97 protein-coding genes, 2 tRNA genes and 7 pseudogenes (2 of these 106 cut by a window edge) are annotated in these 115,047 nt (G+C 71.2%); 38 read left to right on the top strand and 68 right to left on the bottom strand.

All coding sequences use genetic code 11. The annotated features are described in order from the left end of the window. The 7 genes from uidA to ASC60_RS21640 form a co-directional block, all read right to left on the bottom strand. Positions 1-85, bottom strand: partial view of a beta-glucuronidase gene (gene uidA, locus ASC60_RS21665; RefSeq protein WP_055553466.1) — the 5' portion only. The gene continues 1,727 nt to the left of window position 1, outside the view; only the first 85 of its 1,812 coding nucleotides appear in the window; it begins with the start codon at positions 83-85; its stop codon lies off the left edge, out of view. Between the two features lie 51 nt (positions 86-136). Beyond that, complete coding sequence (locus ASC60_RS21660; RefSeq protein ID WP_267892811.1) at positions 137-700, bottom strand: SDR family NAD(P)-dependent oxidoreductase; 564 nt, start codon at positions 698-700, stop codon at positions 137-139. Continuing rightward, positions 646-894 (bottom strand): hypothetical protein, encoded by a 249-nt coding sequence (locus ASC60_RS43765; RefSeq protein ID WP_267892813.1) that lies wholly within the window; start codon positions 892-894, stop codon positions 646-648. The genes ASC60_RS21660 and ASC60_RS43765 overlap by 55 nt, the downstream gene beginning before the upstream one ends. A gap of 99 nt (positions 895-993) precedes the next feature. After that, entirely contained in the window at positions 994-2,196 is a 1,203-nt protein-coding gene (locus tag ASC60_RS21655) for a family 1 glycosylhydrolase (protein WP_055553464.1), read from the bottom strand. A 444-nt stretch (positions 2,197-2,640) separates the two neighbouring features. Beyond that, on the bottom strand, positions 2,641-3,255 hold the full coding sequence (locus tag ASC60_RS21650; RefSeq protein ID WP_055553462.1) for a TetR/AcrR family transcriptional regulator: 615 nt from the start codon (positions 3,253-3,255) through the stop codon (positions 2,641-2,643). Between the two features lie 37 nt (positions 3,256-3,292). Then, complete coding sequence (locus ASC60_RS21645) at positions 3,293-3,526, bottom strand: hypothetical protein (protein WP_199831010.1); 234 nt, start codon at positions 3,524-3,526, stop codon at positions 3,293-3,295. A 148-nt stretch (positions 3,527-3,674) separates the two neighbouring features. Then, on the bottom strand, positions 3,675-4,925 hold the full coding sequence (locus tag ASC60_RS21640) for an MFS transporter (RefSeq protein ID WP_055553460.1): 1,251 nt from the start codon (positions 4,923-4,925) through the stop codon (positions 3,675-3,677). 96 nt (positions 4,926-5,021) lie between these two features. On the opposite strand from ASC60_RS21640, the gene ASC60_RS21635 reads away from it, so the two are divergent. Further along, entirely contained in the window at positions 5,022-5,588 is a 567-nt protein-coding gene (locus ASC60_RS21635) for a TetR family transcriptional regulator (protein ID WP_055553458.1), read from the top strand. A gap of 61 nt (positions 5,589-5,649) precedes the next feature. Here ASC60_RS21635 and ASC60_RS21630 read toward each other — a convergent pair whose 3' ends face one another. The 4 genes from ASC60_RS21630 to ASC60_RS21615 all read right to left on the bottom strand — a co-directional run bounded on the left by ASC60_RS21630 (position 5,650) and on the right by ASC60_RS21615 (position 10,319). Further along, complete coding sequence (locus ASC60_RS21630) at positions 5,650-6,198, bottom strand: VOC family protein (RefSeq protein WP_055553456.1); 549 nt, start codon at positions 6,196-6,198, stop codon at positions 5,650-5,652. A 59-nt stretch (positions 6,199-6,257) separates the two neighbouring features. Beyond that, a complete protein-coding gene (locus ASC60_RS21625; RefSeq protein WP_234357059.1) occupies positions 6,258-7,112 on the bottom strand; it encodes an SDR family NAD(P)-dependent oxidoreductase in 855 nt (284 codons plus the stop codon). Next, positions 7,109-8,803 carry a thiamine pyrophosphate-binding protein gene (locus ASC60_RS21620; protein ID WP_079038528.1) on the bottom strand — a complete coding sequence of 565 codons (1,695 nt, stop codon included), beginning with the start codon at positions 8,801-8,803 and terminating at the stop codon, positions 7,109-7,111. Before ASC60_RS21620 ends, ASC60_RS21625 begins: the two co-directional genes overlap by 4 nt. Positions 8,804-9,119: 316 nt before the next feature. Then, a complete protein-coding gene (locus tag ASC60_RS21615) occupies positions 9,120-10,319 on the bottom strand; it encodes an FAD-dependent monooxygenase (protein ID WP_055553450.1) in 1,200 nt (399 codons plus the stop codon). Positions 10,320-10,465: 146 nt separating this feature from the next. On the opposite strand from ASC60_RS21615, the gene ASC60_RS21610 reads away from it, so the two are divergent. Then, the gene (locus ASC60_RS21610) at positions 10,466-11,245 is read left to right on the top strand and encodes an IclR family transcriptional regulator (protein ID WP_055553447.1); all 780 of its coding nucleotides are present in this window, start codon (positions 10,466-10,468) and stop codon (positions 11,243-11,245) included. A gap of 29 nt (positions 11,246-11,274) precedes the next feature. On the opposite strand, the gene ASC60_RS21605 is transcribed toward ASC60_RS21610, so the two are convergent. From ASC60_RS21605 to soxR, 5 genes and pseudogenes are all read right to left on the bottom strand, one after another. Next, the gene (locus tag ASC60_RS21605; RefSeq protein WP_234357058.1) at positions 11,275-11,664 is read right to left on the bottom strand and encodes a nuclear transport factor 2 family protein; all 390 of its coding nucleotides are present in this window, start codon (positions 11,662-11,664) and stop codon (positions 11,275-11,277) included. Positions 11,665-12,686: 1,022 nt separating this feature from the next. Then, a pseudogene (locus ASC60_RS21600) lies at positions 12,687-13,799 on the bottom strand (integrase core domain-containing protein). Between the two features lie 218 nt (positions 13,800-14,017). Continuing rightward, positions 14,018-14,821: an integrase core domain-containing protein gene (locus ASC60_RS21595; RefSeq protein ID WP_234357055.1), complete on the bottom strand. Its 804-nt coding sequence runs from the start codon at positions 14,819-14,821 to the stop codon at positions 14,018-14,020. Between the two features lie 717 nt (positions 14,822-15,538). Further along, positions 15,539-15,615, bottom strand: a tRNA-Pro gene (locus tag ASC60_RS21590). 111 nt (positions 15,616-15,726) lie between these two features. Continuing rightward, a complete protein-coding gene (gene soxR, locus ASC60_RS21585) occupies positions 15,727-16,200 on the bottom strand; it encodes a redox-sensitive transcriptional activator SoxR (RefSeq protein WP_055553442.1) in 474 nt (157 codons plus the stop codon). A gap of 55 nt (positions 16,201-16,255) precedes the next feature. On the opposite strand from soxR, the gene ASC60_RS21580 reads away from it, so the two are divergent. Together ASC60_RS21580 and ASC60_RS21575 are read left to right on the top strand one after the other, a co-directional pair. Next, positions 16,256-16,948, top strand: a complete 693-nt coding sequence (locus ASC60_RS21580) for a transketolase (protein WP_055553588.1) — start codon at positions 16,256-16,258, stop codon at positions 16,946-16,948. An 85-nt stretch (positions 16,949-17,033) separates the two neighbouring features. Further along, complete coding sequence (locus ASC60_RS21575; RefSeq protein ID WP_055553440.1) at positions 17,034-17,957, top strand: transketolase family protein; 924 nt, start codon at positions 17,034-17,036, stop codon at positions 17,955-17,957. 73 nt (positions 17,958-18,030) lie between these two features. On the opposite strand, the gene ASC60_RS21570 is transcribed toward ASC60_RS21575, so the two are convergent. Beyond that, entirely contained in the window at positions 18,031-18,981 is a 951-nt protein-coding gene (locus ASC60_RS21570; protein ID WP_055553437.1) for an alpha/beta fold hydrolase, read from the bottom strand. A 213-nt stretch (positions 18,982-19,194) separates the two neighbouring features. Here ASC60_RS21570 and ASC60_RS21565 point away from each other — a divergent pair, with 213 nt between their 5' ends. Further along, complete coding sequence (locus ASC60_RS21565) at positions 19,195-22,410, top strand: amidohydrolase family protein (RefSeq protein WP_055553435.1); 3,216 nt, start codon at positions 19,195-19,197, stop codon at positions 22,408-22,410. Positions 22,411-22,438: 28 nt separating this feature from the next. On the opposite strand, the gene ASC60_RS21560 is transcribed toward ASC60_RS21565, so the two are convergent. After that, positions 22,439-23,428, bottom strand: a complete 990-nt coding sequence (locus ASC60_RS21560; protein WP_079038527.1) for a LysR family transcriptional regulator — start codon at positions 23,426-23,428, stop codon at positions 22,439-22,441. 100 nt (positions 23,429-23,528) lie between these two features. Between ASC60_RS21560 and ASC60_RS21555 the strand changes: the two genes are divergently transcribed. Next, positions 23,529-24,638 carry a TDT family transporter gene (locus ASC60_RS21555; protein WP_055553585.1) on the top strand — a complete coding sequence of 370 codons (1,110 nt, stop codon included), beginning with the start codon at positions 23,529-23,531 and terminating at the stop codon, positions 24,636-24,638. Positions 24,639-24,751: 113 nt separating this feature from the next. Here ASC60_RS21555 and ASC60_RS21550 read toward each other — a convergent pair whose 3' ends face one another. The 3 genes from ASC60_RS21550 to ASC60_RS21540 all read right to left on the bottom strand — a co-directional run bounded on the left by ASC60_RS21550 (position 24,752) and on the right by ASC60_RS21540 (position 29,357). Further along, positions 24,752-25,489: a helical backbone metal receptor gene (locus ASC60_RS21550; protein WP_055553433.1), complete on the bottom strand. Its 738-nt coding sequence runs from the start codon at positions 25,487-25,489 to the stop codon at positions 24,752-24,754. Between the two features lie 105 nt (positions 25,490-25,594). Then, positions 25,595-28,216 (bottom strand): ABC transporter permease/substrate binding protein, encoded by a 2,622-nt coding sequence (locus ASC60_RS21545; RefSeq protein WP_055553432.1) that lies wholly within the window; start codon positions 28,214-28,216, stop codon positions 25,595-25,597. Then, on the bottom strand, positions 28,209-29,357 hold the full coding sequence (locus tag ASC60_RS21540) for a glycine betaine/L-proline ABC transporter ATP-binding protein (protein ID WP_055553430.1): 1,149 nt from the start codon (positions 29,355-29,357) through the stop codon (positions 28,209-28,211). Before ASC60_RS21540 ends, ASC60_RS21545 begins: the two co-directional genes overlap by 8 nt. Positions 29,358-29,590: 233 nt before the next feature. Here ASC60_RS21540 and ASC60_RS21535 point away from each other — a divergent pair, with 233 nt between their 5' ends. Both ASC60_RS21535 and ASC60_RS21530 read left to right on the top strand, forming a co-directional pair. Beyond that, positions 29,591-30,502, top strand: a complete 912-nt coding sequence (locus tag ASC60_RS21535; protein WP_055553428.1) for a 5'-3' exonuclease — start codon at positions 29,591-29,593, stop codon at positions 30,500-30,502. Between the two features lie 47 nt (positions 30,503-30,549). Further along, the gene (locus tag ASC60_RS21530; RefSeq protein ID WP_055553426.1) at positions 30,550-31,425 is read left to right on the top strand and encodes a siderophore-interacting protein; all 876 of its coding nucleotides are present in this window, start codon (positions 30,550-30,552) and stop codon (positions 31,423-31,425) included. Between the two features lie 149 nt (positions 31,426-31,574). On the opposite strand, the gene ASC60_RS21525 is transcribed toward ASC60_RS21530, so the two are convergent. From ASC60_RS21525 to ASC60_RS21475, 11 genes are all read right to left on the bottom strand, one after another. Then, the gene (locus ASC60_RS21525; RefSeq protein ID WP_055553424.1) at positions 31,575-34,400 is read right to left on the bottom strand and encodes an RNA helicase; all 2,826 of its coding nucleotides are present in this window, start codon (positions 34,398-34,400) and stop codon (positions 31,575-31,577) included. Positions 34,401-34,504: 104 nt separating this feature from the next. Then, positions 34,505-35,470: a twin-arginine translocase subunit TatC gene (gene tatC, locus ASC60_RS21520; protein ID WP_055553422.1), complete on the bottom strand. Its 966-nt coding sequence runs from the start codon at positions 35,468-35,470 to the stop codon at positions 34,505-34,507. Positions 35,471-35,532: 62 nt separating this feature from the next. Continuing rightward, entirely contained in the window at positions 35,533-35,820 is a 288-nt protein-coding gene (gene tatA, locus ASC60_RS21515) for a Sec-independent protein translocase subunit TatA (RefSeq protein WP_055553420.1), read from the bottom strand. A gap of 213 nt (positions 35,821-36,033) precedes the next feature. Further along, the gene (locus ASC60_RS21510; RefSeq protein WP_055553419.1) at positions 36,034-36,258 is read right to left on the bottom strand and encodes a hypothetical protein; all 225 of its coding nucleotides are present in this window, start codon (positions 36,256-36,258) and stop codon (positions 36,034-36,036) included. A gap of 49 nt (positions 36,259-36,307) precedes the next feature. Then, a complete protein-coding gene (locus ASC60_RS21505) occupies positions 36,308-36,571 on the bottom strand; it encodes a hypothetical protein (protein ID WP_055553417.1) in 264 nt (87 codons plus the stop codon). 25 nt (positions 36,572-36,596) lie between these two features. Then, the gene (locus ASC60_RS21500) at positions 36,597-37,556 is read right to left on the bottom strand and encodes a YafY family protein (RefSeq protein WP_055553415.1); all 960 of its coding nucleotides are present in this window, start codon (positions 37,554-37,556) and stop codon (positions 36,597-36,599) included. Between the two features lie 20 nt (positions 37,557-37,576). Then, a complete protein-coding gene (locus ASC60_RS21495) occupies positions 37,577-38,554 on the bottom strand; it encodes a YafY family protein (protein ID WP_055553413.1) in 978 nt (325 codons plus the stop codon). Positions 38,555-38,719: 165 nt separating this feature from the next. Continuing rightward, complete coding sequence (locus tag ASC60_RS21490; protein ID WP_055553411.1) at positions 38,720-39,094, bottom strand: FKBP-type peptidyl-prolyl cis-trans isomerase; 375 nt, start codon at positions 39,092-39,094, stop codon at positions 38,720-38,722. 39 nt (positions 39,095-39,133) lie between these two features. Continuing rightward, positions 39,134-40,129 (bottom strand): FKBP-type peptidyl-prolyl cis-trans isomerase, encoded by a 996-nt coding sequence (locus ASC60_RS21485; RefSeq protein ID WP_055553409.1) that lies wholly within the window; start codon positions 40,127-40,129, stop codon positions 39,134-39,136. Between the two features lie 127 nt (positions 40,130-40,256). Beyond that, positions 40,257-41,618: a Pup--protein ligase gene (gene pafA, locus ASC60_RS21480; protein WP_055553407.1), complete on the bottom strand. Its 1,362-nt coding sequence runs from the start codon at positions 41,616-41,618 to the stop codon at positions 40,257-40,259. A 9-nt stretch (positions 41,619-41,627) separates the two neighbouring features. Beyond that, on the bottom strand, positions 41,628-42,887 hold the full coding sequence (locus ASC60_RS21475; RefSeq protein WP_055553405.1) for an MFS transporter: 1,260 nt from the start codon (positions 42,885-42,887) through the stop codon (positions 41,628-41,630). A 129-nt stretch (positions 42,888-43,016) separates the two neighbouring features. Here ASC60_RS21475 and ASC60_RS21470 point away from each other — a divergent pair, with 129 nt between their 5' ends. Next, positions 43,017-44,060 (top strand): LacI family DNA-binding transcriptional regulator, encoded by a 1,044-nt coding sequence (locus tag ASC60_RS21470; protein ID WP_055553403.1) that lies wholly within the window; start codon positions 43,017-43,019, stop codon positions 44,058-44,060. Positions 44,061-44,126: 66 nt separating this feature from the next. On the opposite strand, the gene prcA is transcribed toward ASC60_RS21470, so the two are convergent. From prcA to arc, 6 genes are all read right to left on the bottom strand, one after another. Continuing rightward, the gene (gene prcA, locus ASC60_RS21465) at positions 44,127-44,915 is read right to left on the bottom strand and encodes a proteasome subunit alpha (protein WP_079038526.1); all 789 of its coding nucleotides are present in this window, start codon (positions 44,913-44,915) and stop codon (positions 44,127-44,129) included. Between the two features lie 54 nt (positions 44,916-44,969). Beyond that, positions 44,970-45,815, bottom strand: a complete 846-nt coding sequence (prcB, locus tag ASC60_RS21460; RefSeq protein WP_055553400.1) for a proteasome subunit beta — start codon at positions 45,813-45,815, stop codon at positions 44,970-44,972. Next, positions 45,767-46,360, bottom strand: a complete 594-nt coding sequence (locus ASC60_RS39465; protein ID WP_234357053.1) for an endonuclease VII domain-containing protein — start codon at positions 46,358-46,360, stop codon at positions 45,767-45,769. The genes prcB and ASC60_RS39465 overlap by 49 nt, the downstream gene beginning before the upstream one ends. Before the next feature lie 41 nt (positions 46,361-46,401). Further along, positions 46,402-46,620 carry a ubiquitin-like protein Pup gene (locus ASC60_RS21455; protein WP_055553398.1) on the bottom strand — a complete coding sequence of 73 codons (219 nt, stop codon included), beginning with the start codon at positions 46,618-46,620 and terminating at the stop codon, positions 46,402-46,404. Between the two features lie 135 nt (positions 46,621-46,755). Continuing rightward, a complete protein-coding gene (gene dop / locus ASC60_RS21450) occupies positions 46,756-48,267 on the bottom strand; it encodes a depupylase/deamidase Dop (protein WP_079038525.1) in 1,512 nt (503 codons plus the stop codon). A gap of 262 nt (positions 48,268-48,529) precedes the next feature. Further along, positions 48,530-50,296 carry a proteasome ATPase gene (arc, locus tag ASC60_RS21445; protein WP_055553583.1) on the bottom strand — a complete coding sequence of 589 codons (1,767 nt, stop codon included), beginning with the start codon at positions 50,294-50,296 and terminating at the stop codon, positions 48,530-48,532. 257 nt (positions 50,297-50,553) lie between these two features. On the opposite strand from arc, the gene ASC60_RS21440 reads away from it, so the two are divergent. Continuing rightward, the gene (locus tag ASC60_RS21440; RefSeq protein WP_055553393.1) at positions 50,554-50,844 is read left to right on the top strand and encodes a ferredoxin; all 291 of its coding nucleotides are present in this window, start codon (positions 50,554-50,556) and stop codon (positions 50,842-50,844) included. 29 nt (positions 50,845-50,873) lie between these two features. Here the strand turns inward: ASC60_RS21440 and ASC60_RS21435 are convergent, their stop codons facing one another. The 3 genes from ASC60_RS21435 to ASC60_RS21425 all read right to left on the bottom strand — a co-directional run bounded on the left by ASC60_RS21435 (position 50,874) and on the right by ASC60_RS21425 (position 53,861). Further along, the gene (locus tag ASC60_RS21435) at positions 50,874-51,476 is read right to left on the bottom strand and encodes a hypothetical protein (RefSeq protein WP_055553392.1); all 603 of its coding nucleotides are present in this window, start codon (positions 51,474-51,476) and stop codon (positions 50,874-50,876) included. Between the two features lie 115 nt (positions 51,477-51,591). After that, a complete protein-coding gene (locus ASC60_RS21430) occupies positions 51,592-52,557 on the bottom strand; it encodes a tRNA (adenine-N1)-methyltransferase (protein ID WP_055553390.1) in 966 nt (321 codons plus the stop codon). A 59-nt stretch (positions 52,558-52,616) separates the two neighbouring features. After that, positions 52,617-53,861 carry a site-2 protease family protein gene (locus ASC60_RS21425; protein WP_055553388.1) on the bottom strand — a complete coding sequence of 415 codons (1,245 nt, stop codon included), beginning with the start codon at positions 53,859-53,861 and terminating at the stop codon, positions 52,617-52,619. A 128-nt stretch (positions 53,862-53,989) separates the two neighbouring features. On the opposite strand from ASC60_RS21425, the gene ASC60_RS21420 reads away from it, so the two are divergent. Together ASC60_RS21420 and ASC60_RS21415 are read left to right on the top strand one after the other, a co-directional pair. Then, entirely contained in the window at positions 53,990-54,922 is a 933-nt protein-coding gene (locus ASC60_RS21420) for a PD-(D/E)XK nuclease family protein (protein WP_234357052.1), read from the top strand. Positions 54,923-54,935: 13 nt separating this feature from the next. Next, positions 54,936-55,607, top strand: a complete 672-nt coding sequence (locus ASC60_RS21415) for a response regulator transcription factor (protein WP_009719179.1) — start codon at positions 54,936-54,938, stop codon at positions 55,605-55,607. 84 nt (positions 55,608-55,691) lie between these two features. Here the strand turns inward: ASC60_RS21415 and ASC60_RS21410 are convergent, their stop codons facing one another. The 4 genes from ASC60_RS21410 to metH all read right to left on the bottom strand — a co-directional run bounded on the left by ASC60_RS21410 (position 55,692) and on the right by metH (position 63,619). After that, positions 55,692-57,287 (bottom strand): ABC transporter substrate-binding protein, encoded by a 1,596-nt coding sequence (locus tag ASC60_RS21410; RefSeq protein ID WP_055553384.1) that lies wholly within the window; start codon positions 57,285-57,287, stop codon positions 55,692-55,694. Positions 57,288-57,342: 55 nt separating this feature from the next. After that, positions 57,343-58,947 (bottom strand): ABC transporter substrate-binding protein, encoded by a 1,605-nt coding sequence (locus ASC60_RS21405; protein ID WP_055553382.1) that lies wholly within the window; start codon positions 58,945-58,947, stop codon positions 57,343-57,345. A 339-nt stretch (positions 58,948-59,286) separates the two neighbouring features. Then, positions 59,287-59,988 carry an HAD family phosphatase gene (locus tag ASC60_RS21400; protein WP_055553380.1) on the bottom strand — a complete coding sequence of 234 codons (702 nt, stop codon included), beginning with the start codon at positions 59,986-59,988 and terminating at the stop codon, positions 59,287-59,289. 127 nt (positions 59,989-60,115) lie between these two features. Then, positions 60,116-63,619, bottom strand: a complete 3,504-nt coding sequence (metH, locus tag ASC60_RS21395) for a methionine synthase (RefSeq protein WP_055553379.1) — start codon at positions 63,617-63,619, stop codon at positions 60,116-60,118. Between the two features lie 235 nt (positions 63,620-63,854). Here metH and ASC60_RS21390 point away from each other — a divergent pair, with 235 nt between their 5' ends. The 6 genes from ASC60_RS21390 to ASC60_RS21365 all read left to right on the top strand — a co-directional run bounded on the left by ASC60_RS21390 (position 63,855) and on the right by ASC60_RS21365 (position 70,492). Further along, entirely contained in the window at positions 63,855-64,619 is a 765-nt protein-coding gene (locus tag ASC60_RS21390; RefSeq protein ID WP_055553377.1) for an IclR family transcriptional regulator, read from the top strand. A gap of 323 nt (positions 64,620-64,942) precedes the next feature. Beyond that, positions 64,943-65,737: an MIP/aquaporin family protein gene (locus tag ASC60_RS21385; RefSeq protein ID WP_055553375.1), complete on the top strand. Its 795-nt coding sequence runs from the start codon at positions 64,943-64,945 to the stop codon at positions 65,735-65,737. Between the two features lie 37 nt (positions 65,738-65,774). Then, entirely contained in the window at positions 65,775-67,322 is a 1,548-nt protein-coding gene (glpK, locus tag ASC60_RS21380; protein ID WP_055553373.1) for a glycerol kinase GlpK, read from the top strand. A gap of 5 nt (positions 67,323-67,327) precedes the next feature. After that, positions 67,328-68,938 (top strand): glycerol-3-phosphate dehydrogenase/oxidase, encoded by a 1,611-nt coding sequence (locus ASC60_RS21375; RefSeq protein ID WP_055553371.1) that lies wholly within the window; start codon positions 67,328-67,330, stop codon positions 68,936-68,938. 301 nt (positions 68,939-69,239) lie between these two features. Then, complete coding sequence (locus ASC60_RS21370) at positions 69,240-69,710, top strand: hypothetical protein (protein ID WP_055553369.1); 471 nt, start codon at positions 69,240-69,242, stop codon at positions 69,708-69,710. A 110-nt stretch (positions 69,711-69,820) separates the two neighbouring features. Then, positions 69,821-70,492 carry a FadR/GntR family transcriptional regulator gene (locus tag ASC60_RS21365; protein ID WP_055553367.1) on the top strand — a complete coding sequence of 224 codons (672 nt, stop codon included), beginning with the start codon at positions 69,821-69,823 and terminating at the stop codon, positions 70,490-70,492. A 765-nt stretch (positions 70,493-71,257) separates the two neighbouring features. Here ASC60_RS21365 and ASC60_RS21360 read toward each other — a convergent pair. The 7 genes from ASC60_RS21360 to ASC60_RS21330 form a co-directional block, all read right to left on the bottom strand. Next, complete coding sequence (locus tag ASC60_RS21360; RefSeq protein ID WP_055553581.1) at positions 71,258-72,106, bottom strand: amidohydrolase; 849 nt, start codon at positions 72,104-72,106, stop codon at positions 71,258-71,260. A 29-nt stretch (positions 72,107-72,135) separates the two neighbouring features. Then, positions 72,136-73,131 carry an aldo/keto reductase gene (locus tag ASC60_RS21355; RefSeq protein WP_055553365.1) on the bottom strand — a complete coding sequence of 332 codons (996 nt, stop codon included), beginning with the start codon at positions 73,129-73,131 and terminating at the stop codon, positions 72,136-72,138. A 39-nt stretch (positions 73,132-73,170) separates the two neighbouring features. Further along, positions 73,171-74,211, bottom strand: a complete 1,041-nt coding sequence (locus ASC60_RS21350) for an ABC transporter permease (protein WP_199831009.1) — start codon at positions 74,209-74,211, stop codon at positions 73,171-73,173. Next, a complete protein-coding gene (locus ASC60_RS21345) occupies positions 74,208-75,815 on the bottom strand; it encodes a sugar ABC transporter ATP-binding protein (protein ID WP_055553363.1) in 1,608 nt (535 codons plus the stop codon). Before ASC60_RS21345 ends, ASC60_RS21350 begins: the two co-directional genes overlap by 4 nt. Beyond that, entirely contained in the window at positions 75,815-76,852 is a 1,038-nt protein-coding gene (locus ASC60_RS21340; RefSeq protein WP_055553361.1) for a sugar ABC transporter substrate-binding protein, read from the bottom strand. Before ASC60_RS21340 ends, ASC60_RS21345 begins: the two co-directional genes overlap by 1 nt. Before the next feature lie 87 nt (positions 76,853-76,939). After that, positions 76,940-77,716, bottom strand: coding sequence for an SDR family NAD(P)-dependent oxidoreductase (locus ASC60_RS21335; protein WP_055553359.1), 777 nt, complete (start codon positions 77,714-77,716; stop codon positions 76,940-76,942). Beyond that, positions 77,713-79,083 (bottom strand): enolase C-terminal domain-like protein, encoded by a 1,371-nt coding sequence (locus tag ASC60_RS21330; protein ID WP_055553357.1) that lies wholly within the window; start codon positions 79,081-79,083, stop codon positions 77,713-77,715. The genes ASC60_RS21335 and ASC60_RS21330 overlap by 4 nt, the downstream gene beginning before the upstream one ends. A 257-nt stretch (positions 79,084-79,340) precedes the next feature. Here ASC60_RS21330 and ASC60_RS21325 point away from each other — a divergent pair, with 257 nt between their 5' ends. Then, positions 79,341-80,399, top strand: coding sequence for a PAC2 family protein (locus ASC60_RS21325; RefSeq protein ID WP_055553355.1), 1,059 nt, complete (start codon positions 79,341-79,343; stop codon positions 80,397-80,399). Positions 80,400-80,524: 125 nt separating this feature from the next. On the opposite strand, the gene mshC is transcribed toward ASC60_RS21325, so the two are convergent. The 4 genes from mshC to ASC60_RS21305 form a co-directional block, all read right to left on the bottom strand. Further along, positions 80,525-81,754 (bottom strand): cysteine--1-D-myo-inosityl 2-amino-2-deoxy-alpha-D-glucopyranoside ligase, encoded by a 1,230-nt coding sequence (mshC, locus tag ASC60_RS21320; RefSeq protein ID WP_055553353.1) that lies wholly within the window; start codon positions 81,752-81,754, stop codon positions 80,525-80,527. A gap of 142 nt (positions 81,755-81,896) precedes the next feature. Next, positions 81,897-82,775: an SCO1664 family protein gene (locus tag ASC60_RS21315; RefSeq protein WP_079038523.1), complete on the bottom strand. Its 879-nt coding sequence runs from the start codon at positions 82,773-82,775 to the stop codon at positions 81,897-81,899. Beyond that, positions 82,739-83,329 (bottom strand): DUF3090 domain-containing protein, encoded by a 591-nt coding sequence (locus ASC60_RS21310; protein WP_055553352.1) that lies wholly within the window; start codon positions 83,327-83,329, stop codon positions 82,739-82,741. Before ASC60_RS21310 ends, ASC60_RS21315 begins: the two co-directional genes overlap by 37 nt. 104 nt (positions 83,330-83,433) lie before the next feature. Next, a complete protein-coding gene (locus ASC60_RS21305) occupies positions 83,434-84,129 on the bottom strand; it encodes a histidine phosphatase family protein (protein WP_055553350.1) in 696 nt (231 codons plus the stop codon). A 97-nt stretch (positions 84,130-84,226) separates the two neighbouring features. Between ASC60_RS21305 and ASC60_RS21300 the strand changes: the two genes are divergently transcribed. After that, entirely contained in the window at positions 84,227-85,219 is a 993-nt protein-coding gene (locus tag ASC60_RS21300) for a magnesium and cobalt transport protein CorA (protein ID WP_055553348.1), read from the top strand. 28 nt (positions 85,220-85,247) lie between these two features. On the opposite strand, the gene ASC60_RS21295 is transcribed toward ASC60_RS21300, so the two are convergent. Continuing rightward, positions 85,248-86,045, bottom strand: coding sequence for a ferritin-like domain-containing protein (locus ASC60_RS21295; RefSeq protein WP_055553346.1), 798 nt, complete (start codon positions 86,043-86,045; stop codon positions 85,248-85,250). 254 nt (positions 86,046-86,299) lie between these two features. Further along, on the bottom strand, positions 86,300-87,349 hold the full coding sequence (locus ASC60_RS21290) for an LLM class F420-dependent oxidoreductase (protein ID WP_055553344.1): 1,050 nt from the start codon (positions 87,347-87,349) through the stop codon (positions 86,300-86,302). Between the two features lie 150 nt (positions 87,350-87,499). Between ASC60_RS21290 and ASC60_RS21285 the strand changes: the two genes are divergently transcribed. Further along, a complete protein-coding gene (locus ASC60_RS21285; protein WP_055553342.1) occupies positions 87,500-88,480 on the top strand; it encodes an aldo/keto reductase in 981 nt (326 codons plus the stop codon). Beyond that, positions 88,477-90,744, top strand: a complete 2,268-nt coding sequence (locus tag ASC60_RS21280) for a helix-hairpin-helix domain-containing protein (protein ID WP_055553340.1) — start codon at positions 88,477-88,479, stop codon at positions 90,742-90,744. Before ASC60_RS21285 ends, ASC60_RS21280 begins: the two co-directional genes overlap by 4 nt. 72 nt (positions 90,745-90,816) lie before the next feature. Here ASC60_RS21280 and ASC60_RS21275 read toward each other — a convergent pair whose 3' ends face one another. Beyond that, positions 90,817-91,494, bottom strand: coding sequence for a hypothetical protein (locus ASC60_RS21275; RefSeq protein WP_055553338.1), 678 nt, complete (start codon positions 91,492-91,494; stop codon positions 90,817-90,819). Between the two features lie 47 nt (positions 91,495-91,541). Here ASC60_RS21275 and ASC60_RS39455 point away from each other — a divergent pair, with 47 nt between their 5' ends. Continuing rightward, positions 91,542-91,730 carry a DUF5703 family protein gene (locus ASC60_RS39455; RefSeq protein WP_079038522.1) on the top strand — a complete coding sequence of 63 codons (189 nt, stop codon included), beginning with the start codon at positions 91,542-91,544 and terminating at the stop codon, positions 91,728-91,730. Between the two features lie 77 nt (positions 91,731-91,807). On the opposite strand, the gene ASC60_RS21270 is transcribed toward ASC60_RS39455, so the two are convergent. Together ASC60_RS21270 and ASC60_RS21265 are read right to left on the bottom strand one after the other, a co-directional pair. Continuing rightward, the gene (locus ASC60_RS21270) at positions 91,808-92,647 is read right to left on the bottom strand and encodes a chaplin (protein ID WP_055553336.1); all 840 of its coding nucleotides are present in this window, start codon (positions 92,645-92,647) and stop codon (positions 91,808-91,810) included. Between the two features lie 333 nt (positions 92,648-92,980). Next, entirely contained in the window at positions 92,981-94,321 is a 1,341-nt protein-coding gene (locus tag ASC60_RS21265) for a M20/M25/M40 family metallo-hydrolase (RefSeq protein ID WP_055553334.1), read from the bottom strand. Between the two features lie 258 nt (positions 94,322-94,579). Here ASC60_RS21265 and ASC60_RS21260 point away from each other — a divergent pair. Continuing rightward, positions 94,580-94,664: transfer RNA gene (locus ASC60_RS21260), tRNA-Leu, on the top strand. Positions 94,665-94,792: 128 nt separating this feature from the next. Here ASC60_RS21260 and ASC60_RS39450 read toward each other — a convergent pair. From ASC60_RS39450 to ASC60_RS21250, 3 genes and pseudogenes are all read right to left on the bottom strand, one after another. Beyond that, positions 94,793-95,341: pseudogene (locus tag ASC60_RS39450) on the bottom strand (sugar nucleotide-binding protein); the annotation flags it as partial. A gap of 71 nt (positions 95,342-95,412) precedes the next feature. Beyond that, complete coding sequence (locus ASC60_RS21255; protein ID WP_055553330.1) at positions 95,413-95,886, bottom strand: hypothetical protein; 474 nt, start codon at positions 95,884-95,886, stop codon at positions 95,413-95,415. A 230-nt stretch (positions 95,887-96,116) separates the two neighbouring features. Continuing rightward, positions 96,117-97,318 (bottom strand): annotated as a pseudogene (locus ASC60_RS21250) (RNA-guided endonuclease InsQ/TnpB family protein). Between the two features lie 211 nt (positions 97,319-97,529). Between ASC60_RS21250 and ASC60_RS21245 the strand changes: the two are divergent. The 4 genes and pseudogenes from ASC60_RS21245 to ASC60_RS21230 all read left to right on the top strand — a co-directional run bounded on the left by ASC60_RS21245 (position 97,530) and on the right by ASC60_RS21230 (position 102,266). Continuing rightward, positions 97,530-98,276 carry a FadR/GntR family transcriptional regulator gene (locus tag ASC60_RS21245; protein ID WP_199831017.1) on the top strand — a complete coding sequence of 249 codons (747 nt, stop codon included), beginning with the start codon at positions 97,530-97,532 and terminating at the stop codon, positions 98,274-98,276. Between the two features lie 400 nt (positions 98,277-98,676). Then, positions 98,677-99,642: pseudogene (locus tag ASC60_RS21240) on the top strand (arabinofuranosidase catalytic domain-containing protein); the annotation flags it as partial. A gap of 183 nt (positions 99,643-99,825) precedes the next feature. Then, positions 99,826-101,190: a glycoside hydrolase family 43 protein gene (locus tag ASC60_RS21235; protein WP_199831008.1), complete on the top strand. Its 1,365-nt coding sequence runs from the start codon at positions 99,826-99,828 to the stop codon at positions 101,188-101,190. Positions 101,191-101,351: 161 nt separating this feature from the next. Then, positions 101,352-102,266 (top strand): alpha/beta hydrolase, encoded by a 915-nt coding sequence (locus tag ASC60_RS21230; RefSeq protein ID WP_055553327.1) that lies wholly within the window; start codon positions 101,352-101,354, stop codon positions 102,264-102,266. A gap of 167 nt (positions 102,267-102,433) precedes the next feature. Here the strand turns inward: ASC60_RS21230 and ASC60_RS21225 are convergent, their stop codons facing one another. Beyond that, on the bottom strand, positions 102,434-103,225 hold the full coding sequence (locus ASC60_RS21225; protein ID WP_079038520.1) for a CDP-alcohol phosphatidyltransferase family protein: 792 nt from the start codon (positions 103,223-103,225) through the stop codon (positions 102,434-102,436). A 160-nt stretch (positions 103,226-103,385) separates the two neighbouring features. Between ASC60_RS21225 and ASC60_RS21220 the strand changes: the two genes are divergently transcribed. The 5 genes and pseudogenes from ASC60_RS21220 to ASC60_RS42275 form a co-directional block, all read left to right on the top strand. Then, entirely contained in the window at positions 103,386-104,366 is a 981-nt protein-coding gene (locus ASC60_RS21220; protein WP_055553325.1) for a zinc-binding alcohol dehydrogenase, read from the top strand. A gap of 106 nt (positions 104,367-104,472) precedes the next feature. Beyond that, positions 104,473-104,871, top strand: coding sequence for a 6-carboxytetrahydropterin synthase (locus ASC60_RS21215; RefSeq protein ID WP_055553324.1), 399 nt, complete (start codon positions 104,473-104,475; stop codon positions 104,869-104,871). Between the two features lie 83 nt (positions 104,872-104,954). After that, positions 104,955-106,025: a glycosyltransferase family 4 protein gene (locus tag ASC60_RS21210; protein ID WP_370592952.1), complete on the top strand. Its 1,071-nt coding sequence runs from the start codon at positions 104,955-104,957 to the stop codon at positions 106,023-106,025. Beyond that, a complete protein-coding gene (locus tag ASC60_RS21205) occupies positions 106,022-106,870 on the top strand; it encodes a class I SAM-dependent methyltransferase (protein WP_055553322.1) in 849 nt (282 codons plus the stop codon). The genes ASC60_RS21210 and ASC60_RS21205 overlap by 4 nt, the downstream gene beginning before the upstream one ends. Continuing rightward, positions 106,867-107,706: pseudogene (locus tag ASC60_RS42275) on the top strand (lysylphosphatidylglycerol synthase transmembrane domain-containing protein); the annotation flags it as partial. The gene ASC60_RS21205 and the pseudogene ASC60_RS42275, both read left to right, overlap by 4 nt. Positions 107,707-107,958: 252 nt before the next feature. Here ASC60_RS42275 and ASC60_RS43005 read toward each other — a convergent pair. Together ASC60_RS43005 and ASC60_RS21195 are read right to left on the bottom strand one after the other, a co-directional pair. Continuing rightward, a pseudogene (locus ASC60_RS43005) lies at positions 107,959-108,618 on the bottom strand (RibD family protein); the annotation flags it as partial. Continuing rightward, entirely contained in the window at positions 108,615-109,406 is a 792-nt protein-coding gene (locus ASC60_RS21195; RefSeq protein WP_055553319.1) for a creatininase family protein, read from the bottom strand. The pseudogene ASC60_RS43005 and the gene ASC60_RS21195, both read right to left, overlap by 4 nt. A gap of 121 nt (positions 109,407-109,527) precedes the next feature. Between ASC60_RS21195 and ribA the strand changes: the two genes are divergently transcribed. From ribA to ASC60_RS43000, 5 genes and pseudogenes are all read left to right on the top strand, one after another. Continuing rightward, the gene (ribA, locus tag ASC60_RS21190; RefSeq protein WP_055553317.1) at positions 109,528-110,205 is read left to right on the top strand and encodes a GTP cyclohydrolase II; all 678 of its coding nucleotides are present in this window, start codon (positions 109,528-109,530) and stop codon (positions 110,203-110,205) included. Positions 110,206-110,321: 116 nt separating this feature from the next. Next, positions 110,322-110,876, top strand: coding sequence for a 2Fe-2S iron-sulfur cluster-binding protein (locus tag ASC60_RS21185; protein WP_055553315.1), 555 nt, complete (start codon positions 110,322-110,324; stop codon positions 110,874-110,876). Next, entirely contained in the window at positions 110,873-111,874 is a 1,002-nt protein-coding gene (locus ASC60_RS21180) for a xanthine dehydrogenase family protein subunit M (protein ID WP_055553313.1), read from the top strand. Before ASC60_RS21185 ends, ASC60_RS21180 begins: the two co-directional genes overlap by 4 nt. Continuing rightward, on the top strand, positions 111,871-114,015 hold the full coding sequence (locus tag ASC60_RS21175) for a xanthine dehydrogenase family protein molybdopterin-binding subunit (RefSeq protein ID WP_055553311.1): 2,145 nt from the start codon (positions 111,871-111,873) through the stop codon (positions 114,013-114,015). The genes ASC60_RS21180 and ASC60_RS21175 overlap by 4 nt, the downstream gene beginning before the upstream one ends. A 47-nt stretch (positions 114,016-114,062) precedes the next feature. Next, positions 114,063-114,176: pseudogene (locus ASC60_RS43000) on the top strand (AraC family transcriptional regulator); the annotation flags it as partial. Here the strand turns inward: ASC60_RS43000 and ASC60_RS21170 are convergent. Next, a protein-coding gene (locus ASC60_RS21170; RefSeq protein WP_055553309.1) for a glycosyltransferase crosses the window boundary here: on the bottom strand, positions 114,127-115,047 show its 3' portion. Its footprint extends 279 nt past the window's final position; 921 of the gene's 1,200 nt are visible here — the last part of the coding sequence; its start codon lies off the right edge, out of view; it ends in the stop codon at positions 114,127-114,129. The pseudogene ASC60_RS43000 and the gene ASC60_RS21170 overlap by 50 nt on opposite strands.

The following is a 115,047-nucleotide window of genomic DNA, read 5'->3' as shown; positions in this document are numbered from 1 at the left end:
CGCCGGTCCGGGTGCCGAGAGCGAACCGCCACAGGCCATCGAGGCCGACGACGTCGCGGGTGGGGGTGGTACGGGGCGAGAGCATGGAATTCCTACCGGGTGCTCGGGGCGGTCGAGTTGGTCGGGCGATGTGCGGTTACGTCGTCTCACCGGCGTCGGCGAGGAGCGTGCTGCCCGTCATGAAGGCCGAGAGGTCGCTGGCGCAGAACAGCACCACGCGGGCGATGTCGTCCGGCACGCCGAGCCGGCCGAGGGGGCCCGGCCGCATCACGGACTGGATCGCCTCGGAGTCCAGGGGCACCCTGGCAGCGGCGGCCGCCGCCGTGTTCCCCTCGGTCGGTACGAACGTCGGCGCGACGCCCAGCACGCGGATGCCGAACGGCGCGAACTCCAGGGCGAGTTGCCGCGTGAGACCGCGTGCCGCGCGCTTGGAGCCGACGTAGGCGGCGAGGCCGGGGGCCGTCCCGCGGAACCCGGCCGTGGAGACGACGTTGACGATGACGCCCCCGCGCTCGGCCTCGCTCATCCGGCGCGCGGCCTCCCGGGAGCCGAGGAAGACCCCGCGGGTGTTGACCGCGAACACCTCGTCGAAGGCCTTGTCGGACATCTCCAGGGCGGAAACGCTGGGGAAGACCCCGGCGTTGTTCACCCAGATGTCGATCCCGCCGAGCTCCCGGACCGCGAGGTCGGCAGCAGCCACGACGCTGTCAGGGTCGGTGACGTCCAGGTGGGCGGCCAGGGCACGGCCCTGCCCCCGGGAGTTGAGCCCCCCCCCCCCCCCCCGGCCACAATGCCGGCGAGTTCATCCTGGACGTCCGCGACGACTACGTCCGCTCCCGCTTCGGCCAACCGCTCGGCGACGGCCCGGCCCAGCCCCCGGCCCGCGCCGGTCACGACGGCGCGCCGCCCGGACAGCGAGACGAGTTCGGCCAGGGACTTCGACGAGACATCGGGTACGCAAACCTGCACGGTGTGTCCTCCGTGTGAGCATGGTCAGATCCGGCCGCGGCGTGCGGTCTCGCCCAGCCACGCGAGAGAGGGCTTGGGGCGACGCTCGAACGTCTCGCGGTCGACCTCGACCAGGCCGAACGTCGGCGCCCAGTGGCCCCACTCGTAGTTGTCGAGCAGGCTCCAGTGCAGATAGCCGCGTACGTCCACCCCGTCGGCGATCGCCTTGCCGAGGTGCTCCAGGGCCTCGCCGGTGTAGGCGATACGGCGGGTGTCGTCGCCGGTGGCGATGCCGTTCTCGGTGACCAGGATCGGCAGGCCTCCGGTGATCTCGGCGGTGTGGCGCACCGCGATGCCCAGGGCGTCGGGCCGGTAGGCGGTCCCCACGAGCGTGTTGTCCGGGTGCGGCGGGTAGGGCTCGATACCGTCCTGGCCGACCCACTGGCTGGAGTACGACTGCACGCCCACGAAGTCGTCGCCGCGCGCTCCGTCCAGGTAGAGGTCCTCCCAGGTGCGCTCCAGTTCCCGCTTCTTCTCCTCCGCGCCGGGACGGGCCACGAAGGCGCGGTTGGCGACCGTCCAGCCGACCTTGGCACCGGTGCGCTCGCGCAGCACCGTCCGCGCGGCGTGGTGCACCTCGACAAGCCGCTCGCCGATGGCCGCGTCGGGGGCCGGGAGCGGCGGGCGAGAGCCCTCATTGTCGAGGGTGGGGCTCTGCCACTCCCCTTCGGCCTGCGGGGTCTGCAGGGCCCGCGCCATGCCGACCATGATGGCCAGCATGTTCGGTTCGTTCATGGTCACGACCCATTCGACGCCGTCGAGGATCGGCGCGACCGTCTCGACGTAGGTCCGGAAACGGTCGACCGCGCGTTCACCGATCCAGCTGCCCTCCTGGGCGAACCAGAGAGGGCTGGTGAAGTGGTGCAGGGTCACGACCGGGGTCAGGCCGAGCTCGAAGGCCGTTTCGATCATGCGCCGGTAGTGGGCGAGTTCGGCGCGGGAGATAAGCCCGGGCACGGGCTCGACGCGGGCCCATTCGACGCCGAAGCGGTAGGCGCCCAGCCCGGCGTCCGCGAGCAACCGCATGTCCTCGCGGTAGCGGTGGTAGCTGTCGCAGGCGTCGCCGCTGCGCTCCATGCCGGGGATGCGTCCCTCGTTCGCCCAGAAGTCGCTGCCCAGGTTGTTGCCTTCGATCTGGTGCGGTGCCGTAGATGCGCCCCAGAGGAATCCGGGAGCGAGTTCGGTCATCGTCGACTGCCTTCCTGAGTGCCGAGGGTGACGGTCCCAGCAGGGCTCGGGCCGCCGGGGTGTTTCCGCGTGCCCCCGCGGGTGGCCGGGAGTGCGGGCGCTGGACGGGGGACGGGAAGTGGCTGCACCCGAAGCACCAACTCTTACCATGTGGTTGGTTTTCGCTGGAACGTAAACCGCGATGGCGAGGGAGGGAAGCCCGGACGGCGGTTTCGTGACCTGAGCGTTACCCGCGCGGACAGGTTTCTGCCCCTTCGTCAGGGCGCACAGACCGGGTCAGGGAGGAGGCGGGTACCGCAGATGGGAGCCGTGGCCCAGCGGGCCGCGGTGTTGGGCGACATCGTGCGCATGAAAGTAGGCACGGGTTGACTGCTCCCCGGCCGTGGCCGGGATCGTTCATGGCCGCGTGATCTCCGTGGACGCCCGACCGGACGCCCGCGCCGTTCAGCCGGCGTCTGCGGTGTCGCCCCGGTCGAACAGCAGCCGTACGAAGTCGGTGACCGGCCCCACGATGTCGAGGCCCTGATCGAGGACCCACTGCAACTGGAGCCCATTGAGCACAGCCTGGAAGAGGACCGCAGCGCTCTCGGGGCTGACGCCCTCGCGGAGCCTGTCGCGGGTCGACTCGTCGGGAAATCCGTCGACGAACTGTGCGCGGCTGCGTTCGTAGCGCTCGACGAAGTAGGTGTGCGCGGGATGATCGGGTCGTGAGGCGGCCGCCGCGAGCTCGATCCACAGCCGCATCAGCTCGGGGGCCTTCTGGTGGTGGCGGATGAGCCCAGCGAGGTAGGGCCCGAACTGGTCGGGGCTTTCGACCTCGTCCAGACCCTGCCGCCACTCCTCGGAGTCGCGGTCGGCGAGCACCTCGGCGAGGAGTTCGTCCTTGTTGCGGAAGTGGTGCAGCAGCCCGGCGTGGGTGATGCCGGCCCGTTCGGCGATGTCGCGCAGGGATGCCTTGGCGTAACCGTGCTCGGCGAAGCTGTCGCGGGCAGCCCGTACGATCTCCGTCCTGCGGGCCGCTGTTTTGGCATACGGTCCACGTGCCTTTGCCTGATCCACGGTGCGCTTACCCTCCTCGACGAAGCGAACCAAAGATCTACCACTGATCGGAATTCGCACGCCGCGCACCCTCAGGTTCCGCGACGGCGCTCTCGTAGCGTTGAAGAAACTGTTCCACGAACGCTTGGGCTTCCGTCATGCCCGTCGCCTTCTCCATCATGATGATCCGGCCGAGGGCGTTGGTGAGCATGAGCGACACGGCCGGGGACACCTCGGGCCGCAGCTCGACGCCCGTCTCCGCGAGGCGACGCGTGAGCGCCTCCAGCTGCACTTCGCGGTAGCGTTCGGCACGAGCTGCGTTCGGCCCAGTCGCGCCAGTTGCTGCCCGACCGCGCCGAACGAGGTGGCGATGGCCGACTCGAAGGGGGTGGCGCCGACCGTGAGGTCGGCAGCCGACAGGCCGGGCTCCCAGGTGGGGCTCAGCAAGAGGCGGCAACCGGCTGGGTCCGGCCGCCTTGGTCGCCGTAGCGTCCCGGCCGACCGCCCGCGTACACGGCGAGCGCGACGAGCCCGGTCAGAGCGATCAGTGCGCACACGGCGCCCCAGCCCAGTGCGGCGTAGGCGCGGGTACCGAGCCACGACCCGGCGCTGCCGCCGAGGAATGCGCAGGTCATGTAGCCGGTGTTGAGACGGCTGCTGGCCTCGGGCCGGAGGGCGAAGATGCGGGCCTGGTTGGCGACCTGTCCGCACTGGACCGCCACGTCGAGCAGCAGAAGCCCGATGGCCAGTCCCACGGCCCCCGGCGCCCCGCCCAACAGGCCCGCGGTGAGCACGGCCGCGGCCGCGAGGGCGGCCAGGATGCACCACAGGTTCACCCGGTCGGCGCCGAGCCGGTCGACCCAGCGCCCGGCCGCGGGCGCGCAGAACACGCTGCCCGCGCCGATCAGGGCCAGTAGGCCCACGGCCTGGGTGCCCATGTCGTACCGGGGGCCGGTGATCAACAGGGCCAGTGCCGTCCAGGCCGCGCTGAATCCGCTGAAGAGGGTGACCTGGAAGAACACGGAACGCCGCAGCTGCCGCTCGTCGCGAAGCAGTCGCAGGGTGTCGGCCAGCAGCGTCGGGTAGCGATCCTGCACGGCCGGGGCGGTACCGGGCAGGGCAAGACCGAGGACCACAGCGAGCAGGACGGTCAGAGCGGCCGCGATCAGGTACGGCATGCGCCAGCCCAGGTGCTCGCCCAGGACGCCACCGAAGGTGCGGGCCAGCAGAATGCCTCCGATCAGTCCGGCTTGCAGGGTGCCGATCACACTGCCGCGACGGTCCGGCTCGACCAGCCCGGCGGCCATGGGCAGCAGGAGCTGCGGGACCACGGTCGCCACGCCCACCACACTGCCGGCCGCGAGCAGCAGACCGGACGCCGGGGCGAGACCGGCGGCCAGGAGCGCGAGACCGGTCACGGCCAGCAGCCCGATGATCAGCGGACGGCGCGGCAGGCGGTCGCCGAGCGGGACCAGCAGGAAGAGCCCAGCCGCATAACCGAGCTGTGTCACCGTCGCCACGACCGTCGCCGTGGCCGGAGCGATGTCGAACCCGCCGCCGATGAGCGGGGTGAGGGCCTGCGGGAAGTAGACGTTCGCGACGCTGACGCCGCAGGCCAGCGCCATGAGAAGCGGCAGCCTGCGACCTATGCCCGTCGACGCGGGGGCGAGCGGAGGATCGTTTCGGGACATCACCCATCTCCAACCGAACGAACTGGATGGTTCACATGTAAGCTGGCACGACCACCTTCCCTTCGTCAAACGAACCGGTTCGTTACGATGGGATGCATGGCGTACGACTCCACGGCGACCAAGGCACGCATCCTCGCGGCGGCGACAGCGGAGTTCGCCGCGCACGGTGTCTCCGGTGCGCGGGTGGACCGCATCGCCACCGAGGCCAAGGCCAACAAGCGGGCCATCTACGACTACTTCGGCGACAAGAACAAGCTCTTCGCCGTCGTCTTGGAACGCGCCCTGGCCGAACTCGCCGACGCCGTACCACCCAGCGACGACCTCCCCGCCTACGCCGAGCGTCTCTTCGACTATCACCGCGCCCGCCCCGAGGCCCTGCGGCTGGTCATGTGGGAGGCCCTCGAGATCGGCGACCAGCCGGTCCCGGCGGAGGAGGCCCGGACCGCCCACTATCAGGACAAGATCGACGCCGCGGTGTCGGGCGGCCGGGGTGGCGACGCCCGCGCTCGCGTGTTCTTCACCCTCGCCCTGGCCGGCTGGAGCATCGCCATGCCGCAGCTGCGGCGGATGGTTCTCGGCCCCGGCCACAGCCTCGACGACCTCCGAACGGATGTCGTCCAAGCGGTACAGGTCTTGTCGGCAACGGCCGAGAGCCAGGCGTAGCGCCCTGCCGGGCGGGACGACCTGTCACAGGGCATGGCGGCCGTCCACCTGACCCCATTGGTCAGGCTGGCAGCAGCTCCGCAAAATCGCGCACAGGTCGCGATCCATCCCAATCGACTGATGCCCGCCAGGCGGATGTGAAGATCGCTCGTGTGGTCTCGCTGTCCTGGACGAGCTCGATCATTCCCGGGGCGCCTTCACCGCCGTCAAGGAAGAAGACGCTGCCCCCTGGGGCCAGATCGTGGAAATGCACCGACGCTCCCGTCGCCGTACGGCGTTCGACCTCTTCCTTGAGGTTCGGCACGGCCTTGGCGACGTGATGGAAGCCGTAGCCATGGCGTTCGTAGGCGTCCTTGTAGATGGAAGGCTCGTCGTCGAGGGTCTGGACGACCTCGACCATCATGTGCCCGGAGAAGGCGAGGGCTATGGAGAACTCTGCCTTCCCCGGCTGACCACGGTAGGTGGAGCCCTCACCGCCGAGCCTCTCGTTCACGAACCATGGGCCGACGCCGAGTTCGTCGATCCACCAGCGCATCCCGGCGCTGAGATCGGGGACCGCGTACGCGACCTGAATGATGGCGCCCGTCGGCTGGCCGAAGGGAAACTCCATGGTGACTGTCCTCACTCGGGTCCTGTGGCGCGACTGGTGGTCGACAGTGGTCGACGCCGCTATACCGCCGGGCGGATGAAGCCGGTGAGGCCGCCGTCCACCGGCAGGGCCGCACCTGTGACGTAGCTGGCTTCGGATGAGGACAGGAAGAGCACGGCGTCGGCGAGCTCATCCGGTTCTCCTTCTCGGAGCATCGGAGTGCTGAGCCTGATCCGCTCCCGGAAGGCGTCCGCTTCTCCGGGCGGCACGCCCGGCGTGTGTGCGGAGATGTCGGTGTTCATGCCAGCCGGAATGACGATGTTGACCCGGATTCCCTCGCCGATGACCTCGGCGGCGAGAATGCGTGTCAGGTGCTCGAGTGCGGCCTTGCTGGTTCCGTAAGCGGCTGTCCCCGCACTGGCCCTTCGACCGGCGGCCGAGCCGCAGAAGACGACGGCCCCGCCGGGTGCGAGCAGAGGTCTGAGACCCTGCATGAGGAAGAACGAGCCCTTGACGTTGGTGTCGAACACCATGTCCCACGTGGCTTCGTCCATGTCGTCGAGACGCTTGATGCCCGCCTGCCCCGCGTTGAGGAAGGCAGCATCAAGGTTGTCGACGCGTTCCGCGACCTCGGTGACCGCGGCCTTGATACCGGCCGACGAGGAGAGGTCGGCTTCAACGGTGATCGTGCCGTCGCCGATCAGTCCGCTCGCGGTCTTCAGCCGGTCCGAGTCCCGCGCGAGGATGACCACGCGAGCGCCCTCGCGCGCGAATGCCCGTGCGGCGGCCAGGCCCAGTCCTCGGCTGCCGCCTGTGACCAGGCACGTCTTCCCGAGGAAGCGCTGACGCCGGTCCGCGACGGCCTGGTCGCGACCTCCCGCGTCAGTCGTGTCGTTCATGGTGCTCCTCATGGTCGTTCCGGAGTGGTGGCTCATGCGTCGACCTCGACGCCGCCGAAGGGAGCTCCGCCGTTCAGGACGCGCTCCTCCGGCGGAACGGGCGCGAGGCTCACCCGCACATCGATGCAGGTCGGCCGACGGGCGGCGAGGGCGGCCTCGATCGCCGGACGAAGCTGGTCCAGCTCCGTGACGTCGACGCCGTCCGCGCCGAGCGCTCGTGCCACACTGCTGTAGGAGCCGTTCTCCAGGCGGTTGTTGGTGACGCGGTCTTGTCCGAAGATGAACTGCTGGGTGTGCAGGGTGGCGCCCCAGGCTCGGTTGTTGAGGACGATCGCGATGACCGGCAGCCCCGCGCGGACGAGGGAGTCGAATTCGGCGAGGCTGTAGCCGACGGCGCCGTCGCCGGTGACGAGGATCGTCGCCTTGTCGGGGGCCGCGTACTGCGCTCCCAGAGCCACGCCGAAGTTGCTGCCCATCGAACTGAGGTAGCCATGTCCGAGGTAGTGGGCCACAGGCGCGAGCGCGATCGTCTCGGAGAGCCACAGCTCGGTCAGAGCGCCGTCGACCACCACGGTGGCCTGGTCGGGGACGCTCTCGGCGATCCGGCGGACCGCGAGGTACGGGTGGATGCCGCCCTCGTGGTTCTCGGTTTCGGCGGCCAGCGCGGACCGCCGGGCGGACGAGACGTCTCGCAGGGTCCCCAACCAGTCGTCGCGCCCTGAGGGGGTGGGGCTGTCGCCCAGGCGCTCGTTCAGCAGGCCGATCGTGCCGACCGGGTCGGCCTGGATGCCGAGCTCGACGTCCTGGAGACGGCCGAGCTCACGGCCGTCGGGGTCGATCTGGAAGATCCGCGAGCTCTTCGGGAGCAGCCGGCCCGTGCCGAACTGGGTGGCCAGTCCGAAGCGCAGCCCTAGCATCAGGACCAGGTCGGGCCGCTCGTCCTCGGGGACGGTGGCCAGGGTCTGGAGGAGACCGACGTGCTGTTCGGAGCCGACGATCGCCCCGAGGCCCTCCCAGTCGGAGAAGAGGGGCACCCCGGCACGGGCGGCGAACTCGTGCAACTGCGCGCGTGCCTCAGCGGTGACGAAAGACTTGCCGACCAGCGCGATCGGCCGACGGGCGGCGCCGAGTGCCTCGATGATCCGGTCGACGCCACCGGCGGGGGCGATGCCGGTGCCGTCGATCTCGAGGCGGTAGTCCTCGACCTCGTCGACGTGGACCGACTGGCGCAGGACGTCCCAGGGAATGTCCAGGAGCACCGGGCCCTTGGGCTCCGACTGCGCGGTGCGGATCGCCTGAGCGACCAGGCGGGGGATCAGCTCGGCACGGGTGACGCGATGCGCGAACTTGGTCACCGGGGTGGCCATGGCGACCTGGTCGAAGCCGGCCTGCTGGTCGTTGATCTGGTCCGTCTCGAGAGGACCGGAGCCCGCGATGTAGAGGACGGGAGTGCGGTCCAGATGGGCGTTGGCGACCGAGGTCAGGACATTGGTGAAGCCGCCACCGGCTGTGACGACGGCGACCCCCAGGTCACCGGTGACCCGTGCGTAGCCCTCGGCCGCGTGGCCGGCGTTCATCTCGTGCCGCACGTCGACGATCCGCATCTTGGCATCCACGGCATCCTGGAAAATGCCGTCGACGTGTGCTCCGTTCAGGCCGAAGGCCACGTTGACTCCGGCACGCTGCAGTGTGCGCACGACGAGCCCACTACCGGTTGCGGTTGCCATTCGACGGTCCGCCTCTCTGGACGTACTCAAGGTTTCGACAAAAGTCGCTGGGACAGGGCCACATCTCGGCCGCCCGTACGGGAGTCTCGAGTGTGGCCTGCGTGAAGACAACGGCTGTGTTCGTTGGATGGTCAATGCCTTGTTCGGCGTCGAAAGCTCGGGATCTCGTCGAGCGGACTGTTCGCGGAAGCGATGTCAGGCTCCGGCATCCTGCACATGGTCCTGAAGTGATCGGTGTGCCGCCGTCGAGTCGCGCTCCGCCGGGAGGGCGCACGCATCGCCTCCCGGCAGCAGATGGGCCGCGTATGGAGTCGGTTCACGTCGAGGCTGAGACAGCGGCCTCGGGGTCGTACTCGTAGATCCAGCCGTTCGCCTTCAGCGGGTCGGCCTGCGAGTACGCCAGGTCGCGTGCCTGCTGCTCAGGGCCGTCGGGAAGGTGATTGATGTGAGACCTTCCACGCGACACCTCCTGGAGGCGTGCCGTGCGGGGACGCCGTAGCTCTTCATAGCGCCTCAGCGCCGCGGTCGGGTTGCCCGGGTCCGCTGCGAGGCAGAGGGCCAGGACAGCGCCGTCCTCGATGGCCTGGGCAGCGCCTTGGGCAAAGAACGGGAACATCGGGTGGGCCGCGTCACCGAGTAGGGTCGCGTTCCCACGGTTCCAGTGGTCGAGGGGCTCGCGGTCCAGCAATGCCCAGCGCCCCGGCGTGTCGGCCGCCCTGATCAGCTCCACCAGACGCGGATCCCAGCCGGCGAACTCGTCGAGTAGTTCATCGACCGTCGCGGTGGCCGTCCACGACTCGACACTATTGGCCCCGGCAGGTGCGAAGGCGACGAGGTTGACGTACTCCTCGCCGGAGACCGGGTAGTGCACAAGGTGGTGGTCGGGGCCGATCCAGAGGGTCTGGGCACGCCGCTTGGCGAAGTCGGGTGCTCTCTCCGCCGGTACGAGACCTCGGAAGGCACAGATGCCTGACTCCCTGGTCTGCGTCGGCCCGACGATGGCGCTGCGCACGCATGAGTGGACCCCGTCGGCGCCGATGAGGATGTCCGGGCGAACCGTCTCTCCGTCCTCGAACCGAAGAACCGCCTGGTCGCCTTCGAATTCGACCGAAACGCAGCGCTTGCCGAGGTGGATCGAGTGCTCGGGGACAGCCGACCTCAAGGCGTTCAGCAAGTGGGCGCGGTGGACGGTGTAGGTGTGCTCGCCGTACAGGCGTATGCACCCCTCCCCCAGGTTCTCCGCGGAGAGGACGGCGCCGTTCTCCCAGCGCCGGAACTCCCAACCGGTCTCCATCTGGACCGCCCGCTCGATGAACCGATCCAGCACGCCGAGACGTCGCAGAAGGCGGGCCGCGTTGGGCGCGATCACCAAGCCGGCGCCCACCTCGGTCAGGGCCGTCGCCTGCTCGTAGAGGTCACATCCGAAGCCCTTGTCGCGCAGGAAGGCCGAGGCAGCGAGGCCCCCGATGCCACCACCGAGGATCGCGATCCTGGGGGCGCCTTCTGTAGTCATCATGCTCTTTCACTCCCGTGAGCCTTGAGCGAGGTGGTAACCGGCTGCACGCAAGAGTTCGGCAAACTGTGCATTGTTAGAACAACACCATCCATTCAATGAACATTGAAGATAGGGTGGCAGGGACCACGAACAAAGGAGGAGGGCCGATGCCTCGCGCGAACGAACCAGGGCGCTCAGTCAGCTCTCGGCTGTGGGATCTGCTGTTTGCCTTCGACCCCGACCACACCGAGCTGAGCCTCGCGGACCTGGTCCGGCGCACCGGCATGCCGCACGCCACCGCCAGGCGCCTCACACTCGAACTCGTGGAGGTCGGCGCGCTGGAACGCACCACCGACAACCGTTTCGCGATCGGCTTGCCGCTGTGGCGCCTCGGGACCCTCGCACCGCGCGCCGAGACGCTCCGCAGCGCCGCGCAGCCGTTCGTGGAGGACCTGTACACGGCTCTTCACCAGCATGTGCAACTGGCCGTCCTCCAAGGCGACCAGGCCGTGATCATCGAGCGAGTGTCGGCGGTCAATGCCGTTGGCCTGACATCGCAGGTCGGCGGTCATCTCCCCCTGCACTGCTCAGGCGTCGGCAAGGTGCTTCTGAGCCACAGCAGCCCAGCCTTCATCGACGAGGTGCTGTCGGGAAGGCTGCGGCGCTTCACTCCCAAGACGATCGTGGACCCGACCGCCCTGCGTCGCGAACTGGCGTCCTGTCGCTCGACCGGAACGGTGGTGGTCAAGGAGGAGCTGAGCGAAGGCGCCGAGTCGGTCGCGACGCGCATCGTCGATGGCCGCGGCCAAGTCGTCGCGGCTCTGTCTGTTGTGGTGGCTGCGGGCTCGATCAAACTGCAAGCGGCCGTTCCCTCGCTGGTCGCGAGCGGACTGGGATTGTCCAGGAGTCTCGGCTGGCGGCCGGGCGTTCCCCTTCGCACCTCGTAAGCCCTTCGCGCGGCGAGGAAACCACCGCGTCATGCCGGCGGTTGCCGCCGGGAGAGCTGCATGTGGCCGAGGCGCCATCCCTCGTCGGTCGAGAACCACACCCGTGTGGCCACGGCCTGAACCAGGAACGGCGCCAGATCGGGCGAGCGCCGGATGCGCATTTTCTGAAAACACGTCACGATGGCCCGCTCCCCTCGTTCTCGGCACATCACCTCGCTGGTCTCAGCCTCGACGGTGGGTCCCATGGACGCGTTGTAACTGAGGAAGCGCTCGGGTCCATGGACATTCCCGACCGGGCCATGAACGATCACACAGTTGGGAAGCATGAGCTCACGCTGCTCCTCGTCGCCCTTGGTGATCGCGACGAGCCACGCCGCCTCCGCCTGAGCGACCGTATCCGGCATGCGGACGTTGTTCACACTGCTTGATCCTGAGTGTGCGCTGGCCATCGTTCGACTCCTGTCCGAATGCGTCGGGTAATCGTTGTGCGTCATACGCCGTGGCTGCCGGAAGCCGCCCATTGAGAGCGCAGCGCCCCAGACCCGCCACGCCATGCCCCGCGCGCGGGTGGCAGTAGCGGGCGTGCCGACCACCACCATGGCGAGACCCGTCGGTAAGATGGCCGCAGGCCCGACACCATTGAGGGGTTGCGCGCACGGCGAGAACCATCGCCGCCAGAGTGCCTGAGCTCAGAGTGCGTCTTCCGCCCTCTCCCTTTGCCTCACTGGGTGGATCAACCTGAACCATGGATGACTTCTTGCGCGCGCAGCGACAAGGTAGAGCGTCGCGCCGCCACGGCCAATGGGCGTGTCCATTGGACGAACAGGCCACGTGCTGATCGGCAGCCTCGATGCAGAGGTGTCTGGGGGGCCGCGAGGATCAGCCGGACGACCAGCAGGGTGGGGCCATGTCCACATGCGAGCTTCCCTGGCGTGCCCCAAGTGACCAGGGCACGAAACCGCCCGCGGGCAGTTCTACGAACGTGTGGTGCTGGTGCGCGCTGACGCCCGTAGCCGGGATGTCCATCAGCCGGGCCTGTGGGTGCCGGAAACTGCGTCACCCGAGGTGACCTGTGGGTTCGGATCTACCCGAGCGCGGGAGGCTAGCGGGTGCTGTGCGGCACCATGCTGAGTCGTGGCGATACGTCTGATCTATCAACTCATGTGTCAGCTCTTCGGATGGCTTGCGCTGCTTGCCCGGTCGAGTGCGGCGAAGGACGTCGAGATCTTGACGCTCCGGCACCAGCTCGCTGTCGCGCAACGCAGCCAGCCACGGCCTCGGTTTTCCTGGAGCGATCGGGCTGTCATGGCAGCGCTGCTCCGGATGGTGAACAAGAAGCAGCGTGCACGGCTGGCGTTGCTGGTCACACCGCGGTCGGTCCTACGCTGGCACGCACGCCTCGTCGCCCGGAAGTGGACCTTGAAGGGTGTCAATATTCCGATCAGGCTGCTGAGCTGGGCGTTCTCTGTCGATGGTGAGTCAATCGGAGTGGCGTGGTGTGGTACTCGCTGAGCAGTCCACCGAGTACCTGGCGGCGCCTGATTGTGCCAGCAGGTAGGGGGATGATGTTCGGGTCGTCGTCTGGGGCTCGTAGATCCAGGCTGCGGTGGGGCCGTCCCGCGTTGTAATGCTCGGCATACCTGGTGAGGACGGTGCGCAGATGTCGTTCGCCGGTGATGAGGAGACGGTCGGTGCACTCGGTGCGGGCGGTGCGTATCCATCGTTCGGCGAACGCGTTGGACCGGGGACTCTGCGGCGGAGTGGGGATGACGGCTGTGCCGTTGCCGGCGAAGACGGCGTCGAAGGCGGCGGTGAACTTGCTGTCCCGGTCACGGATGAGGAACCGGAAGCGCCCGGCCCTGTCTCCGAGGTCCATGAGCAGATTGCGGGCGAGTTGGGTGACCCATGCGCCGGTAGGGCGTGCGCTGACGCCCAGGACATGGACACGCCGAGTGGCAATCTCCATGACGAAGAAGACATAGAGACGCTTGAGGAAGACCGTCTCCACGTGCATGAAATCGCAGGCGAGCAGCGTGTGGGCCTGTGAGCGCAGGAACGAGCGCCAGGTCTGCTGCGAGGCGCGCTGCGGTGCGGGCGGTAGGCCGGAGCGGCGCAGGACGCGCCGGATCGTGGCGGCGGCGACCCGATGCCCGAGCCGTCGGAGCACGCCTTGGATTCTGACGTACCCCCAGGTCGGGTTCTCTCGCGCCAAGCGCTGGATGAGCGCGACCGTCTCTCCCGGCAACGGTGGCCGACCGGGGCCGACCGCCGTCTGGCGTCACTTCCAGCGCACCAAACGCCGGTGCCAGGCCAGCAGCGTGCCCGGGGTGACCAACCGATGGCGGCGCGAGGCGGATGGCAGGTGCCGCGCGAGAGCGGAGAGCACGGCGCGATCAGCCCACGAAAACCGCGGCCGCTCGACCTGCCGGCGAAGCACAGCGACTTCATGACGAAGCACGAGGATCTCAGCATTGTTCGCGGCGGTCGACCGGCCCAGCAAGAGTAGGCAGCCCAGTAGTCGAGAGAAGATCAGGTAGAGCAGTCGCAGACCCACAATCATGATTGTGCCCACACGCAGACGACCGCAAAGCCGCAGGTCAACCACCGTACGGCAATAAAGACACCCTTCAGGCAAAGACGCCGAGATCCTGGCGCTACGCCATCAACTGGCCGTGCTGCAGCGACAGACCGACAAACCAAAGCTCACCTGGCCAGACCGTGCGCTGCTGGCCGCCCTTCTGCACCGCCTCCTGAAGGGTGTCAATATTCCGATCAGGCGACTGAGCTGGGCGTCTCCTGCGGGCGATGAGGCAACCGGGGTGACATGGCGCGGTACTCGTTGAGCAGCCCGCCAAGTACCCGGCGGCGCCTGACCGCGACAGCGGGAAGAGGAATGACGTTCGGGTCGTTGTCAGGGGCACGTAGGCCGAGGCTGCGGTGGGCCCGCCCCGCGTTGTAGTGCTCGGCATACTGGTCGAGGACCGTACGCAAATGCCGTTCACCGGTGATCAGGATGCGGTCGGTGCACTCGGTACGGGCTGTGCGTATCCATCGTTCGGCGAATGCGTTGGACCGTGGGCTTTGCGGCGGAGTCGGGATGACGGCTGTGCCGTTGCCGGCAAAGACGGCGTCGAAGGCGGCGGTGAACTTGCTGTCCCGGTCACGGATGAGGAACCGGAAACACCCAGCCCTGCCGCCGAGATCCATGAGCAGATTGCGGGCGAGTTGAGTGACCCATGCGCCGGTAGGGCGGGCGGTGACACCCAGGACGTGAACGCGCCGGGTGGCGATCTCCATGGCGAAGAAGACATAGAGGCGCTTGAGGAAGACGGTCTCCACGTGCATGACGTCGCGGGCGAGCAGCGTGTGGGCCTGGGTGCGGAGGAACGAGCGCCAGGTCTGCTGGGAGGCGCGCTGCGGTGCGGGCGGTAGACCGGAGCGGCGCAGGACGCGCCGGATCGTGGCGGCGGCGACCCGATGCCCGAGCCGACGCAGTTCACCTTGAATCCTGACGTACCCCCAGGTCGGGTTCTCTCGCGCCAAGCGCTGGATGAGCGCGACCGTCTCTTCCGGCAACGGTGGCCGACCGGGGGCGACCGTCGTCTGGCGCCACTTCCAGCGCACCAGACGCCGGTGCCAGGTCAGCAGCGTGCCCGGGGTGACGCGAAGGCGGCGCAAGGCGGATGGCAGGTGCCGTGCGAGAGCGGAGAGCACGGCACGATCAGCCCACGAAACCGCGGCCGCTCCACCTGCCGACGAAGCACAGCGACCTAATGACGAAGCACGAGGATCTCAGCATTGTTCGCGGCGGCCGATCGGCCCAGCAAAAGCAAGCAACCCCGTAGTCGACAGAAGATCAGGTAGAGCAGTCGCAGACCCACAATCATTGATCATGCCCACACGCAGACGACCGCAAAGCCCCAGGTCAACCACCGTACGGCAATAAAGACACCCTTCAGGTCTGTGCTCCCCCCTGTCGCATGGGGAGCACGGTGCCGTGCTCCCACCCCGAAAGAGGGTCGGGAGCCGACAAGGGGTTCTTATGCCTCTCGATGCAGAGAGCATCCGGATCGATGGGGTGATCTCAGGGGCCTACGGTTGACGACGGCACGCAGGGGCCCGGTACGGCGCCGTAGGTCTACCGGATCGGGTGACGGACGAATCGGACACCGTTGACACGTCCGCGAGTTGGGAGCACGAGGGCTCCCAGAGGGCTCCCCACCGCTCCCTGCCCAGACACGACAAAGGCCGTCTCCGCTACCCGCGGAAACGGCCTCCGACCTGCGAAAACGCTGGTCGGGACGACAGGATTTGAACCTGCGACCCCTTGACCCCCAGTCAAGTGCGCTACCAAACTGCGCCACGTCCCGGTGCTTGTCCGGCTCGGGGTTTCCCCCTGGCCGGGCGCGCATGAAGAACAATACCGCACTTCAGGGGGTGCTCGCTTCCACCCCGGGTGGGGGTGCTGGGGCGACCTCGGGTTACGGGGTGTTCGCGGAGGGTGGCGGGGTGTCGCCGAGGAGGTAGCGGGCGCCGGGGCCGTGGGTGGAGGCGGTGTCGGAGGGGTTGTAGAGGGCGCATTTGCGCAGGGAGAGGCAGCCGCAGCCGATGCAGCCGGTGAGCTTGCGCTTCAGGCGCTCCAGGTCGGCGATGCGCTGGTCGATGCGGTGGGTCCAGGTACGGGCGACGGCGTTCCACTGGGTGGCGGTGGGGGCGCGGTCGGCGGGGAGTCGGGCGAGGGCCTCGGCGGCCTCGTCGAGGGTGAGGCCGACGTGCTGGGCGGCCCGGATGAAGGCGACGCGGCGGAGGGTGGCGCGGGTGTAGCGGCGCTGGCGGCCGGCGGTGCGTTCGGAGTGGATCAGGCCGAGTTCCTCGTAGTAGCGCAGGGCCGAGGTGGCGAGGCCGCTGCGGGCGGCCAGCTCGCCGATGGTGAGGCGGTCGGAGGACGAGTTCATGGACGGCGATGCTAGCGCTTGACTTCAAGTGGACTTGAAGTTGCAGGCTCTGCTCATGACCTCGACCTACACCGACCTTCCTCGGTTGATGAGCCTGATGACCGGCGACGAGAAGCACGGGCCCGCCGCGACCTCCACGCTCGACGCGCTCTGGGTGCTGTACGACCGGGTGCTGCGGGTCTCGCCGGAGACCGTGGACGATCCCGGCCGGGACCGGTTTCTGCTGTCCAAGGGGCACGGGCCGATGGCGTACTACGCCGTGCTCGCGGCCAAGGGGTTCTTCGCCGACGCGCTGCTGCCGGGGTTCGGTTCGTACGACTCGCCGCTCGGCCACCATCCGGACCGGGTGCTGGTGCCGGGGGCCGAGATCAGCAGTGGTTCGCTCGGGCACGGCCTGCCGCTGGGGGTGGGGACGGCGCTGGGGCTGCGCGCGCGGGGGCGCGACGGGGCCGGCGGGCCCGCGGTGTGGGTGCTGATCGGCGACGCCGAGCTGGACGAGGGGAGCAATCACGAGGCGATCGCGTACGCGGGCGCCGCGGGGCTGGAGCGGCTGCACACGCTCGTCGTGGACAACGCCTCCGCCACCTATGGCTGGCCCGGCGGCATCGCCTCCCGGTTCGAGGCCGCGGGCTGGTCCGCGGCGACGGTCGACGGGCGGGACCACGACGCGCTGTACGAGGCCTTCACCGCACCGCATCCGGGGCGGCCGCGCGCGGTCGTCGCGCGGGTCGAGGCCAAGGGGTGGTGAGGTCCCGCGCCGAGTTCCGCAGTCGCCCGTCCAGTTCCGCGTCCAGTTCTGCATCGAAGTTTTCGACCTTTAAGGGGAATCCCTCGTGGACACCATGCGTGAGCGCTTCGCCTCCACCGTCTCCCGGCTCCTCGACGACGACCCCCGGCTGGCCGTCGTCCTGGCGGAGATCGGCAAGGACGGCTTCGCCGACGCCCAGCTCGCCCACCCCGACCGGGTGATCAACGTCGGCATCCGGGAGCAGCTGCTCGTCGGTGTCGGCGGCGGACTGGCGCTGACCGGGATGCGACCGGTCCTGCACACCTTCGCCAGCTTTCTGGTCGAGCGGCCGTTCGAGCAGCTGAAGCTGGACTTCGGGCATCAGGGGGTGGGCGGGGTGCTGGTGAGCGCGGCCGGTTCGTACGACTGGCCCGCGGGCGGTCTCACCCATATGGCGCCCGGTGACGTCGCCCTGATGGACACGCTCGACGGCTGGACGGTGCACGTGCCCGGCCACCCCGACGAGGCCGAGGCGCTGCTGCGGGACGCGGCCGGGGCCGGGGACGACTCGGTGTACGTACGGCTGTCGGCGCACACCAACGCGGCGCCGCGCGCCATCGCCCCGGGGCGGTTCCTGACCGTGCGGAAGGGGCGCGGCGGGGTGGTGGTCGCGGTCGGGCCGATGCTCGACGGCGTGCTCGCGGCCGTCGAGGGGCTGGACGTGACCGTGTTGTACGCCACGACCGTGCGCCCCTTCGACGGGCGCGCGCTGCGGGCCGCCGCCGGTGCGAGTGCCGTGGGCGGCGGTGCGGCCGCGGCGGACGTCGTGCTCGTCGAGCCGTATCTCGCGGGGACCTCGACGGCGGCCGCGAACGACGCCCTCGCCGACGTGCCGCACCGGGTGCTCGGGCTCGGCATCGCCCGGCGCGAGCTGCGGCGCTACGGGACGATCGAGGAGCATCTGGCGGGGCAGGGGCTTGACGCGGTCTCGCTGCGTGAGCGCATCGGCGGTTTTCTGCGGCTCACGTGACGGCGGCGTGACGGCGCGAGACGGCGGCGTGACGGCGCGAGACGGCGCGAGACGGCGGCGAGACGGCGGCGGCTCAGAGGTGCTGGTCCAGCCAGCCCAGGAGGTCCCGCTGGACCTCCTCGCGGTTGGTCTCGTTGAGGATCTCGTGCCGGGCGCCCTGGTATCCCTTCCAGCTCAGGTCCCGGGTGCCGCCGTAGCGGAAGTCCTCCAGGAGTTCGTAGACCAGGGTCATCCGCTGGTTGCAGGGGTCCTCGGTGCCCACCGCCAGGTGGACCGGGAGCGCGGCCGGGATCCGGGCCTGGTTGCGCGGGTCGTTGATCTTGCGGACGGCGCGCAGCCAGTCCAGCGAGAGGCCGGCGCTGAAGGGGAAGCCGCAGTGCTCGTCGGCGGCGTAGGCGGCGACTTCGGCCCGGTCCCGGGAGAGCCATTCGAAGCCCGTCCCGAACTCGTACGGGTCGTTGAACGAGGCGAAGAGGGTGGGGGTGAAGGTGGACAGGGCGGTACGGCCGCGGTCCGCGATCTCCCGTTCGATGTCCGCCATCGCGTCCTCGATCTCGGCTCCCGGCAGCGAGCGGAAGGTGCCGGAGAGGATCAGCCCGGCCAGCTCCCCGCCGTACTCCTGGGCGCAGTCGCGGGCCAGCATGGAGCCCATGCTGTGGCCGAGCAGGACCAGCGGCAGCCCGGGGTGGTCGGCGCGGGCCCGGTCGCCGATGGCGCGCAGGTCGGCGACGATGGCCCGCCAGCCGTCGTCCTCGTCACCGGAGGCGCCCACGACCCCGAGGCCGCCGGTGGACTCGGCGGTCGCCCCGTGGCCGCGGTGGTCCGAGGCGACGACCACGTAGCCGTGCCCGGCCAGGAAGCGGGCGAACCGGTCGTAGCGCCGGGCGTGTTCGGCGGCGCCGTGGGCGACCTGGACGATCGCTCGCGCGGTGCTCGACTCCGGCTGCCAGGTGTACGTCGCGACGCGCACGCCGTCCGGGGCGGTCAGATGGCCGGTGCGGTGGGTGATGCCGCCAGCTGGCATGCGTATCTCGTCTCCTGGGCCGGTGGGTGAGGGCGGAATCCCACTCTCCCCTCGCCGGGCCGCCAAGCCAAGGCCCGTGGAGAGGCGTTGACGCCGTGCCGACAAGGTGCTGACGGGGTGTTGACCGGGAGCACGTGCGGTGTGTAACGATCAAGCGCTTTCCGTACCACCCGCAACTCCTGAACCGTGCAATTCCCTGTACCAGGAGGATCGTTGGCTACATACGAAGCATCGGACGCGCCGTCGGACAGTCCCTCCGCCCTCTCCCGGCGCCGCCTTCTCCAGGCGGCCGCCGCGGGCGCCGCCGTCGCCGCCGGGACCGCGCTGCCGGCCGAGGCGGTGGCCCGGGCCGCGGCCCGGGCGGAGGCGCGGCGGATCTCGCTCTCCTTCACGGCGGCCACCAACGGCGCCGCGTCCCTCTCCCCCTCGGGCGACCGGCTGATCGCCGAGGTCCAGAACGTGCTGTGGTCCGTCCCCCGCGAGGGTGGCGATGCCGTCGCGCTCACCCCGCCCGATCTGGAGCCCACCCGTCCGGTCCACTCCCCCGACGGGAAGCTGCTGGCCGTGTGCGCGTACCGGGGCGGCGGCTTCCACATCTGGACGCTGCGGCCCGACGGCTCCGACGTGCGGCAGCGCACGGACGGGCCGTGGGACGACCGCGGTCCGGCCTGGTCGCCGGACGGCACCCGGATCGCCTTCGCCTCCGAGCGCGGCGGCGACCCGGTGGCGGGCAGCCCGTACCGGGTGTGGGTGCTGGACGTGGCCAGCGGCGAGCTGACCCGGCTGACCGGGCTGCCCGGCCAGGAGGGGCCGCTCCAGGGCGGCGCCTGGGAGGACTTCGACCCCACCTGGTCCCCGGACGGCGAGCGCGTGCTGTTCGTCCGCGGCGTGCCCGCCGGGACCGTCCTGGACGCCCGTACGGTGGCCTCCGTACGGGCGGACGGCACCGGGCCGGTGACCGTCGAGCACACCGACGCGACCACGGGCGCCCAGGTGATGACGCCGTCCGTGTCGGCGGGCGGCACGCTCGCCTATCTGCGCACCACCGTCGCGCCGAACGCGTCCTGCACGCTGGTCGTCGACGGCGCGGCGGTCGCGGTCGAGGGCGATGTGCAGCCGGTGCCGCCGCGGTGGGTCTCGCGCGAAGAGCTGCTGCTGACGGTGAACGGGCGGTTCCGGCTGGTGCGCCCCGAGGCACCGGCCAAGGGCGAGGTGATCCCGTTCGCCGCCACCCTGCCGGTCGACCGGCCCCGGTACCCCGTCAAGCGGTACGACTTCGAGGGCGGCGGGGCGCGTCCGGTGCGCGGGCTGCATCTGCCCGCGCTGTCGCCCGACGGCCGCCAGGTGGCGTTCGCCGCCCTCAACTCCCTGTGGGTGGCGGACGTCTCGGGCGGCCGCGCCCCGCGCCGGGTCGTACGGGCGGACGCCACCCGGTATCTGCTCGCCCCCTCCTGGACGCGCGACGGGCGCGCCCTGGTGTACGCCGACGACCGCGACGGGCTGCTCGCGGTGCGCCGCCGGGACCTCGCCTCCGGCGCGGAGACGGTGCTCGCCTCGGGCGGCCGGGTGCACCCCGCGCTCTCCCCCGACGGCAAGCGGCTCGCCAGTATCGACATGTCGGGAAACCTCGTGCTGCGGGACCTGGCCGCCGGTACGGACAAGGTGCTGGCCGCGCCGCTCGGGGCGGGCGGGCTGCCCGGGCGGCCGACCTGGTCGCCGGACGGCCGGTATGTCGCCCTGTGCGACCGCAACAGGCTGAACCAGAGATTCCGCGAGGGCTACAACCTCATCCGGGTCGTCGACACCGGCAGCGGCACCGCGAAGCTGCACGCCGTCGCGCCGCACACCTCGCTGACCGACCGCTATGACTCCGGCCCCGTCTGGTCCCCGGACGGCCGCCACATGGCCGTCGTCGCCGAGTCCGTCCTGTGGCTGCTGCCGGTCCGGCCGGACGGCAGCCCGGACGGCGAAGCGCGGCGGCTGACCGACGAGGCGGCCGACCACCCGTCCTGGTCCGGGGATTCGGGCAGCATCCTGTATCTGTCGGCGGGCAAGCTGCGGCTGCTGGACGTCGCGAGCGGCGACGTCCGTACGGTGCGCGTCGCGCTCGACCACCGGCGGCCGCGCCCGGCCGACACCGTGGTGCACGCCGGGAGGTTCTGGGCCGGTACGGGCGGCGGAGGCACGGTCCGCGAGGACGTCGACATCGTGGTGCGCGGCGGCCGGATCGCCGCCGTCGAGGCGCACCGCGGCGGGCGGCCCGCGAAGCGCCGTATCGACGCCTCGGCCCGGACCGTCGTCCCCGGGCTGTGGGACGCCCACACCCACCCCTGGCAGTACACCTACGGCGGCCGCCAGACCTCGCTGCAGCTCGCGTACGGCATCACCACCGCCGTCTCGTTCGGCGGCTTCGCCTACGAGCAGGCGCGGCTGCGGGAGGCCGTCGCGTCGGGCGCGCTGGCCGGGCCGCGGCTGCTGGCCACCGGGGAGCTGCTGGACGGGTCACGGGTGGCGTACAGCATGGCCCGGGCGCACCGCACCCGGGAGGGGCTGCGACGCTCGCTGGACCGCGCCGCGGCGCTCGACTGGGACTTCGTCAAGACGTACGTCCGCGCGCCCGGCTGGATCATGGAGGAGGCCGCCCGCTTCGCGCACGACAAGCTCGGGGTGCGCTCCGGCAGCCATCTGTGCACGCCCGGCATACAGCTCGGGCAGGACCTGACGACCCATCTCCAGGCCACCCAGCGAATGGAGTTCGGGCATGCGACGACGGCGACCGGACGCGCCGAGCAGGATGTGACGGAGATCTACACGGCCTCCGACTTCCGGCTGATCGGCACGCCGTTCGCCGCCCAGCCGCTGGTCGGCGCCGATCCCTCACTGGCCGAGGACGAGCGGGTCACCCGGCTGATGCCGCCGTGGGACACCGCCCTGGTGCGGCAGCTCGCCGGAGCGCCGCCGACCGACGCCCAGCTGGCCACCCTGCGCACCGAGATCGACATATACCGGCGGGTCCTCGCCGGTGGCGGTGTGTTCGCCCTGGGGACGGACCAGCCGCTGACGCCGGTGGGGCTCAACCTGCACATGGGGCTGCGGGCGCTGCACCGGTTCGGGATGTCGCCCGCGGAGGCGCTGCGCACGGTGACCGTCCTCCCGGCGCGGGTGTTCGGCACCGACCGGGATCTGGGCACCCTGGAGGTCGGCAAGCTGGCGGACCTGACGGTCGTGGACGGTGACCCGTTCACCGACTTCGACTCGCTGGTACGGACGGTCTCGGTGCTGCGGGGCGGGGTGCCGTTCGAGCAGCGGCAGCTCGTCGAGGCGTTCCCGGCGCCCGCCGGTGCGATGGCGCACGGGCGGTCGGCGGACCACTGGCTGGAGGTGGGGCGGCAGTTGCGGCGCGACGGGTGCTGCGAGCTGCACATCTGACGCCGATCCGGACGGCCGCGGCCGTCGCTCACACGGTGGGAGCCGGGCCCGGCCTGGTCAGGCCGAGCAGGTCACGGGCCGGGCCGGTGGGGTGGGGGCCGGAGCGCCAGACGGCGCGCAGATCGCGGCGCAGCGGGATGTCCGGGACGGCGATCTCGACCAGACGGCGGGCGGCCAGCTCCTCGCCGACGGCCAGACGGCTGAGCACCGCGGGACCCGCGCCGCTCACCGCCGCCGCCTTGACGGCGGTCGTGGAGGCCAGCTCCAGCAGCGGCGCGGCCAGGCCGCCGTGGGCGGCGAGGGCGGCGTCCAGGACCTGCCGGGTGCCGGAGCCGCGCTCCCGGAGGATGAACGGGGTGGCGGCCAGCTCCGCGGCGGTCGGCGGGGTGCGGCGCCTGGCCCAGGGGTGGCCGGGGGCGGTGACCACGACGAGGCGGTCGTGGCCGATGACCGCGCCGTCCAGCCCGCCCGGGGTGTCCAGTCCCTCGACGAAACCGATGTCCGCCTCGCCGTCCAGCAGCCGCCCGGCGACGGCCGCCGTGTTCCCGGCGAGGAGCGAGACGGCGGTGTCCGGGTACAGGCCGCGCAGGGCGATCAGCCAGCCGGGCAGCAGATACTCGGCGATCGTCATGCTGGCGGCGACCCGCAGCCGGGAGTCGCGGCGGTCGCGCAGCGCGTGGACGCCCGCGTCGAACGCCTCGGCGGCCTCCACCACGCGCCGCGCCCAGTCCGTGACGAGCGCCCCGGGTCCGGTGAGCCGGGAGCCGCGCGGCGAGCGGTCCACGAGCGCGACACCGAGCCGCCGTTCCATCGCCCGGATGCGGCTGCTCGCGGCGGGCTGGGTGATGCCCAGCTCCCGGGCGGCGCGGCCGAGGCTGCCGAGCCGGGCGACGGCGATCAGCAGCTCCAGCGCGCCGAGGTCGGGGACGCGGTGGGCGAGCGGGGCGGGGGGCGTCAGCCCGTCACCGCCGGGGGCGGGGCTCTTCCGGCTCTGCCCGCTCGTCAGGCCGTCGCTCATCAAACCGTCGCCCGTAAAGCCGTCGCTCATAAAGCCAGCTTATGCCCTCATAGGAGAAAAGGGCCTGGTGGGAGGCGCGGTATCGGACGAGGGTGCGGTCATGGTCACTGCCGCGCCCGCCCCGCCCCTGCCCGCCGTCCCCCGGGACCGCCCCCGGCCGTCCGTACGTCTCCTCGGCCCCAACTGGTACGCCACGGTGATGGGTACCGCGATCGTGGCCACCGCGGGCGCCGGGCTGCCGGTGCGCGTCCCGGGGCTGGGCGGGCTCTGCCGGGTGGTGTGGGCGGTGTCGGTGCTGGCGCTCGGCGCCGTGCTGGCCGCCCGCGCGGCGCACTGGGCGCGCCATCGTGACCGGGCCCGCGCCGCTCTCCTGGACCCGGCGGTCGCGCCCTTCCACGGCTGCCTCCCCATGGCGCTGCAGGCGGTCGGCGCGGCGACGCTGTCGGTGGGGGCGGAGGTGATCGGCGTACGGGCGGCGGTGGCCGTGGACGCGGCCTTGTGGACGGCCGGAACGCTCACCGCCCTGCTGACGGCGGCCGGGATCCCGGTGCTGATGGTCGCAACGCACCGGATCGGGCCCGGGGACGCGTCCCCGGTGTGGCTGCTGCCGGTCGTGGCGCCGATGGTGTCGGCGGCGACCGGTCCGGCGCTGGTGCCGCATCTGCCGCCCGGTCAGGGGCGGGAGGCGCTGCTGCTGGGGTGTGTGGCGCTGGCCGGGGCGAGCCTGCTGGGGACGTTCCTGATGCTGCCGCTGATCTTCGGCCGGCTGGTGCGCCACGGTCCGCTCCCGGCGGCGCTGACGCCCGCGCTGTTCCTGGTGCTGGGCCCGCTCGGGCAGTCCACGACGGCCGCGGGCGGGCTGGCCGACGCCGCGGCGTACACGGCCGGCGTGCCGGAGGCCGCCGCCCGGTTCGCCTCGGTGGTGTACGGGGTGCCGGTGATGGGGTTCGCGCTGCTGTGGCTGGCGTCGGCGGGGGCGCTGGTAGTGCGGGCGGCGCGGCGCGGGATGCCGTTCGCGATGACCTGGTGGGGGTTCACCTTCCCGGTGGGCACCTGTGTCACGGGGGCGGCGGCGCTGTTCCGGCACACCGGTCTGGACGCTTATCGCTGGCTGGCGGTGGGGCTGTACGGCGCCCTGGTGGCGGCGTGGGGATTGGTCGCGGCGCGCACGGCGCTCGGTCTGGCGCGCGGCACGCTGCTCACGCCGTAGCGGGCCGCTGTCGTGCGCCGCCCGTAGAAGCGCCCGGCGCCAGCGCGCCGCCGTAGAAGCACCCGCCGTAGAAGCACCCGCCGTAGAAGCACCCGCCGTAGACGCGCCCGCCGTCAGCGCGCAGCCGCGAGCGCCGCACCGAGGACGGCGGGCGCCTCCGCCAGCGAGGGGCCGTACCAGGTCAGATGGCGCCCGCTGACGAGCGCGGCGGGCAGCCCGGGGAACGCCTCGGGCCCGTCGTCGGCCGTGAAGCGGTACGGCTCGTCCGGCAGCACCACCAGCTCAGCGCCGCACCCGGTCAGCTCGTCGACCGGGACCCGGGGATAGCGCTCGGCGTGCCCGGCGTACAGATGCCGTACGCCGAGCCGGGCCAGCAGGTCCCCGGCGAAGGTGTCCCGGCCCAGCACCATCCACGGCCGCCGCCATACCGGCACCACGGCCCGCAGCGGCGCCCCGGCGGGCCGGACGTCCGCCCAGGCGGCCTCGGCCTCGTCCAGCCAGCCGGGGCGCGGCAGGCCGCAGCCGCGCACCAGGACCCGTTCCAGCTCGGCGAACGCCTGCTCCAGCGTTCGTACCTCGGTCACCAGCACATCGAGCCCGGCGGCGCGCAGCGCGGCGATGTCGGGGGCGCGGTTCTCCTCCTCGTTGGCGAGGACGAGGTCCGGGGCGAGGGCCGTGATCCGGGCGATGTCGGGGTTCTTGGTGCCGCCGACGCGCTCCGCGCGCAGCCCGGGCGGATGGCTGCACCAGTCGGTCACCCCGGTCAGCAGGCCGGGCTCGGTGGCGGCGACGGACTCGGTGAGCGAGGGCACCAGGGACACCACACCGCGTACGCGGGCACGAGGGCTCATCGCCCCACCGTACGGCCGCTCACCGCGGGCAAAAGACCGCCGCCGCGGTCCGGAGCGGTGAGGCTCCGGACCGCGGCGGCGGATGTCACCACGGTGGGGCGGGGGTCAGGGGGTGACCGGCGCCATCTTGTCGACGATGCCGGGGTGGGCGTCGATCCACTTCTGGACGCCCTTCTCCTCGTTGCCCTTACCCGCGTCCTGCACGGCCTGCTCGAGCGTCGCGAGCTCCTTCTCCGTCATGTGCCACTTCTTCAGCCACCCGTTGAACTCCGGGAACTTCTTCGGGAAGGACTTGTTGGCGAGCGTGTGGAGCTGGTTGTTCGCCCCGAAGGCCTTCTTCGGGTCCGCGAGCTTGGTGAGCTTGTACTTGCTGTACGCCCAGTGCGGGGTCCACAGGACGACGGCCACCGGCTCCTTCTTGGCGTAACTGCGCTCCAGCTGCGCCAGCATCGCCGGGGAGGAACCGTCGGAGACCTTGTACTCCTTGTCCAGGCCGTACTCCTTCAGAACCGTGCCCTTGAGGAGCTTCATCTCACCGGTGCCCGGTTCGATGCCGACGATCCTGCCCTTGAAGAGGTCGGCCTTCCCCTTGAGGTCGGCCAGGGACTTCACGTCCTTGACGTAGGACGGCACGGCGATCTCAAGAGAGGTCTTGTCGTACCACGACCCGACGTCGACCAGGTTCTTCTTGTACTTGTCCCAATACTGTTTCTGCGCGACCGGCAGCCAGCCGTCGAACTCCACGTCGACCTGACCGGTGCTCATCCCGGTGAACATGGAACCGACGTCGTACTGCTTGATCTCCGGCTTGTAGCCGCGCTTCTCCAGGACGTTCTTCCACAGGTACGTGGTCGCGATGTCCTCGTCCCACGGGAAGTAGCCGATCTGCGGGGCGGCCCCCGCGTCCTTGCCCTTCTGCTGGGCACTGCCGGGCACCGGGGCGAGCTTGTTCGCCACCCCCGGGTTGTCCTTCAGCCAGGCGCGCACGCCCTGCTGCTCCTTGCCCTTACCGGCGTCCTGGATGGCCGCCTCCAGGCTGGTGAGCTGCTTCTCGCTCAGCTTGAAGTTCTTCATCCACTTGGCGATCTGCGGGTTCTTCTGGGAGAAGCCCTTGCGCGCGATCGTGTTGATGTGGTCGCCCTTGCCGAAGGCGCCCTTGGGGTCCTTCAGCTTGGTGAGCTTGTACTTGTCGTACGCCCAGTGCGGGGACCACAGGGTGACCGCGATCGGCTCCTTCTTCTGGTACGCGCGGTCCAGCTGGGCCAGCATCGCCGCGGTGGAGCCCTTGACCAGGGTGTAGTCCTTGTTCAGGCCGTAGCCCGGCATGACCTTGTCCTGCATCAGCTTCATCTCACCGGCGCCGGGCTCGATGCCGGTGATCTGCTTCTTGAAGAGGCCGGACTTGGTCTTCAGGTCGTCGAGGGACTTCACGCCCTTGACGTACGAGGGCACGGCGACCTCCAGCGAGGTCTTGTCGTACCAGGAGCCGAGGTCTTCCAGCTTGTCCTTGTACTTCGCCCAGTACGTGGCGTGGGTGGCCGGGAGCCAGGCGTCGGTCTGCAGGTCGATGTTGCCCGCGGCCATGCCGGTCCACAGGGCGCCGACGTCGTACGACTGCACCTTCGGCTTGAAGCCGCGCTCCTCCAGCAGCTCCTTCCACAGGAAGGTGGAGGCGACGCCCTCGTCCCAGTTGATGTAGCCGAGGTTGACCGACTGGCCCTTGCCGACGTTGGCGGAGACGGCCGGACCGCTCTCGTTGCCGCCGAACATCTTCATGCCGCCGGCAACCAGGGCCAGGACGACCACGCCGACCATGGCGACCGAGGTAGCGGGCCGCCAGTGGAGCACCCGGGAACCGGTGAGCGCCTTGGCCTTCTCCTTCGCCAGCGCGCGGCGGGCGAGCGGGGAGACGCGCTGATTGAGCGCACTGGTCATCCGGTCCAGGTACATGGCCAGGATGACCACCGCGATACCGCCTTCGAAGCCCATGGCCACGTCGACGGAGCTGATCGCCTGGAAGACGGTGGAGCCCAGGCCCTCGGCGCCGACCATGCCGGCGATCACGACCATGGACAGCGCCAGCATGATCACCTGGTTGACGCCCGCCATGATGGTGGGCAGGGCCAGCGGCAGCTGGACGCGCATCAGGGTGCGGCGCGGATGGGTGCCGAAGGCGTCGGCCGCCTCCACCAGCTCGGCGTCGACCTGGCGGATGCCCAGCTCCGTCATGCGGACGCCCGGGGGCATCGAGAAGATGACGGTCGCGACGACACCGGGGACCACCCCGAGGCCGAAGAAGAAGATGCCGGGGATCAGATAGACGAAGGCGGGCATCGTCTGCATGAAGTCCAGCACCGGGCGGATCGACGCGCTCACCCCGCGGTTACGGGACGCCCAGATGCCCAGCGGTACCGCGAACACGATGGTGATCACACCGGCGACCAGCACCAGCGCGAGGGTGTTCATCGCCTCGCCCCACAGCTCGATCGAATCGATGAGCGCGAAGCCGAGGAAGGCGAGGACGGCGGGCAGCAGACCGCGCAGCCACCAGGCGAGCACCGCGAGGATGCCCGCGAACAGCAGCGGCTCGGGCGCGCTGAGCACCGAGTTCACCCCGTCGTACATGCCCTGCACGACGGAGGAGATGAAGTCGAAGAGCCAGCTCAGGTTGTCACGGAGCCAGTTGACGCCGGAATTGATCCAGTCGCCGAGTTCGAGCCTAGGCACCGGAGATCACCTTCTTCGCGGACTCGGGCGCGTCCGGGCTGCCGGATGACGTCGGCGTCGCGCCGTCGCCGCCGGTGTCCCCGTCGCCGAGGACGGCGAGCAGCCGGGCGCGGGGGACGACGCCGACGAGGGCGCCGTCGCCGTCGGTCACCGCGACCGCGGCAGCGCTGCGCGAGCAAGGGGTGAACAGCTCGGCGATCGGGGTGTCGGTGCCGACGGTGGCGGGGGCGGCGTCCAGCACGTCCTGCGCGGTGCGCAGCGGCGTGCCGTCGTCAGCGGTGGTGCCCAGCACATCGGCGGGGTCCGACATGATCGCCCCGGCGGTGAGCACCCGGCTGCGGTCGACGTCCTTGGTGAAGGAGGCGACGTAGTCGTTGGCCGGGGTGACCAGGATGTCCTCGGCGGAGCCGATCTGGACGATCCGGCCGTCGCGCATGACGGCGATGCGGTCGCCGAGCCGCATGGCCTCGTTGAGGTCATGGGTGATGAAGACGATGGTCTTCTTGAGCCGCTTCTGCAGCTGGACCAGCTGGTCCTGCATATCGCGGCGGATCAGCGGGTCGAGCGCGCTGAAGGACTCGTCCATCAGCAGCACGTCGGCGTCGGTGGCCAGGGCGCGGGCGAGGCCGACGCGCTGCTGCATACCGCCGGACAGCTCGTCGGGCCAGGACTTCTCCCAGCCGGCCAGGCCGACCATCTCCAGGGCCTCGGTGGCGCGCTTGTCGCGCTCCTCGCGCGGTATGCCCTGGACCTCCAGACCGTACGCGGCGTTCTCCAGGACGCTGCGGTGCGGGAAGAGGGCGAAGTGCTGGAAGACCATGCTGATCTTGTGGGAGCGCACCTGGCGCAGCTCGCGCGGGCTGAGCGCGGTGAGGTCGTCGTCATCGAAGAGGACGCGTCCGGCGGTCGGCTCCAGCAGCCCGTTCAGCATGCGCAGCAGCGTGGACTTCCCGGACCCGGACAGACCCATGACGACGAATGTCTGACCCGCCTCGACCGCGAAGGTGGCGTCGACGACCGCGGCCGTCGTGCCCTCCGCTCGCAGTTTTTCGCGGTCCGCACCGCCCTCGAGATCGGCTACCGCCTCATCGGGTCTTCTGCCGAACACCTTGTAGAGGTGTTCGGCTCGCAGTTTGGACACATATACCTCTCAGATCGCACCAAAAAACGACCCGCCACCCCCGTCGGCAGGTCGTGGAACAGTACGGCACCGGACCGCACGCCTTACGCAATAGCTGAATCACTCAAGGGCTTCGCTCCGGGGGCGCGCCTGCCCCTTTCTTCATGGCGTAAACCATACGGTGACCCAGCTCACAATCCCAGTCCGAGGCTGTCACCGGCATGCGGCATCATCGAGTCGTGACCCGACGCCTGATGCTTCTCGACACCGCTTCTCTGTACTTCCGTGCCTATTTCGGGGTGCCCGATTCGGTCAGGGCCCCGGACGGCACTCCGGTGAACGCCGTACGCGGACTGCTCGACTTCATCGCCCGACTCGTCCAGGACCACCGGCCGGACGATCTGGTGGCGTGCATGGACTTCGACTGGCGGCCCGCCTGGCGGGTCGAGCTGATCCCCACCTACAAGGCGCACCGGGTCGCCGAGGAGGCCCCGGAGGGGGCCGGGGTCGACCAGGAGGAGGTTCCGGACACCCTCTCGCCCCAGGTCCCGGTGATCGACGCAGTGCTGGACGCGATCGGCATCGCCCGGGTGGGCTCCGCGGGCTACGAGGCGGACGACGTGATCGGCACGCTGGCCGGGCGCGCGGCCGGGCCGGTCGACATCGTCACCGGCGACCGCGACCTCTTCCAGCTGGTCAGCGACGAGCGCCGGGCGCGGGTGCTCTACCCGGTCAAGGGGGTTGGCACGCTGCAGCTGGTGGACGAGGCCCTGCTGCGCGAGAAGTACGGCGTGGACGGCGGGGGGTACGCGGACCTGGCGCTGCTGCGCGGCGATCCGAGCGACGGACTGCCGGGCGTCCCCGGGGTCGGCGAGAAGACCGCCGCCAAGCTGCTGGCCGCCCATGGCGATCTGGCCGGGATCATGGCCGCGGTCGACGATCCGGGGTCGAAGCTGACCCCCGCGCAGCGCAAGCGGCTGGACGAGGCACGGCCGTATCTCGCGGTCGCCCCGAAGGTCGTCCGGGTCGCCTCGGACGTTCCGCTGCCCCCGTTCGACGCCGCCGTACCGCGGGCGCCGCGCGACCCGCGCGCGGTGGACGCGCTCGCGGAGCGCTGGGGTCTGGGTGGATCCCTCCGGCGGCTGCTCTCCACACTTGAGGGATAAAGTGTTAGGTTAGCTTAACCTAACTGTTGTCGATCAAGGAGGCCGCCATGGCAGACCGTCCGGCTCGTACACGTCCGCGGCCCTACCGTGCCCAGGTGGTGCGCACCGACCGGCTGACCCCTCATATGGTGCGGGTGGTGCTCGGTGGCGACGGTCTCGCCGATTTCAGCGCCGGTGAATGGACCGATCACTACGTCAAGCTGTTCTTCCCCATCGAGGGCGTGGCCTATCCCGAGCCGTTCGACCTGGAGCGGATCCGGGAGGAGTTCCCGCGCGAGCAGTGGCCGGTCACCCGTACGTACACGGTGCGCGCCTGGGACCCGGCCGCCCGCGAGCTGACGCTCGATTTCGTGGTCCACGGCGACGAGGGCCTGGCCGGGCCGTGGGCGGCGCGGGTGCGGCCCGGCGAGGAGATCTACTTCCGGGGGCCGGGCGGCGCCTACGCCCCGCGCGAGGACGCCGACTGGCATCTGCTCGCCGGTGACGAGAGCGCCCTGCCCGCGATCGCCGCCGCGCTGGAGCGGCTGACCCACCGGCCGCAGGGCGCGGACACGCCTCCGGTGCGCGCCTTCATCGAGGTCGCGGGCCCCGAGGAGGAGCACAAACTGGCCGTTCCGGACGGGGCCGAGGTGGTGTGGCTGCACCGGGGCGCCGCGCCGGTCGGCGAGGCGCTGGTGGCGGCCGTCCGCGGGCTGGACTTCCCGGCCGGTCAGGTGCAGGCGTTCGTGCACGGCGAGGCGGGCTTCGTGAAGGAGATGCGCCGCCATCTGCGGCTGGAGCGCGAGGTGCCGCGCGAGTGGCTGTCCATCTCCGGCTACTGGCGGCGCGGTCATAACGAGGACGGCTGGCAGGCGTCGAAGCGGGAGTGGAACCAGCAGGTGGAGGCCGAGCAGGAGGGCCTGAGGCCCGAGGCCGCGGCGTAGGGCACCGCGGGCGCGCGCGGACGGCGGGCGGGTGGACGGCTGAGGCCGCGCACCCGCCCCCTTGGCTTTTCGAGGACCCGCGAACGCCCGCGGGGCACCCACGGGATCTGCGGCCGGGGGCCCCGCCCCTCGTGATACCGCGCTCGGCCTCAGCCGACGGAGGAGTACGCCACGACCCCGCGCAGCAGCCCGTCGACCGCCTTGCGGGCGCTGCGCGCCACCGTGCCGTCCGGGGCCGCCGCCGCGATCTGGCCCAGCACGTCGATCAGCTGCTTGCACCAGCGCACGAAGTCACCGGCGGGCATGTCCACTTCCCGCAGCAGCTCGTCAAGACCGTGGCCGGACGCCCAGCGGTAGGCGGCCCAGGCGAAGCCCAGGTCCGGTTCGCGCTGGCCGACCCCCTCCGCCTGGTTGATCCTGTGATCCTCCTCCAGGGCGTCCAACCGGCCCCAGATACGGACCATCTCGCCCAGCGCCTCCTTGGCGGGCCCGGTGGGGAGCTTGGGCGGCAGCGCGTCGTCTGCCGCCCGGGACTCGTACACCAGCGCCGAGGCGCACGCCGCCAGCTCGGCGGGCTTCAGCCCCTCCCACACGCCTTCCCGTAGGCATTCGCTGGCCAGCAGGTCCAGCTCGCCGTAGAGCCGGGCCAGCCGCTTGCCGACGTCCGTGACCTCGTCACCGCGCAGATAGTCCAGCTCCGACAGCAGGGCGCAGATCCGGTCGAAGGTGCGGGCGATGGTGTTCGTACGCCCCTCGATGCGCCGCTCCAGCTGGCGGGTGTCGCGCAGCAGGCGGTGGTAGCGCTCGCCCCAGCGGGCGTGGTCCTCGCGGTCGGAGCAGCCGTGACAGGGGTGGGCGCGGATCGCGGCGCGCAGCCGGGCGATCTCGGTGTCGTCGGCCGCGTGCGACCGCTCCTTGCGGTGCCGCCGCGCATCGTGGTGACCGGCCTTGGTGCGCAGCGCGGAGGCCAGGTCCCTGCGGGACTGCGGGCTGCGCGGATTGAACGACTTGGGGATCCGCATCCGGTCCAGCGGCTCGACCGGCACCGGGAAGTCGATCGAGGCCAGCCGCTTGACCTGGCGCTCGGCGGTGAGCACCAGCGGGCGCGGCCCGTCGTGGTGCTCGAAGCCGCGGTGGCGGTCCGCCCGCCCGGCGGCCAGCCCCGGGTCCAGCACCAGGGCGAGCCCGGCGAACTTTCCGGTGGGCACGTGGATGACATCACCCGGGCGGAGCTTCTCCAGCGCCACCGCGGCGGCCGCGCGGCGCTGCGCGGCGCCCTGCCGGGCCAGCTCGGTCTCACGGTCCTTCAGCTCGCGGCGCAGCCGCGCGTACTCGTCGAAGTCACCGAGGTGGCAGGTCATGGAGGCGCGGTAGCCCTCCAGCCCCTCCTCGTTGCGCTGCACCTGACGGGAGATCCCGACGACCGCCTTGTCGGCCTGGAACTGGGCGAAGGAGGTCTCCAGCAGCTCCCGCGAGCGGTGTCGGCCGAACTGGGAGACCAGGTTGACCGCCATGTTGTACGAGGGCTTGAAGGACGAGCGCAGCGGATACGTGCGCGTGCCGGCCAGGCCCGCGAGGGCGGCCGGGTCCATGGCGCGCTGCCACAGCACCACCGCGTGGCCCTCGACGTCGATGCCGCGCCGCCCCGCCCGCCCGGTCAACTGGGTGTACTCGCCGGGGGTGATGTCGGCGTGCTGCTCGCCGTTCCACTTGACGAGCTTCTCCAACACCACCGAGCGGGCTGGCATGTTGATGCCCAGCGCCAGGGTCTCGGTGGCGAAGACCGCCTTGACCAGGCCGCGGACGAACAGCTCCTCGACGACCTCCTTGAAGGTGGGGAGCATTCCGGCGTGGTGGGCCGCGATGCCCCGCTCCAGGCCCTCCAGCCACTCGAAATACCCCAGGACATGGAGGTCTTCGTCGGGGATGCCCGCGGTGCGCTCCTCGACTATCGCCCGCACCTGGGCGCGCGCCGCGTCGTCGTTGAGCCGCAGGCCCGCGTACAGGCACTGCTGGACGGCCGATTCGCAGCCCGCCCGGCTGAAGATGAAGGTGATGGCGGGCAACAGCCCCTCGGCGTCGAGCCGGTCGATGACCTCGGCCCTGCCCGGGGTCCAGATCCGGCTGCGCTGGCGGCGCTCGCGCTCCCGGTCGGCCTCCCGCATGTTGTTCCGCCCCCGGCGCTTGTCGCGGCCGAAGGCGGGGCGGCTGTTCTCCATCCGGGCCAGCCGGACGAGGTCGGGATTGACCTCGCGGCGGCCGGACTGGTCACCGTCCTGCCCGCTCTTCTCCTCGAAGAGGTCGTACATCCGGCGCCCGGCCAGCACGTGCTGCCACAGCGGCACCGGGCGGTGCTCGGAGACGATCACCTCGGTGTCGCCGCGGACGGTGTCCAGCCAGTCGCCGAACTCCTCGGCGTTGGAGACCGTCGCGGACAGTGAGACGAGCGTCACCGACGCGGGGAGGTGGATGATGACCTCCTCCCAGACGGCGCCGCGGAAGCGGTCGGAGAGGTAGTGCACCTCGTCCATCACCACATAGCCGAGGCCGACCAGCGACTGGGAGCCCGCATAGAGCATGTTGCGCAGCACCTCGGTGGTCATGACGACCACCGGGGCCTCGGAATTGACGCTGTTGTCGCCGGTGAGCAGGCCGACCTTGTCGGCGCCGTAGCGCTTGACGAGGTCGGTGTACTTCTGGTTGGACAGCGCCTTGATGGGCGTGGTGTAGAAGCATTTGCGGCCCTGGGTCAGCGCCAGGTGGACGGCGAACTCGCCCACGATGGTCTTGCCCGAGCCGGTGGGGGCGGCGACCAGCACACCCTTGCCGGCCTCGAGGGCCTGGCACGCCTCGATCTGGAACGGGTCCAGGGCGAAGGCGTACATCTCGCGGAAGGGGGCCAGCGCGGTGGCCTGCTCGGCGGCCCGGACGCGGGCCGCCGCATAGCGCTCGGCGGGAGTCAGCTCGTCGGTCATCGTATGTACGAGACTACCGGCCACCTCCGACAACGCACGCGATCTTTACGGCGGGATGGGGGTCCGGGGCCCCGGGAGGGCCCCGGACATCCGCCGGCGGACGCCTACGTGACGTCGTCGTACCCGTTGCGCCGCGCCGGGTCGTCACCGGCCGTCAGCTCGCCCGCGCCGACGCGCTCGGTCTCCTCGATGGCCTCCGGCATCAGATCCAGGCTCGACGCCTCGTCGTCGCTCAGGCCGAAGTCGGGGTCGGCGGCCCGGCGCCGCGCCCGGCGGCGGTCGTTGACGAGGGCGACTCCGACCGCGCCGAAGTAGAGCACGGTGACCGGTCCGGCGAGGGCGAACATGCCGATCGGGTCGGTGCTGGGGGTGGCCACGGCGCCGAAGACCGTGATGCCCATGATCATGGCCCGCCACCAGCCGAGCATCCGGCGGCCGCTGAGGATGCCGGTGAAGTTCAGCAGGATCAGCAGCAGCGGGAGTTCGAACGCCAGACCGAAGACGACGATCATGCGGGCGAGCAGATCGAGGAAGTCGTCCAGCGGGAGCAGATTGTTGGCCCCGCCGGGCGTGAAGTCGAGCAGGACCTTGGCGCTGGTCGGCAGGATCTTGTAGGCGAAGAAGGCACCGCCGACGAACAGCGGCACGCCGAGGCCCACGAAGAAGAGTCCGTACTTCTTCTCGTTGCGGTGCAGACCGGGCGCGAGGAACGCCCACAGCTGGTACAGCCAGACCGGGGTGGCCAGCACCAGGCCGGTGGTGAAGGAGACCTTCAGCATGATCGTGAACGGCGACAGCAGACCGTTCACGGTGAAGTAGGCGCACTGCTTCTTGGCGTCGTGGTTGGCCAGCTGGGACAGCCGGGCACCGTCCGGGCAGCCGACGGAATCCAGGACCGGTTTCATCAGGAAGTCGACGATGTCCTTGTAGAAGAACATCGCGACAATCGTGATCACACAGATCGCCAGGACCGATTTCATCAATCGGTTGCGCAACTCGCGCAAGTGGTCCGCGAGGGGCATCCGCCCCTCAGGGTCCTTCTCCTTCTTGTTGCGGGCAGACTTGAGCAACCCACGTCCTCATCTCGTGCGTCGAACGGCGGCCGTCGGCGCCGCCGCCAAGTGGGCCCGGGTCAGCGCTTGGTGGTGTCGCTCGGTTCGGCCACCGGACGGGAGCTGGAGACATCGCCCGGAGCGGCCTGGATGGTGCGGTGGGCCTGGTCCTGGCCGGGGTGCGGCGGGTCCGCCGGGGCGTCCTGGTCCTGCTTGCCTTCCGACTTCATCGCCTTGGCCTCGCTCTTGAGGATGCGGGCCGACTTACCCAGCGAGCGCGCCATGTCGGGGAGCTTCTTCGCGCCGAACAGCAGCAGAACAATGATCAGGATGAGGATGATCTCGGTAGCGCCGAGCCTTCCGAACATATTCGTCTACCTTCTCACCGAGGCGGCTGGGGGGTGGGGCTGCCGACCGTTCGGACAAAAGTCCGGCAGCCGTGCTGTCAGCGATCGTAGCGCGCAGGGGTAAATACAGGGCAATCCCCATGCAGACGCCTGGTTGCGGCCCTCCGCCTCGATTCCAGGGCCACGACCAGCCAGCGTACCCCGCTCGTCCGTGACGCAGCAGGGCGCCGTCGATCAGTGGCCGTGCGCAGCGCTCCCGTCCCGGCGCACCGCTCCCACCTGCGCACTCAGCGGTTCCGTGGCCCGCTCCAGGTCCTCGGCGGCCCGGGTGATCCGGGCGGAGCTGTCCGATACCTGCCGGGCCAGCCGGCGCACCTCGGCGTAGACCCGCAACGAGAGCACGGCGAGGACGGCGATTCCGCAGAAGGCGAGGGCGAGGGCGAGCATCGGCCAGAGCATGGAACGAGCCTATCGGGACCGCGGTGCCCGATCGGCGGTCGGCCCGGCGTCAGACGGTCGAGTGCAGCCGCAGGGTGCGCACCCCGCCGCCGGTGAGCAGCTCCACGATCCGCTCCCCCGCGGGCTTGCGCACCGCGCTGCCGCAGTCGGGACAGGTGAAGGAGTAGAAGGTGGTGCGGTCACTGGCCCCGATCGCCAGCCGCAGCGCCCCGGCGGCCAGCTCGAACCGGCCCCGGCACTCCGGGCAGGCTGCCTTGAAGATCACCGAGGTGGGATTCCCCCCAGCGGTCACTGTGTGCGTCCCTTCACTCACCGCGAGCCGTCACTCACCGAAGCCGTCACTCGCCATATGCCGCAAGCGCCTGCCGCGCCGCGTCCCTGGCACTGTCCGCGAGCCCCTGCGGTGCGACGATCCGGCCGTCCCTGCCGAGCCGCAGCGCCAGCCGCCGCAAGCTGCCGGGGTCGGGGGCGCGCAGCGTGATCCGCAGGGCCCCGTCGGGCAGCTCCTCCGCGCGCTCGTGTGGGTAGTACTCGGCGACCCAGCGCCCGCCCGGACCGACCTCGACGACCACCTCCGGGTCCTCGGCGCCGGTCTGCACCAGCCCGGTGGACGGATCGGAGAGGTCGCGCAGCTCGATGGGGGGCGGGTCGGACGCCTCGTCCAGCAGCTTGATCTCCACGACCCGGTCGAGCCGGAAGGTGCGGCGGGCCTCCGACAGCCGGCACCAGGCCTCCATATAGGTGTGGCCGACGGCGAACAGCCGGATCGGGTCGACCTCGCGCTCGGTGACCTCGTCGCGCGCGGGCGAGTAGTAGCGCAGCCACAGCCTGCGGCGCTCGGAGATGGCCCGGTCGACGTCGGCGAAGACGCCGCCCTCGGACTCGAAGGTGACCGACAGCCGGGAGCTGGCGCCCGCCACCTCGCCCGCCGCGGCCTCCAGCTTGGCGGTGGCCCGCAGCAGCGCCTCCCGGTCGCTCTCGCGCAGGCCGGGCAGGGTGGCGACCGCGCGGGCGGCGACGAGCAGCGCGGTGGCCTCGTCGGCGGCCAGCCGCAGCGGCTCGGCGACGTCGTCGGGGTTGTGCCACCAGATGCGCTCGCCGTCGGTGTCGATGTCCAGCAGGTCCCCGCCGCGGAAGCTGGTGCCGCACAGCGGCAGCACATCGAGGTCGGCGATCAGCTCGTCCTCGCTGATGCCGAACGCGCGGGCGACCTCGGCGACGCGGGCCCCGGGGCGCTCCCGCAGGTACGTCACCAAGGACAGCATCCGGCGAGTCTGGTCAATGGCGTTTCCGGCCATGATGAAGTCGTTCCGTCCCCTCAGCCCTTGGCCACGGCGCGCAGCCGCTCGACGACATCCGCCCGCAGCTCGTCGGGCGCCAGTACGACCACGTCCGGGCCGAATTCCACGAGCCAGGCATCCAGCCCGTGTCCGTACGGAATCTCCAGCTCGTCCCAGCCGTCGTCCCCGGCGCTGGTGGTGAGCGCCTTCGCGCGCAGCGGATAGCCGTGCCCGGCCCGCACCCTGATCCGGGCGGTGCCGGTGGCGGTCTCCCCCGCCCAGCTCTCCACGGTCTCCCGCACGGTGGAGTGGTCGGGCACCTCGGCGGTGTACGCGCCGGAGCGCAGCCGCACCCGGCCGGTGATCCGGGAGAGCCGGAAGACGCGCTCGGCGGACCGCCCGCGGTCCCATCCGGCGAGGTACCAGTGGCCGCGCCAGCACTCCAGCGTCCACGGCTCGACCTGGCGCTGCTCGGGGCGCGCGGCGTTGGACTTGCGGTAGTCGAAGACGACCGGGCGGCGGTCGCGGCAGGCGAGCATCAGCGGCTCGAACGCGGCCTCGTGGACCGGGATGTGCGGCTGCAGCGCGCTCTGCGGCTGGGTGTCGTACGGGTCCTCAGCGACCGGCATCCCGGCGGCGCGCAGCTTCTGCAGCGCGCCGCTCGCGGCGCCCGCGAGCCGGGCCTGCTGCCAGACCTTGGCCGCCAGGCCGAGAGCGGCGGCCTCCTCGGCGTCCAGGGTGATCGGGGGGAGGCGGTTGCTGTCGCGGCGGGCGAGGTAGCCGACTTCGCCGTCCAGGCCCTCCACCGTCTCGATGACCAGGCCGAGTTCGCGCAGATCGTCCTTGTCGCGCTCGAACATGCGGTTGAACGCCTCGTCACCCGCGGCGCCGGGCCCGCTCGCCCCCTCCAGGTACGCCTCTATGGAGCCCCGCAACTCCCGTTTGGTCAGCGGACGCCGGGTTCCCAGCAGGCACAGCGCCAGATTCATCAGCCGCTCGGCCTTGGCAATCGCCATCGACGCCCTTTCTTCTTGACCTTACGACCGTGACCGTACCGCTCCGGGCACGCACCGCAAAAGCCGAGGGCCCCCGCCCACAGGCGGGGACCCCCCGGCTTTGACCTTTGAGGCTCGTTCGCCTCCGGCGCGCCTCAGCTCACTCGCCGTGCGGTACGTGGGGTCTCAGACGGAGACCAGGTCACACACGAAGATCAGCGACTCGCCCGGCTTGATCCGGCCGCCGCCGGCGCCACGGTCGCCGTAGGCCAGGTGCGGCGGGATGATCAGCTGGCGGCGACCGCCGACCTTCATGCCCTGCAGGCCCTGGTCCCAGCCGGAGATGACCTGGCCGACACCGAGCTGGATGCGCAGCGGGGTGCCGCGGTTGTAGCTCGCGTCGAACTCCTCACCGGTGGAGAAGGCCACGCCCACGTAGTGGACGGCGATGTTGTCGCCGGCCTTGGCGGCGGGCCCGTCGCCCTCCCAGATGTCCTTGATCTCCAGATCCGCCGGCGGCTCGCCGCCCGGGAAGTCGACCTCGGGCTTGTCGATGCTCACGAAATTGCTCCTCGTTACGTTGTGGGCAACCCGCACACCCTACAGAACGGCCAGGATGTCGACGGTGAAGACCAGGGTGGAGTTGGCCGGGATGCCCTTCTGGGCCTTCTTCCCGTAGCCCAGGTCCGGGGGCACGACGATCAGCACCCGGCTCCCGGCCTTCTTGCCCGTGAGCCCCTGAGACCAGCCCTTGACGACCTGCTGCAGGGAGAACTGGGCCAGCTCGCCCCGCTTGTAGGTGGAGTCGAACTCCTTGCCGCCGTCCCACAGCACGCCCTTGTACTGCACCAGCAGCGCGTCCTTGGCCGTGACCTCGGGGCCGTCGCCCTCGATGACGTACTCGGAGACGAGCTTCTTCGGCGCGTCCTTCTTCGGGACGGTGATGGTGGGCGCCTTGCCGTCGGTGTTGTCGGTCACCTTGGGCAGGTCGATGTTGCTCTGCGCCACCTTCTTGCCCTTGGCGGAGCTCTTGGCGTCGAAGGCGCCCTTGAGGTCGATGACGAAGACCAGGGTGTCCGTGCCCTTGATGCCCGCCTGCGGCTGACCCTGCTTGCCGTACGCGTACGCGGGCGGGACGGCCAGCTCCAGCCGGCTGCCGACGGTGCGGCCCACCAGCCCCTGGTCCCAGCCCGGGAGCACCTGGCCCTTGCCGATCGGGAACGCGGCCGTCTGCTTCTTGTCGTAGGTGTTGTCCACGACCTTGCCGGTGTTCCAGATCTGGGCGAGGTAGTGCACCTGGACGTAGTCGCCCTTGACCGTCTTCCGCCCATCGCCCTTGATCACCGTCTTGACGGCGAGATCGGAGGACGGCTTCCCGCTGCCCTTGGCGACCTTCGGCTTCTGGCCGAACTCCTTGCCACCGGTGATCTCCGGCACCGGCCCGCTCACGATCTTCCCGCTGGGGGCCGGTGAGGGCGTCTGCCCGGTCGGCTCCTGGGACGGCTTGGCCTTGTCGGATCCTGACTCGTCGTCACCGCAGCCCGCGAGCGTGAGCAGGCCCGCGGGCACGGCAAGGAGTACGGAGCGTCGGCGCACGTCGGTCCTCGTTTGGTAGATCTTGCGATGGCCAATGCGCGCCACTTTACGGCGTGACGCGGGCCCCGTCCGAGAAACGCACGGGGCCCGCGTCATTCATAAGCCGTACGCCGACTCAGGCGGCCGTCTACATACCGGCGATGAGTTTCTCCACCCGGTCGTCGACCGAACGGAACGGGTCCTTGCACAGCACGGTGCGCTGTGCCTGGTCATTGAGCTTCAGGTGCACCCAGTCCACGGTGAAGTCCCGGCGCTGCTCCTGGGCGCGGCGGATGAAGTCACCGCGCAGCCGGGCGCGGGTGGTCTGCGGGGGCACCGACTTGCCCTCGAAGATCTTCAGGTCGTTGCACACCCGGGCCGCCTGGCCGCGCTTCTCCAGCAGGTAGTACAGCCCCCGGCGGCGGTGGATGTCGTGGTAGGCGAGGTCCATCTGGGCGATCCGCGGATGGGACATGGTGATGTTGTTCTTCGCCCGGTACCGCTCGATGAGCTGGTACTTCATCACCCAGTCGATCTCGGTGCCGATCCGGTCCAGCTCCTCGGTGCGGATCGCCTCCAGGGTGCGGCCCCACAGCTCCAGCACCCGCTCGACGGTGCCGGTGCGGATGCCCCTGCGCTCGCAGAAGTCGACGGCCTTCTCGTAGTACTCCTGCTGCACCTCCAGGGCGGAGGCCTCGCGCCCGCTGGCGAGCCGCACCTTGCGCTGCCCGGTGATGTCGTGGCTGACCTCGCGGATCGCCCGGATCGGGTTCTCCAGGGTCAGGTCACGCATCACGGTGCCCGCCTCGATCATGCGGAGCACCAGGTCGGTGGCGCCGACCTTGAGCAGCATCGTGGTCTCGGACATGTTGGAGTCGCCCACGATGACGTGCAGCCGCCGGTAGCGCTCGGCGTCGGCGTGCGGCTCGTCGCGGGTGTTGATGATCGGCCGGGAGCGGGTCGTCGCCGAGCTGACGCCCTCCCAGATGTGCTCGGCGCGCTGGCTGACGCAGTAGACCGCGCCACGCGGGGTCTGCAGCACCTTGCCCGCCCCGCACAGCAGCTGCCGCGTCACCAGGAACGGGATGAGAATGTCGGCGAGCCGGGAGAACTCCCCGTGCCGGGCCACCAGATAGTTCTCGTGGCAGCCGTAGGAGTTGCCCGCCGAGTCGGTGTTGTTCTTGAAGAGATAGACGTCGCCCGCGATTCCCTCCTCGTGCAGGCGGCGCTCGGCGTCGACGAGCAGACCTTCGAGAATGCGCTCGCCGGCCTTGTCGTGGGTGACCAGCTCGGTCACGTTGTCGCACTCGGGTGTGGCGTATTCCGGGTGCGAGCCCACGTCGAGATAGAGGCGGGCACCGTTGCGCAAAAAGACATTGCTGCTACGGCCCCACGAGACGACACGGCGGAAGAGGTACCGCGCCACTTCGTCAGGAGACAACCGGCGCTGTCCCCTGAATGTGCACGTGACGCCGTACTCGTTCTCCAGCCCGAAAATGCGGCGGTCCATGCCTGAACATTACGCCTGATGGCCTGCTCTGAAACCGGGTTCGGCGGCATGGCTCCGATCATTTTCCCGACGGAGGTCATCCGGCGTTCGCCCCGGCGCCTCCTTCAGGTGCCTCCGGGCGGCCAGCAGGACGGCCAGGGCGGCCGCTCCGGCGGCCCCCGGGACGGCGAATCCGAGACCCGCACCGCCCAGCTGCACGGCGGGGCCGGCGGCCGCCGTACCGACCGAACTGCCCACCACGAAGGTGGTCACGAGCCAGGAGAACGCCTCGGTGACCGTCCCCGCCGGGGCGTGCCGGTCGATGACGACGAAGGCACAGGCGAGCGCCGGGGCCAGGAACACCCCCGCCACGCCCGCGAGGGCCGTCATCGCGGGGACGCCCGGCACCAGGACGAGCGGCACGTAGCCGAGCGCCAGGGCGGCCACCAGCAGCCGCAGCCGCCGCTCGGGCGGACCGGCCCACGGGCGGGCCCCGTAGACCACGCCGCCGGCCAGGGCGCCCACGCCGAGCGCGGAGAGCAGATAGCTGGAGACCATTCCACCGCCGTGCTCGTCCGCGTACGCGACGGCTGCCACCGCGATCGCGCCGAGCGCGATCCCGACGAAGAAGAACGAGCCGAGCAGCACCAGCATCCCGGAGGAACGCAGCGCGCCCAGCCAGTGCGCCTCGCGCGGCGCGGAGCGCCACCGCCGGGACGGCGTGGACACCACGACGGACAGCGCGCCCAGGACCCCGGCCGCGTTGATGACCAGCAGCGCGGCCGCCTCGGACCAGCCGGCGACCAGAAGGGTGACCAGCAGCGGGCCGACGGCGAACATCACCTCCTGGGCCACGGCGTCCAGCGCGTACGCCGCGTGCACCTGGTCGGAACGGCGCAGGACGTCCGGCCACAGGGCCCGCAGCCCGCCCTCCAGCGGAGGCGTGAACAGGCCCGCGAGCAGCATGGCGGCGTACGCCACCGGCAGCGGATCGAGGCCCACGACGGCGAACAGCGTCATCCCGAGCGCGGACACCACGGCGGCCGGGAACATCACGACCGGCTGGCCCCAGCGGTCCACCGCCCGTCCCAGCAGGGGCTGCCCGATGGCGTTGGCCACGCCGTAGACGGCCGTGAGCGCCCCGGCCAGCGCGTAGCTCCCGCCCTCGGAGCGGGCGAAGAGCACCACGGCGAGCGCGGCGGTGGCGTTCGGGAGCCGGCCGATCAGCGTGCCGGTGAGCAGCCGTGCCGCGTGGCGGGTGCGCAGCAGTTCCCCGTAACCGGCGGCCATGGCTGCCCCTCCTGGTGGGTGATGGATCGGGTTTTACGTATAACGACGCGACGTTATACGTACCATGGCGGCCTGCCCCGGGTCCACCCGTGGCGGGCGGACAGCGGGTACGGACGCAGCGGAGGCGAAGTGGCACACGGGACCGCACAGGGGACCGGACCGTCCGCGGCGCGGGTCACCAGCCGGGACGTGGCGCGGAGCGCCGGGGTGTCCCAGGCGACCGTCTCCCTCGTGCTCGGCGACAAGTGGCGCGGACGGGTCTCGGAGCGCACCGCGGACGCCGTGCGGGCCGCGGCGCGCGAGCTGGGCTACCGGCCCAACCTGGCGGCGCGCAGCCTGCGGCTGGGCCGCACCCGGACCGTGCTGCTCGTCGTCCCGGCCCTGACCAACGAGTTCTTCGCGCACGTGTACACCGGCGCCGCCCGGGTCGCCGCCGACCACGGCTTCGGCGTGGTCCTCTACCCGTCCCCCGAGGGCGTCGGCCCGGCCCGGGACCCGTTCGACTCGGCGCGGGCCTCGCTGGACGGCGTGATCGCCTCCTCGATGGCCGCCGACGCGCTGGCCGTGGTGCGCGGGGGCGGGCTGCCGCTGGTGATGCTCGACAGCGACCCCGACGACCCGGCCACCGCCGCCACCGTCAACCTGGACATCGGCGACGGCATGCGGCAGGCGGCGGAGCATCTGCTGGGGCTCGGACACCGCCGGATCGTCCATGTGGCGGCGGCGGTGGACTCCTGGACCTTCCGGGTGCGCGCCCGGGCCCTGGCCGGGGCGGTGCGCGCGGTGCCCGGCACCGTGCTGCACACCGAGCGCGCGGCGCTGGGCGTGGAGGAGGGGCGGCAGGCGGCGCTGCGGGCGCTCACCGGCCCGGGGCCCCGGCCCACGGCGCTGATGTGCGACGACGACATTCTCGCGGCGGGCGCGTGCAAGGCCGCCCGGCGGCTGGGGCTGCGGGTGCCGGAGGACGTGTCGGTGACCGGCGTCGACGACCTGGCGCTGGCCACGGCGGTCGAGCCGGAGCTGACCACCGTGACGCTGCCCGCGCAGGCGGTCGGGGCGGAGGGGATGCGCGCGCTGATGGCGGTCCTGGACGGGGAGCCGGCCGGGGACACGACACTGCCCGTGGAGCTGGTCGTACGGGACTCCAGCGCCCCTCCCCCGCCGGGCGGATGAGGCGCTGACGCCCGTCGTGGTGGGCCCCGGTCGGGGCCCACCACGACGGGACGGCGCCGGCGGTGCCTACTCCTCGCTCGCGGAGGACTCCCCGGACTCGCCGGACTCCTCGGAATCGCCGGACTCCGACTCCGTGTCGGCCTCCGCCGCGGCCCCGGAACCCTCCAGGAGACGGGCCAGCTGCCCGCCCAGGACGCGCTTGAACTTCCGGGCCTGAGGCCGCTTGCGGTCCAGGACCGCGACCTCCAGCTGCTCGGCGGTGAGGCTGCGCTCGCCACCGTTGTTGTCCCGGGCCAGCGAGTCGACGGCCAGCTTGAGGGCTTCGGCCAGCGTCATGCCGTCCCGGTGGCGCTGGTCGAGGTAGCTGCTGATCTGGTCGGCGTTGCCACCGACGGCGACCGAGCCGTGCTCGTCCACGATGGATCCGTCGTGCGGCAGCCGGTAGATCTGGTCGTCGGCGGGGCCCTCCCCGACCTCGGCGACGATCAGCTCGACCTCGTACGGCTTCTCGGCGGCGCTGGAGAAGATCGTGCCCAGCGTCTGCGCGTAGACATTGGCCAGGCCACGGGCCGTGACATCGTCGCGGTCATAGGTATAGCCGCGCAGATCGGCGTAGCGGACGCCGCCGATGCGCAGGTTCTCGAATTCGTTGTACTTGCCGACCGCCGCGAAGGCGATCCGGTCGTAGATCTCGCTGACCTTGTGCAGGGCACGGGACGGATTCTCGGCGACGAAGAGGATGCCGTCGGAATACTGCAGCACTACCACGCTGCGGCCACGCGCGATGCCCTTGCGGGCGTATTCCGCGCGGTCGGCCATGGCCTGCTGAGGCGATACATAGAACGGCGTCGTCACCGGCTATCCGTCCCTTTCTGTCATTGGCGAATACATTCCGGGTCAACCGTCCCCTCAGAGCAGGGCGGCGCGCGGGCCGTCCGGCTCCTCGAGCCGACGCTCGTGGATGGCGTGGACGATGTCGGCCACCTCTGCCTCGGTGAACTTCTTGAAACCGTCCTCGGTGATGACCGTGACGATGGGATAAATGCGCCGGGCCAGATCAGGGCCGCCGGTCGCCGAGTCGTCATCCGCCGCGTCGTACAGCGCCTGGATCACGGCGGTGGCGGCCTGCTCCTCGTTCAGGTCCTCGCGGTAGAGCTTCTTGAGCGAACCGCGAGCGAACGTCGAGCCGGAGCCGGTGGCCGCGAAACCGCGCTCCTCAGAACGACCGCCGGTCACGTCGTAGGAGAAGATGCGGCCCTTCCCCCGGTCGACGTCATAACCCGCGAAGAGCGGGACGACGGCCAGCCCCTGCATCGCCATGCCGAGATTGCCGCGAATCATGGTCGACAGCCGGTTGGCCTTGCCCTCCAGGGAGAGGACGGTGCCCTCGACCTTCTCGAAGTGCTCCAGCTCCAGCTGGAAGAGCTTGACCATTTCCACGGCGATACCGGCCGTGCCCGCGATGCCGACGGCCGAGTACTCGTCCGCCGGGAAGACCTTCTCGATGTCGCGCTGCGCGATGACGTTCCCCATGGTCGCGCGGCGGTCACCGGCGAGCGCCACCCCGCCGGCGAACGTCGCCGCCACGATCGTCGTACCATGCGGTGCCTCGATCGCACCCTGCACCGGGGGAAGCGGGCGGTTCCCCGGAAGCAGCTCGGGCTGATGCGCGCCGAGGAAGTCCATGAAGGAGGATGAGCCTGGCGTCAGGAAGGCAGCTGGTAGACGCCCGGTGCTACGAGTGTTGGCTTCCACACGTTTCCTTCCAGATATGCGGCGGCACGCCGTATGGCCTCCGCTCGGTCCTTGAACTGCCCCAATGCCGCATCGCAGCTGAAGCAGAGTACGCCACGGACCCTACCCGTCCCGTGGTCGTGATCCACATGCGCGGCCGGGGCGGCGAGGCATATGCAACAGACACCTTGCTGCTCGGCCACCAGCGCATCCAACTCCGGCGGCGTGAGGCCGTACTTGCGCTTGAAATAGCTGACTCGGTTCCGCTCCGCCCCGCACTCACGGCAATAGCTCGCCCAGCCGTCCGATGAGGACTTGTCGCATCCCCATCCGGAGTGCGGTTTCACCTCTTCGCACTGCGGACACCGCTTGTGTTCCGGCGGGACCGGAACCTTCTCCCGGACCCTCTTCCCCTTGGCCTCCTGGCGTTGCCGGTAGTACTCGGCGGAGCACTCCCGGCAGTACGCCTGGAGACCATCGGACATGGACGTGTTGCTTGCGAAGGCAGTCCGCTGCAGATCCTGCTTGCAACGCGAACAGCGCCTCGCTTTCACATCTTCGTTCACCCCGAGCGATCCTTGATCTCGCCCTGCAATCGAAGGCGAAATCACTCACCACCCTTCTGAACGAAGGACCGCACGAAATCCTCGGCATTCTCTTCGAGCACATCATCGATTTCGTCCAGCACGGAATCGACGTCGTCGGAGAGCTTTTCCTGCCGCTCCTTGAGATCCTCCGCGGCCTGTGCGTCCTGCGCCTGCTCCTCGACCTCCTCGGTCGTGCGCGACGCCTTCTGCTGACCGCCGCCGGTGTCCTTGGTCGCCATGTCCCTCACCCCGCTCGGTTCGCCCGCTGATTCGATCGGTGTCAAGATCAGACCCTACAAGCAGGGTCCGACATCGGCCTCCCACTCGCTACAACGCGTGGAGGCCACCACGATGATTCCCGGTCGGAGCCCATTTCAGCCTCCGGACAGCACCCGGACCAGGTCCTCGGCCGTGCGGCAGCGGTCCAGCAGCTCCTTGACGTGGTTGCGGGTGCCCCGGAGGGGCTCCAGCGTGGGGACCCGTTGCAGGGAGTCACGGCCCGGGAGGTCGAAGATCACCGAGTCCCAGGAGGCCGCCGCCACGTCGTCCGCGTACTGCTCCAGGCAGCGGCCGCGGAAGTAGGCGCGGGTGTCCTCCGGGGGCTTGTTCTGCGCCCGTGCGACATCGGAGTCGTCCAGCAGCCGCTTCATCTTGCCGCGCGCCGCCAGCCGGTTGTAGAGGCCCTTCTCGGGGCGTACGTCGGCGTACTGCAGGTCCACCAGATGGAGCCGGGCGGCGTCCCACTCCAGGCTGTCGCGCCTGCGGTAGCCCTCCAGCAGTTCGCGCTTGGCCACCCAGTCCAGCTCGCCGGACAGCGACATCGGGTCGCGCTCCAGCCGGTTGAGCACGTCCTCCCAGCGGGTCAGCACGTCCCGGGTCTGCTCGTCGGCGTCGGCGCCGAAGCGGTCCTCGACGTACTTGCGGGCCAGCTCGAAGTACTCCATCTGGAGCTGTACGGCGGTCAGCGTGCGGCCGCTGCGCAGCGTGATCAGGCGCCGCAGCGTCGGGTCGTGCGAGACCTGGTGCAGTGTGCGGACCGGCTGGTCGACGGCCAGGTCCACGGCGATGAAGCCGTCCTCGATCATCGACAGCACCAGTGAGGTGGTGCCGAGCTTGAGGTACGTCGACAGCTCGGAGAGGTTGGCGTCGCCGATGATCACATGCAGCCGGCGGTACTTCTCGGCGTCGGCGTGCGGCTCGTCGCGGGTGTTGATGATGGGCCGCTTGAGGGTGGTCTCCAGCCCGACCTCGACCTCGAAGTAGTCGGCCCGCTGACTGATCTGGAAGCCGTGCTCGTGGCCGTCCTGGCCGATGCCGACGCGGCCGGCGCCGGTGACGACCTGGCGGGAGACGAAGAACGGCGTCAGGTGGCGCACGATGTCCGAGAAGGGGGTCTCCCGCTTCATCAGGTAGTTCTCGTGCGTGCCGTAGGACGCGCCCTTGTTGTCGGTGTTGTTCTTGTACAGGTGGATCGGCTGGGCGCCGGGCAGCTCGGCGGCGCGCATCGCGGCCTCGGCCATGATCCGCTCGCCCGCCTTGTCCCACAGCACCGCGTCCCGCGGGTTGGTGACCTCGGGGGCGGAGTACTCCGGGTGCGCGTGGTCGACGTAGAGCCGCGCACCGTTGGTGAGGATGACGTTGGCCAGGCCGATGTCCTCGTCCGTGAGCTGACTGGCGTCCGCGGACTCACGCGCGAGGTCGAAGCCGCGGGCGTCCCGCAGCGGGTTCTCCTCCTCGAAGTCCCAGCGGGCGCGGCGCGCCCGGTGCATCGCCGCCGCGTAGGCGTTGACGACCTGGGACGAGGTGAGCATGGCATTGGCGTTGGGGTGCCCCGGGACGGAGATCCCGTACTCCGTCTCGATTCCCATTACGCGCCGTACGGTCATGCGGCCCTCCTTGCCCGGCGCGGCCCCAGGCCGGGGCCGGCGCTCAAGTACCGCTGCGCTTCCGGTCCGCGACCGGCCCCCGAGCCGCCGCGCCGCGGGATCGCGGCGGTACCGATGAGCCGGTTACGGCTGTGCGGTGCTGCGGAGATCATGACAGTCATTGCTCCGGTGGGGCTCGTAGGACTCATACGATGAATGCCGTCCGAAAAGCGCATCCGGCTGCGGATGCCCCGTCCAGGACATCCGCAGCCGGACAGCGGTGTTACAGGTACTGACCGGTGTTGGCCACCGTGTCGATGGAGCGTCCCGTGTCCGCGCCCTGCTTTCCGGTGACCAGGGTGCGGATGAAGACGATCCGCTCGCCCTTCTTACCGGAGATGCGGGCCCAGTCGTCCGGGTTCGTGGTGTTGGGCAGGTCCTCGTTCTCCTTGAACTCGTCCACGCAGGCGGCGAGCAGGTGGGAGACCCTGAGGCCCTTCTGGTTGTGGTCGAGGAATGCCTTGATGGCCATTTTCTTCGCCCGGTCCACAATGTTCTGGATCATGGCGCCGGAGTTGAAGTCCTTGAAGTAGAGGACTTCCTTGTCGCCATTGGCGTAGGTGACTTCGAGGAAGCGGTTTTCCTCGGATTCCGCGTACATCTGCTCGACGACCGACTGGATCATGCCGGCGACGGCCGCCTTCGCGGAGCCGCTGTGCTCGGCGAGGTCGTCCGTGTGGACCGGCAGTGTATCGGTCAGGTACTTCGAGAAGATGTCCTTGGCGGCCTCGGCGTCCGGACGCTCGATCTTGATCTTCACATCGAGGCGGCCGGGGCGCAGGATGGCCGGGTCGATCATGTCCTCACGGTTGGAGGCGCCGATGACGATGACGTTCTCCAGGCCCTCGACACCGTCGATCTCGGAGAGCAGCTGCGGGACGATGGTGTTCTCCACGTCCGAGCTGACTCCGGAGCCGCGGGTGCGGAACAGGGAGTCCATCTCGTCGAAGAAGACGATGACCGGCGTGCCCTCACTGGCCTTCTCCCGGGCCCGCTGGAAGACCAGCCGGATGTGCCGCTCCGTCTCACCGACGTACTTGTTGAGCAGCTCGGGGCCCTTGATGTTGAGGAAGAAGCTCTTCCCCGCGGGCTTGCCGGTGACCTCGGCGACCTTCTTGGCAAGGGAGTTGGCGACGGCCTTCGCGATCAGCGTCTTGCCGCAGCCGGGCGGGCCGTACAGCAGCACGCCCTTGGGCGGCCGCAGTTCGTGCTCCTTGAACAGGTCGGGGTAGAGGTACGGAAGCTCGACCGCGTCCCGGATCAGCTCGATCTGGTTTCCCAGGCCGCCGATCTTGGTGTAGTCGATGTCCGGGACCTCTTCGAGGACGAGCTCCTCGACCTCGCTCTTCGGCACGACCTCGTAGACGTAGCCGGACCGGGGCTCCAGCAGCAGGGCGTCACCGGGGCGGATGGTGGTTTCCAGCAGCGGCTCGGCGAGCCGCACCACGCGCTCCTCGTCGGTGTGCCCGATCACCAGGGCCCGCTCGCCGTCCTCAAGGACCTCCTTGAGGGTGACGATGTCCCCGGCGCGCTCGAACTCCATGGCCTCGACCACATTGAGCGCCTCGTTGAGCATGACCTCCTGGCCCCGCCTGAGGTCATCGAGCTCGACGCTTGGGCTGACATTCACGCGGAGTTTACGGCCTCCGGTGAAGATGTCGGCCGTGCCGTCCTCGTTCGCCTGCAGAAAGGCACCGAAACCGGCCGGCGGCTGCGCGAGCCGGTCGACCTCCTCCTTGAGGGCCACGATCTGGTCGCGGGCCTCACGGAGGGTGTTCGCGAGCCGCTCGTTCTGTGCGGACACTCCCGCCAGATTGGTCTGCAGCTCGACGATCCGCTCTTCGAGAATCCTCGTGTGACGCGGAGAGTCGGCGAGCTTGCGGCGCAGGACGGCGATTTCCTGCTCGAGATAGGCAACCTGGCCGGCGGGGTCGTCAGACCCGCGCCCCGGCCGGATGCCGCGGTTGATGTCGTCGTCGTGGGCTGCCACGGTCCTCACCTCCTCCAAGGGGAGCTGGACGCTTCCTGACCCTACCTGGGCCGGTGCGGGTTGAAACCCCTAGATCACAAACCCGGTCGGCGTGTGTCCGATCTTCACCCTTGCGCACTCCCTCACGCCAGGTGAATACCCACCCAACAACATCGGAAAGCGAGCGGTTGTATCGTCGACCCGGTCAACACCCGCCAGGGCTGGCGATATTTAGTCAATGTTGAAACGCGTATCGAGGGAACGGCAGGCGACGCACCGTGCGGAACGAGGAGCTCGGCGATCTTGAAGTCTGGATTGACCAGGACCTGTGCACGGGTGATGGGATCTGTGCCCAGTACGCGCCCGAGGTCTTCGAACTCGACATCGACGGTCTAGCCTACGTCAAGAGCGCCGACGACGAGCTTCTGCAGGACAAGGGTGCGACGACCAAGGTGCCGCTGCCGCTGCTCACCGAGGTCGTGGACTCCGCCAAGGAGTGCCCGGGCGACTGCATCCATGTGCGGCGCGCCGCGGACAAGGTCGAGGTGTACGGCCCGGACGCGGAGTAGCGTCCGGGTGCGCGACAGCGCGTGACCGGTCAGACACTCCCCGGTACGGGAAGGGCCTTCAGTACGAACTTGCCGTCCCGCCACTGCCAGTTGACCTTGCGCTGCAGATCGGGACAGCACCGCGGGACGTTCGTGGACGAGTAGCCCAGCAAAGTGGCCGAAACCTTCGTTCCGCGCACGGCGAAATCCTTGACGCTCATCCCCTCCTTCGGATCGACGAAGGTCGCCACGATCCGGGGGGCCGCACCCGCGCGCTCCGGCTGGGCGAGCACGTAGACGCCGCTGGGCGGGTTGCCGGCCGCGGTCTCGCAGCGGACCACGGCGACGGTTTCCGGCTGCCCGTCCCCGTCGAGGTCTCCCGAGGCCCGGTCCACGACGCCGGGCTCGGCCCGGCCGCAGTCCATCGGGTAGTGCGCGGCCCGCGGATCGGGGGCCAGCAGGGCCGGGAGGCCGCCGGCGCGGTGCGCGGAGAGGGTGGCGGGGGCCGGGGTGGCCTTGGCGGCGGGGGGCTGGAAGACCGACGCCCCGGCGACGACGGCGGCCACGGCGGCCGCGGTCGCGATCCAGTGCACCGGACGGGTGCGGGTGTGTGCGAGATCCGGGCCCAGAGACTGCACGCGGGATGACTCCATGACATGGCTGCGGCGGAGGGGATGCTCCGCATCGTGCCACATCTCACACCGGCGCGGCCACCGCCCCGCAGGGGGAAGTCGGTGGCCGCGCCGGGTCGTTGGCGTGACCGGGCGGTCAGCCGGCGTCGGCCGCGGGGGGCTGGCCACCGGACGCGCCCCGCTTGCCCTCCGGGGCGCCGCTGGTGCCGGTGTCCTTCCCGCTGCCGTAGCCGGGGTAGTCGTCGCCGTACGCGCCCTTGGCGGGCCGACGGCGGCGCAGCGGCGGCTCCACGCCGTCCGCGAGCCGGCGGGCGGTGAGCAGGAAGCCGGTGTGGCCGATCATGCGGTGGTCGGGGCGTACCGCCAGGCCCTCCACGTGCCAGGTGCGGACCATGGTCTCCCAGGCGGACGGCTCGTTGAAGGTGCCGTGCTCGCGGATGGACTCCACGGTGCGGGCCAGCTGGGTGGTGGTGGCGACGTAGGCGCACAGGATGCCGCCGGGCACGAGCGCCTTGGACACCGCCTCCAGGCACTCCCAGGGGGCGAGCATGTCCAGGATGACGCGGTCGACGTCGGTGTCGGACAGGTTGTCCTGGAGGTCGCCGACGGTGAGCCGCCAGGCGGGGTGCGGGGCGCCGAAGTAGCGCTCGACGTTCTGGGAGGCGATCTCGGCGAAGTCGGCCCGGCGCTCGTAGGAGTGCAGCATGCCCTGGTCGCCGATGGCCCGCAGCAGGAAGGTGGAGAGCGAGCCGGAGCCGACGCCCGCCTCGACGACGCGTGCGCCGGGGAAGATGTCGGCCATCGCCAGGATCTGCCCCGCGTCCTTGGGGTAGACCACGGCGGCACCGCGTGGCATGGACAGGACATAGTCGGGGAGCAGGGGACGCAGCGCGAGATACGCGACGTTTCCCGTGGTGCGCACGACAGTTCCCTCGGGGGCGCCGATCAGCTCGTCATGGGGGAAGGAACCCTTGTGGGTGTGGAAATTCTTCCCGGCTTCGAGCGTGAACGTGTAGTGGCGTCCCTTGGGGTCGGTGAGCTGGACCTGGTCCCCGACCTGGAAGGGCCCGCGACGGCGGGCGGCACCGGTCGGTTCGGACATGTGAACAGCCTACCGGGGCGGGGAGGCTGTCCGGGACGGCGGGCCCCGGGGCGGCCGCCTCAGGCGGTCGGGGTGCGTGCCATGGCGTTGACGAAGGCGCGCTCGACGTCCGCCGTGGAGAGCACCCCGTAGATCTCGCCCGTCTCCTCCACCACCAGGTACTCCGTCGCCGGGGTGGCGCGCAGGGTGTCCAGCAGTTCCTCGCCGGTCAGCTCGGCGGAGACCCGCATACCGTCCTTGAGGTCCTGGGCGAGGCCGCTGACCGCGACCCAGGGACGCCGGTGCTCCGGGACCCCGACGATGGCCGCCTCCCGCACCACGGCGGTCGGGGCGCCGTGGCCGTCCACCACGACCAGGGCGCGCGCCCCCGCCTCGTTGGCCCGCCGCAGCGCCTCGGACAGCGGGGTGTCGGCGCCGACGGGCACGGCGCGCCGGGTGAGGTTGCGGGCGCGCAGGTCCGGCAGGCGCTCCCGCAGCCGGGCCATGCGCAGGCTGTTGCCCGCGCCGGTCCAGATGATCGCGGCCAGTATGGCGGCGAGCAGCGCGTCGGTGAGCGAGTCGACGCTGCCGAAGTCCTTGGGCTCGCCGCCGAGGCCGCCCGCCTGGGTGAGCAGCGGCAGTCCCACCAGGACGGCGACGGCGAGCGCCCGGCCGGTCCAGGCGGCGGCGACGGTGCCGGCCATGGGCCTGCCGCTGATCTTCCAGACGACGGCGCGCAGCATCCGCCCGCCGTCCAGCGGAAGGCCGGGGAGCAGGTTGAAGGCGGCCACGATGAGGTTGGAGATCATCAGCCCGGCGAGCAGCACCCCGGGCACCGAGTCGGGCTCCACGACCAGCATCCCGAGGTAGAAGACCCCGGAGAGGACCAGGGAGAGCAGCGGGCCGACGAAGGCGAGGACGAACTCCCGGCCCGGGGTCTCGGACTCCTTCTCGATCTCCGAGACGCCGCCGAAGAACTGCAGCTGGATCCGGCGCACCGGCAGCTTGAAGCGCAGGGCGGCCACGGTGTGGGCCAGCTCGTGCACCAGGACGGAGGCGTAGAAGGCGACGGCGAAGAACAGTGACACCAGGTAGCGGGCGGCACCCAGCTCCGGCAGCACCCGCTCCAGCTGGCCGCCGAAGACCCAGGTGATGAGGGCGGCCACCAGGAACCAGCTGGGCGAGACGTAGACGGGTACGCCGAAGGGGCGTCCCATCAGGATGCCGCCGCCCGACTCGGGTGGGCGGCGCGGCTTGTCCGCCTCGGGCTCGGTCGTGCGGTCCGCTCCCCCGTCGCCGGACTGCCGCTGCCCGCTGTTGTCCACGGTGTCCCCTCGTCGGGTGCGTCCGTCGCACCCTGTTTTGATACGGTCCCCACGATCATGCAGTGCGAGGGGCTCGGACGTCGATGGTATGCGTCCGGCTGTCGGTGGCGGGTCGTAGGGTCTTGGCCATGGGAATCACCTCAGGGCAGCCCGAACAGCCGGACGGGGCACCGCAGTCAGGCCGTGCCGCGTCGCTCTCCCCGTCCCGAGCGGCAGACTTCATGCGGTGCCCCTTGCTGTACCGCTTCCGGGTGATCGACAAACTGCCGGAGAAGCCGAGCGCGGCCGCGACCCGGGGCACGGTGGTGCACGCGGTGCTGGAGCGCTTGTTCGACGCGCCCGCCGCCGAGCGCACCGCGCCGCGCGCCCGGGCGATGGTGCCGGGCGAGTGGGAGCGGCTGCTGGCGGCCAAGCCGGAGCTGGCGGAGCTGTTCCGGGGGGAGGACGGCGCGGAGTCCCCGGAGCAGCTGGCCGAGTGGCTGGTGGGGGCCGAGAAGCTGGTGGAGGAGTGGTTCTCGCTGGAGGACCCGACGCGGCTGGAGCCCGCCGAGCGGGAGCTGTTCGTGGAGACCGCGCTGGAGTCGGGGCTGACGCTGCGCGGGATCATCGACCGGGTGGACATCGCGCCGACCGGTGAGGTGCGGATCGTCGACTACAAGACGGGGAAGGCGCCCGGGCCGCGGTACGCGGGCGAGGCGCTGTTCCAGATGAAGTTCTACGCCCTGGTGCTGTGGCGGCTGCGCGGCACGGTGCCGCGCCGGCTGCAGCTGGTCTATCTGGGCAGCGGCGATGTGCTGAGTTACGACCCGGACGAGCGGGATCTGCTCGGCGTGGAGCGCAAGGTGCTGGCCCTGTGGGAGGCGATCCGGCTGGCGACGGAGACGGGGGACTTCCTGCCGCGCCGGACCAAGCTGTGCGGCTGGTGCGATCACCAGGAGCGCTGTCCGGAATTCGGTGGCACTCCCCCGCCGTATCCGCTGCCCGTGATCCCGGCACAGTCCCCGCCCCTGTCCCCCGCTCCCTCCGGGGGCGACGGCTCCGGCAGAATGGACGCGGTCTAGCGAAGGAGATCCCGTGGCGATCCGCGTCCTACTGGTCGATGATCAACCGCTGCTGCGCACCGGCTTCCGGATGATCCTGGAGGCGGAGCAGGATCTGGCGGTCGTCGGCGAGGCGGGGGACGGTCTGCAGGCCCTCGACCAGGTGCGGGCGCTCCAGCCCGACGTGGTGCTGATGGACATCCGGATGCCGCGGATGGACGGGGTGGAGGCGACCCGGCAGATCACCGGCCCCGGGCGGGACGGCCCGGCGAAGGTGCTGGTGCTGACCACCTTCGACCTCGATGAGTACGTGGTGGAGGCGCTGCGCGCCGGGGCCAGCGGCTTTCTGCTGAAGGACGCGCCGGCCACCGAGCTGGTGCAGGCCATCCGGGTGGTGGCGGCGGGCGAGGCGATGCTGGCGCCGAGCATCACGCGCCGGCTGCTCGACAAGTACGCCGGGCACCTGCCGTCGGGTGAGGAGCCGGTTCCGGACACCCTGCACACGCTCACCGAGCGCGAGGTCGAGGTGCTCAAGCTGGTGGCCCGGGGCCTGTCGAACGCGGAGATCGCCGCGGATCTGTTCGTGAGCGAGACGACGGTCAAGACGCATGTGGGTCATGTGCTGACCAAGCTGGGGCTGCGGGACCGGGTGCAGGCCGCGGTCTACGCGTACGAGAGCGGGCTGGTCCGCCCCGGCGCGCAGTAGCCGTCCCGCCCCGGCGCCGGCCGCGCCGTCCCGGCGAGCGCGGTGCACGGAAAGGCGCGCGCCGGGGCGGGACGGGACCGGGGGTCAGTCGGTCGGCGACTTCTTGATCTCCCAGAAGCGGAAGACCGTCGAGGCGTCCAGGGTCCACTGCAGCCCGGAGATGGAGTCCTGGGCCACCGCGTACTGCTTGCCCTGCCACAGCGGCAGCATCGGCACGTCGTCGGCGACCAGGTTCTGGATCTTCTGGAAGTCGCCGACCGTGGCCGCGCGGCTGGGCTGGCCGGCGGTGGCCGGGATGAGCTGCCCGGTGAGCTGCGCCGAGGTGTAGTGGTTGGCCAGGACGTTGCCGGCGCCGAAGAACGGGGCGACGAAGTTGTCCGGGTCCGGGTAGTCGGGCACCCAGCCCTTGACGTAGACGGGGTAGTCGCCCGCGGCCACGCCCTTCTCGTAGGCGGCGGCGTCGGTGCTCTTCACGTCGACGTCGAACAGCCCGCTGGCGTTGAGCTGCTTGGCGATCTCGTGCAGGCCCGGCACGGTGCCGGGGCCGTAGCGGATCGGGGTGCCCCACAGGGTGAGCTTGACCTTGCCGGTGATCCCCTCCTCCCGCAGCGCCTGCTCGGCCTTCTCCGGCTGCGGCCGGTCGCCGTACTTGTCGAAGAAGGCCGTGTTGTGGCCGGTGATCCCGGCCGGGACGACCGAGTACAGCGGCTCGGCGGTGCGCTTGTAGACGTCCCGGACCAGGGTGGAGCGGTCGATGAGGTACGCCATGGCCTTGCGGACGCCCAGCTTCCCGGCCACCGGGTCCTCCATGTTGAAGACCAGGTGCTGGATCTCGGCGCCGGTTCCCTCGACGACGTTCAGGTTCTTGCCGCCGCTGAGGGACTCGGCCTGCAGGTCGGCCAGGTCCTTCATGGCCAGTCCGCGGTAGGCCAGGTCCACGTCGCCGCTTTGGACGGCGTCCTTCAGCTCCTGCTGCCGGCCTTGGAAGAACTTCAGGGTCAGCCCGGTGTTCTGGGCCTTGGCGGGGCCCTTGTAGCCGCCGTTGACCGAGAAGTCCGCCTCCTTCTTGCTGAAGGAGTCCAGCTTGTAGACGCCGGAGCCGGTCGCCTTGTTGTCGGTGCGCAGCTTGTCGGCCGGGTACGCGCTGTGGTCCACGATGGACCCGGCGCCGGAGGCGATCTTCTGCGGGAAGGTGGCGTCCGGGGTCCTCAGGTTGAACACGACGGTCCGCTCGTCCGGGGTCTTGATGTTCCCGATGGTGGAGAGCATCACCGCCGGGCCGTTCTCGTCGTTGATCCGCAGGGTGCGCTCGAACGAGAACTTGACGTCCTCGGAGGTGAGCGGATGCCCGTTGGAGAACGTCAGGTCGTTCCGCAGGGTGCAGCTGAAGACCCGGCTGGAGTTGTCCTTGAAGCCGCACTTCTCCGCCGCCTCCGGCTGCGGGGTGGTGCCGCCCTTGGGGAAGCTCAGCAGCGACTGGAACACGTTATTGAACAACAGCCAGGAGCCCGGGTCGTAGCCGGATGCCGGGTCGGTGGCCAGCACCTCGTCCGACATTCCCATGACGACGTGCTCACCGCTGCCCGCGGCGTCCCCGTCCTCGCTCCCACAGCCGGTGAGAAGGGCGGCGGCGAGTCCCGCACCGAGCGGAGCTGCCAGCCACTGGTCACGTTTCCTCACGGGTGGTTTCCTCACAGTTTCGTCGTCTCGTATCCGGCCCCCGTCTGGCGTCGCGTCAGCTGCCGGCGCCTCGGCCCAGCTCCCATAGCTGCAGCATGGTCGAGGAGTCGAACGCGTATTCGGCCCCAGTGATGTTCTCTCGCGCCGCCACATAGGTGTTCCCCTGCCACAGCGGCAGATAGGGCACATCGTCGGCGATGGTGTTCTGGATGGTCTGGAAGTCTCCGGCCGCGCGGCTGCGCTGGCTCTCCTGCCGGGTGCGCGGGATCAGCTCGTCCTGCACCGTGCTGTCGCGGTAGGGCGAGCCCAGGAAGTTGTCCTTGGTCAGGAACGGCGCGATGTAGTTGTCCGGGTCCGGGAAGTCCGGCAGCCACCCCATGCCGTAGGCGGCGTACGCGTGCTTGGGGAGGTTGGGGCGGAACTCGGTCCAGCGGACGCCCTTGATCCTGACCTTGAACAGGCCGCTGCGGTTGAGCTGGCCCTGCAGCTCCTTGAACTCCCGGGCGGTCTCCGGACCGTAGTGGTCGGTCGTGTACGTCAGGGTCAGCTTCACCGGGGTGCTGATCCCGGCATCGCGCAGGACGCCGCGGGCCGCGTCGGGGTCGGGGTCGCCGTACTCGTTGTAGAACGAGTTGGTGTGCGAGATGACGTTGTTCGGGATCATCGAGTACAGGGGCTCGGCGGTCCGCTTGTAGACGTCGCGCACCAGCGCCTGCCGGTCCACCAGATGGGCGATGGCCCGCCGTACGGCCTTGGCCCTCACCGACGGGTCCTCGGTGTCGAAGACGAGGCAGCGGATGCCCTGGCCGGAGGACTCGAAGAGCCGGACGCCCTTGACCTCGCCCTTGTTGAGCTTGTCGATCTGGCCGGGCGCGAAGCCGCGGTGCACCACGTCGATGTCGCCCTTGGCCAGCGCCTTCTCCATCGCCGAGGCGGATTCGAAGAACCGCAGCTCGACCTTGTCGCTGTCCGGCTTCACATCGCCCCGGTAGTTGGGGTTCCGGGTGAAGAGCACCTTCACCAGCCGGTCGCCCCGGACCTCGGTCTTCGCCTGGTACGGGCCCGAGCCCACGAGGTCGAAGCCCTTGCGCAGCGCGTTCCTCTGATAGACCTCGCTGTCCAGGATGGCCGCGGCCGGGGTGGTGAGCTTGGACGGGAAGGTCGCGTCGGGCGCGCGGAGGTGGATGACGACCTCGCGGGAGGTCGGGGTCTCGACCTTGTCCACGTTCGAGAGCAGGGAGACCGGGCCGTTGCGGTCCTTGATGCGCAGCATGCGGTCGAAGGAGAACTTGACGTCCTCGGAGGTGAGCCGGTGGCCGTTGGAGAACGTGAGGCCGCTGCGCAGGGTGCAGCGGTACTGCTCGCTCTGCCGATCCTGGAAGCCGCACTTCTGCGCGGCGTCGGGTATCGGCTCGGTGCCCGAGCGGGGCAGCCGCATCAGCGTCTGGAAGCTGTTGTGCAGGACGCTCCAGGAGGCGAAGTCGTAGGCCTGGGCGGGGTCCAGCGGGGCGGGCGCCGCCTTCGATGCCTCGATCCGGTCGGTGCTCCCCAGGACGATGGCGCCGTCCTCAGAGCCCGAGCCGCCGGATCCACCACATGCGGTGAGCACTGACGTCAGTAGGCCCGCCGCGGTCGGCAGCGCGAGCGACTTGCGCTTCATTGTCGGGAGTCTCCCTGCGATCGATCAACCACTCGCGACGAGATTAGTCCGAGGCGCCAGCCATGCTCAGACACAACGAAGTTGAGGCGATATCACGCACCGATAACGGGCGTGAGCCGACCGATATCCGAACACGGTCGCGTATCGTGCGGCATGTCGCCAATCCGGACACAAGGGTTCACCCAAATCGCACCAGACGGGACGCGCAGCAGATACCCACCCCACCTGTCGACGGCATATGCAGTGATAAACATCACGTCCGAAATGCCGTCGCCGCCGCACAAAAACGGGGAGCGCGTTATTCATTCTGCAATTTACAGAAATACGCTCAGTGCGCGATCAGTGCAGTGCTGTGACCAGCGAGCGCAGAAATGGAAGATCGACTTCTTCCAGCGACGCGACGACCGAACGGCCCGCCGCGGGCTCGATCGGTACGACGGAGGGCACCGCCACCACCCGGCACCCGGCCGCCTCGGCGGCCCGTACCCCGGTCGCCGTGTCCTCGATGACCACGCACCGCGCCGGATCGGCGGCCAGCCCCGCGGCGGCGAACAGATACGGGTCGGGGTGCGGCTTGGTGCGGCTGATCTCGTCTCCCGCGACCGTCAGCGCGAAGTTCTCGGATCCGATGGACCGCAGCAGCCGGTCCATCACCCGCCGGTGCGAGGCGGAGACCAGGGCGGTCGGCACCTCGTGCGCGGCCAGCTCGGTGAGCAGCCGGCGCGCACCGGGCAGCATGGGCACCGTCCCGTCGAGCAGCTCGGTGAAACGGCTGTTCAGCAGGCCGGACAGCTCCGCGAGCGCGATGTCGGCGCCGGTGGCCTCGATGAGGAACGAGGCGCTGCGGGCCATCGGGCCGCCGACCACCACCTCGCGGTACTCCTCGGCGAGGGCGTGGCCCAGCTCGGCGAAGATGGACACTTCCGCGTCCCACCAGATGTCCTCGGTGTCCACCAGAGTGCCGTCCATGTCGAGCAGGACCGCCTGCAGGGCGGAGCCCTCGGCGAAACGGGTGTCGACGGCGGGGATGCTGCTGGTCATCCAAACACCTCCGGATAAGGGGCACGAAGGCCGGCCCCCTTCCGCTGCGGGAAGACGACCGGCCTCTACCGGATCGACCAGTGTACGACGCGGGGCGTCGCGGCGCCCCCTGTCGGGCGCCCACCGGTTACCGGGCGTTGAAGTACTTGGCCTCCGGGTGATGGATGACGATCGCGTCCGTCGACTGCTCGGGGTGCAGCTGGAACTCCTCGGAGAGCTTCACCCCGATCCGCTCCGGCTCCAGCAGATCGGCGATCTTCGCCCGGTCCTCCAGGTCGGGGCAGGCCCCGTAGCCGAGCGAGAAGCGCGCGCCGCGGTACTTCAGCGCGAACATGTCCTCGATGTCGCCGGGGTCCTCACCGGCGAAGCCCAGCTCGGACCGGACGCGTGCGTGCCAGTACTCCGCCAGCGCCTCGGCGAGCTGCACGGACAGCCCGTGCAGCTCCAGGTAGTCGCGGTAGGAGTCGGCGGCGAACAGCTCGGCGGTCGCCTCGCCGATCTTCGAGCCGACGGTGACCACCTGGAGCCCGACCACATCGGTCTCGCCGGACTCCTCGGGCCGGAAGAAGTCCGCCAGGCACAGGCGGCGGCCCCGGCGCTGGCGCGGGAAGGTGAAGCGGGTCCGCTCGCTGCCGTCGTCGTTGAGCAGAACGAGGTCGTCGCCCTTGGAGACGCAGGGGAAGTAGCCGTAGACCACGGCGGCCTCCAGCAGGTTCTCCGTACGGAGCTTGTCCAGCCAGCCGCGCAGCCGCGGGCGGCCCTCGGACTCCACCAGCTCCGCGTAGCTCGGCCCGTCGCCCGTGCGGGCCTCCTTGAGCCCCCACTGGCCCTTGAACAGCGCGCCCTCGTCCAGCCAGGAGGCGTAGTCGACCTGCTGGATGCCCTTGACGACGCGGGTGCCCCAGAAGGGCGGGGTGGGCACCGGGTTGTCGGTGGCCACGTCCGAGCGCGCGGGGCCCTCCGGCTCCGGGTCGCTGAACGCCGTGTCCCGCTTGGGCACGCGGCGCTGCTTGAGCGCGGGCAGCTCCGCGCCGGGGACGCCGCGCTTGACGGCGATGAGGGCGTCCATCAGGCGCAGGCCCTCGAAGGCGTCGCGGGCGTAGCGGACCTCGCCCTCGTAGATCTCGTGGAGGTCCTGCTCGACGTAGGCGCGGGTGAGGGCGGCGCCGCCGAGGATGACGGGGTAGTCGGCGGCCAGGCTGCGCTGGTTCAGCTCCTCCAGGTTCTCCTTCATGATCACCGTGGACTTCACCAGCAGCCCTGACATGCCGATGACGTCGGCGCGGTGCTCCTGGGCGGCGTCCAGGATCGCGGAGACCGGCTGCTTGATGCCGAGGTTGACGACGTTGTAGCCGTTGTTGGAGAGGATGATGTCGACGAGGTTCTTGCCGATGTCGTGGACGTCGCCGCGGACGGTGGCGAGCACGATGGTGCCCTTGCCCTCGTCGTCGGACTTCTCCATGTGCGGCTCCAGATGGGCCACCGCGGTCTTCATCACCTCGGCTGACTGGAGCACGAACGGCAGCTGCATCTGGCCGGAGCCGAACAGCTCGCCGACGACCTTCATGCCCTCCAGCAGCGTCTCGTTGACGATGTCCAGGGCGGGCCGCTCGGCGAGGGCTTCGTCGAGGTCGGCCTCCAGGCCGTTGCGCTCGCCGTCGATGATGCGCCGCTGGAGGCGCTCGTCCAGCGGCAGGGCGGCCAGTTCCTCGGCCTTGCCCGCCTTGAGGGACTTCGCGGTGGCGCCCTCGAACAGCGCCATCAGCTTCTGCAGCGGGTCGTACCCCTCGGCGCGCCGGTCGTAGATCAGGTCCAGGGCCGTGGTGACCTGCTCCTCGTCGAACCGCGCGATCGGCAGGATCTTGCTCGCGTGCACGATCGCCGAGTCCAGTCCGGCCTTGACGCACTCGTCCAGGAAGACGGAGTTGAGGAGGATGCGGGCGGCCGGGTTGAGGCCGAAGGAGATGTTCGACAGCCCCAGCGTGGTCTGCACAGCGGGGTGACGGCGCTTCAGCTCGCGGATCGCCTCGATGGTGTTGACGCCGTCCTTGCGGGACTCCTCCTGACCGGTGCAGATGGTGAAGGTCAGGCAGTCGATGAGGATGTCGGACTCGTGGATGCCCCAGTTGCCGGTCAGGTCGGCGATGATCCGCTCGGCGATCTCCACCTTGTGCTCGGCGGTGCGGGCCTGGCCCTCCTCGTCGATGGTCAGCGCGATCAGCGCGGCGCCGTGTTCCCGGGCGAGCCGGGTGACCCTGGCGAAGCGGGACTCGGGGCCGTCGCCGTCCTCGTAGTTGACCGAGTTGATGACCGCGCGGCCGCCCAGCTTCTCCAGTCCGGCCTGGATGACGTCCACCTCGGTGGAGTCCAGCACGATGGGCAGGGTGGAGGCGGTGGCGAAGCGGCCGGCCAGCTCGCGCATGTCGGCGGCGCCGTCGCGGCCGACGTAGTCCACGCACAGGTCGAGCAGATGGGCGCCCTCGCGGATCTGCTCACGGGCGATCTCCACGCAGTCGTCCCAGCGGCCCTCCAGCATGGCCTCGCGGAACTTCTTCGACCCGTTGGCGTTCGTCCGCTCGCCGATGGCCAGGTACGAGGTGTCCTGGCGGAAGGGCACCGTCTGGTACAGCGAGGCGGCGCCGGGCTCGGGGCGCGGGTCGCGCGCGGTCGGGGTCAGGTCGCGGACCCGCTCGACGACCTGGCGCAGATGCTCGGGCGTGGTGCCGCAGCAGCCGCCGACCAGGGACATCCCGTACTCGCGGACGAAGGTCTCCTGGGCGTCGGCCAGCTCGCCCGGGGTGAGCGGGTAGTGGGCGCCGTCCTTGCCGAGCACCGGCAGGCCCGCGTTCGGCATGCACGACAGCGGCACGCGCGCGTGGCGGGCGAGGTAGCGCAGGTGCTCGCTCATCTCGGCCGGGCCGGTGGCGCAGTTCAGGCCGATCATGTCGATGCCCAGCGGCTCCAGCGCGGTCAGCGCCGCGCCGATCTCGGAGCCCAGCAGCATGGTGCCGGTGGTCTCGACGGTGACCGAGCAGATGATGGGCAGGTTGCTGCCGGTGGCGTCCAGGGCGCGGCGGGCGCCGAGGACCGCGGCCTTGGTCTGCAGCAGGTCCTGGGTGGTCTCGACCAGGAGGGCGTCCGCACCACCGGCGATCATGCCTTCGGCGTTCCGCTGGTAGGCGTCGCGCAGCGTGGTGTACGGGGCGTGGCCGAGGGTGGGGAGCTTGGTGCCGGGGCCCATCGAGCCGAGCACCCAGCGGGGGCGCCCGTCGGCGGCGAACTCGTCGGCCACCTCGCGGGCGATCCGGACGCCCGCCTCGGACAGCTCGTAGACCCGTTCGGGGATGTCGTACTCGCCCAGCGCCGCGTGGTTGGCGCCGAAGGTGTTCGTCTCGACGCAGTCCACGCCCACCTCGAAGTACGCCTCGTGGACCGAGCGGACGATGTCGGGGCGGGTGACGTTCAGGATCTCGTTGCAGCCCTCGAGCTGCTGGAAGTCGTCGAGGCTGGGGTCCTGCGCCTGGAGCATCGTGCCCATCGCGCCGTCGGCGACCACCACGCGGGAGGCAAGTGCCTCGCGGAGGGCGTCGACTCGGGCGGCGGATGCGGACGATGACGTGTGCGAGGCCATGGATGTGCTCCCTGGAGTGCGACGGCTGTCGGCTTTGCGCCCTCACTCGGGGAGGACGCACCAGGCCAGCCTAGCTGCCGGGCGCAAGGGGCAGGTGTCCGTCCCAGCAGCCGGACGAACATCCTCCGGCCGGCCGTCGCGGACTGGTGATCGTCGACGTTTGGCTCCATGTACCGCGAAGTCGGCATGGACCGATAGTGTTCAGCATTGTCGAACCGCAGTCAGGAGGTTGGCGATGGCACGGAACATCCAGTCGTTGGAGCGGGCTGCCGCGATGCTACGCCTGCTCGCCGGGGGCGAGCGCCGGCTGGGACTGTCCGACATCGCCTCCACCCTCGGTCTCGCCAAGGGGACCGCCCACGGAATCCTGCGCACCCTCCAGCAGGAGGGGTTCGTCGAACAGGACGAGAACTCGGGCCGCTATCAGCTGGGCGCCGAGCTGCTGCGGCTGGGCAACAGCTATCTGGACGTCCACGAGCTGCGCGCCCGGGCCCTGGTGTGGACGGACGACCTGGCGCGCTCCAGCGGCGAGAGCGTCTACCTCGGCGTGCTGCACCAGCAGGGCGTGCTCATCGTCCACCATGTCTTCCGGCCGGACGACAGCCGTCAGGTGCTGGAGGTCGGTGCCATGCAGCCGCTGCACTCCACCGCCCTGGGCAAGGTGCTGTCGGCGTACGACCCGGTGGCGCACAGCGAGGCGGTCGAGGGCGACCGGAAGCCGTTCACCCCGCGCACGGTGACCGAGGCGGAGGCGTTCGAGGGCGTTCTGGCGCTCACCCGGGCGCGCGGCTGGGGCTCGGACGTGGAGGAGACCTGGGAGGGCGTCGCCTCGGTCGCGGCCCCGGTGCACGACCGGCGGCGGCTGCCGGTGGGGGCGGTGGGGATCGCGGGCGCGGTGGAGCGGGTGTGCGCGGACGGGGAGCTGCGCTCCGACCTGATCGCCGCCGTACGGGACTGCGCGCGGGCGGTCTCCCGCGACCTGGGCGCCGGCCGCTTCTGAGCCCGGCGCCTCCCCCGGCCCTCCCCTGTCCGGCGTAGACCCGCTCCGACCTGGACCGGGAGTCCTGACCAGGACCTTTGGCCAGGTCGATGGTCATTCATCACGGTTTCACATCCTCCGTAGTTTTCCTCCACACGACCCTTGACGGGGTCTTCGCCGTGAAGAAAACTGCCGTTCATCGGTCGGCATTGTCGAACACCTGACGACAATATTCGCTATGGTGGACTCGCCGCGGGCCGACCAACGCCCTCCCACGAGGGCGCGGATCCTCGGCGGGACCCGGGGGTTCGCCTTCCCCTGGACGAAGGACAAAGGAGTCGCGGGTGTCCAGCTCCGACATCTTCATCGGCGAGACCATCGGTACCGCCGTACTCACCCTGCTCGGCTGTGGTGTCGTCGCAGGCGTTCTCTTGAAGCGGTCCAAGGCGTTCGACGCGGGATGGCTGGCGATCACCTTCGGGTGGGGCTTCGCCGTCCTCATGGGCGCGTACATTTCGGCGCCGCTCTCCGGCGCGCACCTCAACCCGGCGGTGACGCTCGGCCTCGCGATCGAGGGCGGCACCAAGTGGAGCGACGTGCCGGTCTACTTCCTCGGGCAGATCACCGGCGCCATGATCGGCGCGGTGCTGATGTGGATCGCGTACGTGGGCCACTTCCGGGCGCATCTCACCGACCGCGAGATCGTCGGCGGTCCGGGCGCCCAGGACACGAAGGCGGCCGACGCCGCTCAGGCCACCGGCGCGGGCCCGGTGCTGGGGATCTTCTCCACCGGCCCGGAGATCCGCAACACCGCCCAGAACCTGGCCACCGAGATCATCGCCACCACCGTGCTGGTCCTCGCCATCCTCACCCAGGGTCTGAACGGCGAGGGCAAGGGCCTGGGCGTGATCGGCGTCCTGGTCACCTCCCTGGTCGTGGTCGGCATCGGCCTCTCGCTCGGCGGCCCGACCGGCTACGCCATCAACCCGGTCCGTGACCTGGGCCCGCGCATCGTGCACGCCCTCCTGCCGCTGCCCAACAAGGGTGGCTCGGACTGGGGCTACGCCTGGATCCCCGTCGTCGGCCCGCTCCTCGGCGGAGCCCTCGCCGGCGGCATCTACCAGATCGCCTTCGCCTAGCCCCCACCCCATCGGACTCGCAGGAGAGCAATTCACCATGACCGACACCCACACCACAAGCGCCTCCTCCCACGGACACGGTCCGTTCATCGCCGCCATCGACCAGGGCACCACGTCCAGCCGCTGCATCGTCTTCGACCGGGACGGGCGCATCGTCTCGGTCGACCAGAAGGAGCACGAGCAGATTTTCCCCAAGCCCGGCTGGGTCGAACACGACGCGACCGAGATCTGGCAGAACGTGCAGGAGGTCGTGGCCGGCGCGATCACCAAGGCCGAGATCACCTCCGCCGACGTCAAGGCGATCGGCATCACCAACCAGCGCGAGACCACCCTGCTGTGGGACAAGAACACCGGTGAGCCGGTGCACAACGCGCTGGTGTGGCAGGACACCCGCACCGACGCCCTGTGCCGGGAGCTGGGCCGCAACGTCGGCCAGGACCGCTTCCGCCGCGAGACGGGCCTGCCCCTGGCGTCCTACTTCGCCGGGCCCAAGATCCGCTGGCTGCTGGACAACGTCGAGGGCCTGCGCGAGCGGGCCGAGGCGGGCGAGATCCTCTTCGGCACCATGGACTCCTGGGTCATCTGGAACCTGACCGGCGGCGTCGACGGCGGGGTGCACGTCACCGACGTCACCAACGCCTCCCGCACCATGCTGATGAACCTGCACACGCTCGACTGGGACCAGAAGATCCTGCACTCGATGGACATCCCGGCCGCCGTGCTGCCGGAGATCCGCTCCTCCGCGGAGGTCTACGGGCACACCGCCGACGGCATCCTCGCGGGCGTGCCCGTCGCCTCCGCGCTCGGCGACCAGCAGGCGGCCCTGTTCGGCCAGACCTGCTTCGCCGAGGGCGAGGCCAAGTCCACGTACGGCACCGGCACCTTCCTGCTGATGAACACCGCCGACAAGCCGGTCAACTCCTACAACGGCCTGCTGACCACCGTCGGCTACCGGATCGGCGACCAGAAGCCGGTGTACGCCCTGGAGGGCTCCATCGCGGTCACCGGTTCGCTGGTGCAGTGGATGCGCGACCAGATGGGGCTGATCAACAGCGCCGCCGAGATCGAGACCCTGGCCAGCTCGGTGGAGGACAACGGCGGCGCGTACTTCGTGCCCGCGTTCTCCGGTCTGTTCGCCCCGTACTGGCGCGACGACGCGCGCGGCGTGATCGCGGGCCTGACCCGCTACGTCACCAAGGCGCACATCGCGCGGGCCGTGCTGGAGGCCACCGCCTGGCAGACCCGCGAGATCGTCGACGCGATGACCAAGGACTCCGGCGTCGAGCTGACCGCGCTCAAGGTCGACGGCGGCATGACCTCCAACAACCTGCTGATGCAGACCCTCTCGGACGCCCTCGACGCACCCGTGGTGCGCCCGATGGTCGCCGAGACCACCTGCCTCGGCGCCGCCTACGCCGCCGGCCTGGCCGTCGGCTTCTGGCCGGACACCGACGCGCTGCGCGCCAACTGGCGCCGGGCCGCCGAGTGGACCCCCCGTATGGACGCGGACATACGGGACCGCGAGTACAAGAACTGGCTCAAGGCCGTGCAGCGGACCATGGGCTGGATCGAGGACGAGGAGTAACCCCAATGACCCCCCTGCAGAGCGTTCCTTCCCTCGGGACGCACCCGGCTGCCGGTTCGCACCCGACCCGCGCCGAAACCCGGGAACAGCTGTCCAAGGCTTCGTACGACCTCCTGGTGATCGGCGGCGGCATCCTGGGCATCACCACTGCCTGGCACGCCGCGCAGTCCGGACTGCGGGTGGCCATGGTGGACGCCGGCGACTTCGCCGGCGCCACCTCCTCCGCCTCCTCCAAGCTGCTCCACGGTGGCCTGCGCTACCTCCAGACCGGCGCGGTCAAGCTCGTCGCCGAGAACCACTTCGAGCGGCGCGCCGTCTCGCGCAGCGTCGCGCCCCACCTGTCCAACCCGCTCACCTTCTACCTGCCGGTCTACAAGGGCGGCCCGCACGGCGCGGCCAAGCTGGGCGCGGGCGTCTTCGCGTACTCGGCGCTCTCCGCGTTCCGCGACGGCGTCGGCCATGTGATCAACGCTGAGAAGGCCGCGCGGGACGTCCCCGAGCTGCGCACCGAGGGGCTGCGGGCGGTCGCCGTGTACGGCGACGGGCAGATGAACGACAGCCGCATGGCCCTGATGACGGTCCGGGCCGCGGTCGACGCGGGCGCCACCGTCCTCAACCACGCCGAGGTCACCGGGCTGCGCAAGACCGGCGGCCGGGTCACCGGGGCGGAGCTGAAGGACCGCACCGACGGCACCGAGTTCGGCGTCGACGCCCGGCTGGTGCTCAACGCCACCGGCCCGTGGGTGGACCACCTGCGCCGGATGGAGGACCCGCACGCGGCGCCGTCCATCCGTCTCTCCAAGGGCGCTCACCTGGTCCTCAAGCGCACCTCCCCCTGGCGGGCGGCGCTGGCGACGCCCATCGACAAGTACCGCATCACCTTCGCCCTCCCCTGGGAGGACATGCTGCTGCTGGGCACCACCGACGAGCCGTACGAGGGCGACCCGGCCGATGTCGCGGTCAACGAGGCGGACATCACCCAGATCCTGGACGAGGCCGCCTTCTCCATCCGCGACCAGCAGCTCTCCCGCGATCTGATCACCTATTCGTTCGCGGGGCTGCGGGTGCTGCCCGGCGGCCCCGGCGACACCGCCAAGGCCAAGCGGGAGACGGTGGTCACCGAGGGCAAGGGCGGCATGCTCTCCATAGCCGGCGGCAAGTGGACCACCTTCCGCCACATCGGCCGCACCGTGATGAGCAAGCTCGCCCAGCTGCCGGGCCGTCCGCTCGCGGACGACATGGAGCCGGTCGGGCAGCTGCCCAAGCACATGCCGCTGCCGGGCCTGGCCAATCCGCACGCGGTCGCCCACCGGCTGCTGGTGGACGGCGGTACGCCCGGCCCGCGCATGGCCGCGGACACCGCGCGCCATCTGGCGACCCACTACGGTTCGCTCTCCTTCGACATCGCGCGGCTGGCGAGCGGCGACGCGGCGCTCGCCGAGCGGATCCACCCGGACGCCCCCGAGATCTGGGCCCAGGTGGTCTACGCCCGTGATCACGAGTGGGCGCAGACGGCGGACGACGTGCTGCGGCGCCGCACCACGCTGACGATCCGCGGTCTGGACGACGACGCCATCCGCGGGCGGGTCGAGGAGCTGCTGGCCAAGCGCGCCTGACGGCAGACGGGCGGCAGACGGGCGGCCGGGCGAGGAGGAACGTCTCCTCGCCCGGCCGCCCGTTTGCCGCCCGTCTGTTGCCGCCTGTTGCTGCTTGTCGCCGCTTGTCGCCGCTTGTCGCGGTGCGGGGCGCGACCTTACTCGCGCGTTAAAAAGTTGCGGAATCACTCTTGCCTTCTTCGGCTGCGCGCGTATCAATAGCTTCCGCCCGCACGACATATGACGACCCGTCAGAGAGTGCGGGCGCAGCGCACCCCCACAAGCCCACCGCTCACTTCCCCCACTCCGGAAGGCAGTCCCCATGAGACGCATCAAGCTCGGGATCGGCACGGCAATGGGAGCAGCAGCACTGGCCGCCGGCGCGCTCGCGCTGGCGCCGAGCGCGGTCGCGGTCACCCCGACCACCGCGACCCTGACGGCCGAATGCGGAACCTATGGTTCCGGCCTGGCGACGCTGACGGCCACGCAGAACGGCACCGCCGCGACCATCACCCTCTCCTCGGCGGCCGTCAAGGCGCCGATCGACATTCCGGCGGGCTCGGTCGCCTCGACCCTGACCCTGTCCAAGAACGGCTCCGGCACCACGACCTTCACCGGCAACGCCAACCCGGCCATCAAGACCGGCGCCGATGTGACCACCGGCCCGCTCAAGGGCACCGTGGCCAAGGGCGACGTACTGGAGGCCAAGTCGCTGAAGCTGGTGGTCTTCGGCCTGATCACGGTCAACTGCACCGCCACCTCGGCCCAGTCCCCGGGCCCCTTCACCTTCTGAGCCACCTCGGCGGAAGCCGGCAGCGGGCCGGCGGCGTCCCCTGACGACGCCGCCGGTCCGCGCGCGTCATAATGGACCCATACATCGGATGTTTCACCCGGAGGTCCATCATGGCGGTCACCGACGAGGCGATCGAAAAAATCAAGGGCATGATCGTCTCGGGTGCGCTGCGCCCGGGTGACCGGCTCCCCAAGGAGAGCGAGCTGGCCGCGGATCTGGGCCTGTCCCGCAACTCGCTGCGCGAGGCCGTCCGCGCGCTGTCCCTGATCCGCATCCTCGACGTACGGCAGGGCGACGGTACGTACGTCACCAGCCTCGACCCCCAGCTGCTGCTGGAGGCGCTGAGCTTCGTGGTGGACTTCCACCGGGACGACACCGTCCTGGAGTTCCTGGCGGTGCGCCGCATCCTGGAGCCCGCGGCGACGGCGCAGGCGTGCAGCCGGATCAGCGACGCCGCGCTGGACGCGCTCGGCGCCCAGCTGGACGCGCTGGGGCAGACACCATCGGTGGAGGAGCTGGTCGCCTGCGATCTCGAATTCCACCGGGGCATCGTCCACGCGTCGGGCAATTCGGTGCTGTGCTCCCTCCTGGACGGGCTCTCCGGCCCCACGACCCGCGCCCGCGTCTGGCGCGGCCTCACGCAGGAGGACGCGGTCAGCCGCACCCTGCACGAGCACCGGGCGATCCTGGGCGCGCTCCGGGACCGGGACGCGGAGGCGGCGCGGTCGTGGGCGACGGTGCATGTGGCGAGCGTGGAGCAGTGGCTGCGCTCGACGCTGTGACGGCGGGCGGCTCTTTCCCCCACCCCGCCCCTTCCCGAACCGGGGCTCCGCCCCAGACCCCCGGCCCGAGGCCGAGGACCGGCCGCCCGCGCCCCGGTGTGCGGGCCCGGCCGACCCACCGGGGCGCACCCCGTACCCCTCGGACGCTCCGTCCAGCCCCCCGGCCCGATGCCCAGGGACCGACCACGCCCAGGCACGGGGCCGGGCGGTCCGCTCGGGCTTCACACGAGGGCCGGGCGGGGCCCCTGCCCCGGGGCCCCGCCCGGCCCTCGGTCCGGCGCCGAGAACCGGCCGCGCTGGGGCTGCGCCCCCGGGCTCCGGCTCGGGGCATCACGCCGGACGCCGCCAGGGGCCCCGCCCCTGCCCCTGCCCCTGCCCCTGCCCCTGCCCCTGCCCCGAGGCTGAGGAACAGCCGCGCCGAGGCATAGAGCCCGGGCAGGCCCACCGGGCCACTGCCCTCACCCCTCGGGGCTCCGCGTCAGATCCCCGGCCCGATGCCTGGAACGACCGCACCGAGGGACGGGGCCGGGCACCCCGTCAGGGCTCCGCCCTCGGGCACCGCCCCGGGGCCGAGGACCGGCCGCGGCGGGGTGGGCTGGGCGCTAGTGCCGCGTCAGCCAAGGTTCGCCCCGCTCGCCGCCCTGGCACGGCCATCTGCGGCGTTGCCGAATCAGCCGAGTAGGCCCACTACGAGGCCGATCCGGCGCCTTGCATCTGACCGCACCAGGACGCCTCGCTACCGGGCAAACCCTGACTGACGCGGCACTAGGGTTTCAGGCCGTACGCGCGGGTGGCGCTTGTGCCGAAGACCGAGGCGCGCTCGGCGGCGGTGAGGCCGGCCGTCGCCCGGTCGGCGAGGGACACGACGTCCGCGTACGTCGCGGCCAGTTCGCATACCGGCCAGTCCGACCCGAACAGCACCCGCTCCGGGCCGAACACCTCCAGCACATGGCGGGCGTACGGCAGCACCTGCTCCGGCTTCCAGGCCGTCCAGTCGGCCTCGGTGACCAGTCCCGACAGCTTGCAGTCGACGTTGGGCAGGGCGGCCAGTTCCGTCAGGAGGCCGGTCCACGGCTCGCGCTCGCCGCTGGCGACCGGCGGCTTCGCCGCGTGGTCGAGGACGAAGCGCACGCCGGGCAGTTCCCGTACCGCCGTGATCGCGGCGGGCAGTTCGCGCGGGGTGACCAGCAGGTCGTAGACGAGCCCCGCGTCGGCCGCGGTGGCGAGGCCGCGCCGTACGTCGGGGCGCGCCAGCCAGTCGGGGTCGGCCTCGTCCTGCACCTGGTGCCGCAGCCCGGCCAGCCGGTCGCCGCCCGGTCCCGCGGCCAGGGCGGCGAGCACCGCGGGCAGCTCGGGGTCGGTGAGGTCGGCCCAGCCGACGACGCCCGCGATCCGGTCCGAGGCGCCCGCCAGGGCGAGGAGTTCGCGGGTCTCGTCGTACGAGGAGCTGGACTGGACGACGACCGTGGCGTCGATCCCGTGGGCGTCCAGATGCGGCAGCAGGTCCGCGGGGGTGACGGTGCGGGCGATGGGGTCGGCCCAGGGGCCGTCCATCCACGGCTGCGGCCGGCGGGAGAGGTCCCACAGGTGGTGGTGGGCGTCGATTCGGCTCAGCGGCACGGCATGTCCTCGGGATCGGGCCGTCAGAGCGGCAGCGGGATGTCGTCGTCGAGCAGACGGCGCTCGACCAGCGCGTGCCACAGCTCGTCGGGGATGTCGTGGCCGAACATCTCGGCGTTGTCCCGCACCTCGGCCGGGGAGGCGCAGCCGACGACGGCGGCGGCCACGGCCGGGTGGCCGAAGGGAAAGCGCAGGGCGGCGGCCCGCAGCGGCACCCCGAACTCGGCGCAGACGGCGGCGAGCCGCCGGGCCCGCTCGGCGATCTCCAAGGGCGCCTCCTCGTAGTTGTAGCGCGCGCCGGGGCGGGGGTCGGCGAGCAGGCCGGAGTTGTAGACGCCGCCGGCCACCACGGAGGTGCCGCGCCGCTCGCACACCGGCAGCAGGTCGTCGTAGGCGGTGCGCTCCAGCAGGGTCCAGCGCCCGGCGCACAGGACGACGTCCACATCGAGGTCGGCGACGAAGCGGGCGAGGATGTCGCTGAAGTTCATGCCGAAGCCGATGGCCCGGACGAGCTTTTGGTCGCGCAGTTCGGCGAGCGCCGGGAAGGCCGTCTCGTACACCTCGCGGATGTGGTTCTCCGGGTCGTGGACGTAGACGATGTCGAGGGCGTCGACCCCGAGGCGTTCCAGGGAGGACTCCAGGGAGGCGCGGATGCCGTCCCGGGAGAAGTCCCACTCGCGGACGCGGTCGGGGGTGTCCGCGAACCCGTCCGGCTGGACGGGCTCGCCGGGCGCCCGGTCCCGCAGCCGCCGCCCCACCTTGGTGGAGAGCGTGTACGAGCCGCGCCCGCGCCCGGCGAGCGCGCGCCCCAGCCGCTCCTCGGAGAGCCCGACGCCGTAGTGCGGCGCGGTGTCCAGATAGGTGCAGCCGAGTTCCAGGGCGGTGTGGACGGTCGCCAGGGCGCGTTCCTCGGGCACGGCGGCGTACAGATTGGCGAGCGGGGCGCAGCCGAGCCCTAGGGGTGGTACGTAGACACCCGAGCGCCCCAGTTCGCGCGTCCCTTGGGGTACCTGCGCCATGGTTCCTCGCCTCTGTTCCCTGTTTCCCGGTGCTGTGTGTCAGTCCTGCTTCTCGCCGCTCGCGTAGCGGGAGATGATCAGCGCGACGATAATGATGGAGCCGTTGATGAACTGGTTCCACAGTGGCGGAACGCCGCCGAGGGTCATCACGTTGACGACCAATTGCAGCGTAAGCACACCCGTGAGGGCTCCGAAGAGCGTGCCGCGGCCGCCCTTGAGGCTGATGCCGCCGATGACCGCGGCGGCGAAGACCTGGAAGATCCAGCCGTTGCCCTGGGTCGCGGCGACCGAGCCGTAGTGGCCGGTGTAGAGGATTCCGGCGAACGCGGCCAGTACGCCGGCGGTGCTGAGCACGATCCAGGTGATGCGGTCGACGCGGATACCGGCGGCGCGCGCGGCCTCGGGGTTGCCGCCGATCGCGTACAGGGCGCGGCCGTGGCGCAGATAGCCCAGCGCGAGGCCGCCGAGCGCGTACAGGCCCAGGCACAGCCAGACGGCGGCGGGCGCGCCCAGCCAGTCGGCCTTGCCGAGGTAGCGGAACGACTCGGGGACGTTGACGATGGACTGCCCCTCGGCGACGCCGACCTGGAGTCCGCGCAGCATGGTGAGCATGCCCAGGGTCGCGATGAAGCCGTTGACGCGCAGCTTGAGCATCAGGAAGCCGTTGGCCGCGCCGATCAGGCCGCCGACCGCCAGGCACAGCGGAATGGCGGTCCATACGGGCAGCAGCCCGAGCCCTTCGAAGCGTGCGCCGTGCGAGGGCAGCACCAGCCAGAGGGCGATCACGGGCGCCACGGCGATGGTGGACTCCAGGGAGAGGTCCATCCGGCCGCTGATCAGGATCAGCGCCTCGCCCAGCACCAGCAGCCCCAGCTCGGTGGACTGCTGGACGACGCCGATCAGGTTGTCCTCGGTGAGGAAGGCGGGCGAGACGATGAAGCCGATCACGCCCAGGACGAAGATCACCGGGACCAGGGACAGATCGCGCCAGCGCGCGATGTCGATCCGCGGACGGCCGTGGGCCCCCGTCGCCCCGTCCGCCACCGCCTCGGCGGGCTGCTGCCGTGCGGTACCGATCATGTCTGTGGTCCTCCCGTGCGGTCTTCGGTTCCCCCTGCCGTGCCGTGCGCCGTGCCGTGCGTGCCGTGCGTGTCCGGTTCCGTGATGCCTTCCATCGCGGCGACCAGCTGGCGGTCGGTCCAGCCGCTGCCGAACTCGGCGACGACCCGCCCGTGGAAGAACGCCAGGACCCGGTCGCAGACCCGCAGGTCGTCCAGCTCGTCGGAGACGATCAGCGCGCCGCTCCCGGCCGCCGCCACCTCCCGTACGACGCCGAGCAGGGCGTCCTTGGACTTCACGTCCACCCCGGCGGTCGGCCGGATCGCGACCAGCACGCTCGGTTCGCGGGCCAGCGCCCGGGCGATGACGACCTTCTGCTGATTGCCGCCGGACAGGCCGGAGACGGGCTGCGAGGGCCCCGAGGTCTTGATGTCGAGCGAGGTGATCATGCGCTGGGCGAAGGCGCGGGTGCGGGACGGCAGCACCGTGCCGTACGGCCCCAGCTGGTCGGTGACGGTCAGCGTGGCGTTCTCGGCGACGCTGCGGCCCAGGACCAGGCCCTGGTCGTGGCGGTCCTCCGGGACGTAGCCGATGCCCGCGTCGATGGCGTGCGGCACGCTGCCGGGGCGCACCGGCCTGCCCCGTACCAGGACCCGGCCGCCGCCCGGTTTGCGCAGGCCCACCAGGGTCTCGCCGATCGCCGTGTTGCCGCTGGCGGTCGCCCCGGCCAGGCCCAGCACCTCGCCCGGCCGCACCACCAGGTCCAGCGGCGCGAACTCGTCCTCCAGGGTGAGCCCTTCGGCGCGCAGCACCGGTTCGCCGCCCTGGCCGGTCCTCCGCACGGTGACGGGAGCGTGGACGGCGGCCCGGGAGCCGCCGTCCCGGGCGGCTTCACCGTCGCCGGTCATCGCCGCGACCAGGTCCTCCTTGGGCAGGTCGGCGACGGGGGCGGTCAGCACGTGGCGGGCGTCGCGGAAGACGGTGACGGTGTCGCAGAGGTCGTAGACCTCCTGGAGGTGGTGCGAGATGAACAGGAAGGCGACACCCTGGCGGCGCAGTTCGAGCAGCTTGGTGAAGAGCCGGTCGATGCCGCCCGCGTCGAGCTGCGCGGTGGGCTCGTCGAGGATGATCAGCCGGGCTCCGAAGGACAGGGCGCGGGCGATCTCCACGAACTGCCGCTGTTCGACGCCGAGGTCCTTCGCCCGGGTCCGGGGGTCCACATCGACGCCGTACTCCCCCAGCAGCGCCCGGGCCTCCTCGCGCAGCGCGCGCCACCGGATGCGCCCGGTGCCCTGGAAGCGGCCCAGGTAGAGGTTCTCGGCGACCGTCAGATGCGGGACCACCATCGACTTCTGGTAGACGCAGGCGACCCGGCGCTGCCAGGCCCGGGTGTCGCCGTAGCCGGGGGCGGGTTCGCCGGAGAAGGTCACCTCGCCCTCGTCCGGGCGCTCCATGCCGGTGAGGACGGACACCAGCGTGGACTTGCCCGCCCCGTTGCGCCCGACGAGAGCGTGCGCCTCCCCGGGGCGCACGGCCAGGTGGGCGTGGTCCAGGGCGACGGTGGGTCCGAAGCGTTTGACGATGCCCCGCGCCCGGACCACGGTGGGCTGTGCTGCCGCTGTCATCACTCCTTCTTTTCGAGCTGGTTGGCCCACAGCTTCGGGTCGTCGACGTTCTTCTTGGTGACCAGCGGCGCCGGAAGCTGGTCCTCCAGACCGTTCTCGATCTTGACGATCTTCGAGCCGTGGTGGGTCGGTCCGGGCGTGAACTTCTCGCCGTCGAGCGCCGCCTTCGCGTAGTTCAGGGCCCACTGGGCGTAGAGGTCGGCGGGCTGGGAGAGGGTGGCGTCGATCTTCCCGGAGCGGATCGCGTCCAGTTCCTCCGGTATGCCGTCGTTGGAGATGATCGTGATGTGGCCCGTTCGGCCCGCGGGCTTGAGCAGTTTCTTCTGCTCCAGCAGCGCCAGGGTGGACTGCAGGAAGGCGCCGCCCGCCTGCATGTAGATGCCGTCGAGCTTGTGGTGCTGGGCCAGCAGGCTCTGCAGCTTCGCGGAGGCGACGTCGCCCTTCCAGTCGGTGGGCAGCTCGTGCACCGTGATGCCGGGGTACTTCTTCTTCATGCAGGAGGCGAACGCCTGCGACCGGTCGCGGCCGTTGATGGAGCTGAGGTCGCCCTGGAGTTCGGCGACCCGGCCCTTGCCGCCCAGCTGCCGGCCGAGGTATTCGCACGCCTTGGTGCCGTACGCCCGGTTGTCGGCCCGCACCACCATGTAGATCTTGCCGGAGTCGGGACGGGTGTCCACGCTGACGACGGGGATCTTCTTCTCCTCCAGCCGCTCCAGGGTGGAGGAGATGGCCCCGGTGTCCTGGGGCGCCATGACGATCGCCTTGGCGCCCTGGTCGGTGAACGCCTGGACGTTGGAGACGAGCTTGGAGATGTCGTTCTGCGAGTTGGACAGCGGGAGCGCGGAGACCGTGCCCTTGTCGATGCCCTTCTCCAAGTACTGCTGGTAGGAGTTCCAGAAGTCGGTGTCGGTGCGCGGCATGTCGATACCGACCTTGCCGCCTCCGGCGCCGTTGCTCTCGCGGTTGCAGCCGGCCAGCCCGGCGACGGCGAGCAGCACGGCACAGGCCGCGGCTCCGGTCGTGCGGAGTCTCCTCATCGAGTCCCGTCCTTGGTCGAGTGGTGCGACGTGCGGGGTGCGATGGTGCGCTGTGCGGATGTCCGGTGCGGCGGCGCGGTGTGGGGCTCAGGTGGCGGGGCGCAGGCGCAGCCCCTGCATCCCGCCGTCGACGGCCAGCGCGGTGCCGGTGACGGCCGCGGCGGCGGGACTCGCCAGATACGCGACGGCCGCGGCGACCTCCTCGGCCGACACCAGGCGCCCGGTCGGCTGGCGGGCCTCCAGGGCGGCGCGCTCGGCCGCCGGATCGGTGGTCTGGCCGAGCAGTCGCCCCACCCACGGGGTGTCGACGGTGCCGGGGTTGACGCAGTTGACGCGGATGCCCTCGCGTACGTGGTCGGCGGCCATGGCGAGGGTCAGCGACAGCACCGCGCCCTTGCTCGCGCTGTACGCGGCGCGCTGCGGCAGTCCGGCGGTGGCGGCGATCGAGCAGGTGTGGGTGATGGAGACGGCGCCGGGCCGCCTCGCCGTCGCGGCGCGCAGATGCGGCAGCGCGGCCCGCGCGGTGCGCACCAGGCCCAGTACGTTGACGTCCAGCAGCCGCTGCCACTCCTCGTCGGGATTGTCCTCGACGGTGCCGATCGCGCCGATGCCCGCGTTGCCGACGACGGTGTGCAGGGCGCCGAATTCGGCCACCACCGCCTCCACCCCGGTCCGTACTCCCTCGTCGGAGGTGACGTCGGCCTTGACCGGCAGGGTGCCGGCCGGGGCGCCCGACGGGTCCCGGTCGAGCACGGCGACCCGCGCACCGCGGTCGCGCAGCGTGGCGGCGATGGCGGCGCCGATGCCCGAGGCGCCGCCGGTGACGAGCGCGGCCAGCCCTTCGAAGTCGCCGGTGGGGCTCAAGGGGTCTCCTCCTGTCGTACGGACTGCGGTGCCGGCTGCTGTGCGGCGTTCCGGGCCTGCCATTCGGGCCCGTCGGGATAGCGGTAGGCGGCGATCGACTCGGGGAGCATCCGGGCGGAGAACCCCGGGGCGGCCGGGGCGCGGTACCGGCCGGCCTCGACGACCACCGGATCGGCGAAGTGCTCGTGGAGGTGGTCGACGTACTCGATGACCCGGCCCTCCCAGCTGCCGGAGACGGCCACGAAGTCGAACATGGCCAGATGCTGGACGAGTTCGCACAGCCCGACGCCGCCCGCGTGCGGGCACACCGGCACCCCGTGCTTGGCGGCGAGCAGCAGGATCGCCAGGTTCTCGTTGACCCCGGCCACGCGCGCCGCGTCGATCTGCACGAAGTCGACGGCCTCGGCCTGAAGCAGTTGTTTGAAGACGACGCGGTTGGCGACATGCTCACCGGTGGCGACCTTGACCGGCTGTCCGGCGCGGATGGCGGCGTGGCCGAGGAGATCGTCCGGGCTGGTCGGCTCCTCGATCCAGTGCGGGTCGTACGGCGCCAGCGCGCGCATCCAGCGCAGCGCCTCCGCGACGTCCCAGCGCTGGTTGGCGTCGACGGCTATCCGGATGTCCGGGCCGACCGCCTCGCGGGCCAGCCGCATCCGTCTGAGGTCCTCGTCGAGGTCGCCGCCCACCTTGAGCTTGATCTGATCGAAGCCGTCGGAGACCGCCTCCCGCGCCAGCTTGATCATTTTCTCGTCGGAGTAGCCGAGCCAGCCCGGCGAGGTGGTGTAGGCGGGGTAGCCGCGCTCGCGCAAGCGCGCGGCGCGCTCGGCGCGGCCGGGCTCGGCGGCGCGCAGGATCTTGAGCGCCTCGTCTCGGGTGAGGGCGTCGCTGAGGTAGCGGTAGTCGACGAGGTCGGCCAGCTCCTCGGGTGACATGTCGGCCAGGAACTGCCACAGCGGCTTTCCGGCCAGCCGGGCGGCGAGGTCCCAGGCGGCGTTCACCACCGCGCCCGCCGCCATGTGCATGACGCCCTTCTCCGGGCCGAGCCAGCGCAGCTGCGAATCGTGGGTGAGGTCGCGGTAGAGGTCGGCCAGCCCGGCCGCGGTGAGCGGGGCGGGACGGCCGATGACCTGGGGGCGCAGGGAGTGGATGGCGGCGGCGGTCACGTCGTTGCCGCGGCCGATGGTGAAGACGAAACCGTGGCCTTCCGCCCCGGCGGTGGTGTCGGTGGTGTCATCGGCGTCCGTGCGGAGCACCACATAGGCAGCGGAGTAGTCGGGGTCCGGATTCATGGCGTCCGAGCCGTCGAGCTGCTCCGAGGTGGGAAACCGGATGTCATGGACCTCGAACTCGGTGACGGTCGGGCGCAAACTCAATGGGGGGCTCCCTGAACGACGCGCAATAGAACATCGGACCTTTATCGGTGATCCGATGTATAGCGCTGACCTGGCGGTCTCGTCCAGAGGTGTGGCGGAACTTTCAGGAAACAGGTCGGATGAATGACTGTGGGTTGCTGTACGGGGGCTGCGGCGGGAGCCCCTCGAAGCCGTAGGCTTGGGGCGCACGCAAACGAACTGCAACCGGGGGCGGTACCAACCCGTCCGCCCCGGTCGGAAGGAGGCGCTGGGTGATCGAGCTTGAGGGGGTTCCCGAGCTGATCGACCCGGTCATGATCTGTGCCTTCGAGGGCTGGAACGACGCCGGAGACGCCGCCTCCACCGCGGTCGGGCACCTGGACCGGGAGTGGAAGGGCGAGGTCTTCGCCGCCCTCGACGCCGAGGACTACTACGACTTCCAGGTGAACCGGCCCACCGTCGCGCTGGACAACGGGGTCCGCAAGATCACCTGGCCGACCACCCGGCTCTCCGTGGTCCGCGCGGAGGGCGGCGAGAAGACCCGCGACCTGGTGCTGGTGCGCGGTATCGAGCCGAGCATGCGGTGGCGGTCGTTCTGCAACGAGATCCTCGGCTACGCCCATGAGTTGGGCGTCGAGATGGTCGTCGTCCTCGGGGCACTGCTCGGCGACACCCCGCACACCCGGCCGGTGCCGGTCAGCGGTGTCACCTCCGACCCGGACCTGGCCCGCAGCCTGGACCTCGAGGAGACCCGCTACGAGGGCCCGACCGGCATCGTCGGCATCCTCCAGGAGGCCTGCACCCACGCCGGTGTCCCCGCGGTGAGCCTGTGGGCGGCCGTCCCGCACTACGTCTCCCAGCCGCCGAACCCGAAGGCGACCCTGGCCCTGCTGAACCGCCTCGAGGACCTGATCGGCGTCCGCATCCCGCTCGGCGAGCTGACCGAGGACGCGCGCGCCTGGCAGCTCGGCGTGGACCAACTGGCCTCGGAGGACAGCGAGGTCGCCGAGTACGTCCAGTCACTGGAGGAGGCCCGGGACACCGCGGAGCTGCCGGAGGCGTCGGGCGAGGCGATCGCGCGCGAATTCGAGCGCTACCTGCGCCGCCGGGACGGCTCACCGGGCACGCCGGGCGGCCATGCGACGGAGACGGGCACCGGCGGCGTGGCCGACGGCCGCGAGGGCGCCCCGTACCTGCGCGACCCCGGCAGCGGCCACCCCCGGCCCCGGAAGCCGTCCGCGAAGGACGACGATTCCGGCGACGACGCCTCCGGCGACGACGAGGACGCGGGCAGCACCGGCCCGGACGACCGCCCGGACGACCAGGGCTGACTCCGGCGCGCGCCCGGCCTCGCCCTCGGGGGGCCGAGGGCGAGGCCGGGCTCAAAGGCTGAAACCCCCAGGACCCGGGGTCCTGGGGGCTTCACCTCTGGCTGGGGCCGGGGCCGGGCCGAGGCCTACAGGGCTACGCCCAGCAGGGCGTCCACCGCTCGGGAGACCAGGCCCGGGGCTCCCTCGTCCGGGCCGCCGGAGGACGACTGGGCGGCGGCCCAGCGGTCCACGGCCGCCAGGGCCGCCGGGGAGTCGAGGTCGTTCGCCAGGGCCTCCCGCACCTCCTCCACCAGCGCGTCCGCCGACGGGCCGTCCGGCCGTGAGACGGCGGCGCGCCAGCGGGCGAGGCGGGCCTCGGCGTCCCGCAGGACGCCGTCGGTCCACTCCCAGTCGGAGCGGTAGTGGTGGGCCAGCAGCGCGAGCCGGATGGCGGCCGGGTCGACGCCGTCGCGGCGCAGTGCGGAGACGAAGACCAGGTTGCCCTTGGACTTGGACATCTTCTCGCCGTCCAGCCCGACCATCCCGGCGTGCACGTACGACTGCGCGAACGGCCGCTCGCCGGTGAGGACCTGGGCGTGCGAGGCGCCCATCTCGTGGTGCGGGAAGGCGAGATCGGAGCCGCCGCCCTGGACGTCGAAGCCCATGCCGAGGTGGTCGAGGGCGATGGCCACGCACTCGATGTGCCAGCCGGGGCGGCCGGGGCCGAGCGAGCCGCCGTCCCAACTCGGCTCGCCCTCACGGGCGGCCACCCACAGCATCGGGTCCAGCGGGTTCTTCTTGCCCGGGCGCTCCGGGTCGCCGCCGCGCTCGGCGGACAGCAGGCGCATGGCCTCGGCGTCGAGGCGGCTGACCGAGCCGAAGGCGGGGTCCGACTCCACGGAGAAGTAGATGTCGCCCTCGACCTCGTAGGCCGCGCCCGCGTCCCGCAGCCGCTCCACGAGCGGCACGATCCCCGGTATGGACTCGACGGCGCCGATGTAGTGGCGCGGGGGCAGCATCCGCAGGGCCGTCATGTCCTCACGGAAGAGGGCGGTCTCGCGCTCGGCGAGGGCGGTCCAGTCGTCGCCGTTCGCCACGGCCCGCTCCAGCAGCGGATCGTCGATGTCGGTGACGTTCTGGACGTAGTGGACCTGGCGCTTGGTGTCGAGCCACACGCGCTGGACGAGGTCGAACGCGTTGTAGGTCGCCGCATGACCCATGTGGGTCGCGTCGTACGGCGTGATGCCGCAGACGTAGATGCGGGCGACGGGGCCGGGGGTGAGGGTGATCGGTCCCCCGGTCGCGGTGTCGTGGATCCTCAGGTCGCGGCCTCTGCCAGGCAGGGCGGGAACCTCGGAAGCGGGCCAGGCATACATGCAATGAGCGTAACCGGATGCCAGTTCCGGATACGAACCGGACCGGCCCCGCTGACCGTTTGTTGGCCGGATAGGCGGTCTTGCGCATGCGGCCGTGAGCTGCTTGGCCGCTGCTGTCGTGGCCGTCCCGTACGCCCTCGGCTCAGACCGGCGGCCATGGGATGGCGGGCCACTGGCCGCTGGGCGCGGGGTGCACCCCGGTCCGCAGCAGGGCCGCCACCCGCGCCCGCAGCGCCTCGATCTCGGCGTCGGTGATCAGCTTCGCCAGCCGGGCGTGGAGCGGGCCGTCGGCGAGCTGGTCCACCAGCCGGCGCAGCACCTCCAGCATGTCGTCCGGCAGCGGCTCCCCGGCCCATCCCCACAGCAGGGTGCGCAGCTTGTCCTCGGCGTTGAAGGTCACACCGTGATCAATCGCATAGAGCCGGCCACCCGCGGCGGGCAGCAGATGGCCGCCCTTGCGATCGCCGTTGTTGATCACCGCGTCGAGTACGGCCAGCCGCCGCAGCCGTACGTCATCGGCGTGCACCAGCAGCGCGGTGCGGCCCTCGCCGACCTCCGCGAAGCCGACCGCCTTCCAGCCGGGGCCCGGCTCGTCGCCCTCGACGAGCGCGAGCAGTTCGGTCCCGTCGGCGGCCGACCCGCCGGTGCCGTCGGACTCATCGGAGCCCCGGGGCCCGCCGTCGGCCACCTCGACCCACAGCTGGCACATGCCCTGCCCGTACGGCCCGTCGCGCAGCACGGTGGGCGGCACCAGGCCCCAGCCGGTCGCCTCGGAGATCTCGTACGCCGCCACCTCGCGCTGGGCGAGGGTGCCGTCAGGGAAGTCCCACAGCGGCCGCTCCCCCGCCACCGGTTTGTAGACGCAAGGGGCGCTGTGGCCCTCGTACTCGACCGTGCAGTAGAGCACCGCGTTGGACGCCTCGCGGACCCGGCCGCGCACCGTCAGCTCGCCCCGGGCCAGCAGCTCGGACGGCTCGGGGGGCGTCAGGCTTCGCGGCGGTATCCGTTCTGGCGCGGACATACGTGTCCTTCCGGGTCGAGCGGCAGGCTGCACAGCGGGCAGGGCGGCCGGCCGGCGTTGACGACGTCGAGCGCCCGCTTGGCGAAGGCGCGTGCCTGGGTGCCGGTGAGCCGCACCCGCAGCATGGGAGGCCCGTTCACGTCGTCCTGCAGGAGCCGTTCCTCGGCCTCGGCGAGGTCCTCCTCGGACTCGGCCTCCAGCTCGACGAGCGCCTGCGCCTCCACGATCATGCGCTGTTCCTCGCCATCCCAGGCGAGGGCCATGGTGCCGACGCGGAATTCCTCTTCCACGGGGGCGTCCAGCGGTGCGGTGTCGCTGAGTTCGGAGGGGGCGACGGCCGGTACCGGCGCGTTGCCGCCGGTGCGCCGCACCACCTCGTCGAGCAGCTCGTCTATCCGCTCGGCAAGCGCCGCGACCTGGGTCTTCTCCAGTGCCACGCTGGTGGTCCGGCCACCCGCGGACGCCTGCAGGAAAAAGGTACGGCGGCCAGGCAGCCCGACCGTACCGGCGACGAATCGGTCCGGCGGGTCATAGAGGAACACCTGACGGGACAACGTCCTGCTCCATTTGCGTCGACGGGTCGGCTGGTTGACTACTCAGGTCGCGGCTGCCGCGGCGGCGCGGCCGCGCCGCGGGACCACCCTACTGCGCCCGGAGATCATGGTGCCCCCGCGTCGCCACCCACCGCCGCGTCCCCGCCACGGTCGGCGGGGGCATCCGCCCGGGGCACGAGCCCCGCGAAGTCGCCGGTGTCCCCCAGCCGTACGACGAAGGGGCGGGTGGGGGTGTAGCGGATCGCGGTGACCGAGCAGGGCTCGACCGAGATCCGCTGGAAGAGGTCGAGGTGGAGGCCGAGCGCGTCCGCGACGATCGCCTTGATGATGTCGCCGTGCGAGCACATCAGGTAGGTCGCGTCGGCGCCGTGCTCCTCCTCGACCCGGGCGTTCCAGTCGCGCACCGCGTCGACCGCGCGCGCCTGCATGGCGCGCATGGACTCGCCCCCGGGGAAGGCCGCGGCGGACGGATGCTGCTGGACGATGTTCATCAGCGGTTCATCGCCCAGCTCGGCGAGTTTGCGGCCCGACCAGTCGCCGTAGTGGCACTCCCCGATCCGCTCCTCGGCGTGCAGCGGCAGTCCGGGGCGGGCGGCGAGCAGCGGGGCCAGCGTCTCCTGGCAGCGCTGGAGCGGGCTGGCGACGGCGGCGGCGAGCGGCAGCCCGGCGAGCCGCCCGGGCAGCGCCGCGGCCTGGGCGGCGCCGCGCTCGTCGAGGGCGACGCCGGGGGTCCAGCCCGCGAGGACGCCGGCCGTGTTCGCGGTGGACCGTCCGTGCCGGACGAGGATCAGCGTGGGCATGTCTGCCACCCTACGGCCCCTCCGGGCCCCCTCAGGGAGGGTGTCCGCCCGTCGTGCGCGCCTCCCCCCGGTGCGCTTCTTACCCGGGCGAGGCACAATGCCCCGCGTGATCGTGGATTGTGCCATCTACCGGGACGGGTGCCGCACCGAGGGACCCGCCGACTTCTCCGACGCCCTCGACCAGGCGCGTCTGACCGGGGACTCCTTCCTCTGGATCGGGCTGCACGAGCCGACGGAGAAGGAGTTCGAGCTGGTCACCAGCGAGTTCGGGCTGCACCCGCTGGCCGTGGAGGACGCGCTGACCGCGCACCAGCGGCCCAAGCTGGAGATCTATGACGACTCGCTGTTCCTCGTGCTCAAGCCGGTCCGGTACGAGGAGAAGGCCGGGACCGTCACCGCCGGTGAGCTGATGGTGTTCGTCGGTGACTCCTTCGTGGTGACCGTACGGCACGGCGGGGCCAATCCGCTGAGCACGGTGCGGGAGCGGCTGGAGCAGACCCCCGATGTGCTCCAGCACGGGCCGACGGCGGTGATGTACGCGGTCGCCGACGCGGTCGTGGACCACTACCTGGACGTCGCGGACGCCCTCCACGAGGACCTGGACGGCCTGGAGACCGAGGTGTTCGCACCGGAGGGCGGCGGGGGCCAGAACACGGCGGGCCGGATCTACGCCTTCAAGCGCGAGGTGCTCGAATTCCGCCGCGCCACCGGCCCGTTGGCGGAGCCGATGACCCGGCTCGCGGGCGCCGGGGTGCCGTTCGTCCACGAGGGCTCGCGGCCGTTCTTCCGCGACGTCAGCGACCATCTGACCCGGGTGAACGAGCATGTGGAGGGCCTGGACCGGCTGCTGTCGGACATCCTCTCGGCCCATCTGGCGCAGATGGGCGTGCGGCAGAACGACGACATGCGGAAGATCTCCGCCTGGGCGGCGATGGCGGCGGTGCCGACGCTGATCGCCGGTGTCTACGGCATGAACTTCACGCACATGTGGGAGCTGCGCCAGCCCTGGGGCTATCCGGCCGCGCTGGGGCTGATGGCCGGAGTGATCGCGCTGCTGTACCGCATGTTCAAACGGCGCGGCTGGCTCTGAACGACGCCCGGCCCTTCGGGACCGGGGTTCAGGCGAACTCGGGCGCCTCGGGGGCGGCCGTCTCCGAGGCCCCCAGCGCGTCCCGCCGCTCGGGCATCCGCAGCGTCACCATGCGGCGCCAGCCGCCCAGCCGCTCGTACCCGTACCCGGCCTTGATGCCCGCCGTCAGCACCGCGGTCTTCCGCTTCGACCAGCCGAGGATGCGCCCCATCTGCGCCAGCACGGCGAGGCTGACGCACCGGTGGACCTCCATCTCGACGAGCGCGCACTCCCGTAGCGCCCGCTGGATGGTCCGGCCGTACCCGGCGGCGGCCAGCCGCAGCAACTCCTCGTGGCAGTAGGCGAGGTGGTTCTCCTCGTCCTTGGCGATCATCGTGACCGCCCGGCCGACCTCCGGATGGTCACCGAAGCAGTCGCGCAACATGGTCATCTGCGCGGCGGCGCGCTGCTCGGTGACCCGGCTGTGGGCGAGGTAGAGGACGATGTCGTGCTCGGTGAGCGGGTCGTCGCGGCGCAGCTTCTCGTGGGCGAGGCCGACGCCGCGGGCCTCCAGCAGCATGGTGTAGTCCGTCGCCCGCGGCACCTCCACCGGCTCCAGGCAGCGCTTGCGGAGCAGGGCGTTGAAGATCCGGCCGTGCTTGTCCTCGTCGGCGCCATGGCGGGTGATCTTGGGGGCGAGGGCACGCTGGCTGTCGGGCACGAGGGCGGCGATCCGGCCGTTCTCCCAGCCGCCCTGCGCCTCGCCGCTGGCCGCGATGGAGCAGAACAGCCGGAACGACTCGTCGTTCCCGAGGATCTCCTGGAAGACGCTTTTCGCCGAGAGCATGACTGCCACCTCCGGGCACGGCATGCGCGATGGTCGCGATGTCCGCGCTGAAAAGAGTCAAATGCCGGGTATCGACAGTGGCAACAGGTGGGGCGTCCGGCTCATCCGTACGAGGGAATCACGAGCGAATACGGAGGGCCCCGCCGGACGCGTAACCCGGCGGGGCCGGAGGCGTTGTGCTCGGTGACGGCCGTGGCGGGGAAGACCCCCGAGCCCCCACCACGGCCGCGGAAACATCCGCCGCGCGAGCCCGGCTACGCCAGCCCCGCGCGCTCCAGCGCCTCGACACCGGCCCGCAGCCCGGCCACCCGCTCCTCCAGCGTGAATCCCGCGGGGCTGAGCGACAGGGTGGTGACACCGGCCTCGGCGTACGCCCGCATCCGGTCGGCGATGCGCTCGACCGGGCCGAGCAGCGTGGTGGAGTCGATCAGCTCGTGCGGGACGGCCGCGGCGGCGCCCTCCTTGTCCCCGGCCAGGTACTTCTCCTGGATCTCGGCGGCCTCCTTCTCGTACCCCATGCGCTGGGCGAGCTTGTTGTAGAAGTTCTGCTTGGCGCTGCCCATGCCGCCCACGTAGAGCGCGGTGTACGGGCGGAACTGGTCGGCGAGGCCGCGGACGTCGTCGCCCACCGCGAGCGGGACGGTGGGCACCAGGTCGAAGCCGTCGAGGGTCTTGCCCGCCTTCTCCCGGCCCGCCCGCAGCGAGCCGAGGGTGGTCGCCTCGGCGTGCTCGGGGGCGAAGAAGATGACCAGCGCGCCGTCGGCGATCTCGCCGGTCTGCTCCAGGTTCTTCGGGCCGATGGCCGCGATGTAGAGCGGGATGTACTCGCGCACCGGGTGCACGGTGAGCTTGATGGGCTTGCCCGGACCGCCGGGCAGCGGCAGGGTCCAGTTGGCGCCCTCGTGGGTCAGCCGCTCGCGCGACATCGCCTTGCGGATGATCTCCACGTACTCGCGGGTGCGGGCGAGCGGCTTGTCGAACCGCACGCCGTACCAGCCCTCCGAGACCTGCGGCCCCGAGACGCCGAGGCCGAGGCGGAACCGGCCACCGGAGAGGGAGTCCAGGGTGGCGGCGGTCATCGCCGTCATCGCGGGCGTACGGGCCGGGATCTGGAAGATGGCGGAGCCGACGTCGATGCGCTCGGTCTGCGCGGCGACCCACGAGAGCACGGTGGCGGCATCCGATCCGTACGCCTCCGCGGCCCAGCAGACCGAGTAGCCGAGCCGGTCGGCCTCGCGCGCCACCGCGAGGTTGTCCGCGTCCATCCCGGCGCCCCAGTAGCCGAGGTTGATTCCGAGCCGCATACCCATGGTGCCGCACCTCTTACTGATCAGTAACGTCGCTGTTCCAGGGACTCTAGCGCGCGAACCCGCGGTACGTCAGGGGTGGGTTATCCACAGGCTGACACGGTCCGCTTTCCGGCCAGTAATCTCGATGTTCATGGAGCGACGTACATGGAGCTAAGGCACCTGGGCCGCACCGGCCTGCGCGTATCCCGGCTCGGGCTCGGCACGCTCACCTGGGGGCGGGACACCGGCGAACATGAGGCGGCGGACCAGCTCAAGGCGTTCTGGGAGGCGGGCGGGACGCTGGTCGACACCGCCGATGTGTACGCGGACGGAGAGGCGGAGTATCTGCTGGGTCGGCTGCTGGAGGGGCTGGTGCCCCGGCGCGATCTGCAGATCGCCACCAAGGCGGGCAGCGTCCCCGACCCGAACCGCCGCTTCGACGGCTCCCGCGGCCACCTCCTGGCGGCCCTGGACGCCTCGCTGGAGCGGTTGGGCACGGACCACGTCGATCTGTGGCAGGTGCACGCCTTCGACCCCGTCACCCCGCTCGAGGAGACCCTGCAGGCGCTCGACATAGCGGTCAGCAGCGGGCGGGCGCGGTATGTCGGCGTGTCCAACTTCTGCGGCTGGCAGCTCGCCAAGGCCGCCACCTGGCAGCTGGCCTCCTCCGGTGCCCACACCCGGCTCGCCAGCACCCAGATGGAGTATTCGCTGCTCCAGCGCGGCGTCGAGCGCGAAGTGCTGCCCGCCGCCCTGGACCTGGGCATCGGCCTGCTGCCCTCCTCGCCCCTGGGGCGTGGCGTACTGACCGGAAAGTACCGCCACATGACGCCCTCCGACTCCCGTGGCGCCTCCGAGCTGGCCGCCTTCGTCGCCCCGTACCTCGACGAGGAGGCGAGCCGGATCGTCGACGCCGTGGCCATCGCCGCCGACGGCCTGGCCACCAGCGCCCTGCACGTCGCGCTCGCCTGGGTGCGCGACCGCCCGGGCGTGACCGCGCCCATCGTGGGCGCGCGCAACGCCCGGCAGTTGCGCACGGCGCTGTCGGTGGAGGCCCTTAGTCTTCCGGACGAGATCTGCCAGGCGCTCGACGATGTGTCGGCGCCCGTGCACCGCTATCCCGATCAGGACTGGAGCACGCTGTGACGACCGACCACCTCGCCGGCGACCCCCCGCCCGAGGAGGCCACCGAGGCGAGCGCGGACCGCGCCGCGCCCGCCGATGCCCAAGCGGCGCCGTCGGCGCCGGGGAGCCCCGCCGACGGGCCCGGCGCCGCGTCAGCAGCCGCCCGGCCGGGCGACGAGCCGGAGGAGGCCGCCCCAGCGGACGCGGAGAGCGCCACGGCAGGATCGCCCCGGCCCGAGGCCGGAGGCGGCGCCCCGGCGGACGCGCACGCCGAGACCGGCACCGGCGCATCGGGGGGCCCCGCTCCCGCGGATGCCCCCGGGCAGACACCCGGCGGGGCCGGGGCGGGATCCGGCGGGCGGTCGGCTGCCGCCGAGGCGCTGGCCGCCGCCGTGCGGGCCGTGGAGAGCGGGGAGCGGTCGGCGGCGTCGTTCTTCAACGAGCCCCGTCCGGCCGCGCCCGCCCGGCCACGCGCGGCCGCCGCCCCCGCGCCCGAACCGTCCCGTGCCCCCGGCCCGGCTCCCGTCCCGACGCCGGTGCGGCCTGTGGCGGCGGGGATGGACGGAGTCCGGGAGGTGCTGACGGCGGGCGGGGCGCCCGAGGCGCTGACCGCCCCGGTCGCCGAGACCCTGGGCGAGCGCGCCGCCGAGGCGTTGCGCGAGGACCCCTGGCAGCTGCTCGCCGTGCCCGGGGTGCGCCCCGACCAGGCCGATGGGTTCGCCCGTGCCCTGCTGGGGCCGGAGTGCGGGCCGGGCGACGAGCGCCGCTCGCAGGCGCTCACCGGCTGGTTGCTGGAGCGCGCCGCCCTCGAAGGGCACACCGCGCTGGAGTCGTCCGCACTGCGTGCCGCGCTCGCCAAGGTGTCCGTCCCGGACCCGGACGAGGCACTGCGGGCGGCCATCGCGGGCGGCGGGGTGCTGGTCTTCCAGGACGCCCTGGAGGCCCCCGCGGGCGCCCGGCCCGCCGCGCCCGACGCGCCCGACGACGAGGAGGCCGAGCAGCCGGTCCGGGTGCTGCTGGGGCTCGACCGGTACGCGCTGGCCGAGGAGAGCCTGGCGGACGGGTTCGCGCGGCTGATCAGCACCTTCGTCGACGCGCACGAGTCCGCGCCGGACTGGGAGGCGGCCGCCACCGCCGCGCCGTCCCCGTCCGCGGCGGAGCTGATCCGTACCGCCGCGGCACACGGCCTGGTCACGCACAGCGGCGGCGAGGCCGCCCGGGCCGAACCGGCGGCGCTGGTCGCCGCCGCGCAGTCGATGGGGCTGCGGGTCTGCGCCGCCGCGCACAGCGAGGACGGCAGGCGGCGGCTGGCCGCGGAGGTCGGCGCCGACGCGGCCGTCACCGTCGCCGGGCTGCTCGCGGGCAGCGAGGGCCCGGGGCGCGACGAGGACGGCGCGCTGGCGGTCGACCTGATCGCCGTGCTGGACGCCCCCCAGCTGGACGTGGAGTCGGCGGCGATGCTCGTCGAATCCCTGCCGGACGGCGCCCGGCTGGTGCTGAGCGGGGATCCGGGCGTGCTGTGGTCGGCCGGGCCCGGCCGGGTCTTCGCGGACCTGGTGGCGGCCCGCCGCTGCCCGCAGGTGGTCTCCCGTACGCCCGACCCGGGGCCGATCGGCGAGTTGGTCTCGGGCATCGGCATCGGTGAGCTGAACCAGGTGGAGGCACCGGGCAAGGAGGTCGTGATCGTCCCCGTGCGCGACGCGAGCGAGGCGGTGCACCGCACCGTGCAGCTGGTCGCGGACTCGGTGCCGCGCGCGATCGGCGTGCCGTCGGAGCAGACGCAGGTGATCACGCCGGGCCATGGTGGCGCGGCCGGGACGCGGGCCCTCAACGCCGCCCTGAAGGAGCGGCTGAACCCCGGACCCGGCAGGTTCGCCGGGTTCGACCCGGGCGACCGCGTCGTCTACACCCCGGCGCCGGGCCGCGCCCTCCCGGGCACGGTGGTGTCGGCGGACGCCGAGGGGCTGCGGCTGGAGTGCGCGGGCGCGCCGGTGGTGGTGCCCCGTGAGCAGGTCGGCGACCTGGTGCGGCACGGCTGGGCGCTCACCGCGCACCAAGCGGCCGGAGCGCGCTGGCCCGCGGCGGTCGTGGTGCTGCCGGGGGACGCGGCGGCCGGGCTGACCCGGGCCTGGGTCTACACGGCCTTCAGCCGGGGTGAACGGCATCTGTCCGTGGTGCACGGCGCGGAGGCGGCGCTGCCACGGGCGGTCGCGGAGATCCCGTTCAAGGATCGCACCACGCGCCTGCGGACCCTGCTCCAGACCCAGACGCCGCCCACGGGATGACGGGCGGTACGGGCCCTCGGGCCGCGGGGCGCGCGGCCGGAGGGCCCGGGGTGCGGCGTGGTGCGGCCGGGTTCAGCTCCCCGGGCCCAGCACCTCGAGATCGTCCTCGTCCTCCTCGTCCAGCTCCTCGTCGAAGACCGAGCTGACGTCGAAACGGCACACGATCTGCTCCGGATCGGCCTGGTCGAACGGGGCGGACAGCCATTCGCCCGGTTCGGCCGCCTCCTCGACGGCCGAGACCCAGAGGGTCGAGTCGCCCTCCTCCAGGCCGAACTCCTTGTGCCGGGAGGCGATCTCGTCCGGCTCGAACTCGCCGAAGACGACCCCGAGGGCGGCGTGGACGCTTTCCCCGGCGCCGGCCGTCCCACCGCCCAGGCGGCCGCCCCCGGTCTCGAGGTCCGGATCGAGGTCGACGATGCGCTGGGCCTGCGACAGCAGCCGCTGCGGTTCGACGACCGCGTAGTCCCGGCGGATCAGCACGCTGAGCGCGCTGGGTTCGTCCGGCCCCGCGTAGGCGGGGAGGCTGTCGTCGCCCGGGATCTCGAAGGGCGTGACTTCGTCGTAGGTGTCGTAGAGCAGCTCGTCGTAGACCTCGGCTGCCGCCGCCAGTTCGTTGAATGCGGCGTAGACGGCCGGGTCGCCTTCCCCCGACCGGCGTTCGACGGCGTCGAGGTGACGGTCCAGTGCGACTTTCACCGCTTCGGCGGCGGCGCGTACCTCGGCAGCGGATGGCTGCGCAGCATCAGACATAGTGCAGACGCTATCCGTACCAGGGCAGTTCCCGCACAATAGATGCGATGCCGGAATACGAATTCTGCGACGTGTATGTGCCGCGCGGGGTGTCCCGCAACGCCGCTACCCGCCTGCTCACCGACCATGCCGAATACGGACACTGGGAGTTGGATCGACTGAGACTCAACCCCGACGGCAGCCGAAGAGTGCGGCTGCGGCGTCGCATCATCCGCCAGCTCCGCGCCACCTGGTGACGCGCAGCGGGCCCCGCATGATGCGGGGCCCGCTGCGGTCGGACCGGATCGGACCAGGTCAGACGGGGTAGGCGAGATCAGTGCCGGGCGACGCGCGCCCGGCGGTAGATCACCGTGCCCGCGAGCAGCATGCCCGCGGCGGCCGGAATGGCCAGTTCCATCGGTCCGGCACCGGTGTGGGCGAGCTGCTCGCTGCCGGTGAGGTGGGAACCACCGAGGTTCGCGGCCTGCTCGGCGCCGTGGGCTCCGTTCTGGCCGTTCCCGTTCCCGTTCCCGTTGCCACCGTGATTGCCGTGGTTGCCGGGGGTGTCATCGCCCGGGTTGTTCGGCTGGCCGGGGTTGCCGGGGGTACCGGGCTGACCCGGGTTACCGGGGTTGCCCGGGTTGCCGGGGTTCCCCGGGTTACCGGGGTTGCCGGGGTTACCGGGGTTGCCGGGGTTGCCGGGGTTCCCCGGGTTGTTCGGTACGGCGTCGACCACGCCGCCGCAGTCGCCCCCGCTGCTGTTCCCGGCCGCGATCACGCCGATGTTGTTCCCGCACACGTGGACCGGAACGTGCACCGGGGCCTGGATGTTGTTGCCGGAGCCGACGCCCGGCGACGTCTGGGTGGCGCCCTGGGCGGAGGAGCCCCCCGCCTGGGAGCCGCCGGCCGAACTGCCGGAGCCGCTGCCGGAGCCCGCCTGCGCACCGGCGCCGCACCGGGCCTCGTTCATGAACCCGAGGACGTTCACGGTGTTCCCGCACAGGCTCACCGGCACATGCACCGGGGCCTGGATGTTGTTGCCCGACACGATCCCGGGCGAGTACCCGGCACCGCCGTTCGCCCCCGAATCCGCGTGGGCGTAGCCCCCGGTCACGGCCAGCACGCCGCTCGCCGCCGCTACGGTGATCAGGCCCTTTTTCGCAACCTGTCGCATAACTCTTCGCTCCCCTGCCGGTGGCCCGGCCGGAACGCGTGCGGGCGGTGTCGCCCGCACCCCCATGCCCGGGCGGGCCCGGAGTGCGTGGCGCACGCTCCGGGCCCGCCGGGATCACGTTCCGGTGGACCGTGACTCGACGTCACGTGATCGATGCGGTAGTCGCCGAAGGCCGGGGTTCTTCATCCCGCCCCCTCTTCGGCATCGCGGCCCGGTCACGAGCCGCACACCCCATGTAACGAGGAGGGCGCAATCAAGCTATCAAGCTACGACAGCATTCACCCTTTGTGATGCATTCGGTATGTGTGATCGATTAGGCCCTCCGGGAAGGGCTCAGCACCCGTCCAGGAACCGGTCGAGGACCCGCACGCCGAACTTCAGCCCGTCCACCGGCACCCGCTCGTCCACCCCGTGGAACATCCCGGCGAAGTCCAGCTCCGGGGGCAGCCGCAGCGGCGCGAAGCCGAAGCAGCGGATACCGAGGTCGTCGAAGGACTTGGCGTCCGTACCGCCGGAGAGGCAGTACGGCACGGCGCGCGCGATCGGGTCCTCGGCCTTGAGCGCCGTCTGCATGGCCTCGACCAGCGCCCCGTCGAAGCTCGTCTCCAGGGCCTTGTCCGCGTGCACGTCCTCGCGCTTGACCCGCGGGCCGAGGATGCGGTCGAGGTCGGCCAGGAACTCGTCCTCCAGACCCGGCAGGAAACGGCCGTCCACATGGGCCGTCGCCTGTCCGGGGATCACGTTGACCTTGTAACCGGCGCCGAGCATGGTCGGCGCGGCGGTGTTCTGCAGCGTCGCCCCGATGAGCTTCGCGATCCCGCCGAGCTTGGCCAGCGTCTCGTCCATGTTCTCCGGGTCGAGCGGGGTGCCGAGCGCGTCGGACAGCTCGTCCAGGAAGGACCGTACGGTCTTGGTCACCCGGATCGGGAACTTGTGCCGCCCGAGCCGCCCGACCGCCTCCGACAGCTCGGTGATGGCGTTGTCGTTGTTGGTCATCGAGCCGTGGCCCGCGGTGCCGTCCACCGTGAGCCGCATCCAGTGCATGCCCTTCTGGGCGGTCTCGATCAGGTACAGCCGCAGGTCCTCGTTGACGGTGAACGAGAAGCCGCCGACCTCGCCGATCGCCTCCGTCACGCCCTCGAACAGCTCCGGGTGCTGGTTCACCAGGTGCCGCGCGCCGAACACGCCACCGGCCTCCTCGTCGGCGAGGAAGGCGAGCACGATGTCGCGCGGGGGCTTGCGGCCGGTGCGCAGCCGCTCCCGTACGACCGCGAGCGTCATGGCGTCCATGTCCTTCATGTCCACCGCGCCCCGGCCCCAGACGCAGTCGTCGGCGATCTCGCCGGAGAAGGGGTGATGGGTCCAGTCCTCGGCGTTGGCCGGGACGACATCGGTGTGGCCGTGGATGAGCAACGCGGGCCGGGACGGGTCCTCACCCTCGATGCGCGCCACCGTCGAGGCCCGGCCCTTGCGCGATTCGAAGATCTGCGGTTCGAGCCCCACCTCGGCGAGCTTCTCGGCGACGTACTCGGCGGCGGCCCGCTCGCCGGGGCCGGAGTGGTCGGGGCCGTAGTTACTGGTGTCGATCCGGATCAGATCACGGCACAGATCGACGACCTCGTCCTCGCCTTTGACCGTTCCGGCTTTCGTCCCGCCCGCTTGCGACTCACTCACGCTGCCTCCTCATCGTTCCCTGCCCCCGGGCCGGGTCCACCCGGACCGGCCCGCCGCGGGGCTATCCCGCCATCCTCCCCCTCCCGACGCCGCAGCCCAAGGCCGCAATGCTGCCGTCATGCTCCGGTCACACAGCGACGGACCACCGCCGCCGCCGGCCGCCGCCGGCCGCGCGACCGTCCGCGTGATCGAGCACGCTCTGATGTTTGCTATGGTTTTCCACGTCGGAACGGCCTCGGGCCGGACGGCAGACACCTGGTCCGGGTGGCGGAATGGCAGACGCGCTAGCTTGAGGTGCTAGTGCCCTTTATCGGGCGTGGGGGTTCAAGTCCCCCCTCGGACACATACTGACAGCCCACGGGCTTCATGAGAGTGCTGGTCGAGTCTCATCTCGGCCGGCACTTTGTGTTTCCCGGAGTCGTATGTGAGCCGCACCCCGAGCTGCCGGTAGATCTCAGCCTTGTCCCGCGCCGGGCAGCGGATGTCGTCTGTGAACAGAACGCCGGCGCCGGGTCCCGGCGGCAAGTTCGTGCACCGCACGTTCGTGTACGGACTTCCCATCGCCGATGATCAGCGAGGTACGGGCTACCACGGCGTCCGGACGCACGAGAAGAACCCCCGTCTCCGCTGCGGCCTTCGCCGCCCCGTACGGGGTAACGGGATCAGGCAGGCAGGACTCGTCGTAGTGGACACGGGCGCCGGAGAACACGGCGTCACTGGAGACATGGATCAGTCGGCTGCCGGACTTCGCCGCCGCATGGCCAGAGGGACAGGTCCCTCGGCCGTGACCGCCCAGTCCGCCCCGCCGCTCGATACGTTGACGACGACACGAGGGCCGACCTCGGCCACGACCGCTTCCACACTCCCGGGGTCCCGCAGGTCGAGGGCGTGCCACGCGACCTCTGGAGTGCTTCCGGGCCTGGTCGCGTAGGTCGCGGCCGTGGTGTGCCCGGCCGCTGCTGCTTGCCGGACCAGTTCGGCACCCAGGAATCCGGAACCACCGACGATCAAAACTGTCACGACGCGACACCCCAGACCGGCCGCTGCGAGAGGTGGCACCACAAAGTTGAGCCAGAGCCCGAGTCGGCGCGTCACTGATCATCGCGGGACGCCTGGCGGGCAAGGAACTCCTCGAACGCCGCCTTCTGCTTCGGATCCATGAAGCCTTGGCGGACATCGCGGGCCTTCTCCTGGAGCCAGTGCGCCTCGTCGGGGTTCAGTAGCTCGGCGACCACCACGCCTTCGCGAGCAACCGCCGTGCGCCCTCCTACACGACGACGAAAGAGCGTGAACGCGCCGAATTCCACTGGGTGGGCCAGCTCCGGCTCCTCCGCCACAGCATGGTTCTCTTCCCCAGCGCCACTCGCCGGATAGGCGGTGGGGGCCCAATGCTCCCAGAGCGCCAGCGTGGCCGCGGGCACCAGCACCGCGCGTTCCGCCTCTCCGCCCCCCTCCCACAGGAACGTGACCGTGACGGGCTCGCCGACCGCCTCGGCCAACCCGAGCGCCCTCTCCACCTCATCGTTGATCGGGTAACTCACCACCACATCGATCTGAATGCCCATGGCGACTGAGGCTACTGGCCGCTTCGGACATGCCGGCCCAAAGCTTCTGCGCCTCCTCGACCATGGCGCACCAAGTGGACCGTCCGAAGCCGGTGACCTCACCGACTCAGCGCCCAGTACTCCGGCTGTAGATCGCGATCTCGGCTGATCAAATGCGATCGCACGAGACAGAGGCGAGCTGTCAGGCTGAGGCCGTGACTCCTCCACCCCGTAAACGGGGTGGCTTCTCGCTAAGCGGGTTGAGCTTCGCGACGGACCAGCCCGGCCCGTAGAACGTTCAAGGCGCCCACCGTGTCCGCGTGTGCGCTGTGGCCGCACGCGACGCAGTGGAACTTCTCCTGTGTGGGCCGGTTCTCCTTGGCGGTGTGCCCGCATTCGGGGCACCGCCGGGAGGTGTTGCGGGGGTCCACGGCGATCACTTCCCGTCCGGCGCTTTCAGCCTTGGCGTGCAGGATCGTCAGGAACACCCCCCATCCGGCATCAGCGATCGAGCGGTTGAGCCCGGCCTTCGCGGCACCCCTGTTGGGCAGGAACGCGCCCGGCTTGCCGGGGTCGGGCTTCGGTGCGGGGGCCTTGCTCATGTTGCGGATCTTGAGGTCTTCGTGCGCGATGAAGTCATGCTCACGGACCAGCGTGAGGGCGGCTTTGTGTGCGTGGTCAAGCCGCTGGCGTCGCACCGTGCCATGCAGCCTGGCGACCTTCTCCACGGCACGCCGGTGGTTGGCGGTACGGTCCCTGGCCTTGCGGCGCGGGAACCGGGACAGGGCTCGTTGCGCGGCTTCGAGCTTCGCGGAGGCCTTCCGCCCGTGACGCGGGTTTGGAACGAAGCTGCCGTTGGAGTCGGCGAGGAAGTTCGCTATGCCCACGTCGATACCGACGACACTGCCGGTGGCGGCCAGCGGCTCGGGCTGGGCCTGCTCCGCGGTCAGCACGACGAACCACTTACGACCCTCGCGCTTGACACTGACGGTTTTGACCTTGCCGGTCACCGGCCGGTGCTGGTTGACCTTCACGTGCCCGACGCCCTGGAAGCGGACGCGGGTGCCCGGATCGTGCGGCGTACTGTCCCAGCGGCAGCCGTCCCCGTCCTTGGGGAAGTCCACCGTGTCGAACCAGTCCACTCCGCGAAAGCGCGGGTATCCGGGTGTCTCGCCGGCTTTTTTGCGGCGGAAGAACGCGGCGAACGCCTTGTCGAGCCGTCGAGTGTCGCCTGCTGGCTGGAGAAGGACCAGCGGCCCTGACGTTCCGGGTCGAACGCCCGAATCTCCTTGAGCTGCGCGGACTGCATTCCGTACGTGACGCTTGCCTTCGACACGTGCCCGTAGGCGTCGCGGCGTTCCTGCAACGCGCCGTTGTATAGCGAGCAGTGATCCCGCAGCATCTCGCGAAGGGCCTGGCCCTGACGGACGGTGGGCCGCAGAAGAAACACCATCTTTCGGCACCACTGACGTGACGGCGCGGCTTCACCGCCTCATTGCGGAATAATTCGCTCCGCTCGCCTCCGCGAATAAGTCGGACACATTTTTCACATAGGGCCAGGTATACCCTCTTCAAGGATGGTGGCGCCTGAGCACCGGACGTGTGCCCCCTGAGCCGAAGGAGGCAAGCGGTTGGACGGGAAGGCCGTCCCGGCGACCGGCCGCATGACGCCCTCGCAGCGGCGCCATGCCGAGTCGACGGGCGCGTACCGCCCCGGGTACGAGCTCGTGGCCGAGCAGATCCTCGAGTTCATCGCCGAGTCGCGGTTGCAGCCGGGCGACCGGTTGCCGACGGAGAACGAGCTGGCCTCCCGTCTGGGCACGAGTCGCACGGTGGTGCGGGAGGCGGTGAAGATCCTCTCTGCGATCGGGCGGGTGCGCGCGCACAAGGGGCGCGGCCTCTACGTGACGGACGACGAGGGCCTGCTGGGCTCCTCGCGCCGGGGGAGCTTCTTCCTGCCGACCGACCTGGAACACGTCTACCAGCTCTTCGAGTTCCGGCGCGTGCAGGAAGCCGCGGCGAGCCGGTTGGCCGCCACCCGGGCGACTCCTGCCGAGTTGCGCGCCATCGAGACCGCGGCAGAGATGTGCCGGGAGGGGCACATGACGAGGCGGTGGGCGTTGTTCGACCGTGGTGACGACGACTTCCACATCGGCGTCGCCACCGCCTCGCACAATCCGTTCCTCGTCGCGGCGGTACGCGAGGCGCGCCGGTTGCAGCGCCAGTCCAGCACGATCGGACTGCACGGCACGGTCGGCGGTCATGCCGCGGAAGCCGTGGAGGAACACGCCTCGATCTGCCGGGCCATCAGGGACGGCGATCCGGAGGCGGCGGCCCGGGCCGCCACGGCTCATCTCGACAACACGCTCGAGGACTACCGGCGTGAGATCCAGCGCCGGGTCTTCGGCTGACCTGCCCGACCGGTCGCGGCCGGCGGTTCGGTGTCCCTCTCGCCACCGAAAGGGTTGACAAACCTCAGGGCCCCTCTACGATCCTGGCCTACCGAGAGTACGACCAATGTTCGACATATCGAAAACCATGCTGCTTGTGGGCTCCGTGGACCGCGTGCGCAGACTTCAGGGCTGATTTGTCATGCACATGCTTAGGTCGACGTCCACGACATGGCCGCTCACCGCACCATCGTCGACACGTCCCTCCGGGAGGAGAGTCATGCAGCCTTCGTCAGCATTACCGTCGGAGCCACGGCCCCGCAGGCGGCATTCGCCCGTGGCTGTTGCCGCACGCTCGGCGCTGATGTCGATCGCAGTGCTGGCGACCGTGTCCACCTGGCCGGTGTCGGCGTCGGCGGCCGGCACCGGGCCGTGCGACATCTACGCCTCGGGCGGAACCCCATGCGTGGCCGCGCACAGTACGGTCCGCGCCCTCTACGGGTCCTACGGGGGCAACCTGTACCAGGTCAGGCGTTCGTCGGACAACGCCACCCGGAACATCGGCGCCCTCGGCGCCGGCGGCGTCGCCAACGCCGCGGCCCAGGACTCGTTCTGTTCCGGCACCACCTGCGTGATAACCGTCGTCTACGACCAGTCCGGACGCGGCAACGACCTGTGGTACCAGGGATCCGGGCAGGTCCCCGGTTCGAGCCAGAGCAGCCCCGCCAAGGCGACTTCCGAGTCCCTGACCGCCGGCGGCAGCAAGGCCTACTCCCTGTACATCAACCCCGGCAACAGCTACTGGCGCGACGGCCACGCCACCGGCGTCCCCACCGGCAGCAGCCCTGAGGGCATGTACATGGTGACGAGCGGCACCCATGTGAACAACGGCTGCTGCTTCGACTACGGCAACAGCGAGACCACACGGAAGGCGGATGCCGCCGGCGCCATGGACGCCATCAACTTCAGCACCTCGTGCTGGTTCGGCGGATGCTCCGGCCGCGGCCCGTGGGTCCAGGCGGACCTCGAATGGGGCCTGTACCCGGGTGGAAGCCAGTCCTGGAATCCCCAACAGCGGGCCTTCACCAGCAAGTTCGTCACCGCCACCCTGAAGAACAACGGCACCTCCCGCTTCGCCATCAAGGGCAGCGACGCCCAGTCCGGCAGCCTGACCACCCTGTGGGACGGCGCCCTGCCGGGCGGCTACAGCCCCATGAAGAAACAGGGCGCCATCGTCCTGGGCAGCGGGGGCGACTGCTGCAAACCCGGCGGGGGCGCCAACCTCAGCGCCGGCACCTTCTACGAGGGCGCCATGGTCGCGGGCTATCCGTCCGACCAGACGGAGAACGCCGTCCAGGCCAACGTGGTCGCCGCCGGCTACCGCTGACCCGCCCGTTCCGACATGAGGCCGACCGCCGCCCTCGTCCTCATCGCGGCGGGGACCCTCCCGGCCGTCAACCCTCTGCGTCAGTCAGTGCCTTTGGAGCCGACGATGACCTATGCCCGACCGCTTTCGCCAGCGTTACCGCTTTCGGCCGGCAGGAGACTCAGACGAGCAGTCGCCTGGGTCGTGGGCCTCATGCTCGCTTTCGTCGCCCCCGCCGCCGTCCAGCCCACCGCGGCAAGGGCGGACAACCCGATCGTGCAGACCATCTACACCGCCGACCCCGCGCCGCTGGTCCACAACGGCCGGGTGTACCTCTACACCGGGCACGACGAGGACAACTCCACCAACTACACCATGAAGGAATGGCGGGTGTGGTCCTCGGACGACATGGTCAACTGGACCGATCACGGCTCCCCGCTCGACCTGTCCTCCTTCAGCTGGGCATCCTCCAACGCCTGGGCGGGACAGGCCGTCTACCGCAACGGCAAGTTCTACTGGTACGTGCCGATGACGAACCGGGCGACCGGCCGGATGGCCATCGGCGTGGCGGTGGCCGACAGCCCCACGGGGCCGTTCCATGACGCCCTCGGTCATCCGCTGGTGGAGAACGGCCAGATCGACCCGACGGTCTTCATCGACGACGACGGCCAGGCGTACCTGTACTGGGGCAACCCGGACCTGTGGTACGTCAAGCTGAACGCGGACATGACCTCCTACTCGGGCAGCCCCACCAAGATCCCGCTCACCACCGCGGGCTTCGGTACCCGTACGGGAGACGCCAACCGGCCCACCCTGTTCGAAGAAGGGCCCTGGGTCTACAAGCGGGGCGGCCTGTACTACATCATCTTCGCGGCCAAGTGCTGCTCGGAGTTCATCGCCTATTCGACCGCCCCCGGCCCGACCGGGCCGTGGACCTACAGGGGCACCGTCATGCCCACACAGGGTGGCAGCTTCACCAATCACCCGGGGGTCACCGACTTCAAGGGAGGTTCCTACTTCTTCTACCACAACGGCGCCCTCCCTGGCGGGGGCGGCTACACGCGCTCGGTCGCCGTGGAGAAGTTCTCCTACACGTCCGACGGCACGATCCCGACGATCAACATGACCACCGCGGGGGCGCCTCAGGTCGGCACGCTCAATCCGTACAGACGTCAGGAAGCCGAGACGATGGCCTGGGAGTCGGGAGTCGAGACCGAGCCGTCCGCCGAGGGAGGGCGGAACGTCGGATACATCGACAACGGCGACTCCATCAAGGTCAAGGGCGTCGGGTTCGGCGCGGGTGCGTCGTCCTTCACGGCACGCGTGGCCTCGACGGTCGACGGCAGCGCCGTCGAACTGCGCCTGGGCGGCCCCAACGGCACCGTGGCGGGCCGGTGCGGTGTGCCGAACACCGGTGGGTGGCAGACCTGGACGACGGTGTCCTGTCCGGTCAGCGGCGCGACGGGCACCCAGGACCTGTATCTGAGGTTCACCGGCGGCAGTGGCTATCTGCTCAACATGAACTGGTGGCAGTTCACCGCCGCCTCCGCCGCGGCAGCTTCGAAGTAGCGCCGCGCCAAGATCCTGCCCCATCCGCCACCGGACCGACAGCAGCGGCGTCCGTGCTCGGGCCGGGGCCGGAGACCGGCCCGTACCACCGCAAGTGATCGCTCACGGGCTCAGCGACTGAGCCCGGCAACCACATCCCCCTCCACAACCAGGAGTCATCGATGTCGATGCGACGGCGCACCTTCCTCGGCACGGCCGCAGCGGCCGGCGTGGGCTTATCCGCGCTCGGCGGCACAGCGGTCGCCGCCACCCCGGCGCCCCGGACGGCCTCCCCGCGACAGGCGCCCACCCAGAAGTTCCCCATCGGGGTACGGCAGTACGACTGGTCCCGCGGCGGCCGCCGGCTCCTCACGAAGGTCTTCTACCCGGCAGCCACCGGCAACCCGGGCGGCAACCCCGTCCCGGACGCCCCCATCGCAAGCGGCGTCTTCCCCATCGCCGAGTGGAGCCACGGCATGGGGTGCAACTCCGACTGCTACTCCTCGCAGACCCATGACCTGGCCGCCGCCGGCTTCATCTGTCCCGCTCCCTCGTTCTCCGACAACACCAACATCGGCAGCGTCTACAACGGCAACTGGTCGAAGGACGTCTCCGAGGTCCTCACCCGGACACTGGCGCTGAACAGCGCGTCGGGCAGTCCGTTCGCCGGACACATCGACACCAAGGCTGGTGTCGGCGTCTCCGGCCACTCGATGGGCGGCATGACCACTCACGGCCTGCTCACCGCCTGGCCGGACAACCGCATCGTCGCCGCCGTCCCGGTCGCCTGCGTGGACATGGGCAACCCGGCGGGCCTGGCCGCCAAGGTGCTGTTCATCCACGGCAGCAACGACGGGACCTGCAACATCAACTTGGCGCGGCAGGCGTACAACGAACTCCCCGCGCCGAAGGCGTTCCTCACCCAGAACGGTGCCGATCACGGCTCGTTCCTGACCCCGCAATACCCGTACTACGCCCAGACGGAGAACACCTTCCTGGACTGGTTCCGCTGGGGCCTGTACGGCGACACCGCCGCCCGTGACCGCCTCCGGGGCGACGCCACCAGCAATGGAACGTCCTGGGTCACGGCCATGTGACAGCGATGAACGACAACTCGCCCTGCCCGCCGCGGCAACCGTAGCGGGCAGGGCGTCCACGCCCAGGCATGCTGCTCCTGGAAGCGGCCCGGCAGGCCGCCCACAGCGTCGCCCGCCCGGACTTCGCCGTGATCACCGCCATGGACACCGCCTTCCGGCGGCCGGGGTCAGGCCGCCGACGAGGGGGTGACGTACGCCGTCTGTGCGCGGGGGTGGGGAACGACCGGCGCCAGGCCCGTACGGAGCGCCTTCTCCGTGCTCCACAGCCATCCGATGTCCCGGGCGAAGGACCAGATCAGCGAGGCCAGCGCCAGCAGGACGACCGCGAGGTCCGCGGGGGCCGGGAGAAGGCCGGTGGCGGCCACGAGGAGGGCCACGCCCTGGAGCGCGGCCACCGTCTTGCGGGCCATGCTGTGCGGGAGGGGCGCGCTCAGCCAGGGCAGGAAGCGCGCGGCGGCGACGAAGGCGTAGCGCATGGCGCCGATCAGCAGCACCCAGGGGCCCAGCGCGGTGGCGACGTAGACGCTGAGCACCAGGATGAGGATGGCGTCGACCTCCATGTCGAACCGCGCGCCCAGGGGCGAGGAGGTTCCGGTGCGGCGGGCCACCTGGCCGTCGACCGCGTCGAGGATCAGGGCCACCGCGGTGAGCGCGGTGAGGACCGTGACCCGGGGCGGGCTCGTGAAGGAGTCGGCGACCAGCGCGGTCACGCCCCCGACAAGGGTGGCCCGGGCCAGGGTGACGCGGTTGGCGGGCCCGAAGGAGGACAGCCAGGAGCGGGAGACGGCGCGGGTCAGCACGGCCCAGGTGACGGCCGCGAAGGCGAGGCCCGTGAGCCAGCCCGCGGGTCCCAGGCCGAGCGAGGCGCCCAGAAGCGTCAGCAGGAGGATCTGCACGCCCGCGCCCGCGGCCGTCTCCTGCCGCAACAGCCTCGCGTTGTGTGTGTGGTTCAGGGCCACCGGGCACCCCTCCGGCTGTGTGACAGTGTCGATTGGCGCCGCGTAGCGTGTGCCGCGGCTTGATGATGTCCCGTACGTGGCGCGTCCCCCGTTTGTTCAGCGTCATGTGCGGCCCGTTGTTCAGCGCGGAGTTTCCGCTCGATTCGTTCAGGAGGACGCCATGGAGCGCGTCGCCCGTGCTTTCTGGCTCAACTCCCCCGGTCACGGCGGGATACGGGATGTGGTGCTGCCCGAGCCCGCCGAGGGCGAGGTGGTGGTGCGCTCACTGTGTTCCGGTGTGAGCCGCGGCACGGAGGCGCTGGTGTTCCGGGGCGGGGTTCCGGAGAGCCAGTACGGAGCGATGCGGGCGCCGTTCCAGGAGGGCGACTTCCCCGGGCCGGTGAAGTACGGCTACCTGAACGTGGGGGTGGTCGAGGAGGGGCCGCGGGAGCTGGCGGGCCGTACGGTCTTCTGTCTGTTCCCGCACCAGACCCGGTACGTGGTCCCGGCGAGCGCCGTCACCCCCGTCCCCGAGGGCGTGCCCGCCGAGCGGGCGGTGCTGGCCGGGACGGTGGAGACCGCGGTGAACGCCCTGTGGGACGCGGCGCCGCTGCTCGGCGACCGGATCGCGGTGGTGGGGGCGGGGATGGTCGGGGCGTCGGTCGCGGCGCTGCTGGCCCGCTATCCGGCCGTACGGGTCCAATTGGTGGACGCCGACCCGGCGCGCGCCGGGATCGCCGAGGCGCTGGGGGTGGACTTCGCGCTGCCGGAGGACGCCGAGGACGACCGTGATCTCGTGGTGCACGCCAGCGCGAGCGAGGCGGGACTCGCCCGCTCCCTGGAACTCCTCGCCCCGGAGGGCACGGTGATCGAGCTGAGCTGGTACGGCGACCGCCGGATCAGCGTGCCGCTCGGCGAGGCGTTCCACTCCCGGCGGCTGACCGTGCGCAGCAGTCAGGTGGGGACGGTGTCCCCGGCCCGGGGCGGCCGCCGCGGCTATGCGGACCGGATGGCGATCGCGCTGGAGCTGCTCACCGACCCGGCGCTGGACGCGCTGGTCACCGGGGAATGCGCGTTCGAGGAGCTGCCGGGGGTGATGGCCCGGATCGCCGCGGGTGAGCTGCCGGGGCTGTGTCACCGGGTGGCTTACGAGGGCGCGTAGGACCGGGCGCGAAAACCCGTCCGAACAAGGCTGAGCTGGGGCTGAACACGGGGAAGGCATCGGCCGTACTAGAAGCCGAGATGTGCCAGCCGGACCGGGAGGGCCGTTGTTCAGCATCACCGTCCGCGATCACCTGATGGTCGCCCACAGCTTCAGCGGAGAGGTCTTCGGACCCGCGCAGCGTCTGCACGGAGCCACGTTCCTGGTGGACGCCACCTTCCGGCGCGCCGCGCTGGACGACGACAACATCGTCGTCGACATCGGACTGGCCACCCAGGAACTGGGCGCGGTGGTCGGCGACCTCAACTACCGCAACCTGGATGACGAGCCCGCCTTCAAGGGGATCAACACCTCCACCGAGTTCCTGGCCAAGGTCATCGCCGACCGGCTCGCGGAGCGGGTGCACGCCGGGGCGCTCGGCGAGGGCGCGCACGGCCTGTCCGGAATCCAGGTGACCCTGCACGAATCGCATGTCGCCTGGGCGAGTTACGAGCGTGAGCTGTGACCGCGCACGTGGAGAGCCCCGGAAGCCTGCTCGGTCTCGGCGGCGGTGCCGTCCCGCCGCCGCTGCGCGCGGTGCACGTCGTCATGCCCGACGGGGTGGCCGACCCGGCCACGCCGAGCGGCGGCAACACGTACGACCGGCGGATCTGCCGGGAGCTGCCCGGCATCGGCTGGGACGTCCACGAGCACACGGTCGCGGGCGACTGGCCGCAGGCCGGGCCCGCGGCGCGCGCGGAGCTGGCCCGGCTGCTGGCGGAGCTGCCGGACGGCGGCATCGTCCTCCTCGACGGCCTCGTCGCCTGCGCCGTCCCCTACCTCGTCGTTCCCGAGGCGGAACGGCTGCGGCTCGCGGTGCTCGTGCACCTGCCGCTGGGTGAGGAGACGGGGCTCGCCCCGGGCCGGGCGGCGGACCTGGACGTGCTGGAGCGCAAGACGCTGGGCGCGGTGCCCGCGGTCGTGGCCACCAGCGGCTGGGCGGCCCGCCGGCTCGTCGCGCACCACGGACTGGCCCCGGGCCGGGTCCATGTGGCGGCGCCCGGTGCCGATGTGGCGCCGCAGGCGTCCGGCACGGACGACGGCACGCGGCTGCTGTGCGTCGCCTCGGTGACCCCGCGCAAGGGGCAGCTCCGGCTGGTGGAGGCGCTGGCCGAGGTCACCGATGTGCCGTGGACGCTGGAGTGCGTCGGCGCTCTGGAGCAGGACCCCGGCTATGTGGACCGGCTGCGGGAGCTGATCGGGACGTCCGGGCTCGGCGACCGGGTGCGGCTCACCGGCCCGCGCGGCGGCGCGGAGCTGGAGGCGAGCTACGCCGGTGCCGATCTGCTGGTGCTCGCCAGTTACGCCGAGACGTACGGGATGGTGGTGACCGAGGCGCTGGCGCACGGCGTTCCGGTGCTGGCCACCGCCGTGGGCGGGGTCCCGGAGGCGCTCGGGTACGCGCCCGAGGGCAGTGTGCCGGGCCTGCTCGTCCCCCCGGACGATCCGGCCGCGCTCGGTGCGGCGCTGCGCCGCTGGCTGGGCGATCCCGATGTACGCCGCCGGCTGATCACGGCCGCCCGCGGCCGGCGCACCGCGCTGGACGGCTGGCGGACGACCGCAACGGATCTGGCCGGTGTGCTGGAACGACTTCGCCGCGAACCCCGGAGGGCCGCGTGACCACCACCGATACGCCTCGATACGCGCCCGAGTGGCTGGAGCTGCGCGAGGGCGCGGACGCCGCCGCCCGCGCGCCCGAACTGCTGGAGCCGCTGCGTGCCCGGCCGGCCGGGGGCACCGTACGCGTGATCCACGACCTCGGCTGCGGCACCGGTTCCCTGGGCCGGTGGCTGGCGCCCCGGCTGGACGGCCCGCAGGAGTGGGTGCTGCACGACCACGATCCCGGTCTGCTGGAGCTGGCCGCCGAGCGGGCGCCGCGTACGGCCGCCGATGGGAGCCCGGTCACGGTGCGCACGCGCCGCGGTGACCTGGGCTCGCTGACCGCGGACGATCTGGCGGGCGCGTCGCTGGTGACGGCCTCAGCGCTGCTGGACGTGCTGACGGCCGACGAAATAGAAGGGCTCGCCGCGGCCTGTGCCGGGGCGGGGTGTCCGGTGCTGCTGGCGCTGTCGGTGGCGGGCCGGGTCGAGCTGGCCCCGGAGGATCCGCTGGACGCGGAGATCGCGGAGGCGTTCGACGCCCATCAGCGCCGCTCCGGTCTGCTGGGGCCGGACGCCGTCGCGGTGGCCTCCGAGGCGTTCGCCCGGCACGGCGCGACGGTACGGACGCACGCCAGCCCCTGGCTGCTGGGGCCCGGGGAGTCCGCGCTGGCCGCGGAGTGGCTGCGGGGCTGGGTGGGCGCGGCGGTGGAGCACCGGCCGGAGCTGGAACCGCGTGCCGAGAGGTATCTGCGGCGGCGGCTGGCGGAGTGCGCGGCGGGCGGGCTGCGGGTGGTGGTGCACCATGACGATCTGCTCGCGCTGCCCCGGCCGGTGAGCCCCGGGCCGACGGGTGGAGTGTCATGAGCGCGTCGATCCGGGCGCGGCTCGGCACACTCGCCGGGGCGGCCATCATCGCGGTGCTGCTGTGGCAGATGGGCACCGGCGCCTTCCTGGAGGGCGTGCGCCGCATCGACGGCCTCACCCTGCTGGCCGCCCTCGGACTCGGCCTGCTGACCACCGTGTTCAGCGCCTGGCGCTGGTGTGTGGTGGCGCGGGCGCTGCGCATCCGGCTGCCCCTGGCAAGGGCCGTCGGCGACTACTACCGCTCGCAGTTCCTCAACGCGGCGCTGCCCGGCGGCGTCCTCGGCGATGTGCACCGCGCGGTACGGCACGGGCGGACCGAGGGCGATGTGGCCCGGGGTGTGCGTGCCGTGGTGCTGGAGCGGACCGCGGGTCAGGTGGTGCTGGTGATGGCCGGCGTGGCGCTGCTGTTCGCCCGGCCCTCCTTCGCCCTGTCCGAGGCCGGCCGGGTGGTCCACGCCGTGGCCGCGACGCCCGGCGCCGCGGCCGCGCTGATCGCGGTGTGCGGGCTCGGGGCCGTGGCCGTCGTACGGCTGCGCCGCGGGCCCGGCACCTCGCGGGGGCGCCGGGCGCTGCGCGCCGCGCTCGGCGAGGCGCGGCTCGGGCTGCTGGCCCGCGCGAGCTGGCCGGGGGTCGTGATCTCGTCCGCGGTGGTGCTGGCGGGCTATCTCGGGATGTTCCTGCTGGCCGCGCGGGCGGCGGGATCAACCGCCCCGGCGGCCCGGCTGGTGCCCATCATGGTGCTGGCCCTGCTCGCCATGGCGCTGCCGCTGAACGTCGGCGGCTGGGGCCCCCGCGAGGGCGTCACCGCGTGGGCCTTCGGCGCCGCGGGCCTGGGAGCCGCGCAGGGGCTGACGGTCGCCGTCGTGTACGGGGTGCTCACCTTCGCCGCGAGCCTGCCCGGTCTGGGTGTGCTGGTCGGGCAGTGGGCCGTCCGGCTGCGGCGTCCCCAGGTCGAGTTCGAAGAGGGTGTCCTCGCCGAGGCGGGTACGGCGGGTCCGGGGCCGCAGGGCGTCGCGCATGACGGGGGTGCCGTCGAAGCGCAGCCCGGGGATGCCGTCGCCGAGCAGCACCGGTGCCACGGTGACGTACAGCCGGTGCAGCGCGCCGTCGTGCAGAAAGCGCGACACCGTGACGCCGCCGCCCTCGATCAGCACCCGGCCCAGGCCACGCGCCGCAAGCGCCTCCACCAGGCGCTGCGGCGTGAACGCGGCACGGTCCGGCAGGGTCAGTACGTCGACGCCGTCCGGCGCCGTCCGCCCGTCGCGGGCGTCCGCCCCCACCACCCACAGGGTCGGCGCTGAGCCGTCGGTGAAGACCCGGCGATGCGGAGGTACCCGGCCGTGGGGATCGAGGACGACGCGCACCGGATGCGGTCCGGAGCAGGCGCGCACGGTGAGCTGGGGGTCGTCCGCGACGGCGGTCCCGGCCCCGACCACGACGGCGTCGGTGAGGGCGCGCAGCCGGTGCAGATGGCACCGGTCCTCCTCGCCGGTGACGTAGTCGGCGTCGCCGGTGCGGGTCGCGATGAAACCGTCGAGGCTCTGGCCGAGCTGGGCGATCGTCAGCCGCGGCCCGGCCAGGCAGAGCGGCAGATAGCGGTCGGCGAGTGCGTCCGCCCCGGGGGTGGCGTCCCGCGACCAGCGCACCGCGCCGTCCGGCCCGCGCACCAGTCCGGCGGCCCGGGCCTCGGCCACGGTCCGTATGGAGCGCAGCCGCTCCCAAGCCGCTGCCGTGTCCAGCGTCGTCATCGCGTCTCCGTTTCCTGTCGCTCGCCGACCGCGGATTCGCCGACGACGGACTCGCCGACCACCGAAAGATACTCGGCGAAGGATTCGGTGAGCGCGGCGAGGAGTTCCTTTCCCTTCTCGGCGGATGCCAGGGAAGGGCGGCCGATGACTCCGGACTCGGTGTACTCGGCCATACCGAGGGTCAGCAGATGCTTCCGGTTGTCGGCGAGACAATCGGAGGTTTCATAACCGGGACGGACGAGTTCGGGATGGGCATGCAACAGGATGGAGGTCTCCACTTCCCCGGCGTGCATATCGCTGTACGACGGGGTGCGGACACCGGCCCTGCCACGGGCCGTGTCCCAGTCGGCCGAGCCCGGGAAAAGCGCCATGCGGGTACCGGTGCCGGCGGATTCCTGAACAATGTTGCGCAGGACGTAATTTCCGCCGTGCCCGTTCACCAGAATCAGCGAACCGATACCGGAGCGGCGCAGCGATCCGGCGATGTCGCGCACCACGGAGTAGAGGGTCGCGGCGGATATGGAGACGGTGCCCGGCCAGTTGGCGTGCTCGTGCGAGCAGGAGACGGTGACGGGCGGGAGGAGCTGGACCGGATACGCCGCGGCGATCTCCCGGGCGATGGTGCAGGCGATGACCGTGTCCGTCACCAGCGGCAGATACGCGCCGTGTTGCTCGAAGCTGCCGATGGGCAGGACGGCGACACCGGCCCGCCGGGCCCGCACCTCCTCCGTGGTCGTCGACGGCAGGAGCCCCGAGGCCCACTGGTCCGGCGTTTCCGAATCGCTCATGTTCTTGCGGCCTTTCGTTCTTCGTGCTGCGTGCTTCCTGCTGCGGATGCGTGGCCCATCACCCGGCCGACTTTCCCATTTTCCCCTACGCCACCCGGCGTTCACCAGATAGGGTTACAACATGACAGCAAGTGATAGCGTGTTGGTCGACAGCGCTCGTCGATCGGATGTCGAACGAGTGGTGAATCTCCGGCTGTCCACCGTGTACGGCGATTTTCTCGCTTTCGGCTACCAGGACCACAAACGCGGAGATGAACAGATCGCGCTGGTATACGGCGACGTCAAGGGCGAGGACGCACTGACGCGGGTGCATTCCGAGTGCCTGACCGGAGACGCCTTCGGCTCCCGGCACTGCGAATGCGGCGACCAACTGTCCGCGGCGCTGCGCGCCATCGTGAGCGAGGGGCGGGGCATCCTCGTCTACCTCCGGGGCCACGAGGGCCGGGGCATCGGCCTGCTGGCCAAGCTCCAGGCGATGCAGCTGCAGGCGGAGGGCCTGGACACGGTCGAGGCCAACCTCGCGCTCGGCCTCCCGGACGACGCCCGGGACTACCAGGTGGCGGCGGAGATGCTGCACGACCTCGGGGTGCGCTCCATACGGCTGCTCTCCAACAATCCGCGCAAGCGGGAGGCGCTGCTGCGCCACGGCATCAAGATCAGCGAACAGGTTCCGCTGCTGATCGAGCCGTGCGAGGAGAACCTGCCCTACCTGCTGACCAAGCGGGAGCGGATGGACCACTACCTGCCGCATCTGGACGGTGTGCTGACGTCCGTCGACGGCGGCGCCGAGCGGTCCTGAACAGCGCGCGGAGCCGGTGGCGCCGGCGGCACGGCGGGTGAGCCGCGCCGCCGGCGCTCCAGGTGCACTGGGCCGGGAACAGGCGATCAGTGCATATATGTCCGATGATGTGAAGCATGGACGTGGAGATCACGCTCCGGGTGGACGGCAGGGACCACCGGCTCACCGTCGACACCCGTACGACCCTGCTGGACGCCCTCCGCGAGCGGCTGGGGAACACCAGCCCCAAGAAGGGCTGTGACCATGGCCAGTGCGGTGCCTGCACCATCCTGCTCGACGGCCGCCGCGCCCTCGCCTGTCTGGCACTGGCGGTGGCCCACCAGGGCGCCGGCATCGTCACGGCCGCCGGTCTCATGAACGGCGGCGACGGGGAACGCGGCGAGAGCGGCGACGGGCTGCATCCGCTCCAGCGCTCCTTCATCGCCCATGACGCCTTTCAGTGCGGCTACTGCACCCCCGGCCAGATCTGCTCGGCGGTGGGCATGCTGCGCGAGGCGGCGGCGGGCTGGCCGAGCGCCGTGGCCAAGGATGTGAACGCCGCCGACGTGGTGCTGGACGACGAGGAGATCGCCGAGCGCATGAGCGGCAACCTGTGCCGCTGCGCCGCGTACGCCAACATCGTCCCGGCCATCGCCGACGTGGCACACCGGGACGAGGGGGCGCGCCGATGAGGCCCTTCCGCTACGAGCGTGCCGACACCGTGTCGGCGGCGGTGACCGCGCTGGCCGAGGAGCCGGAGGCGGCGTATCTGGCCGGTGGCACCAACCTGGTGGACCTGATGCGGCTGGAGGTGGCGACCCCGGAGGTGCTGGTCGACGTCCGGAGGCTCACCTCGGACCGGATCGAGGAGCTGCCGGACGGGGCCCTGCGCATCGGCGCCGCCGTCACGGGCAGCGATCTGGCCGCCGACCGGCGGGTCCGGCGGCGCTATCCGGTGCTCTCGCAAAGCCTGCTGTCGGGCGCCTCGGGCCAGTTGCGCAACCTCGCCACCACCGGCGGGAACCTGTTGCAGCGCACCCGCTGCCCGTACTTCCAGAACGTGACCACCCCGTGCGACAAGCGCGAGCCGGGGTCGGGCTGTTCGGCGATGGAGGGCTATCAGCGCGATATGGCGATCCTCGGCGCCTCGCCGTCCTGCGTGGCCACCCACCCCTCCGACATGGCGGTCGCGCTGGCGGCGCTCGACGCCGTGGTGTGCGTCCAGGGTCCCCAGGGGCCGAACGGCGGGCGGCGCGTCCCGCTGACCGAACTGCACCGGCTGCCCGGCGACGCCCCCGAGCGGGACACGGTGCTGCGGCGCGGGGAGCTGATCACGGCCGTGGAGCTGCCGCCGCCCGGCTTCACCGCCACCTCCCGCTACCGCAAGGTGCGCGACCGCGCCTCGTACGCCTTCGCGCTGGTGTCGGTCGCCGCCGCGCTGGACGTCGCGGACGACGGGACCGTACGCGACGTACGCATCGCGCTCGGCGGCGTGGCGCACAAGCCGTGGCGGGCGTGGAAGGCCGAGGAGTCGTTGCGCGGCGCGCCCGCGACGTGGGACGCCTTCCGGGACGCCGCCGCGGCCGAGCTGGCCCAGGCGGACCCGCTGCCGGGCAACGCCTTCAAGGTGGCGCTCGCCCGCAACACCCTCGTCGCCACGCTGCTCGATGTGATGGAGGTGGCGCGGTGAACGAGGTCCGCGAGGTCAGGGAGCGGGCGCGGGCGGTCGGCGCGCCGCTGCGCCGGATCGACGGCGCGCAGAAGGTCACCGGCACCGCCACCTACGCCTTCGAGTGGCCCGTCGAGCACCCCGCCTATCTCCATCCGCTGCAGGCCACCATCGCCGCCGGGCGGATCACCGATGTGGACACCGCGGTGGCGGAGGCCGAGCCGGGGGTGCTGGCCGTGCTCACCCATCTCACCGCGCCGCGGCTGACCGTGACGGGCGATCCGGAGCTGGCGGTGCTGCAGTCCGACGAGGTGGCCTGGCGCGGGCAGTTCACCGGCGCGGTGGTCGCCGAGACTCCGGAGACCGCGCGGTACGCGGCGGGCCTGGTGCGGTTCACCTATGAGCAGCGCCCGCCCGATGTGGCGCTGCGCGAGGACCGCGACGACCTGTACAAGCCGGTGGACGCGGCCCAGTTCGGGCAGGGCGGCGGTGAACTCCAGGACGGCTCCCCCGCCGACAGCGTCGTCGGCGACGCCGATACGGCGCTGGCCGCCGCGCACACCCTGCTGGACGCCACGTACACCACGCCGATGTACCACAACAACCCGATGGAGCCGCACACCGCCGTGGTCACCTGGGCCGACGGCGAGCTGCTGGTGTACTGCTCCACGCAAGGGCCGACGGTGAGCCGCGATCTGCTCGCCGCCACCCTGGGGCTCGGGCAGGACCGGGTGCGGGTGGTGTCCCCGCACGTCGGCGGCGGCTTCGGGTCGAAGGTGTATCCGCACGCGTACGCGGTGCTCGCCGCGATGGGCTCGCGCACCGTGCGCCGGCCGGTGAAGTTCGCGCTGACCCGCCAGCAGATGTTCGCGCTGGTGGGCTTCCGCCCGGCGTCGATCCAGCGGATCCGGCTGGGCGCCGACGCAGCCGGCCGGCTCACCGCCGTCACCCATGACGTGGTCGAGCAGACCGCCCGGGCCAAGGGGTACGCCGACCAGGTCGCCGTGTGCACCCGCCTGATGTACGCCGCCCCGCACCGGCGCACCACCCACCGGCTGGCCCCGCTGGACATCCCGGTGCCGACCATCATGCGGGCACCGGGCGAGGGGCAGGGCATGTTCGCGCTGGAGTCGGCGATGGACGAGATGGCGCTCGCGTGCGGCATGGACCCGGTGGAGTTCCGCGTCCGCAACGAACCGGACGTCCACCCCGAGTCCCAGCTGCCGTTCTCCAGCCGCCATCTGGTGGCCTGCCTGCGCGAGGGCGCCCGCCGCGCCGGATGGGAGCGGCGCGACCCGACGCCCCGGGCGCGCCGGACGGGCCGCTGGCTGATCGGAACCGGCGTGGCCGCCTCCACCTACCCCTCGCCGCGCCTCCCGGGCAGCGCGGCGACGGTCCGGGTCACCCCGGACGGGCACTGCACGGTGCTGATCGCCGCCGCCGACCTGGGCACCGGCACCTGGACGGCGCTCACCCAGATCGCCGCGGACGCGCTCGGCGTACCGGTCGAACGGGTGGAGTTGCGCATCGGGGACACCACCCTGCCGAACGCCTCCCCCGCCGGTTTCTCCTCCGGCATCAACAGCTGGGGCTCGTCGATCGCGGAGGCCGCCCGCCGGTTGCGCACCCTCCTCGCGACCGAGCACGGCGACGTGGTTCCGCCGGACGGCCTGGAGGTCACCGCCGGCATGCCGGTGAACCCCGACGCCGAGCGGTACGCGATGCACAGCTTCGGCGCGCAGTTCGCCGAGGTCCGGGTGGACGCGGACACCGGGGAGATCCGGGTGCCACGGCTGCTCGGGATGTTCGACGTGGGCCGGGTCATCAACCCCAGGACCGCGCGCTCCCAGCTGCTGGGCGGCATGACGCAGGGCATCTCGATGGCGCTGTACGAACACAGCGTGCTGGACCCGCGCTTCGGCCATGTGGTCAACCAGGACTTCGCCCAGTACCACATCGCCGCCAACGCCGATGTGCACACGATCGAGGCGCACTGGGTGGACGAGACGGACCCGCACACCAATGTGATGGGCGCCAAGGGCGTCGGCGAGGTGTGCGTCGTCGGCACCGCCGCGGCCATCGCCAACGCGGTGCACCATGCGACCGGCGTGCGGGTGCGCGATCTGCCGATCACCTGCGACAAGCTGCTGCCTGACCGCTGATCGGCCCCGGGCACCGCCCGCCGCCGCCTCGCGTGCGAAGTCGGCGAGCGCGGCGGGTGGGGTACGGCAGCGCGTCCGCGCTGCCGGCGGGGTTCAAGCGGGTACGCGGCGTCAGCCCGCGGGAGCACCGCGCTCGCCGCGGCGCGCCGTCCGCAGGCTGACCGGCGGGACGCGCAGGCAGGCGTCCGGGCCGCAGGTGGTGGTGCGGTCGTACAGGTCCATCAGGCGGCGGACGCCGCGGGCGATGTCGTACCGCTCGACCGCGTCCGGCACCGGGTAGCGCCGCGGACCCGCGGCCAGCCGGTGGCGCAGCGCGTCGGTGAGGGCGGCGGGGCCGGGGGCGATGCGGCGGGCGGCGGGGGCGGCGCCCGCGGGGAGTTCGTCGAGGGCCGGGCAGCCGGTGTGGAGTACCGGCAGCCCGGCGGCGAGGGCTTCCAGGGCCGCGAGCCCGAACGCCTCCTCGGCGGACGGCGCGGCCAGGACGTCCATGGCGGCCAGCAGGCCCGGCAGCCCGGCGGGCCGGTCCTCGGACGGGGCCACGGCCCCGTCCCGCTCCCCCAGCAGCCGGATCCGGTCGGCCGCGCCGAGCCGGGTGGCCAGGTCCTCCAGGGCGGCGCGCTCGGGCCCCTCGCCGACCAGCAGCAGCCGGGCGCCCGGTACGGCGGCCACGGCCCGTACCGCCACCTCGAACCGCTTGGCCGCCATCAGCCGTCCGACCGCGCCGACGACGAAGGCGCGTTCGGGGATGGCCAGGCGGGCGCGGGCGGTGGCGCGGACGGCGGGGGTGAAGCGGAAGTGGCGGGCGTCGATGGCGTTGGGCACCAGATGGACGCGGTGGCTGGGCACGCCCCAGTCGCGCAGCCGGTCGGCGACCGCGGCCGAGACGGCGACGGTCGCCGAGCCCAGCCGTTCGGCGGCCAGATAGCGGGCGCGGACGGCGGGGGTCAGGGGGTGTCCGTCGACGCTGTGCTCGCCCAGGGCGTGTTCGGTGGCGATCACGGCCCGTACACCCGCCAGCCGGGCGGCGATCCG

It is taken from the genome of Streptomyces sp. NBRC 110028 (assembly GCF_001417735.1).
Classification (GTDB): Bacteria; Actinomycetota; Actinomycetes; order Streptomycetales; family Streptomycetaceae; genus Streptomyces.
This window is presented reverse-complemented; position numbering and strand designations above follow the sequence as displayed.

What these genes read in the sequence shown, in the direction of transcription:
- ASC60_RS21405 (WP_055553382.1), bottom strand. Translation starts at nt 58,947, where the DNA reads ATGAAGCGCAAGTCGCTCGCGCTGCCGACCGCGGCGGGCCTACTGACG.
- ASC60_RS21305 (WP_055553350.1), bottom strand. Translation starts at nt 84,129, where the DNA reads ATGCCCACGCTGATCCTCGTCCGGCACGGACGGTCCACCGCGAACACG.
- ASC60_RS21510 (WP_055553419.1), bottom strand. Translation starts at nt 36,258, where the DNA reads ATGCTCTGGCCGATGCTCGCCCTCGCCCTCGCCTTCTGCGGAATCGCC.
- ASC60_RS21580 (WP_055553588.1), top strand. Translation starts at nt 16,256, where the DNA reads ATGACCTCGACCTACACCGACCTTCCTCGGTTGATGAGCCTGATGACC.
- soxR (WP_055553442.1), bottom strand. Translation starts at nt 16,200, where the DNA reads ATGAACTCGTCCTCCGACCGCCTCACCATCGGCGAGCTGGCCGCCCGC.
- glpK (WP_055553373.1), top strand. Translation starts at nt 65,775, where the DNA reads ATGACCGACACCCACACCACAAGCGCCTCCTCCCACGGACACGGTCCG.
- ASC60_RS21300 (WP_055553348.1), top strand. Translation starts at nt 84,227, where the DNA reads ATGCCCCGCGTGATCGTGGATTGTGCCATCTACCGGGACGGGTGCCGC.
- ASC60_RS21285 (WP_055553342.1), top strand. Translation starts at nt 87,500, where the DNA reads ATGGAGCTAAGGCACCTGGGCCGCACCGGCCTGCGCGTATCCCGGCTC.
- dop (WP_079038525.1), bottom strand. Translation starts at nt 48,267, where the DNA reads ATGACCGTACGGCGCGTAATGGGAATCGAGACGGAGTACGGGATCTCC.
- ASC60_RS21390 (WP_055553377.1), top strand. Translation starts at nt 63,855, where the DNA reads ATGGCACGGAACATCCAGTCGTTGGAGCGGGCTGCCGCGATGCTACGC.
- ASC60_RS21420 (WP_234357052.1), top strand. Translation starts at nt 53,990, where the DNA reads ATGGGAATCACCTCAGGGCAGCCCGAACAGCCGGACGGGGCACCGCAG.
- ASC60_RS21455 (WP_055553398.1), bottom strand. Translation starts at nt 46,620, where the DNA reads ATGGCGACCAAGGACACCGGCGGCGGTCAGCAGAAGGCGTCGCGCACG.
- ribA (WP_055553317.1), top strand. Translation starts at nt 109,528, where the DNA reads ATGACAGCAAGTGATAGCGTGTTGGTCGACAGCGCTCGTCGATCGGAT.
- ASC60_RS21185 (WP_055553315.1), top strand. Translation starts at nt 110,322, where the DNA reads ATGGACGTGGAGATCACGCTCCGGGTGGACGGCAGGGACCACCGGCTC.
- ASC60_RS21570 (WP_055553437.1), bottom strand. Translation starts at nt 18,981, where the DNA reads ATGCCAGCTGGCGGCATCACCCACCGCACCGGCCATCTGACCGCCCCG.
- ASC60_RS21625 (WP_234357059.1), bottom strand. Translation starts at nt 7,112, where the DNA reads ATGAGCCACCACTCCGGAACGACCATGAGGAGCACCATGAACGACACG.
- metH (WP_055553379.1), bottom strand. Translation starts at nt 63,619, where the DNA reads ATGGCCTCGCACACGTCATCGTCCGCATCCGCCGCCCGAGTCGACGCC.
- ASC60_RS21290 (WP_055553344.1), bottom strand. Translation starts at nt 87,349, where the DNA reads ATGCGGCTCGGAATCAACCTCGGCTACTGGGGCGCCGGGATGGACGCG.
- ASC60_RS21495 (WP_055553413.1), bottom strand. Translation starts at nt 38,554, where the DNA reads ATGGCGATTGCCAAGGCCGAGCGGCTGATGAATCTGGCGCTGTGCCTG.
- pafA (WP_055553407.1), bottom strand. Translation starts at nt 41,618, where the DNA reads ATGGACCGCCGCATTTTCGGGCTGGAGAACGAGTACGGCGTCACGTGC.
- ASC60_RS21295 (WP_055553346.1), bottom strand. Translation starts at nt 86,045, where the DNA reads ATGCTCTCGGCGAAAAGCGTCTTCCAGGAGATCCTCGGGAACGACGAG.
- ASC60_RS21640 (WP_055553460.1), bottom strand. Translation starts at nt 4,925, where the DNA reads ATGTCCCGAAACGATCCTCCGCTCGCCCCCGCGTCGACGGGCATAGGT.
- ASC60_RS21180 (WP_055553313.1), top strand. Translation starts at nt 110,873, where the DNA reads ATGAGGCCCTTCCGCTACGAGCGTGCCGACACCGTGTCGGCGGCGGTG.
- ASC60_RS21275 (WP_055553338.1), bottom strand. Translation starts at nt 91,494, where the DNA reads ATGTCTGATGCTGCGCAGCCATCCGCTGCCGAGGTACGCGCCGCCGCC.
- ASC60_RS21255 (WP_055553330.1), bottom strand. Translation starts at nt 95,886, where the DNA reads ATGGGCATTCAGATCGATGTGGTGGTGAGTTACCCGATCAACGATGAG.
- ASC60_RS21430 (WP_055553390.1), bottom strand. Translation starts at nt 52,557, where the DNA reads ATGTCCGAACCGACCGGTGCCGCCCGCCGTCGCGGGCCCTTCCAGGTC.
- ASC60_RS21315 (WP_079038523.1), bottom strand. Translation starts at nt 82,775, where the DNA reads ATGTCCGCGCCAGAACGGATACCGCCGCGAAGCCTGACGCCCCCCGAG.
- ASC60_RS21475 (WP_055553405.1), bottom strand. Translation starts at nt 42,887, where the DNA reads ATGGCCGCCGGTTACGGGGAACTGCTGCGCACCCGCCACGCGGCACGG.
- ASC60_RS21220 (WP_055553325.1), top strand. Translation starts at nt 103,386, where the DNA reads ATGGAGCGCGTCGCCCGTGCTTTCTGGCTCAACTCCCCCGGTCACGGC.
- tatA (WP_055553420.1), bottom strand. Translation starts at nt 35,820, where the DNA reads ATGTTCGGAAGGCTCGGCGCTACCGAGATCATCCTCATCCTGATCATT.
- ASC60_RS21635 (WP_055553458.1), top strand. Translation starts at nt 5,022, where the DNA reads ATGGCGTACGACTCCACGGCGACCAAGGCACGCATCCTCGCGGCGGCG.
- ASC60_RS21620 (WP_079038528.1), bottom strand. Translation starts at nt 8,803, where the DNA reads ATGGCAACCGCAACCGGTAGTGGGCTCGTCGTGCGCACACTGCAGCGT.
- ASC60_RS21375 (WP_055553371.1), top strand. Translation starts at nt 67,328, where the DNA reads ATGACCCCCCTGCAGAGCGTTCCTTCCCTCGGGACGCACCCGGCTGCC.
- ASC60_RS21210 (WP_370592952.1), top strand. Translation starts at nt 104,955, where the DNA reads ATGCCCGACGGGGTGGCCGACCCGGCCACGCCGAGCGGCGGCAACACG.
- ASC60_RS21230 (WP_055553327.1), top strand. Translation starts at nt 101,352, where the DNA reads ATGTCGATGCGACGGCGCACCTTCCTCGGCACGGCCGCAGCGGCCGGC.
- ASC60_RS21555 (WP_055553585.1), top strand. Translation starts at nt 23,529, where the DNA reads ATGGTCACTGCCGCGCCCGCCCCGCCCCTGCCCGCCGTCCCCCGGGAC.
- ASC60_RS21630 (WP_055553456.1), bottom strand. Translation starts at nt 6,198, where the DNA reads ATGGAGTTTCCCTTCGGCCAGCCGACGGGCGCCATCATTCAGGTCGCG.
- ASC60_RS21400 (WP_055553380.1), bottom strand. Translation starts at nt 59,988, where the DNA reads ATGACCAGCAGCATCCCCGCCGTCGACACCCGTTTCGCCGAGGGCTCC.
- ASC60_RS21560 (WP_079038527.1), bottom strand. Translation starts at nt 23,428, where the DNA reads ATGAGCGACGGCCTGACGAGCGGGCAGAGCCGGAAGAGCCCCGCCCCC.
- ASC60_RS21435 (WP_055553392.1), bottom strand. Translation starts at nt 51,476, where the DNA reads ATGGAGTCATCCCGCGTGCAGTCTCTGGGCCCGGATCTCGCACACACC.
- ASC60_RS21610 (WP_055553447.1), top strand. Translation starts at nt 10,466, where the DNA reads ATGCCTCGCGCGAACGAACCAGGGCGCTCAGTCAGCTCTCGGCTGTGG.
- mshC (WP_055553353.1), bottom strand. Translation starts at nt 81,754, where the DNA reads ATGTATGCCTGGCCCGCTTCCGAGGTTCCCGCCCTGCCTGGCAGAGGC.
- ASC60_RS21370 (WP_055553369.1), top strand. Translation starts at nt 69,240, where the DNA reads ATGAGACGCATCAAGCTCGGGATCGGCACGGCAATGGGAGCAGCAGCA.
- ASC60_RS21525 (WP_055553424.1), bottom strand. Translation starts at nt 34,400, where the DNA reads ATGACCGACGAGCTGACTCCCGCCGAGCGCTATGCGGCGGCCCGCGTC.
- ASC60_RS21535 (WP_055553428.1), top strand. Translation starts at nt 29,591, where the DNA reads ATGCTTCTCGACACCGCTTCTCTGTACTTCCGTGCCTATTTCGGGGTG.
- ASC60_RS21500 (WP_055553415.1), bottom strand. Translation starts at nt 37,556, where the DNA reads ATGGCCGGAAACGCCATTGACCAGACTCGCCGGATGCTGTCCTTGGTG.
- ASC60_RS21345 (WP_055553363.1), bottom strand. Translation starts at nt 75,815, where the DNA reads ATGACAGCGGCAGCACAGCCCACCGTGGTCCGGGCGCGGGGCATCGTC.
- ASC60_RS21340 (WP_055553361.1), bottom strand. Translation starts at nt 76,852, where the DNA reads ATGAGGAGACTCCGCACGACCGGAGCCGCGGCCTGTGCCGTGCTGCTC.
- ASC60_RS21350 (WP_199831009.1), bottom strand. Translation starts at nt 74,211, where the DNA reads ATGATCGGTACCGCACGGCAGCAGCCCGCCGAGGCGGTGGCGGACGGG.
- ASC60_RS21355 (WP_055553365.1), bottom strand. Translation starts at nt 73,131, where the DNA reads ATGGCGCAGGTACCCCAAGGGACGCGCGAACTGGGGCGCTCGGGTGTC.
- ASC60_RS21655 (WP_055553464.1), bottom strand. Translation starts at nt 2,196, where the DNA reads ATGACCGAACTCGCTCCCGGATTCCTCTGGGGCGCATCTACGGCACCG.
- ASC60_RS21195 (WP_055553319.1), bottom strand. Translation starts at nt 109,406, where the DNA reads ATGAGCGATTCGGAAACGCCGGACCAGTGGGCCTCGGGGCTCCTGCCG.
- ASC60_RS39455 (WP_079038522.1), top strand. Translation starts at nt 91,542, where the DNA reads ATGCCGGAATACGAATTCTGCGACGTGTATGTGCCGCGCGGGGTGTCC.
- ASC60_RS21530 (WP_055553426.1), top strand. Translation starts at nt 30,550, where the DNA reads ATGGCAGACCGTCCGGCTCGTACACGTCCGCGGCCCTACCGTGCCCAG.
- ASC60_RS21365 (WP_055553367.1), top strand. Translation starts at nt 69,821, where the DNA reads ATGGCGGTCACCGACGAGGCGATCGAAAAAATCAAGGGCATGATCGTC.
- ASC60_RS21245 (WP_199831017.1), top strand. Translation starts at nt 97,530, where the DNA reads ATGACGCCCTCGCAGCGGCGCCATGCCGAGTCGACGGGCGCGTACCGC.
- ASC60_RS21615 (WP_055553450.1), bottom strand. Translation starts at nt 10,319, where the DNA reads ATGATGACTACAGAAGGCGCCCCCAGGATCGCGATCCTCGGTGGTGGC.
- ASC60_RS21550 (WP_055553433.1), bottom strand. Translation starts at nt 25,489, where the DNA reads ATGAGCCCTCGTGCCCGCGTACGCGGTGTGGTGTCCCTGGTGCCCTCG.
- ASC60_RS21270 (WP_055553336.1), bottom strand. Translation starts at nt 92,647, where the DNA reads ATGCGACAGGTTGCGAAAAAGGGCCTGATCACCGTAGCGGCGGCGAGC.